General features: G+C 42.0%; 86 protein-coding genes and 2 pseudogenes (1 of these 88 running past the window's edge). 34 read left to right on the forward strand and 54 right to left on the reverse strand.

The window, feature by feature from the left end:
• The 3 genes in view from JIG41_RS17105 to rpoE are tightly spaced (at most 4 nt apart) and all read right to left on the reverse strand, a layout consistent with a single transcriptional unit that may run on beyond the window.
• Positions 1-736: the 5' portion of a MucB/RseB C-terminal domain-containing protein gene (locus tag JIG41_RS17105; protein ID WP_199525154.1), read on the reverse strand. Its footprint begins 221 nt before the window's first position; only the first 736 of its 957 coding nucleotides appear in the window; its start codon is at positions 734-736; its stop codon lies beyond the left edge, outside the window.
• Between the two features lie 4 nt (positions 737-740).
• Entirely contained in the window at positions 741-1,367 is a 627-nt protein-coding gene (locus JIG41_RS17110) for a sigma-E factor negative regulatory protein (protein WP_036966603.1), read from the reverse strand.
• A 1-nt stretch (position 1,368) separates the two neighbouring features.
• A complete protein-coding gene (gene rpoE / locus JIG41_RS17115; RefSeq protein ID WP_036969086.1) occupies positions 1,369-1,950 on the reverse strand; it encodes an RNA polymerase sigma factor RpoE in 582 nt (193 codons plus the stop codon).
• Positions 1,951-2,354: 404 nt separating this feature from the next.
• On the opposite strand from rpoE, the gene nadB reads away from it, so the two are divergent.
• Positions 2,355-3,977 carry an L-aspartate oxidase gene (gene nadB, locus JIG41_RS17120; RefSeq protein WP_036966601.1) on the forward strand — a complete coding sequence of 541 codons (1,623 nt, stop codon included), beginning with the start codon at positions 2,355-2,357 and terminating at the stop codon, positions 3,975-3,977.
• Here nadB and JIG41_RS17125 read toward each other — a convergent pair.
• Both JIG41_RS17125 and JIG41_RS17130 read right to left on the reverse strand, forming a co-directional pair.
• Positions 3,946-4,359 carry a hypothetical protein gene (locus JIG41_RS17125; RefSeq protein WP_199525155.1) on the reverse strand — a complete coding sequence of 138 codons (414 nt, stop codon included), beginning with the start codon at positions 4,357-4,359 and terminating at the stop codon, positions 3,946-3,948. The genes nadB and JIG41_RS17125 overlap by 32 nt on opposite strands.
• Positions 4,352-4,603, reverse strand: coding sequence for a succinate dehydrogenase assembly factor 2 (locus tag JIG41_RS17130; RefSeq protein WP_036966599.1), 252 nt, complete (start codon positions 4,601-4,603; stop codon positions 4,352-4,354). The genes JIG41_RS17125 and JIG41_RS17130 overlap by 8 nt, the downstream gene beginning before the upstream one ends.
• A gap of 120 nt (positions 4,604-4,723) precedes the next feature.
• Here JIG41_RS17130 and ygfZ point away from each other — a divergent pair, with 120 nt between their 5' ends.
• Both ygfZ and JIG41_RS17140 read left to right on the forward strand, forming a co-directional pair.
• A complete protein-coding gene (gene ygfZ, locus JIG41_RS17135; protein WP_036966598.1) occupies positions 4,724-5,635 on the forward strand; it encodes a tRNA-modifying protein YgfZ in 912 nt (303 codons plus the stop codon).
• A gap of 12 nt (positions 5,636-5,647) precedes the next feature.
• On the forward strand, positions 5,648-6,133 hold the full coding sequence (locus JIG41_RS17140) for a peptidylprolyl isomerase (protein ID WP_036966596.1): 486 nt from the start codon (positions 5,648-5,650) through the stop codon (positions 6,131-6,133).
• A gap of 77 nt (positions 6,134-6,210) precedes the next feature.
• Here the strand turns inward: JIG41_RS17140 and JIG41_RS17145 are convergent, their stop codons facing one another.
• From JIG41_RS17145 to JIG41_RS17170, 6 genes are all read right to left on the reverse strand, one after another.
• A complete protein-coding gene (locus JIG41_RS17145; RefSeq protein ID WP_199525156.1) occupies positions 6,211-7,071 on the reverse strand; it encodes an IS982 family transposase in 861 nt (286 codons plus the stop codon).
• Positions 7,072-7,163: 92 nt separating this feature from the next.
• Positions 7,164-7,646, reverse strand: a complete 483-nt coding sequence (locus JIG41_RS17150; protein ID WP_199525157.1) for a hypothetical protein — start codon at positions 7,644-7,646, stop codon at positions 7,164-7,166.
• A 14-nt stretch (positions 7,647-7,660) separates the two neighbouring features.
• Positions 7,661-8,503, reverse strand: a complete 843-nt coding sequence (locus tag JIG41_RS17155; protein WP_118844560.1) for a YdiY family protein — start codon at positions 8,501-8,503, stop codon at positions 7,661-7,663.
• 11 nt (positions 8,504-8,514) lie between these two features.
• Positions 8,515-8,835 carry an HI1450 family dsDNA-mimic protein gene (locus tag JIG41_RS17160; protein ID WP_036966590.1) on the reverse strand — a complete coding sequence of 107 codons (321 nt, stop codon included), beginning with the start codon at positions 8,833-8,835 and terminating at the stop codon, positions 8,515-8,517.
• 119 nt (positions 8,836-8,954) lie between these two features.
• Positions 8,955-12,068: an efflux RND transporter permease subunit gene (locus JIG41_RS17165; RefSeq protein WP_036966587.1), complete on the reverse strand. Its 3,114-nt coding sequence runs from the start codon at positions 12,066-12,068 to the stop codon at positions 8,955-8,957.
• A gap of 9 nt (positions 12,069-12,077) precedes the next feature.
• Entirely contained in the window at positions 12,078-13,277 is a 1,200-nt protein-coding gene (locus tag JIG41_RS17170) for an efflux RND transporter periplasmic adaptor subunit (protein WP_230235559.1), read from the reverse strand.
• Between the two features lie 268 nt (positions 13,278-13,545).
• Between JIG41_RS17170 and JIG41_RS17175 the strand changes: the two genes are divergently transcribed.
• From JIG41_RS17175 to JIG41_RS17205, 7 genes are all read left to right on the forward strand, one after another.
• Complete coding sequence (locus JIG41_RS17175) at positions 13,546-14,337, forward strand: crotonase/enoyl-CoA hydratase family protein (RefSeq protein WP_036966584.1); 792 nt, start codon at positions 13,546-13,548, stop codon at positions 14,335-14,337.
• Positions 14,338-14,408: 71 nt separating this feature from the next.
• Positions 14,409-14,762 carry a CidA/LrgA family protein gene (locus JIG41_RS17180; RefSeq protein ID WP_036966581.1) on the forward strand — a complete coding sequence of 118 codons (354 nt, stop codon included), beginning with the start codon at positions 14,409-14,411 and terminating at the stop codon, positions 14,760-14,762.
• On the forward strand, positions 14,752-15,462 hold the full coding sequence (locus JIG41_RS17185; RefSeq protein WP_036966578.1) for an LrgB family protein: 711 nt from the start codon (positions 14,752-14,754) through the stop codon (positions 15,460-15,462). The genes JIG41_RS17180 and JIG41_RS17185 overlap by 11 nt, the downstream gene beginning before the upstream one ends.
• Positions 15,463-15,495: 33 nt before the next feature.
• A complete protein-coding gene (locus JIG41_RS17190) occupies positions 15,496-16,338 on the forward strand; it encodes a mechanosensitive ion channel family protein (protein WP_199525158.1) in 843 nt (280 codons plus the stop codon).
• Positions 16,339-16,444: 106 nt separating this feature from the next.
• Positions 16,445-17,587 carry a PepSY domain-containing protein gene (locus JIG41_RS17195; protein WP_036966573.1) on the forward strand — a complete coding sequence of 381 codons (1,143 nt, stop codon included), beginning with the start codon at positions 16,445-16,447 and terminating at the stop codon, positions 17,585-17,587.
• The gene (locus JIG41_RS17200) at positions 17,587-18,057 is read left to right on the forward strand and encodes a hypothetical protein (protein ID WP_036966570.1); all 471 of its coding nucleotides are present in this window, start codon (positions 17,587-17,589) and stop codon (positions 18,055-18,057) included. The genes JIG41_RS17195 and JIG41_RS17200 overlap by 1 nt, the downstream gene beginning before the upstream one ends.
• A 203-nt stretch (positions 18,058-18,260) precedes the next feature.
• Positions 18,261-19,673, forward strand: coding sequence for a family 43 glycosylhydrolase (locus JIG41_RS17205; RefSeq protein WP_036966567.1), 1,413 nt, complete (start codon positions 18,261-18,263; stop codon positions 19,671-19,673).
• Between the two features lie 33 nt (positions 19,674-19,706).
• On the opposite strand, the gene JIG41_RS17210 is transcribed toward JIG41_RS17205, so the two are convergent.
• Both JIG41_RS17210 and JIG41_RS17215 read right to left on the reverse strand, forming a co-directional pair.
• Complete coding sequence (locus tag JIG41_RS17210; RefSeq protein ID WP_036966563.1) at positions 19,707-20,456, reverse strand: RIO1 family regulatory kinase/ATPase; 750 nt, start codon at positions 20,454-20,456, stop codon at positions 19,707-19,709.
• Between the two features lie 86 nt (positions 20,457-20,542).
• A complete protein-coding gene (locus tag JIG41_RS17215) occupies positions 20,543-21,007 on the reverse strand; it encodes a MarR family winged helix-turn-helix transcriptional regulator (RefSeq protein WP_036966560.1) in 465 nt (154 codons plus the stop codon).
• A gap of 126 nt (positions 21,008-21,133) precedes the next feature.
• On the opposite strand from JIG41_RS17215, the gene JIG41_RS17220 reads away from it, so the two are divergent.
• The 3 genes from JIG41_RS17220 to JIG41_RS17230 are packed head-to-tail and all read left to right on the forward strand — an operon-like array spanning position 21,134 to position 23,489.
• On the forward strand, positions 21,134-22,285 hold the full coding sequence (locus tag JIG41_RS17220) for a hypothetical protein (RefSeq protein ID WP_051501726.1): 1,152 nt from the start codon (positions 21,134-21,136) through the stop codon (positions 22,283-22,285).
• A 48-nt stretch (positions 22,286-22,333) separates the two neighbouring features.
• Positions 22,334-23,224: a dienelactone hydrolase family protein gene (locus tag JIG41_RS17225; protein WP_036966557.1), complete on the forward strand. Its 891-nt coding sequence runs from the start codon at positions 22,334-22,336 to the stop codon at positions 23,222-23,224.
• A gap of 49 nt (positions 23,225-23,273) precedes the next feature.
• Positions 23,274-23,489 carry a hypothetical protein gene (locus tag JIG41_RS17230; RefSeq protein WP_199525159.1) on the forward strand — a complete coding sequence of 72 codons (216 nt, stop codon included), beginning with the start codon at positions 23,274-23,276 and terminating at the stop codon, positions 23,487-23,489.
• A gap of 62 nt (positions 23,490-23,551) precedes the next feature.
• On the opposite strand, the gene JIG41_RS17235 is transcribed toward JIG41_RS17230, so the two are convergent.
• The 8 genes and pseudogenes from JIG41_RS17235 to hrpB all read right to left on the reverse strand — a co-directional run bounded on the left by JIG41_RS17235 (position 23,552) and on the right by hrpB (position 33,245).
• A complete protein-coding gene (locus JIG41_RS17235; RefSeq protein WP_036966552.1) occupies positions 23,552-24,259 on the reverse strand; it encodes a TorF family putative porin in 708 nt (235 codons plus the stop codon).
• 11 nt (positions 24,260-24,270) lie between these two features.
• Positions 24,271-25,487 (reverse strand): annotated as a pseudogene (locus tag JIG41_RS17240) (BCCT family transporter).
• 131 nt (positions 25,488-25,618) lie between these two features.
• Complete coding sequence (betA, locus tag JIG41_RS17245) at positions 25,619-27,289, reverse strand: choline dehydrogenase (protein WP_199525160.1); 1,671 nt, start codon at positions 27,287-27,289, stop codon at positions 25,619-25,621.
• Positions 27,289-28,752: a betaine-aldehyde dehydrogenase gene (gene betB / locus JIG41_RS17250; protein WP_199525161.1), complete on the reverse strand. Its 1,464-nt coding sequence runs from the start codon at positions 28,750-28,752 to the stop codon at positions 27,289-27,291. Before betB ends, betA begins: the two co-directional genes overlap by 1 nt.
• Position 28,753: 1 nt before the next feature.
• Complete coding sequence (betI, locus tag JIG41_RS17255) at positions 28,754-29,344, reverse strand: transcriptional regulator BetI (RefSeq protein ID WP_036966541.1); 591 nt, start codon at positions 29,342-29,344, stop codon at positions 28,754-28,756.
• A gap of 292 nt (positions 29,345-29,636) precedes the next feature.
• Positions 29,637-30,104 (reverse strand): nuclear transport factor 2 family protein, encoded by a 468-nt coding sequence (locus JIG41_RS17260; protein ID WP_065978648.1) that lies wholly within the window; start codon positions 30,102-30,104, stop codon positions 29,637-29,639.
• A 125-nt stretch (positions 30,105-30,229) separates the two neighbouring features.
• Positions 30,230-30,667, reverse strand: coding sequence for an acyltransferase (locus JIG41_RS17265; RefSeq protein ID WP_065978679.1), 438 nt, complete (start codon positions 30,665-30,667; stop codon positions 30,230-30,232).
• Between the two features lie 157 nt (positions 30,668-30,824).
• Positions 30,825-33,245 carry an ATP-dependent helicase HrpB gene (gene hrpB / locus JIG41_RS17270; RefSeq protein ID WP_065978680.1) on the reverse strand — a complete coding sequence of 807 codons (2,421 nt, stop codon included), beginning with the start codon at positions 33,243-33,245 and terminating at the stop codon, positions 30,825-30,827.
• Positions 33,246-33,482: 237 nt separating this feature from the next.
• Between hrpB and JIG41_RS17275 the strand changes: the two genes are divergently transcribed.
• Positions 33,483-33,680: a CsbD family protein gene (locus JIG41_RS17275; RefSeq protein ID WP_036966535.1), complete on the forward strand. Its 198-nt coding sequence runs from the start codon at positions 33,483-33,485 to the stop codon at positions 33,678-33,680.
• A 78-nt stretch (positions 33,681-33,758) separates the two neighbouring features.
• Here JIG41_RS17275 and JIG41_RS23205 read toward each other — a convergent pair whose 3' ends face one another.
• The 4 genes from JIG41_RS23205 to metA form a co-directional block, all read right to left on the reverse strand.
• On the reverse strand, positions 33,759-34,799 hold the full coding sequence (locus tag JIG41_RS23205) for a GGDEF domain-containing protein (protein WP_199525162.1): 1,041 nt from the start codon (positions 34,797-34,799) through the stop codon (positions 33,759-33,761).
• A gap of 225 nt (positions 34,800-35,024) precedes the next feature.
• Positions 35,025-37,655, reverse strand: a complete 2,631-nt coding sequence (gene metH / locus JIG41_RS17285) for a methionine synthase (protein WP_036966532.1) — start codon at positions 37,653-37,655, stop codon at positions 35,025-35,027.
• A gap of 10 nt (positions 37,656-37,665) precedes the next feature.
• Complete coding sequence (locus JIG41_RS17290) at positions 37,666-38,733, reverse strand: homocysteine S-methyltransferase family protein (RefSeq protein WP_065978650.1); 1,068 nt, start codon at positions 38,731-38,733, stop codon at positions 37,666-37,668.
• Positions 38,723-39,670: a homoserine O-succinyltransferase gene (metA, locus tag JIG41_RS17295; RefSeq protein ID WP_036966526.1), complete on the reverse strand. Its 948-nt coding sequence runs from the start codon at positions 39,668-39,670 to the stop codon at positions 38,723-38,725. Before metA ends, JIG41_RS17290 begins: the two co-directional genes overlap by 11 nt.
• Positions 39,671-40,121: 451 nt before the next feature.
• On the opposite strand from metA, the gene ettA reads away from it, so the two are divergent.
• The 3 genes from ettA (at position 40,122) to JIG41_RS17310 (ending at position 43,272) form a co-directional block, all read left to right on the forward strand.
• The gene (gene ettA / locus JIG41_RS17300) at positions 40,122-41,795 is read left to right on the forward strand and encodes an energy-dependent translational throttle protein EttA (protein WP_036966523.1); all 1,674 of its coding nucleotides are present in this window, start codon (positions 40,122-40,124) and stop codon (positions 41,793-41,795) included.
• Between the two features lie 149 nt (positions 41,796-41,944).
• Positions 41,945-42,310: a PilZ domain-containing protein gene (locus JIG41_RS17305; protein WP_075594436.1), complete on the forward strand. Its 366-nt coding sequence runs from the start codon at positions 41,945-41,947 to the stop codon at positions 42,308-42,310.
• Positions 42,311-42,363: 53 nt separating this feature from the next.
• Positions 42,364-43,272: a histone deacetylase gene (locus tag JIG41_RS17310; RefSeq protein WP_199525163.1), complete on the forward strand. Its 909-nt coding sequence runs from the start codon at positions 42,364-42,366 to the stop codon at positions 43,270-43,272.
• Between the two features lie 151 nt (positions 43,273-43,423).
• On the opposite strand, the gene cyoE is transcribed toward JIG41_RS17310, so the two are convergent.
• The 6 genes from cyoE to JIG41_RS17340 all read right to left on the reverse strand — a co-directional run bounded on the left by cyoE (position 43,424) and on the right by JIG41_RS17340 (position 49,007).
• The gene (gene cyoE / locus JIG41_RS17315; protein WP_036966514.1) at positions 43,424-44,308 is read right to left on the reverse strand and encodes a heme o synthase; all 885 of its coding nucleotides are present in this window, start codon (positions 44,306-44,308) and stop codon (positions 43,424-43,426) included.
• A gap of 146 nt (positions 44,309-44,454) precedes the next feature.
• Positions 44,455-44,814 (reverse strand): cytochrome o ubiquinol oxidase subunit IV, encoded by a 360-nt coding sequence (gene cyoD / locus JIG41_RS17320; protein WP_036966510.1) that lies wholly within the window; start codon positions 44,812-44,814, stop codon positions 44,455-44,457.
• Complete coding sequence (gene cyoC / locus JIG41_RS17325; RefSeq protein ID WP_036966507.1) at positions 44,814-45,449, reverse strand: cytochrome o ubiquinol oxidase subunit III; 636 nt, start codon at positions 45,447-45,449, stop codon at positions 44,814-44,816. The genes cyoD and cyoC overlap by 1 nt, the downstream gene beginning before the upstream one ends.
• Positions 45,446-47,434: a cytochrome o ubiquinol oxidase subunit I gene (cyoB, locus tag JIG41_RS17330; protein WP_036966505.1), complete on the reverse strand. Its 1,989-nt coding sequence runs from the start codon at positions 47,432-47,434 to the stop codon at positions 45,446-45,448. The genes cyoC and cyoB overlap by 4 nt, the downstream gene beginning before the upstream one ends.
• A gap of 2 nt (positions 47,435-47,436) precedes the next feature.
• The gene (cyoA, locus tag JIG41_RS17335; protein WP_065978653.1) at positions 47,437-48,351 is read right to left on the reverse strand and encodes a ubiquinol oxidase subunit II; all 915 of its coding nucleotides are present in this window, start codon (positions 48,349-48,351) and stop codon (positions 47,437-47,439) included.
• A gap of 236 nt (positions 48,352-48,587) precedes the next feature.
• The gene (locus tag JIG41_RS17340) at positions 48,588-49,007 is read right to left on the reverse strand and encodes a hypothetical protein (protein ID WP_036966501.1); all 420 of its coding nucleotides are present in this window, start codon (positions 49,005-49,007) and stop codon (positions 48,588-48,590) included.
• Between the two features lie 415 nt (positions 49,008-49,422).
• Here JIG41_RS17340 and JIG41_RS17345 point away from each other — a divergent pair, with 415 nt between their 5' ends.
• Positions 49,423-50,778, forward strand: a complete 1,356-nt coding sequence (locus JIG41_RS17345; RefSeq protein WP_199525164.1) for a M14 family zinc carboxypeptidase — start codon at positions 49,423-49,425, stop codon at positions 50,776-50,778.
• A gap of 78 nt (positions 50,779-50,856) precedes the next feature.
• Here JIG41_RS17345 and nqrM read toward each other — a convergent pair whose 3' ends face one another.
• From nqrM to JIG41_RS17400, 11 genes are all read right to left on the reverse strand, one after another.
• Positions 50,857-51,069 (reverse strand): (Na+)-NQR maturation NqrM, encoded by a 213-nt coding sequence (gene nqrM, locus JIG41_RS17350; RefSeq protein ID WP_036966498.1) that lies wholly within the window; start codon positions 51,067-51,069, stop codon positions 50,857-50,859.
• A 78-nt stretch (positions 51,070-51,147) separates the two neighbouring features.
• Positions 51,148-52,179, reverse strand: a complete 1,032-nt coding sequence (locus tag JIG41_RS17355; protein ID WP_065978655.1) for an FAD:protein FMN transferase — start codon at positions 52,177-52,179, stop codon at positions 51,148-51,150.
• 115 nt (positions 52,180-52,294) lie between these two features.
• Positions 52,295-53,521 (reverse strand): NADH:ubiquinone reductase (Na(+)-transporting) subunit F, encoded by a 1,227-nt coding sequence (nqrF, locus tag JIG41_RS17360; protein ID WP_036966491.1) that lies wholly within the window; start codon positions 53,519-53,521, stop codon positions 52,295-52,297.
• A gap of 17 nt (positions 53,522-53,538) precedes the next feature.
• Complete coding sequence (gene nqrE / locus JIG41_RS17365; RefSeq protein ID WP_016708692.1) at positions 53,539-54,147, reverse strand: NADH:ubiquinone reductase (Na(+)-transporting) subunit E; 609 nt, start codon at positions 54,145-54,147, stop codon at positions 53,539-53,541.
• A gap of 10 nt (positions 54,148-54,157) precedes the next feature.
• Positions 54,158-54,790, reverse strand: coding sequence for an NADH:ubiquinone reductase (Na(+)-transporting) subunit D (locus JIG41_RS17370; RefSeq protein WP_036966488.1), 633 nt, complete (start codon positions 54,788-54,790; stop codon positions 54,158-54,160).
• The gene (locus JIG41_RS17375) at positions 54,790-55,542 is read right to left on the reverse strand and encodes a Na(+)-translocating NADH-quinone reductase subunit C (protein ID WP_036966485.1); all 753 of its coding nucleotides are present in this window, start codon (positions 55,540-55,542) and stop codon (positions 54,790-54,792) included. Before JIG41_RS17375 ends, JIG41_RS17370 begins: the two co-directional genes overlap by 1 nt.
• Positions 55,535-56,737 carry an NADH:ubiquinone reductase (Na(+)-transporting) subunit B gene (locus JIG41_RS17380; protein WP_036966483.1) on the reverse strand — a complete coding sequence of 401 codons (1,203 nt, stop codon included), beginning with the start codon at positions 56,735-56,737 and terminating at the stop codon, positions 55,535-55,537. Before JIG41_RS17380 ends, JIG41_RS17375 begins: the two co-directional genes overlap by 8 nt.
• A 4-nt stretch (positions 56,738-56,741) precedes the next feature.
• A complete protein-coding gene (locus tag JIG41_RS17385; protein ID WP_036969071.1) occupies positions 56,742-58,085 on the reverse strand; it encodes a Na(+)-translocating NADH-quinone reductase subunit A in 1,344 nt (447 codons plus the stop codon).
• A gap of 349 nt (positions 58,086-58,434) precedes the next feature.
• The gene (gene fabV / locus JIG41_RS17390; RefSeq protein ID WP_065978656.1) at positions 58,435-59,628 is read right to left on the reverse strand and encodes an enoyl-ACP reductase FabV; all 1,194 of its coding nucleotides are present in this window, start codon (positions 59,626-59,628) and stop codon (positions 58,435-58,437) included.
• Between the two features lie 109 nt (positions 59,629-59,737).
• The gene (locus tag JIG41_RS17395; protein WP_074989043.1) at positions 59,738-60,049 is read right to left on the reverse strand and encodes a BolA family transcriptional regulator; all 312 of its coding nucleotides are present in this window, start codon (positions 60,047-60,049) and stop codon (positions 59,738-59,740) included.
• Positions 60,050-60,120: 71 nt separating this feature from the next.
• Positions 60,121-60,708, reverse strand: a complete 588-nt coding sequence (locus JIG41_RS17400) for an alpha-ketoglutarate-dependent dioxygenase AlkB (protein WP_036966474.1) — start codon at positions 60,706-60,708, stop codon at positions 60,121-60,123.
• Positions 60,709-60,750: 42 nt separating this feature from the next.
• On the opposite strand from JIG41_RS17400, the gene JIG41_RS17405 reads away from it, so the two are divergent.
• From JIG41_RS17405 to JIG41_RS17420, 4 genes are read left to right on the forward strand one after another with little or no spacing between them, the layout of a single operon-like run.
• Entirely contained in the window at positions 60,751-61,884 is a 1,134-nt protein-coding gene (locus JIG41_RS17405) for a methyltransferase (protein ID WP_075594446.1), read from the forward strand.
• 13 nt (positions 61,885-61,897) lie between these two features.
• Positions 61,898-62,449: a YajG family lipoprotein gene (locus JIG41_RS17410; protein WP_036966471.1), complete on the forward strand. Its 552-nt coding sequence runs from the start codon at positions 61,898-61,900 to the stop codon at positions 62,447-62,449.
• Positions 62,450-62,451: 2 nt separating this feature from the next.
• Entirely contained in the window at positions 62,452-63,069 is a 618-nt protein-coding gene (locus tag JIG41_RS17415) for a peptidylprolyl isomerase (protein WP_036966468.1), read from the forward strand.
• Between the two features lie 40 nt (positions 63,070-63,109).
• On the forward strand, positions 63,110-64,489 hold the full coding sequence (locus JIG41_RS17420; RefSeq protein WP_075594430.1) for an AmpG family muropeptide MFS transporter: 1,380 nt from the start codon (positions 63,110-63,112) through the stop codon (positions 64,487-64,489).
• 117 nt (positions 64,490-64,606) lie between these two features.
• On the opposite strand, the gene JIG41_RS17425 is transcribed toward JIG41_RS17420, so the two are convergent.
• The 4 genes and pseudogenes from JIG41_RS17425 to erpA all read right to left on the reverse strand — a co-directional run bounded on the left by JIG41_RS17425 (position 64,607) and on the right by erpA (position 69,965).
• Complete coding sequence (locus JIG41_RS17425) at positions 64,607-64,846, reverse strand: helix-turn-helix transcriptional regulator (RefSeq protein WP_036966461.1); 240 nt, start codon at positions 64,844-64,846, stop codon at positions 64,607-64,609.
• 503 nt (positions 64,847-65,349) lie between these two features.
• Positions 65,350-68,423, reverse strand: a pseudogene (locus tag JIG41_RS17430) (efflux RND transporter permease subunit).
• Positions 68,424-68,425: 2 nt separating this feature from the next.
• Positions 68,426-69,523 (reverse strand): efflux RND transporter periplasmic adaptor subunit, encoded by a 1,098-nt coding sequence (locus JIG41_RS17435; protein WP_249406699.1) that lies wholly within the window; start codon positions 69,521-69,523, stop codon positions 68,426-68,428.
• A gap of 103 nt (positions 69,524-69,626) precedes the next feature.
• Positions 69,627-69,965: an iron-sulfur cluster insertion protein ErpA gene (erpA, locus tag JIG41_RS17440; RefSeq protein WP_036966451.1), complete on the reverse strand. Its 339-nt coding sequence runs from the start codon at positions 69,963-69,965 to the stop codon at positions 69,627-69,629.
• 179 nt (positions 69,966-70,144) lie between these two features.
• Here erpA and JIG41_RS17445 point away from each other — a divergent pair, with 179 nt between their 5' ends.
• The 7 genes from JIG41_RS17445 (at position 70,145) to JIG41_RS17475 (ending at position 82,091) form a co-directional block, all read left to right on the forward strand.
• Positions 70,145-72,517, forward strand: a complete 2,373-nt coding sequence (locus JIG41_RS17445; protein WP_051501723.1) for a diguanylate cyclase domain-containing protein — start codon at positions 70,145-70,147, stop codon at positions 72,515-72,517.
• Between the two features lie 205 nt (positions 72,518-72,722).
• Positions 72,723-73,952, forward strand: a complete 1,230-nt coding sequence (locus tag JIG41_RS17450; protein WP_199525165.1) for a transporter substrate-binding domain-containing protein — start codon at positions 72,723-72,725, stop codon at positions 73,950-73,952.
• A 79-nt stretch (positions 73,953-74,031) separates the two neighbouring features.
• Entirely contained in the window at positions 74,032-75,714 is a 1,683-nt protein-coding gene (locus JIG41_RS17455) for a chloride channel protein (protein ID WP_036966445.1), read from the forward strand.
• 20 nt (positions 75,715-75,734) lie between these two features.
• Positions 75,735-76,169, forward strand: a complete 435-nt coding sequence (locus JIG41_RS17460; RefSeq protein WP_036966443.1) for a CopD family protein — start codon at positions 75,735-75,737, stop codon at positions 76,167-76,169.
• A gap of 105 nt (positions 76,170-76,274) precedes the next feature.
• On the forward strand, positions 76,275-77,291 hold the full coding sequence (locus JIG41_RS17465; RefSeq protein ID WP_036966441.1) for an aspartate carbamoyltransferase: 1,017 nt from the start codon (positions 76,275-76,277) through the stop codon (positions 77,289-77,291).
• Between the two features lie 72 nt (positions 77,292-77,363).
• Positions 77,364-78,644, forward strand: a complete 1,281-nt coding sequence (gene hemL, locus JIG41_RS17470; protein ID WP_199525166.1) for a glutamate-1-semialdehyde 2,1-aminomutase — start codon at positions 77,364-77,366, stop codon at positions 78,642-78,644.
• A 519-nt stretch (positions 78,645-79,163) separates the two neighbouring features.
• On the forward strand, positions 79,164-82,091 hold the full coding sequence (locus JIG41_RS17475; RefSeq protein ID WP_075594427.1) for a TonB-dependent receptor: 2,928 nt from the start codon (positions 79,164-79,166) through the stop codon (positions 82,089-82,091).
• A 422-nt stretch (positions 82,092-82,513) separates the two neighbouring features.
• On the opposite strand, the gene mrcB is transcribed toward JIG41_RS17475, so the two are convergent.
• The 5 genes from mrcB to JIG41_RS17500 form a co-directional block, all read right to left on the reverse strand.
• On the reverse strand, positions 82,514-84,838 hold the full coding sequence (gene mrcB, locus JIG41_RS17480) for a penicillin-binding protein 1B (RefSeq protein ID WP_075594426.1): 2,325 nt from the start codon (positions 84,836-84,838) through the stop codon (positions 82,514-82,516).
• Positions 84,839-84,932: 94 nt separating this feature from the next.
• The gene (locus JIG41_RS17485; RefSeq protein WP_074989046.1) at positions 84,933-85,094 is read right to left on the reverse strand and encodes a YqaE/Pmp3 family membrane protein; all 162 of its coding nucleotides are present in this window, start codon (positions 85,092-85,094) and stop codon (positions 84,933-84,935) included.
• 165 nt (positions 85,095-85,259) lie between these two features.
• Entirely contained in the window at positions 85,260-86,489 is a 1,230-nt protein-coding gene (locus JIG41_RS17490) for an ammonium transporter (RefSeq protein WP_036966432.1), read from the reverse strand.
• A 9-nt stretch (positions 86,490-86,498) separates the two neighbouring features.
• Complete coding sequence (locus JIG41_RS17495) at positions 86,499-86,837, reverse strand: P-II family nitrogen regulator (RefSeq protein WP_036966429.1); 339 nt, start codon at positions 86,835-86,837, stop codon at positions 86,499-86,501.
• A gap of 172 nt (positions 86,838-87,009) precedes the next feature.
• Positions 87,010-88,248 carry a diguanylate cyclase domain-containing protein gene (locus tag JIG41_RS17500; protein WP_199525167.1) on the reverse strand — a complete coding sequence of 413 codons (1,239 nt, stop codon included), beginning with the start codon at positions 88,246-88,248 and terminating at the stop codon, positions 87,010-87,012.
• A gap of 243 nt (positions 88,249-88,491) precedes the next feature.
• On the opposite strand from JIG41_RS17500, the gene JIG41_RS17505 reads away from it, so the two are divergent.
• The 5 genes from JIG41_RS17505 to serA all read left to right on the forward strand — a co-directional run bounded on the left by JIG41_RS17505 (position 88,492) and on the right by serA (position 93,253).
• Positions 88,492-90,009: a S10 family peptidase gene (locus tag JIG41_RS17505; protein ID WP_036966423.1), complete on the forward strand. Its 1,518-nt coding sequence runs from the start codon at positions 88,492-88,494 to the stop codon at positions 90,007-90,009.
• Between the two features lie 117 nt (positions 90,010-90,126).
• The gene (locus tag JIG41_RS17510) at positions 90,127-90,678 is read left to right on the forward strand and encodes a hypothetical protein (RefSeq protein WP_074989047.1); all 552 of its coding nucleotides are present in this window, start codon (positions 90,127-90,129) and stop codon (positions 90,676-90,678) included.
• Between the two features lie 13 nt (positions 90,679-90,691).
• Positions 90,692-91,288, forward strand: a complete 597-nt coding sequence (locus JIG41_RS17515) for a 5-formyltetrahydrofolate cyclo-ligase (RefSeq protein ID WP_182395352.1) — start codon at positions 90,692-90,694, stop codon at positions 91,286-91,288.
• A gap of 67 nt (positions 91,289-91,355) precedes the next feature.
• Entirely contained in the window at positions 91,356-92,009 is a 654-nt protein-coding gene (gene rpiA / locus JIG41_RS17520) for a ribose-5-phosphate isomerase RpiA (RefSeq protein ID WP_065978661.1), read from the forward strand.
• Between the two features lie 14 nt (positions 92,010-92,023).
• Positions 92,024-93,253, forward strand: a complete 1,230-nt coding sequence (serA, locus tag JIG41_RS17525; RefSeq protein ID WP_065978662.1) for a phosphoglycerate dehydrogenase — start codon at positions 92,024-92,026, stop codon at positions 93,251-93,253.
• Positions 93,254-93,710: 457 nt separating this feature from the next.
• On the opposite strand, the gene JIG41_RS17530 is transcribed toward serA, so the two are convergent.
• The 3 genes from JIG41_RS17530 to JIG41_RS17540 form a co-directional block, all read right to left on the reverse strand.
• A complete protein-coding gene (locus JIG41_RS17530) occupies positions 93,711-94,841 on the reverse strand; it encodes an alpha/beta hydrolase (protein ID WP_118844581.1) in 1,131 nt (376 codons plus the stop codon).
• A gap of 787 nt (positions 94,842-95,628) precedes the next feature.
• Positions 95,629-95,799, reverse strand: coding sequence for a hypothetical protein (locus tag JIG41_RS17535; RefSeq protein WP_199525168.1), 171 nt, complete (start codon positions 95,797-95,799; stop codon positions 95,629-95,631).
• A 77-nt stretch (positions 95,800-95,876) separates the two neighbouring features.
• Entirely contained in the window at positions 95,877-96,275 is a 399-nt protein-coding gene (locus JIG41_RS17540; protein WP_118844582.1) for a hypothetical protein, read from the reverse strand.
• Positions 96,276-96,433: the final 158 nt, after the last annotated feature.

Below are 96,433 nucleotides of genomic sequence, written 5' to 3' on the forward strand. Positions count from 1 at the left end.
TTAAATCTAACTTGTGACGGTCTGACTTTAATAATTTAAAGCCTGCTGGCAACCAGCCAATTTTCCAATTATTAACCGCACTGCCTGTGCTTTCGTTATCAATTTCACTGACCGGAAGCGGAGGAGGAAAATCACGATTTTGCATTTCTAACAGCATCTGTGCAGGTTGCTCTGTTACACTAATGTGGGTCAACTGTAATTGCTCAAGCATTTCACCTTTGTGGTTCACATACGCTGATTTCAATAACAGTGATGATTCTAAATCTAACCATATCCAATAATTGAATTTGTACTCATCTTTTGACTCAATACGCACAAGCTGCGCTGAGCGCCCTGCTATACGACCTTTTCCGCCTAGTACAAAATCGTACTGCGCACTTAAACGCTCTATATTTTTAAAAAGTACTTCAGGAATAGGCCCTGCAATTGAATCAGTTTGCACAGAATATGGCTCTGAATGGGGCTCAAAATAAGTCACTTGATCGTTTACGCGAGCCATTTCAAGCCCTGCGCCATTCAGTAAACTTAAATGTTCAAGCTCTACATTACCTTGCTTGGCATGCAGCCAGCGATAAGGTTCCATTGCTTGGCCTTTAACGACGACAAACGATGCGTCGAAATTGCGGGTATGAACGGCTTCAGCCATATCGAGTAATAATGCTTTGGCGGGGTTTTCGTCGCTGGCAAAAGCGGGAGCTATTAACACCAGCGACAAAATAAAAGTAAACACTTTCATTTAATTAGTTTTTTTCCTCATCTGCGTTAGCCGCAGTTTGTGACTTTTCAAGCGAATATGCAACACGTGCTTGACGTTGGTGTTCAAGTACAAGCGCACCAATACGTTGCTGTTGTAATTCGCGTAAACCTTGTTGGGCATTTTCAAGTGCAGGTTGCTCAGATGAGTAACTGACAGGTGATGCCACACCGGTTAGTGGTGTTGTTTGTAATAAAGGAATTTCGCTCTGCGGTGATTCGCTGTTTTGCGGCAGTGTTTGTACACCAACAATCGCAAACATAGCCACACTTGCAGCAATCGCTACTTGGGCAAAGGGTCGACGCCAATTAAATGCAACGACATTGTCGGTGCCTGTTGCCGCCACGATTTCTTCGCTTTTTGGTGCCGTTGTTTTATTCGCGAAATCTGCGTACACAGGTTCATGTTCGAGTGCATCTGCCACTGCATCAGCAATGTCAAAATTGAAGGCGCTGTTATTTGCCTCAGCACGCATTACGTCACCGATCATTGCATAACGACCAAATGTTGTTACATCGTCGTTTGTAATCGCTTCATCAGTTAACTGCTGCTCGCCGTCAAGTAATGCGGATAACTGCTCATTATCCAACTTGTTAACGTCTGCTTTTGTCATACTAAGACTCACCTATTAATGGATTTAATTTATTGTCAATCGCTTCACGGGCACGGAAAATACGCGAACGTACCGTCCCCACGGGGCAATCCATAACCACGGCTATTTCTTCATAGCTCATACCTTCGATTTCACGAAGGGTAATCGCAGTTTTAAGATCTTCAGGCAAACTATCAATCGTATTAAAAATTACAGCACGTACTTCGTCACTTAATAACAGGTTTTCTGGCGATGCGTTTGAACGCATTGCGTCTGCACTGTCATAAAACTCTGCTTCTTCGGCATCAACATCGTTAGCTGGCGGCTTACGCCCCTGAGCAACTAAGTAATTTTTAGCACAATTTACGGCGATACGGTACAACCAAGTATAAAAGGCGCTATCACCTCTAAAGTTAGGCAAAGCACGATAAGCTTTAATAAAGGCTTCTTGTGCGACATCAGCAACATCACCTTGGTTTGAAACATAACGTGAGATCAAACCTGCAATTTTATTCTGATATTTTCTAACTAATAGGTTGAAGGCGTTTTTATCTCCTTGCTGGACCCTTTTTACTAGCGCTAAATCCAAATCCTGCTCGCTCATTCGAGCCGGTACTCCTCTGTTTGATTCTTGCTTGCTATTCATATACTCGCCATTGTTTACACAAACTATGACTGCACCATGAATATAAAAGTTCAGTTTAAAATAATTTTTTTATAAAATAGCACGCAAATAATGTGAGTTATACCAATCTTATTACTCGACAATCCTAGTAACTGCTGATAATTCAACGGTTATCTCTATTCATAGTCAGTTTGATTCACAATGCTAAACAGTTAAAAATTCGCTGTTTAAGTGACGATAAACCTAATAATATTGGTATAACGTATTAAAATGACTAATAGTGTTACGGCAAATATGGTACATATACGTATATCATATACAATTTTTTTTGCTCATACTTTTAGCACTATTTCCAGAGCATTGTAACTGCAAAGACCACAGACATGAACCAAAATAAACATCACATTACTGATGTCGCTATTATCGGCAGCGGCGCCGCTGGCCTCTCGCTTGCTTTATCACTTGCTAATCACTGTAACGTAACCGTGCTTAGCAAAGGCGCATTAACTGAAGGCTCTACTTTATATGCACAAGGTGGTATTGCCGCGGTTTTTGATAAAAAAAATGACAGTATTGAGTCACATGTTCAAGATACGCTCGATGCTGGCGGTGGTTTATGTGACCGCGACGCTGTGCACTACACTGCCAGTAATGCCAAAAAATGTTTAAAATGGTTAATTGAGCAAGGTGTGCCTTTTGATATGGAGTTTGATTCAAAAGGTAAAGAACGTTTTCATTTAACGCGCGAAGGTGGTCACAGTCACCGCCGCATTTTGCATGCTGCCGATGCGACAGGTCGCGCCGTTCAAACTACGCTTATCAGCCAAGTGCAAGCCCACCCAAATATCACTTTATTAGAAAACTATAATGCCATTGATTTAATTGGTGATAAAAGCTTAGGCCGAAAAGGTAAACACATTCACGGTCTGTATGTGTGGAATTGTGAAGACAAAAAAGTAGAAACAATTGCAGCCAAATTTGTTGCGCTGGCGACAGGCGGTGCGAGTAAAGTGTATTTATATACCTCTAACCCCGATGTATCGAGTGGCGATGGTATTGCCATGGCATGGCGTGCGGGCTGCCGTGTTGCCAATATGGAATTTAACCAATTCCACCCTACGAGCTTGTACCACCCTGAGCTGCAAAACTTTTTAATTACCGAAGCAATGCGTGGTGAAGGTGCGTACTTAAAACGCCCCGATGGCACACGCTTTATGAAAGACTTTGATGAACGTGAAGAACTGGCTCCCCGCGATATTGTTGCCCGCGCGATTGATTTTGAAATGAAACGCTTAGGCGCTAATTGTGTTTATTTAGATATTAGCCACAAAGATAAAGATTTTATTATTGAGCATTTCCCGACAATTTACGCAAAATGCTTAAGTGTTGGTTTAGATATCACCAAAGAAGCTATTCCTGTCGTCCCTGCAGCCCATTATACCTGTGGGGGTGTCATGACTGACTTTAATGGACGTACTGATTTAGATAACTTGTATGCGGTTGGTGAAGTTGCTTATACAGGTCTGCATGGTGCAAACCGAATGGCAAGCAACTCATTGCTCGAATGCATTGTTTTTGCCCACGCAGCAGCACAGGATATTCTGAGTAAAATTGATGCAAGTCCTGCACTTGAAACACTACCGCTGTGGGATGAAAGCCGCGTTACGAACTCTGACGAAGAAATTGTTATCACGCATAACTGGCATGAACTACGGTTATTTATGTGGGATTACGTTGGCATCGTGCGTTCAACTAAACGTTTAGAACGTGCATTGCATCGTGTTGAATTACTGCAACAGGAAATTCACGACTACTACGCTAACTTTAGAGTTTCTAACAACTTATTAGAGCTACGTAACTTAGTGCAAGTCGCTGAACTGATTATTCGCAGTGCGCTGGAACGTAAAGAAAGCCGAGGCTTGCATTACACCATTGATTACCCAGCGCAAAATGAAAACCCAACGCCTACGGTACTTACACCGAAGTCGGTTGCTGCACAGCAATAATTGCCCGTTTTAAGCGTGAAAAGCTTACCTCATCAACACTGGCTGCCGTTATAATCAGCCAGTGTGATTTATAAAATCCCGCTAGTTTTATAACCACAAAATTCGAAAAGATCTTACTCTTAGGGCTTATCGCACCTTGCATTTGCACACGATTATTTAAAAAACGAAGCTGTGACTGTTCTAAAATAATAGCGCCATGTGTTGGCTGTAATTGCGTTACTTTTTTATAGCTAATCACCCCAATAATAAAGCTTGAGACGAAAACAAGACATTGAGAAAAGAGTTGCTGATACGCAAAGCTAAGTATGATGGCTACAAAGCAAAAAAAGACCACAAAGGGTTTGTGGTCTGGTGTGTTCTGTTTAACGCTAAATCTATACACGAACTCGGTCTAAAATTAATGAGACCATGCTATTAAGCTCGGGATCTTTACACGTTTCGTGACCCATGAACCATGCAAACAAGTCTGGATCATCGCATTCTAGTAAGCGTTGAAATGTGGCATGTTGCTCTTTGCTTAACGAGTCAAACGCTTCTTCAACGAATGGCATAAATAAAACATCAAGTTCTAACATGCCACGACGGCATGCCCAACGAATACGTTCTTTACTGTGAATTTCAGTCATTTTAAACCTCGTACTTATTTGTCAGCAGTTTAACAAATTGCTATCGAATAAACAGCTATTTAAATTGCCACCCTAACTAAGTTATCATTAGCACTCATTTATATCGTAAAGAAGGTTTTTATGTCGACTGTTTACGCAAGTCCATTATCTCATACGCTTATCAGCCTAACAGGTAAAGATAAGTTGTCTTACCTTCACGGACAAATTACACAGGATATCAATAAGCTCACTAATGATACGTTCTTGTGGGCAGGTCACTGTAATGCCAAAGGTAAGCTTTGGGGCGTTTTTCGCTTGTTTACCTACCAAGACAGTTACTACCTTGTTGGTTCTAAAGCCGAAGTTGAGCAGTCTCTGGTTGAGTTAAAAAAATATGCGGTCTTTTCTGCTGTTGAAATAGACCCCTGTGAAAAGCCATTAATTGGTTTGATGGGTGATGACCTCTCAGAGGTGCTAGAGGCACTTAATATTCAATTTAATGATGAGCAAACGGCTGTCGATTTTGCCGACGGTAAAGCCCTTAAGCTTGCAGAAAACCGCGTGTTACTCATGGTCAATAGTGACTTTAGTTTACCCGAAAACGTTATTGCACTCGATAACGATGCCCAATGGCAACAAGCAGCGATTGCCGCGGGTGAGCCTTCACTTAACAGTGAGGCCATTGGCGAATATGTGCCACAAATGGTTAACCTACACGCGATTGGCGGTATCAGCTTTAGAAAAGGCTGTTACACAGGCCAAGAAACCGTTGCCCGTATGAAGTATCTTGGCAAAAACAAGCGCGCCATGTATATCGTTGCGGGTGAAGCAGATGGTTTACTCGATGAGCTTGAACTCGAAACACAAATGGGTGAAAACTGGCGTCGCGCTGGCAAGCTTATCAGTCAAAGTTATAATCAAGAAACGCGCACTTTAATGGGACTCGTTGTGTTACCGAATGACAATGAAACAGGCCAATTATTACGTGCTAAACACCTCCCTCAGGTTGAGCTATCGATTCAAGCTCTGCCTTACTCTCTCGAAGATGAATAAATAGGAATGACTATGATCGCAGCAGAAAACAAAGTGGTAAAAATGCATTATTCAGTATTGGATAATAACAAAAACACCATCGACAACTCGTTTGATGGTGAACCACTGGTGTTTATCGTTGGCACAGGTTACTTGATCCCAGGCCTAGAAAACGCACTACTAGGTAAAGAAGCTGGCGATACTTTCAGTGTTACCGTTGAACCAGACCAAGGCTATGGCGAGCGTCACGACGACTTAATGCAAGCGGTACCTAAGTCAATGTTTGAAGGGATGGACATTGAAGTGGGTATGCAGTTTCGTGCAACAACCGATGCAGGCGATCAATCAGTGATGATCATCGATATCCAAGATGAAGAAGTGATTGTTGATGGTAATCACCCATTATCAGGGATTACTTTACACTTTGATGTTGAAGTACTTGAAGTACGTGATGCAACAGAAGAAGAGTTAGCACATGGTCATGTGCACGGTGAAGGCGGTTGTGGTCACAGCCACTAAACCCGTAGTATAAAAAAAGCGCCTGAGGCGCTTTTTTTATACTAATTCGCTTAATTAACCTCAGATCTGTATAAGAATTAAAGCCGAGTCACTTTTATACTCGGCTTTTTAGTCTGAAAGGTATAGGCAATTAATCCAGCCATTAAATTAACCATAAACGAGATACAGCTTCTGTGTCTTGTATGATCTATTTGAGCCATGTTTTTTAGCTGATCGAAAACTGTCTCAATGATGAAACGCTTTGATAACATAGCTCTATCCCAAGATGATATTGGTTGGCGTTTCATATTACTTCGTTGACCTGTTATAAAATCAATGCCTTGCTCAGCAAGTTCCGCTTTTAGGCTTGCAGATACATAGCCTTTGTCAGCATATAAACTACCTGTAACATTTTCGACCATATCTAACACAGGCTTCCTATCATCAACATTCCCTGCGGTCACTTTTACTGCTAATAAACCCCCTTCGTCATTCATGATGAGGTGGAGTTTAAAGCCATAAAACCAGCCCATTGTTCCTTTTCCTCGCTTGGCTTCGTCAGCGAAAACTTGGTGGCGAGGAATACGCATGTTGTGACACACCTTGAGAGAAGTGGAATCGATAAATGCAATGCCTGTTGGTTTATCAAAGCGCTGCTTCAGATAGCTACACAGAGCAGGTAACGTGGTCTGAAGTAACTTCAACATACGTGTATAACTGACTAAATCAGGAAAATAATGTCGCCAATACTGACAAACAAATTTGGTGTAGTAAGTTTTAAAGTCGCGATAACCTGATTGATGAAAGGCAATTAATATAGTCATCACTTCGCTAGAGGATAGTCGAGATGGCTTAATGCGTTGCTTTTCACCCGATTCTATTAGATGTTTAAGCCATTGAGGTTCAAACAATAAACAAAAATCATCGACATCTACGTAAATTGCATCTAAGTTATTCATGCCCTTGCCTCGGTAATCTTATGTTTCTTAATCGAAAGATCTGATCACCGCAAGGGCATTTAGTTCCATTTCTTATGTGCAGCTCAGGTTAATTAATCATCCACTTGCTCTGGTTCTGGTTGATGTTCCGGCTCTGGCTTAGATTCAGGTTCAGTTATGTGTGCCTGCAATGCCGCTAGCAAGCCTTCTTGGTCGTTGGTGCCTAAACGATAGTGAGTGCCATCTTTCATTGCTAATTCTACAGCTTTAAACCCTGATACACTGTAAACCCAGCCATCGTGAGTTATACGTAAACCAATTCCATGGCGAAATGAATTACTGACCGCTCTGACTGATTCAATGTCGTCAAAGCTCACCGTTTTACCAAATACACCCGGCCCAAATGCCCAGCTCACTGTTCTATCAGTTACTTTAATAGTTAAGCTATGAAATAAAAAAGCCACTAACACTAAAATAGCGCAAAACCCCATTAATGGCACATCTGCGCCGATTAAGTTCCACGCCAAGGCAAGAAAACCACCTATCCAGCCCAAAACAACAAAAATAAACACTGCGTATTGCTTATGTTGATACATAAAGAATTCTCTAATTAGAAGCTATAAACAAAGGTCGCACTTAGCTCTGAGTCATACTTAAGCTTGTCTTCCTCTGGTTTTGAGTTGTAGCGATACATATAGGTAAATTTAAGTGACACATCGCCCATAATCTTACTGATCAATGATGTTTCTGACTTTAATCGCGAGTTAAGACCTGACAAAGATTGCTCGTAACTCACATCTTGATTAAAGCGTGTGCGCTCAGAAACGGTACGCTCCCATTGCAACGCTAAACGGAGCAGATAACCGGTTTTTGTTTCGTCTTCTTCCGTTGCAATTTCTTGATCGGCAACTGAACGATAAAGGCCCGGTCCAACGTCTATATCGACTTTATTTTTACTGCCTTGATAAATACGATTGCCATACCCTGTTGCAACCGTACTCTTAAACTCAAGACCACTAAATTTATCTTCTTCGTAATCTCCGTAAATGAAAAAAGACTCATTTTTCACGTTCAGCTTATAGTTTCCTTGCCCCGAGACAAAAATACGATCTGCTGATACTTCTTCATCGCCGGTTTCTTCATTGCGATCGCGTTTGTAAAGCGTGTCTATTTTGAATTGATTACGCCACTTTTCAAAGTCTTGATAAAGGTTACCTTTGAACTTGAAACTCGTTGAATTGGTATTGCCTCTACTTACCATAAAACCGAACTCCATATCACCATACAGCATTTCGCCTTTATGGATTTTATGGATTTCTTCTTCTGACAACTGCCCGTATTCATGAAAATCTTCAAATGGATCAACAGCAATAGCCTGCCAACTGCTAAGCAGTAAGGCGGCTAAAAAAACACGTTTAATTGTACTAAGACAACAAAAAGTAGAGTCAAACATCGGCTGGAGAGTTATTCGCTATCTTTCCAGAGAATGTGGCAAAACGGTGCATCTTTATCTCGGCTAATTAAAATCTTGGCAAATAAAATATCTTGGTTATCAAACTCAAGCCCTACTAAGACTTGTACAAACAGCTCAGGTTCAATTTCTAATGCAACAAAATCTTGCCATTGATCGTCAGGCTCACTTTCTTCGATAAAACCTAACTCTTCTCTGTGCTCGTTAAAATCATTAATATCTTGTTCGCTTAAGTTATCGGGTGCTAACTCTAAAAAGATATCATACGCCTGATGTGTTACTTCTTCTTCACTATATAAGCGTGGACCAGCCATTCCTTAAACCCTCTGCACATGCAAACTGCGTTATTTTAGGTATGATAACAAACCTCTTTTCTGTTTTGCCAAAAAAAAAGCCAGGTTACCCTGACTTTTTTATCGTTAGTGTCTCTTTTTTAGTTTTCGACCCTTTGGCCTTTCACTTTTTCACGCATAGCTTGCACTAATGTATAAAATAGCGGAACAAGCAACGTGCCAAAAATAGTGGCCGCTAGCATACCAAAGAGCACAGTCACACCTAATGATATTCGGCTGCCTGCCCCTGCCCCACTCGCAAACACAAGCGGTAATACGCCAAGCACGAATGACAAGGCCGTCATTAATACCGCTCTAAAACGCAATTTTGCTGCGTTGAGTGCTGCCTCAACGATGCCTTTTCCGGCGGCACGCTCTTCCATCGCAAATTCAACAATTAATATGGCCGTTTTCGTCGACAGACCTATCAGCAACACTAAACCAACTTGCGCATAAATATTGTTTTCCATCCCAATCACGTACAGTGCAAGCATGGCACCAAACAAAGCTAAAGGAACAGCTGCAATAACTGAAAATGGAATCGTCCAGCTTTCGTACTGCGCAACTAAGAACAAGTAAACAAATACGACCGCTAAACCAAATAAAATTGGCGCGACGTTGCCCGCTTCAATTTCTTGCTTAGATTGCCCTGCCCACTCATACACGTACCCAGAGGGTAGCTTAGCGGCCAATTCTTGCATAACAGCAATCGCATCCCCACTTGAATACCCTTGCGCTGGCTGGCCACTGATACTGGCACTTCGGTACAAATTAAAGTGCGTTAAACTTGTCGGGCCAAGAATCGGTTCAAGTTTGGCCAGTGTTGTTAAAGGAACCATTACCCCTTCGTCGTTACGCACGTAATAGTACTGTAAGTCTGCGGGGTTTTGACGATACTGACTTTCGGCTTGCATTATGACCCGATACGTTCGGCTAAATTGATTAAAGTCATTAACGTACAAAGAACCTAGCTGTGCTTGCAGTGTTAAGAAGATATCACTCAACGCCACTCCTTGTGCTTTGGCTTTATTACGGTCAATTTCTAAAAAGTACTGCGGAACATTTGCTCTGAATGTACTGTACACATTTGACAGTTCAGGCCGTTGATTAGCCTCGTATACTAAGCCGTTAAGCACCTGAGAAAGCGCAGCGGGTTCACGCCCTTCACTGTCTTGCAGTCTAAATTCAAAACCGGCACTGGTGCCAAGCCCCGGTATTGATGGCGGGTTAAATGCCATTATCTGTGCGTCTGGCATCGCCCAAAACTGCCCCATCAAACGACCTAACACCGCTCGCAGACCTAAATTAGCGTCTGTGCGCTCTTCCCAATCTTTTAGTACCACAATACCCAAGGCATTATTTGAACCTGCACCGCCTAATAATGAAAAACCTGAAACGGCGATAAAATCAGTTGCTGCGGGTTCATTTTTAATAATATCACCCAATTTATGCATGACTTCTTTGGTGCGGTTACTTGCCGCAGCATCTGGCAGTTGCACATCAACAAATAGAAAACCTTGGTCTTCGGCTGGCACGAATCCGGTGGGGACAGCTTTAACTAACCATCCCGCGGCCGCAAAAATGATAACCGCAAACAACGCCATTCGTGCGCTACGCTTTAGAATAAAGTTAACGACTTTACTGTAGCCACTGGTCGAGCGCGTAATAATATTTTCAAATGGGGCTAGCCACTTAATCGGTTTCATCGCTTTTTCATTCAGTAATAGCGTACAAAGCGCCGGACTCAAGGTTAATGCATTCACCGAGGAAATTAGCACTGCAAATGAAATAGTCACCGAGAACTGTTTATATAACTCTCCGGTGATGCCAGGCATAAATCCAACCGGTACAAACACCGCTAGCAACACCAGTGTGGTTGCAACAATAGGCCCAGACACTTGTTCCATTGCTTTAGTAACGGCTTCTTTTATTGGTAGTTTCTCTTCTTTTAAAATACGCTCAACATTTTCTATAACGATAATCGCGTCATCCACCACAATACCGATTGCCAGTACTAAACCAAATAAGGTGATTAAGTTGATGGAGTAATCCATCATCATCATAAAAGCAAACGTCCCCACCAAAGACACCGGAATAGCAACAGTGGGAATCAGGGTTGCGCGCCAATTTTGTAAAAACAAAAATACCACTAAAATAACCAAACCAACCGCTTGTAAAAGGGTTACCACGACTTCTTCAATAGAACGGTTAATGAATTCGGTTGTATCGTAAGGAATAGAATACTCGATGCCATCGGGTAACTGCTTTGCCAGCTCAGCCATACGGGCTTTAACATCCTCTGCAACCTGCGTGGCATTGGCTTCTGTTAACTGATAAATAACGATAAATGCTGTATCTTGCTGATTCAATTTAGCGGAGGTGCTGTAGCTTGCCGCCCCCATTTCGATACGGGCAATATCATGTAAACGAACAAAGTTACCGTCTTTACTCGAACGAATAATGGTTTGGCCAAATTCCTCTGGGGTTTTTAAGCGCCCTTTTGCTTGAATCGAATATTCAAATTGCTGACTGGGCCCCGTAGGAGCCGCGCCTAACTTACCGGCTGCAACAATGGTATTTTGCTCTTGCAATGCGCTTCTAACATCGGCCACCGTTAAGCCTAATGATGCCATTCGATCTGGGCGAAGCCATAAACGCATCGAATAGGTTTGCTCACCCATCACCTCCGCAGAGGCAACCCCATTTATACGACCAAGTGGCTCCGTTAAATAGTTTGTTGCATAGTTACTTAGAAAAATAGCGTCGATATTATCTTTACTTGAGTAAAGGTTAATCCCTAACAACATAGAGCTCGACTTTTTCTTAACCGATACCCCTTGGCGCTTTACTTCCTCAGGTAATCCCGCTTCAGCGAGCGCAACACGGTTTTGCACGTTCACTTGTGCTATGTCTGTGTCAGTACCAACCTTAAAATAAACAGTAATATTTGCCGTGCCGTTATTTGTCGAAGTCGATTCTATGTACATCATGTCTTCAACCCCATTGACTTGCTCTTCAATGGGCCTGATCACCGACTCTTCCACTATTTGAGCACTGGCTCCGGGGTAACTTGTCGAAATTTGTACTTGCGGTGGCGTGATCTGCGGGTACATATTCACCGGCAATAATGTCATTGAGATTAAACCCGCAATCGTAATGACTATCGATATTACCAGCGCAAATTTAGGGCGAGATATAAACGTTTTACTAATCATCTCTGCCCCCTAAGAGTTGGCTTTGCTAGTAATAGTGCCCGTTGTTGCATCAACATTTTTTTCAACGGCTTTGACTTCTGCACCTTGGCGGACTTTTTGTAAGCCTTCAATAATCACCTTTTCGCCTGCTTCAAGGCCTGACTCAACCACCCACATCGCGTTAATACGGCGACCAAGTTTCACAACGCGCATCGATACTGTGTTTTCATCATTAACAACAAGTACAAACTTACCTTGTTGATTTTCTTGTACTGCAACTTGTGGAATCAAGGCTAATTCTTTTTTGTTGGTGCTCTCGACTATTAATGTAACAAACAAGCCAGGCATAACCATGCCGTCGGGGTTGTCGAACGAAGCCCTTAATTCAACGGTCCCCGTGTTTCGATTTATTTTAGTATCCGCAAAATCAAGGACTCCCTTGCCTGGAAAAACGGAGTTATTTGGTAATCGTAAACTTAAATCAATAGGTACATCACGTGGGTCGCGATCTGGGGTTTGATGTTGCTGTCGGTAGCTTATGTAGTCAGCCTCTTCAACTTGAAAGCTCACATAAATGGGGTCTACATCAGTCAGCTCTGCCAGTTCATTCGATGAGGGCCCAATAATGTTGCCCACATCGTAGTTCACTTTACCTATACGACCCGCGAATGGGGCTCGAATTTCAGTGTAGCTTAAATTCAACTTTGCCTTTTCAAGCTCAGCTTCGGCCGCTTTCACCGCGGCTGTCGCTTGTTCAAAGTTAGTTAATAACTTGTCTAAATCGGACTGCGAAATAAACCCTTGAGAGGCAACATCTCGACCCCGTTTTAAGTCTCTTTGGGCAGCACTTGCAGCAGCCTTTTTACTTTTAAGATCGGCTTCAACCTCGGCCACCGTGGAGCGGTATTCAGACGGGTCTATACGCAATAATAACTGATCTTTTTCAACCGCAGATCCTTCGTCAAAGTGACGCTCAATGAGCTCCCCCTCAACACGGGCTCTAATTTTAACTTCTTGAAACGCTTCAGTGCGGGCGACAAACTCTCGATAATCTCCGACTTCTTGGGTAACAACATTAAAAACAGATACCGCCGGTGGCGGCGTAGCCTGTTTCGTTGATTTATCATCGGAACAGCCTACTAAAGCCGAGCTAAAAGCCACGGTAAATAAGGCGGTTGTTATAAAAGATGATGATTGATTCTTTATGCGAGCTGTTTTGCGCATCAGCATATGTATACTCCTTGTAGCGCGACTTAACGCTAAGTCTAGTCGTGTCGTGGTATTTTGCGAAAGTTTGAGCCAGTATCTTACCGATAGCAAAATTGAGCTAGTTGAAAACCTGCTTCTTTGTTTTAAAAATATACATCAATTTGTAATCAAGCATATGACAGAGTTACCGTTTTTTGAAAAAATTAACGTTTCTTTGCGACACATCAGCATTTCTTTACATACTTGTCATTAGCTCGTAAGCTCTAACACACAGGTCAGAGGAGTTGCCATGATAAAGCTAGAAATAAAACAACACGTCGCTTGGGTTTACCTTGCTCGTCCAGAAAAGCAAAATGCGCTTAGTTTTGATATGTTTGTCGAGCTGTCACGCGTCATCAAAAAAATTAAACGTGACCCTCGCTTACGCGCTGTGGTGATTAGTGGTGAAGGTGAACATTTTTGTTCTGGGCTCGATGTCGCAGCCGTTATGAAAAAGCCCAGTAACATCATGAAACTGCTTTTTAAGTGGCTGCCGGGCAATCAGAACCTTGCGCAAAAAGTGGTCTTAGGCTGGCAAGATTTAAGTATTCCTGTAATCGCAAAAATTTCGGGGCATTGCTTTGGCGGAGGAATGCAAATAGCACTCGGTGCCGATTACCGAATTGTAGATAAACACGCCAAACTGGCGATTATGGAAGCACGCTGGGGGTTATGCCCCGATATGGGAGCAAATGTGGTGCTTGCAGGATTAATGAAACGTGACCAAGCACTCTGGTTGGCAAGTCATGCCGGTCCCGTATCTGCTGAGGACGCTAAAGACTATGGGCTTGTTACCCAGCTTACAGATGATGTTGATAAACACACCGCGGCAATGCTCGAAACCCTCATGGCGCGTTCACCAGATACATTGGCAGCAATTAAGCGGCTTACTCAACAGAGCTATCGCTCGCAGCAACGTAAAATCTTAGCAAAAGAAACCTGGAGCCAAATTCGCTTATTAATGAACCCAAATACCAAAAAAGCCATTGCTAAAGCAAAAGGAGCAGATGATATTGAGTTTAACAACGCCAAGTCATGGTAAGCTAAAGTCGCATAGTACTACTGACAAGGGTATGATGTAGTTGAACTTTCACAAGCCATTTTCCATCTATCATGAAATACCTGTTCAGTAGTGCCATTATTCTTGCGTGCTTAGCGGTCGCTAAGTATTTAAGCCTGTTACTTAACAGCTCTTTTCCTGCGCCATTGCTCGCTATGGTCATGTTACTTTTACTGCTATTAACGGGGGTTGTTAAAGAGCATCAGCTAAAACCGACAGCCAGCCCTCTGTTAAATTACATGCCATTATTTTTTATTCCAGCGGGCGTTGGCATCGTTGAGCACCTTGGTTTAATTGGTCAACATTGGTCGCTTCTGCTCACTGTATTTATTATTGTGCCTTTGAGCAGCGTATTGCTCATTGGTGGCGTTATCGCCTATTTTAAGGGGCGTGAAAATGACGACTAATTTATGGTGGTTAAGCGTTCCAGTCATTATTTGCCTTTTTTTGTTACTAAGAGTCCTCAACAACAAAACAACTCACGGTGTTTCTAAAGCACTTAGCAACCCTGTTTGCTGGGCTATTTTGATTATTGCTGCGTTACTTGTAACACTCGACTTACCTTATGCGCCGTTTGCTGAGCACAGCAAAATACTCAGCTGGTTATTAGAACCGGCGATAGTCGCCCTCGCTTTGCCGCTGTATCAGCAGTTTGTGCACGTAAGAAGAAACCTATTACTCATCGTGATTAGCTGTAGCTTAGGGGTGATTAACGCCACTGTTGTTGCCTCACTCATTTGCTATTTTTTTGCTGCCCCCGCTGAGCTTAGTGCATCGCTTGCCAGCCTTTCTGTTACAACGCCCATCACGTTAATTGTCACGGATGCACTGGGCGGTATTCCTTCTCTTGCTGCTGCAATGGTTATTTTTATTGGTGTACTGGGTGGGATTTTTGGCAATTTAATTTTTTCGCTATTAAACATCCGTAATGCACAAGCTAAAGGTGTTGCCATCGGCACCGCGTGTCATGCTATTGGCACCGCCTCACTTATTACTGAAGAGGCAAAAGCCGGCGCATTTGCATCGGTCGCAATGGCACTGAGTGCGCTTTTAAGCGCTATAATAGTGCCCTTACTCTATCCTGTTTTACAACATGCTCTGGTATAGTCAGGGCAAGCAGTAACCTTGTTAGGAAAACACATGATCGATTCTGAATTACAACAAGTTGAAAAATACTACCACTTGATTACCGAATACCTCGTTACCTACAGCATGCAAATTTTTGGTGCCATCTTAATCCTGTTCTTTGGTTTATGGGTCGCACAAAAAGTATCAAAAATGATTGCTGGATTAATGCAACGGCACAACATTGACATAACCTTAACTAACTTTGTCAGTAACGTTGTTAAAGTACTGCTTATTATTATGTTTTTGGTTATCGCACTGGGTAAAATAGGCATCAGTGTTACGCCATTTGTTGCAGCAATCGGTGCTGCATCGTTAGGGGCTGGTTTAGCACTGCAAGGTATGCTGTCAAATTATGGGGCTGGTCTTGCAATCATTGCCACGCGCCCTTTTGTTGTTGGCGACACGATTGAAGTAAAGGGCGTTAGCGGACAAGTTAAAACTATTGAACTTGGGTATACTATTTTGATTAACGAAGAAAAAGTCGAAATCACTATCCCAAACAAACACATTGTTGGTGAAATTTTACATAATTCGTTTAGTTATTCACTGGTAAAAGGTGAAATTGATATTGCCTACGATGCCAACGCAGACTTAGCAATTGCACTCATCGAAACAGTATTAAAAGAGCACGAATTAGTTGCCGACGAGCCTCATTCACAAGTGGGTATTGAGCGCTTTGCAGACAGCGGCGTGACATTAAGTTATCGTTATTGGGTGCCGACGACCAAAATTATTGAAACCAAGCTCTCGGTTAACCGCAAAGTATTCAGCGCTATTCAGGGTGCAGATATCGACATTCCCTTCCCACAGCGGATCGTTACACTTAATCATACACATGAGAAAGGTGCTGAATAGCACCTTTTTTACCTCGCGACGACAGAGATTGTGTTTCATTAAAGCTTTGTAGTACAATTTGAATGATAACAATTACTATCATCAATTAAATGTCGGGCTATTTTTCATGAGTAAACGTCTTTGGTTCCAGCTACACGGTTGGTTTTCGCTGCCTATCTGGGTGTTATTCTGCTTTATCTGTGTTACGGGCACAATTTCAGTAATAAGCCATGAACTGACGTGGTTAACCAACAGCGAAGCACGCGCAACTAACCCTAATAATTTACCGGCGATGCCTGTTGATCAGGTTATTGAAAGCGTAGAAAGTGCTTACCCAAGTGCCGATGTTATGAGTGTACTTACTTATGAGCCTTACCTTGTAAACGCAGTCATTTTTACCGACACAGACAAACCTTATGCTGTTGCTTACGTCAATCAATACACTGGCGAAGTGCAGGCTGTAAACAGCACCATTTCGTTTATTGAGTTTATGCGTACCCTGCATGGTTGGTTATTTTTCCCTTGGCAAGAAGGCTACAGCATTGGTTATTACTTAGTAAGCGCAATGGCATTTGTTATTCTGGGTGCCCTAATCACTGGCTTAGTTATTTATAAGAATTTCTGGCGTGCATTTACGCAACCAAAATTGCGCTTTAATCAAGGCCGTAAAACCTTCCTCAAGGACTTACATACACTCAGCGGAGTATGGTCAATTTGGTTTATGGCAATCATGGCGTTGACTGGCTTATGGTATTTTGTACAAGCCTTTATGTGGCACAACGAAATTGATATTGAAGAGCACGCCCCGTTAGTGGCGGTGTCGACATTGCCCGCCACAAAACAAACACCACCAACTGATTTAAAAGCCGCATTAGCAGCCACAAAAGCAAAGTATCCCGACTTTAAACCGAGCTATGTGATGCTACCAGAGCATAATCGCGGTATGTTCAACATTATGGGCAGTGGTGATACGATTTTTTATGATAACTATGCGTACTCAACCTCTGTTAATCCATGGACCGGTGAGATTGCAGCCAGCAAAAGTCCAGAAACAATGACAGGATTACAAACTCTATCGCACATTACCGACCCCCTTCATTACGGTAATATTGGTGGCCTTTGGACCAAAGTTATCTGGTTTATCTTTGGCTTAATTTTAAGTGGTATGTCGGTCACAGGGTTTATGATGTACACCTCTAAATTGGTAAAAAATAAACCTGAAAAAGCACGCCAAGCTGCGCCCGTTAATAACATTCAGGAGGCAAACTAATGGCACGTTTAAACGCAACGTGGTGGCAACGTAAAAAGTACCTGTTACATGCAATTGTGCTCGCCTTACCGGTGTGGTTTATTTACCAATCGCTCAACCCACAATTCCCTGCTCTTTGGCAAGAACAACAAGCAGGTGAGTTTAAAATTGCGCCAATGCCACTTAATGAAGATGCCCCCTATTCGCATCATAACGAGTATGTAAAAGATTTCTTTATCGCCTTTAACCAAGGTGATATTAGCAATATACGTCAAGCCTATTTAAATATAGGTGAAGCGCCGCTGCCACTCACTGAATTTGCAAAAGATGAAGAAGGCCTTATGCATGGAACGGCACATGGTCAACACGCACATGCAATAGCCCCGAAAGCTATTTCGGCCGATGACAAATTGTGGGTCACAATTCAGACATGGCAGGGTCAATTACACACCCTACAATGGGACATTCCTAATCAGTTTATTAGTCAATAATTTTTAAAGCCACTCACTGAGTGGCTTTTTTATAACTTCTCTCTCTAACCGCCACCAAGTAAATTATTTGTTAATTCATTTCACCAAAACCTTTACAAAAATAATAATATAATAAAGTATTATAAATAGTTTGATTTTTTTCAAACTAATCCAAGGATCAGAACACACCAAGGAAAGCTCAAAAACAATGATTTGGAGACACAATGATACTTTCTAAAAATACAGTTGGCGTTATCGGATTAGCCGCCAGTTTGCTGTTACCGAGTGCCTATGCCATTGATAACGGCGTCTATACGATTAAATCGAAATACAGTGAAAAACTTGTCGAAGTTGCTAACGCCCAAACCAATGATGGCGCAAACGTGAGTCAATGGGGGAATACGAACCACGATACACAGCGCTGGCTAATTACCAACATTGGCGGCAGTAATTATTCGGTCATTAACTTGAACAGTGGTAAAGCTCTCGAAGTATTTGATTTCTCGACTGATGATGGAGGCAACGTTGTACAATATGAGTATGCAAACATTGCCAGCCAGCACTGGCAAATCAATGAAGAAGGCAGTGGCTATTATAGCTTTATCAATGATCACAGCGGTAAAGCACTCGACTTATATGAATTTAATGGTAATGATGGCGCGAATATTAGTCAGTGGAGTTACAACGGCAGTGACGCTCAGCAATGGCAACTTACTAAACTCGCCAATGTAGAATCCACTCCTTTTGACCCATCGACCACCAATGGTGCAGCCAATCACTGGCCATTAACAGGCAGTTTAGTGACCCATGATCCGACGATTGGTTACGAAAATGGCACATGGTGGATTTTTCAAACAGGTCCCGGTATTTACGGCAAATACTCAAGTGATGGCGTAGATTGGAATGATGCTTTACCTGTTTTTCCAAACGGACTTGCTTGGTGGGGCAACTATGTACCTGATCATGATGGAATAGATGTGTGGGCGCCTGAATTAAAACGTTACAATAATCGCAGCTGGTTATACTACGCTATTTCGACATTTGGTTCACGAGTCAGTGCCATCGGTTTAGCATCAGCCAGTAGCGTGGCCGCAGGCAATTGGCGTGATGATGGCTTAGTGATCAACACCACAAATAGCAATAATTACAACGCGATTGATCCCGATTTAATCGTGGCTAAAGATGGTGCGCCTTGGCTTACATTTGGCTCATGGAATTCAGGGATCAAGCTTACGCGCATTAACCCAATGACCATGAAACCCTTTGGCGAAATTTACTCATTAGCGAGTCGCTCTGGTGGTATTGAAGCCCCTACTATTATCTATCGCCAAGGTTACTACTACTTATTCGTTTCTATGGGTAAGTGTTGTGAAGGCACTAACAGTACCTATCGAATTGCATACGGTCGTTCAACTGATATCCGTGGCCCTTACCTTGATAAAAATGGCAACAACATGCTATCAGGGGGCGGTAGTATCCTTGATGCAGGTAACAGCCAGTGGGTCGGTCCAGGTGGACAAGATATCCTTAATACCGATGTGATTGTGCGCCATGCATATGATGCGGGTGACAATGGCAGACCAAAGCTGCTTATTAGCACACTTAATTGGGATGCGAATGGGTGGCCTAAATACTAGTTTTCTTTCATGAAGCGCGTGCAAACGCGCTTTTTAGAACCTTTCAAAAATACTGCGAATAAAGTCAGAGTTTAAAATTTGTGTGACAACGCCACTGCCCCACACATATGCTCGCTGTAACGGGTATCCTTTAAAAATCCAGCGTTTACGAACATGATTAAAGTCATGCAAATACGCCGCTTTTGCTTGCGGTAATGAGTCGTTTGCTAGTTTTTGCCATGCTTTATAAACCCCACTCATATCAGCCCCTCGCATAAAGCGCTGCAACCAACGTGGAAAACGAGCAAACCGAATTGCCGACTGAAAATCAATGATATACGGCTTACCATCTTGTGAACAAATCACATTACCCAGATTACGCAGGTCTAAGTGCACCACACCGTGGCGATGCATTTTTGCGACTAAACGCTCAAACTCTTTAAAAAAGTCGCGCGGTAATTGCTGCTGTTGCAATGCAAGCTCCCTTAGTGGTGTACCTTCAATAAAATCATAGGCAATGGCAATAGGCGATAAACGACAAAAGTGGTCTACCACACCGTCAACACCTTTAAGCCGTGACAATCCCTTGTACTCTTGATTTATAAACAGTGGAGCAATGGTTTTTCTAACCCACCACGGGCTATGCTGAAAATCTTTAATGATTAAATCGTGTTGTGCGTCTTTATAACGATACACAATTGCATTGGCAAAGCGCCCTGTGTGCAATACAGACAAGCCTTCACGACTAAATTGATGTGATGGAAACTGAGCTTGAAGCTGAGCGAGTAACGATGATTCAAACATAACAACCCGGTATTTATTAAATTAAATGCCTAGGCAACTATATTATCAAAACGACACGGCAGCGACAATGTACCGCTTAGAGAAATTTATGCTTTTAAATTATGAATCGCTCTAAAGAGTAAGCTGGCAAGTTGGTTTTTCTCATCCTCAGAAAAGCCCGCTAGTGCCTCACGGTAAATATCATTAACGGTGGGCAGTATCTCAGGATAAAGCTGTTTGCCCTTTTCTGTAAGGCATAAAATGGTTGAACGGCGATCTTCTATTGACTGCTGTTTAGCCACTAACCCTTTATCTTCTAAACGGCTTAATAGGCGACTCATGGCACCACGGTCATACACCATGTGCTCGCACAGTTCAGCCAACGTTGTTACTTTTCCTCGAGCAAGCAGTACCACCACAATGTATTGTGCCGAAGTCAGTTCTTTACTTTTTAGAGCACAGTCTAGGTGAGTCACTAAATTAGAGCGCAAATACGACACCAATCGCCCGAGATCTTGAACGGGATCTAAGTCTTCAATACGGCATTGCCCAATAGATACAGGTTCTTTCATAGTTCCTCACCGCAGTTAATCGTCATTCATAGACCGTTAACCACTAAAATAATTCAATCTGAGTTCATTGCTTCAACGCCTATGATTAGTGTAGCGTAGGTAAGCGTACAAATTTCAGAGGGCGTTATGCTAAGTAAACAACATATTATCAAGTATTTAAGCCTCATAGTACTGTTACTACTGTGTTGGTTAGAACAGTTTCAACAGTATATTATGAGCTTTATTGACAGCGCCCTGCTGCAATCGACTCTTGTGTATGCGTCTTCACGTACCGTCAATGCAGCAATTTCTTTATTACAATCCGCCGAAGTCGGTATTGGTATAGCCAGTATTCAACCAGCTCAGCTACTTGACCCCGTCAACGATTTAGCGGAGTACATGTCGGATGCGATGCGTCTTGCCATTGGCTCACTATTTTTACAGCGAATTTTATACACGATTTCATCCGGCGTCATATTTAGCAGTGTTTTTACAGTATCAGTAATTGCATACCTTATTTGTGAGTGGCGTGATTTTTACCCAACGCTTCGCCATAAATTAATGGCGAGCCTGATCCTTATTCGCTTTTTAGTTCCTGCGGTGGTGCTAACGACGGGGTTGGTAAGCCAAGTATTTTTAGACGAGCAAATAAACCAACAAAGTGAACAAGTCAGCGAAAAAGTGGCTACCGTAAATAATAATGCCAGCACAACGTCGGCACTGTCAGCAAAGCTAAAAGCCGAAGTAGACAGTCAAAAACAGACCCTTTTCGACAAGCTATCGTTACTTAATGATCAACAAATTAAAAACCACCAGCAAGCGACCGAGCTCAAACTACAAATGGCTGAACTCGACAAAAAAATAGAAGCGATTCAAGCCACTCGCAGTTTATCTGAGGTAATCACCTTTAAAGAACTAGCCAAAGCAAAACCATTACTCGATCAAAAGCAGCAACTCACCGGCAAGTTTAATGCTGTGCTTGAACAACAAATGGCGCTTAATCAAGAAAAAGACGCCTTAAACGAGCAACTTGATACCCTGAATGCGTCGCTTAACCACGATTCATCATCACAAGTGAGTAAAATTATCGACACCGTCACCTCGGGCATTAGTAATATGGTGGCCACCGTTGAAGACTTGTTTATCGACTTTTTAAATATTTTGTCGTTGCTTATTTTAAAGCTGCTATTAATGCCTTTAATATTCTTATACTTGTTCAATAAAGCATTCAACGCTATTTGGCAGCGCCGTTTTATCGATGTCATAAAGCAAACAAAAGAACAGGCTTTTAATCACTGATAATTAGTCTAAAGTTATAAACTGAATTCATTTTTAAAGGATATAAGTATGACTGAGCAACGCCACAACCACATTCCCCAAGAAGCCTTCGATTGGTACGACGAATATGCCCATGGCTTGATAGACCGTCGTACTTTTATGAAAAAACTCGGTGGTCTTGTTGCTCTTGGTTATTCGATGGCAGTATTAAGTAGTGCTCTACTGCCTAATTACGCCTTAGCAGAGCAAGTATCCTTTAACGACCCAGACATAAAAGCCAGCTATAAAACCTTCGACTCCTTTAAAGGGCATGGCGAGGGTAAAGGCTATTTAGTCGAACCGACAAATTTAACCTCTAAGCGCCCTATTGTACTCGTTATTCACGAAAATCGTGGGCTTAATCCTTATATTAAAGATGTCGCTCGCCGCCTTGCCAAAGCAGGATTTATTGCGTTTGCCCCAGATGCGTTGCACCCGTTAGGTGGCTACCCTGGTAACGATGATGAAGGCCGCGCAATGCAGCGTTCAATGGATAAAGAAAAAATTCAGCAAGACTTTGTCGCCGCAGCAGAGTACTTAAAACAACACCCAAACAGCAATGGCAAACTTGGCGCTGTGGGCTTTTGCTTTGGGGGTTATATGGTGAATTACTTAGCCGCCGTCGATAGCACGTTAATTAATGCAGGCGTGCCTTACTATGGTACTCCCGCGGTTAAAGAGCTTAGAAAAAACATCAAAGCACCGTTATTGGTACATTTAGCTGAATTCGATACACGTGTGAATGAGACTTGGCCAGATTATGAGGCTGATTTAAAAGCTCACCAAGTCCCCTACACGATGCATATGTACGAGAAGGCAAACCATGGTTTTCATAACGATTCAACATCACGCTATGATGAAAAGCAGGCAGAGCTTTCTTGGCAACGCACACTCGCATTTTTTAACGAGCAATTGATTTAAGCGGAGCAATTACATACACTCTCGAAAAAATTTAAAGGCTAATAAGTACATGGAATCAGAGGTTCGTTATCGCTTTGACTCTCAACAAACCGCTAACCGCTTTTTAAATAAACTCAGACACTGGTCTGTGTCTAATGTTAAAGCCAGCCTATGCCAAGGCGGTTTTGGCGTGAAGATTCGCTATGAAGCGGATAACTCAGGGTTTGATTATACCTTAGCCGAGCTTGATGACTTGGCCATGCAACACGAAGGCATAGAGTTTTAATTATCAGCATTAAAAAACGGCTAACCTAGGTTAGCCGTTTTGATAAATAGAGGGGGTTCTTTTTACAGATCAAAACTGCGCGAAATAGACGCGACGATACGCTCATCGGCAGTATCCCAGTCTAGACTGGTGTTTTCACCTGCAAGCTCAAAGTCAAAACCTGCAAAACTAGTTTGGTACGCCAAACGATAATGGTTATAAGATTTATCGTTGCCATCCCACGCAAATTTATTACCATCTAACGAGTTAGAAATATCAAAGCTTGCGCGTATCGCATGATTCGGCGCAATTTCAACCGTGTGGGCAATCATAGAAATCACATGGCCTGCATCGGTACCAAAATAATCCCATGCATACCAAAAGTTCAACTCTGTGAAACCTAAGCTGTTGGTATAACCAAATTTAGCGTAGGTTTCAAAGTAGTTACCATCGCTAGAATAATCTTCACCGTGGTACGAGTAATATGCAATACCATAATCAACACTGAGGGCCTCATTGAGCTCAACAAAATGACCTAAGTAAGCATCCCATTCAATGTCAGTGCCTTCACCAAAATCAACATTTGAGGCCCACGTACCGACATACATGCCTGAATCTGCAAAGGCATAATCTAGGCTGCCCTGAATGGCAGGGTCGTTCATCGTTTGACTAACACCGTTAAAGGTATAGTCAGATGCAAGTGTAACGGTGGTAGATAAGTCAGCCATCGCTGATGTCGAAAGTAGTGCCAATGGCAACGCTGTTGCTAATACTGTTTGTCTTGTTGTCATGTTGGTTTCCCTTAGCTAACTGTTTCTATTTTTGTAAAATCTAATTTGTTGTCTTTAGGCGAGCCTTCGATGTTTTTCACGGTTTTATATTTGCTGTAGCCAATAAACACGGCGCAGCCGAAAAATAACGCGATAACTAACGCACCAACCCATTGGATCTGTAAAAAGTCGAACTTAAACAGCAGAGTCAGTAATGAAAGCGCAACCACATTTAAGGCAATATAATTAAGTTTGCCTAAACGCTTCACCGTTAAGTTTAGATTATCTGTGTATAAACGGATCAAAGAATCGAGTGAGTTAATCACAAACACCACACCAACAAATACCATCGCTATGTTTTTAAGGCCCGCAGTGGCAATACCCGCTTCGTGGTACTGGTATAAAACACTAAACCAAATAGCAATAGGAATAGACGGAAAAATTAACATGGCTGCCAGCACGTGATAAGTTTTTAACCCGCCCACAAAACGCGACGTAAATTGACCAATCATTATGCTCCACGCAAACCACCAAAATAGATAAAAAGCATGGTAATCGTTCAGAGGTAATACAAACTCATCGATGTTGCCAAAATAGCCACCTATGAGGGTTAAGTTATCGACAAACGCAGATGTTTGCGCTTCTGAGCCAACAAATGCACCGACCCACATAAACGCAATTAATGCGATAAATAACCACGTTGTAGAAATACTTAAAAAGCGCACATATTTAATGTCAGTACTTGAGTACACCGCAAAACAGATTGCTGCAAACACCAGTAAGTAGAAAGTCGGAATAATTGACTCACCATCACCTAATGAAGGTAAATACCACGGTAGGTTCGACAGTAGTAAAATGCAGTAAATGCGCATGTACCAATAATAACGATGTTATTAATTAGTTTTACCCAAGCGATTTCAAAAAACTTCACTTTGGGTTCTATTACACAGAAATAAAAGCACGTAAGGAAATAAAATCCCCAGATCAAGAAGCCCCAAAAACCAAACTCAATGGCTAATGGATTGGCAAACGCATACTCTGGGCTTGCTTTTATGTCTGCATAACCTGCAAACTCTGTCAGTGGAAACATAATCAAGCCAACGTCTAGGCCTGATGTAAATAAAATTGCTATGAACGTAAATGTTCTCACCGGTGTGACACCTACACACCTTACAGTACCCCATTTAAATAAAATAACCGCAATTGCTAATAGGGTAAAAATGATGCCAGCACTAAGCCATAAGGTCATAGTTACCCCCCCCAAAATAAGTAATAATACTTCATTGTTTCTCCCATTTTTTTCCCTCGCATTAACGCATCACAAACAACTTATGATGCGCGCCACTGCAAGCCCCACAGCCGACACTGCGGGTGGCCTTATTAAATCTCCGAACTACGCTGCGTTGATTGCCATTGTTTTTCCATAGCAACATCTGCGCTTGATGCCGTTAATAAAGGCTTACCTAAAATTAGATCTGCCGCTTTTTCTGCCACCATAATGGTAGGCGCATTTAAATTTCCGTTTGGAACGGTTGGGAAGATAGACGAATCCACGACCCTTAAACCTTCAATGCCGTGTACTTGAGTTTGCGAGTTAACGACTGCCATCTCGTCTTCACCCATCTTGCACGAGCACGAAGGATGATAAGCACTTTCGACCGCTTGACGGACAAATGCATCGATTTCTTCGTCGCTTTGCACATTTTTACCCGGTTGAATTTCATCATCGCGATACGTGTCAAAAGCGTTTTGTTCAATGATTTCACGGGTTAATCGAAGACAAGCTCTAAAGCCTTCAATGTCATCTTTGTGTTGTAAATAATTAAATTGTATTTTAGGTGCAACCCTAGGATCAGCCGACTTAATCGTCACCTCACCACGGCTTTTAGGTTTGTTATGACCAACATGCACTTGGAAGCCATGCCCATCAAAGGCACTTTTACCATCGTAGCGAATCGCTGCTGGTAAAAAGTGATATTGAATATCCGGCCATTCGACACCCGGTTTTGAGCGAATAAACGCACACGATTCAAAGTGGTTCGTCGCCCCTAAACCTGAGCGGTTTAATAACCAACGCGCCCCAATTAAGCCTTTAGAAATAAGCCCTAACTTGCCATTTAAAGTAATTGGCTGCTTACACTTATATTGAAAGTAAAACTCCAAATGATCTTGTAAGTTTTTGCCCACACCCGGTAAGTGGTGTTTAACCTCTACACCCGCTTTAGCGAGTGCCTCTTTATCGCCAATACCAGACAACTGAAGAATATGCGGCGAGCCAATTGGACCGGCACTTAAAATAACGTCTTTTGTGGCAAACGCTTGCTGTCTAGTACCCGATAAAGAAAATTCAACACCCGTTGCTTTTTTACCTTCAAGCAATACTTTTTCAGCTAATGCGCCGGTTACCACGGTTAAGTTTTTACGTGACTTAACGGGGTCTAAATACTCACGACTTGCCGAACTGCGCACACCATTTTTCACAGTCATGTGCATTGGCCCAAAACCTTCTTGCTGTGCACCGTTATAATCATCGGTGTGAGCATACCCTGCTTGTTGGCCCGCTTTGATAAACGCTTTGTATAAAGGGTTCGCCATTTCATTACCGTTATTAACCCCTAATGGGCCGTTATCACCACGGTAACTATCTCCCCCTAAATAAAACGATTCAGCGCGTTTAAAGTAAGGCAAACAGGCTTGGTAATCCCAACCTTCAGCGCCATGCTGCTGCCACTCATCAAAATCTTTTGCATGGCCTCGGACATACACCATGCCGTTAATAGAGGAAGAACCACCTAGTACTTTCCCGCGAGGACAGTGCATTTGGCGGTTATCTAAATAAGGCTCTGGCTCAGTATGAAACTGCCATGCATATTTATCAGTATTCATTGGAATTGACAGCGCTGTAGGCATCTTAATAAAGATGCTTTTATCGCTACCACCCGTTTCAAGTAATAACACCTTGTTTGAAGGGTCTGCTGATAGTCGGTTAGCCAACACGCAGCCTGCTGAGCCTGCACCGACTATGATGTAATCATAGTTCTGTGTACTCATTAAAATGGACTCTCTATATTGCTCATACCCACGTAAATCGATTTTGTTTGGGTGTAGTGATCAAGTGTTTCAATGCCGTTTTCGCGACCAATGCCCGATTGCTTATAACCGCCTACAGGCATTTCTGCTGGTGAGTTACCATAGCTATTAATCCAACAAATACCCGCTTGTAATTGGTGAATAACACGGTGGGCACGTTGGATATCTTTCGTAAACACGCCCGCAGCTAAACCGAGGTGAGTATCGTTCGCACGGCGAATAACATCGTCTTCGTCATCAAAGACTAATACGCTCATTACCGGACCAAAGATTTCTTCTTTAACAATGGTCATGTCGTCTTTACAATCAACGAAAATGGTCGGTTCTACAAAATAGCCGTTCGGTGCTGAGGCAGGTGATAAAGCCTTACCACCGGTTAATAACGTCGCCCCTTCTGAAATACCTTTATCGATATAGCTAAGCACCAACTCTTGGTGTTTTTTAGAGATCAGCGCCCCTAAATTCACCTCAGGATCCATTGGGTCGCCAGCAATAATATTTTGCTCCGTGCGTGTTTTCAGCTCATCAATAAACTGCTGATACACATTTTTGTGCACATAAATTCGTGTACAGTTAGTACAAACTTCGCCTTGAGTATAAAAGTTACCTAGCATTGCGGCACTTACCGCTTGTGAAACATCGGCATCATCAAACACTAACAGCGGTGACTTACCGCCAAGCTCCATGGTCACGTCTTTTAGTGAACCCGCAGCACTTGCCATCACTTTTTTACCTGTGCCTACTTCACCCGTAAACGACACTTTTTCGATGTCTGGGTTTGCTGTTAGCCATTGACCTACTTCGCCAGCCCCTTGTACAACAATGAACACACCTGCTGGTACACCTGCTTCGATAAATATTTCAGCAAGTTTAATGGCACCCAGTGGGGTTTCTTCTGATGGTTTAAAAATCACCGCATTACCTGCAGCGAGTGCGGGGCCTGATTTCCAACACGCAATTTGCAGTGGGTAGTTCCATGCGCCAATGCCCGCACAAATACCTAAAGGTTCTTTACGCGTGTAATAAAAGTCATTACCGACCATTTGCTGCTGACCTACTTGAGCAGGCGCAAGACCAGCAAAATACTCAATCACGTCTGCGCCAGTTTCTACATCAACACACTCAGCTTCTTGCCATGGTTTACCCGTATCAAGCACTTCAACTTTTGCTAGTTCATCATTACGTTCACGCAAAATAGACACCGCTTTTAATAAAATGCGACTACGCTCAATCGGGGTCATTGCAGACCAAGCAGCAAAGCCTTGCTTCGCACTTTCAATAGCGGCGTTTTGAATAAACTCATCGGCCACTTCAACGTGATAAATCACCTCGTCTGTCGCTGGGTTCTTTACCGCAAAGGTATCGCCACTTTGATTCTTCAAAAAGTGGCCATTTATAAAATTTTCGTAAACAGGTGTGGTCATTTTAGGCTCCATACTGTTTTATTAGTGAACGAATGTAGTCTTTTACTAATTGCTCACAATGTTCAAATTGATCTTGGTCTGACTTACTTAATACGGCTCTTAACCATAAACCATCGATCATGGCTGCACTTAACTCAGCAGCTAAATTAGCATCGCTATCGCTCATTAACTGTTTGAATGAGCTCAATAAATTACTAAACAAACGTTTACTATTAACGTTTTGTAAGCGATGCAATTGAGCGTCGTGCATTGAATGCGCCCAAAAGCTCAACCAAGTTTTGGTGTTATTGCTTTGCTGCTGAGTACGCGAAAAGTTTGCTTCAACGATAAACATCAGTCGTTGCTCAGGGCTGGTTTGTTGCGTTACTCGATTCAATAAAGCACTCTTTAAGCTCGACAATAAATAACGCACAGTGGCTTCAATCAAGCCCTGCTTACCACCAAAATAATGACTGATAATACCCGACGATAAGCCGGCCTTTTTACTAATGCTATTTATGGTGGTGCCTTGCAAACCAAGCTCTGCAACCGACTCAATTGTGGCGTCAATTAACTGCTGACGGCGAACAGGTTCCATTCCAACTTTCGGCATAATTTTTTATTGATTGAACGTTCAATTAAAATAAATGGTAAGGTAATCAATTTGCCAATTCAAGGTTGACAAATTGTAAACACCCGAAAACCGACCCACTAAAGTTTAGCTAAGCCTCTGTTATTCAGTTTATTATTCGAGATATAAAAAAGTTTTAAATTTATGCAAAATAAAGTCTAAAAAGTATGAATTTAGGCAAATAAGTAGGAAACGGAGGTTATTTTTTGCGGGTTGTTTTTATTAAAAAAGCGCTTATTCAAGCGCTCACGATACGTAAAAAGTACAGCTAAGATCATTCATGGTATTTTCGAATAACGGCTATCTTGCCATTTTCTATTTCGAGTACATCCATGATGGTTTGCGTGTACTCAATGGCTTGCTGATTTTGCGGGTGGATACCTTTTGCGTGATGGGTGTAACGCAACGCAATGGCTGAGTCATTAAAAATGAAGGTATCTAGTAAGTTGGCTTGATATTCAGTGTGTGCACCAAGGTAAAAAGTCATCCCTTTGCGCATCATCGCTTTACCATCTGGCTCTCTTGAATCATCAGTTTGATAAGGTAAATGTTGGTTTGCTACATCGTCTGTTAATAAAGCTAAAAAGGCCTCTAATTCTTTTTTAGTGGCGTTAGGCGCTTGCGTTGCGACCATGGTATTAAAGTATTGCTGCGCCAGCGCTGCGAGCTCCGGGTTAGCTTGCTTTGCTTGGCTGCTAAATGCGCTAAGCAGGCAAATAGCTAGAAAATAAAGGTGCTTCATTGTTATTCCTTGTTCGTTATTCTATTAATCTTAAACCTAAAATAACGACAAAGACTGTAATTAGCAATTACTTAGTTAAAGACACTGGGCTGAGTATTAAAATAACCACATTATATTTAAAGCATTTAAAACAGTAAGCTCGTCAACCAATAGCTCAGCACGATAAAACTGATGTTGGCGAGCGCCCTTACCCACCAGGGGGCAAAGCTAAACTGTAATTGACTAAATTGAGTAATAAGCACCACCACAGCCATGACACTAAACCAGGGAGTAAAAAAGAACACCGGTTTTAACTTTACTATACTTACCGCTAAATCATGTAAAGCGCCGCTAACAGCAAAGGTTACCAGTACAGCACACCAAACTGGCAGCACCTCATTACTGGGTTTCATCACGTAGCGCGATAAGTAGTAGCTCCAAATGGGATTCCAATAACGCCAAAATAAATAAAACGAACTTGCACCTAACGAACGACTCAGCATATTACGCATCGAGTCTTTATGCCCCAGCGGCACACCGGTGCGTTTTTTAACGTATTGAGCAAGGGTTATAGGCGTAGACACTGGCATTCTCTTTTGATATTGACCTTATCAGACTACTAAAGAGACAGTAAAAACGAAACCTATACAATGCAGGAAATTGTAACGGGTTATGACCATGGCAAACTTAATTAGATGGGTCACTATAAAGCCCCGCTACTCGCTTGGTTTGCTATTTACTTCACATTTTACTTTTTACTTTATTTGTTGCTTGGCTCGTGGCTGGGTTGTCTGGCCAAAAGTGTTTTGGGTAACGCCCTTTCATCTCTTTTTGTACGTCGCGGTAACTGGTTTGCCAAAAATTCGCTAAATCTTGAGTAAGCTGCAGAGGCCGTTTTGCAGGTGATAAAAGCTCCATTAATAACGGTAACTTACCTTGTGCAAGCAAAGGCGTGCTGGTCATGCCATACACTTCTTGCATACGCACACTCAGCTTTGCAGGGCCATCGAGCTGGTAGGTAATTCTTACATTAGAGCCACTTGGCACAGTTAAACGCAATGGCAGTAACTCATTTAATGCACTTTGTTGTTGCCAATCAAAACAATTTTTTAGTGCTTCGCCGTAATTAAACTTTTTTAACTGCTCAAGATTTTTAATATCACTCAGGTAAGGCGCTAACCATTGGCTATGTGCACGTAGTTCATCTCGATTAATGGTCGGGAATGACTCTGGCAACAGCGTGCTTGCCAAACTCATACGAGTGAGTAACTGTTCATTGTCAGTTTGCTCATTAAATAACTGAAAACCATGCTTGCTAAATAAGTTTAACCACGCCTGAGTGCGCTGAGCTTTATCAAGCGGCTGTTTACTTGGCTGACTTGATACTGTGATAGCCCCTAGTTTTACTTCATCTTGATGGATGAAACGTCCTGTTTTTTCGTCGTATTCACATCGCGTCTGCGATGTGAATAAATGGCCGAGTTCATCTTCAAGTTCACTGGGCACAAACGCCACGCCAGCAAATACGCGACTCCCTTTATGGCCGCCCATGCTGGCAATGGCAATGTAGTCATCGTTATGCCAAAACTCTTCACTTAAATCAGCACCTGCGCCATTGGCAAGTAAGTAACCATTACCGCGTTTTTTCGCCAATCGATCAGGAAATGCAAACGCCACCAGCAAGGCAAGGTATTGCGTTTTAAGCTCAAAGGCTGCTTTCAATTGCAAACGTGATAACCAATAGTTTAATTGCTGTTTAAACACGGGATGCGGCTTTGTATGCTGGCTATGCAGCGCCAAATTAAGATCGGCAGGCATCGTTATGCGGCTTTCGAGTAAGGCGATTAAATACGCCGCTAGCTCATATATGCCTGGCATCGTTACTTGTAATTTTTGTGCTTTAATCAGCATATGTGACAACCGAATATCGGCACCAAAGCTGAGCATTTGACTGCCGAGCGGTGTCAGCTTGTCATTTTCATCTATGGCTTCCAGCATTTTCAACAGCGCTGTTGCTTGCTTAATTTGTTGCGTGCTTGGTACATCAAGCAGGCTTAGCTCTTCAAGTGAAGCGCCCCATTGCTTTGCCTCAAGTAATAACTGGCTAATATCACTGGTGAGAATTTCAGGTGCGTCGTGATTATTGCGACGCTCAAAGGTTTGCTTACTCCCTAAGCGATACACCACGCCCGGTTCAATACGCCCTGCGCGACCGGCTCGCTGCACCGCCGATGAGCGCGAAATATTTTGCGTTATAAGCTCTGTAACACCGGTTTTTAAATTAAAGCTGGCTGCACGGCGCTTACCACTGTCAATTACAATACGTATACCTTCGATGGTTAAACTGGTTTCAGCTACATTGGTGGTCAACACAACTTTACGCTTCCCTTTCGTTGCAGGGGCGATTGCAGCTTGTTGTTCTGCTTTGTTTTGTTCACCAAATAAAGTAAACACCTCGCACTGATCTGCAAGGTCGCTTAGTGCTTGCTGCACCCGCAATATTTCGCGCTGTCCGGGTAAAAAAACTAATGCGCTGCCAGCTTGCTCATTGAGCGCTTGTTTAATAATTGCGGGTATATCATCGAGCCATCGGCTTTCGTCTTTGAGTGGAATATACACTTCATCAATCGGGTAACTTCGCCCTTCAGAGGATATTATTGGGCAGTCAAAAAACTCACTGTACCGCTCACCGTCTAAGGTGGCCGACATCAGTAATATTGTTAAGTCGTCTCTCAATGCCGCTTGCGTTTCAAGGGCAAAGGCAAGCGCGGTATCTGCAGCAATTGAACGCTCATGAAACTCATCAAAAATAAGTAAATCAACGCCACTTAGCTCAGGATCGTTTTGCAGCATACGGGTCAGCATACCTTCGGTGACAATCTCAAGCCGAGTGGCGGGGCTCACTTTTGACTCCCCTCGAATACGCAAACCGACACTTTCACCGACTTTTTCGTTTTGTTGGCTCGCCAAATACTGGGCAATATTACGTGCAGCCAGACGTCTTGGCTCTAACATGACAATGTGTTTAAAGTGCCCTTCACGCATTAATGTGAGTGGCAGCCATGTTGATTTACCTGCGCCCGGTGGTGCTTGTAATAAGGCCATAGGGTTATTTTTTATTGTTGTTAGCAGGGATTGATAAATATCTTCAACTGGCAGCACGTCTGGCATCTCTTACTTTCTTTTTGCCCATTGTATCAAAAAACGATGAACAGCCTCTCATTGAATGAAAGAATTACAAGGTTTTCCTTAAAACCCAGTACAAATTGCAGGCATGTAACACTCCATGTCTAATCATAATAATAAAAACGTTGTAATTCAGTTGGTTATATATAAACCATGAATGGCATAACGATTGCTCTTATTAAAGTGAATGTTTAACAAAGTAAGGAGATTATGATGAACAGCGATCGTTTAGAAGGCAATTGGAAAGAGTTAAAAGGTAAAGCACAACGTAAATGGGGTGAACTTACCGATGGCGATTTAGATAAAATTGAAGGTAGCCGTAAAGAGCTTGTTGGTAAAATCCAACAAAAATACGGCAAATCGAAAGAAGAAGCTGAGAGCGAAGTTAGTGACTTTGAAAATAGTCACTAATTTTGCACATAAAAAGACCCCCAGTAATTGGAATGTCCAACTATTGGGGGTCACTTCATTTTGGCGGTTTTTTATTACCTAAGCAGGTGAATGTGTTTCACTATCTAGTTCAGCAACGGTTTGGTTTTTACCGTGTGATTTAGCAAGGTATAAACACTTATCTGCCACACTTAAACAGTGATCAATGCTCTCGTTAGAAGCCCGCTGATGAAGCCCTAAGCTCAGCGTCACTTTAAAATTATGAATCCCTTGTTGAAATGCATGTTGCGCCAATTGCTGGTGAATGTTTTCAGCTAATTGTCTTGCTCTACGCTCATGTCCTTGCGGGGTCACAATAAGGAACTCTTCTCCGCCCCAGCGAGCAACAATGTCTTCTTCGCCACTCACACTTTTGAGAATTGAAGCAATGAAAGTGAGCACATCATCACCAATTTGATGACCATAGGTGTCATTCACTTGTTTAAAGTTATCTACATCAATCAACAAAAAGACAGCCCCTTCGTTAAAACGCGCATCTTGCAAGCATTCCGTAGCATAACGGCGATTAAACAAATCGGTCATGGCATCAATACGGGCTAATTTTTGATTTATTTTTAGTTGCTCAATAAGCTCTCGACTGTACTTATTACGGTAATACTCGTAGAAACCACCAAGAATACAAAGAATCGAAAAACACAGCATGACACGGGTCGTAAAATAATGATTCGGATAGCTGTAATACCCAAGCTTATCGGTGAAGTAAAACAGCACTGAAATCACAATAGCCAGTATGATTAAGTCAAATGCGCCGCGTTTTAAACCTCGTATAAAAAAGGTAACAGGCGATACAATAAATAACCACAAAGGCCCAGTTCCATTATTACCACCAGACACTATCAAAAAGCACATCATCGAGTACAAGGCATAAAGCATTAACACAGCAATAGTTCGGTCGCGATTTTTAAGGACAAAGGGCGATACAAAAACAAAGCCGCCAATAACCAGTAAAAAACTGAGCGTTATGTAGCCATCTTGGTAACTTGTAACCGACATTACAAAAGAAGTAATGGCACCAATAAATGCAAATACGCGTAAAAATAGCGCTTTATCTTTGTCACTTGCGCTGCTTGAATCAATCACACCTTTACCCTAATTTCCTTGCTTTACACTAATAACTTTAACACAAATATTTAAATTTGAAGGATATTGGCCTCATTTCACATGCTAAATGCTGATTAAAAGGAAGAAAGTATGATTTTAAAGCGCGTTTTAACGGAGGTAGAAATGCAATTTACCTTAAATAAAAACAAAAAAGCACCGTAAGTTAAGTACTTACGGTGCTTTTGAATAGCACGTTATTGCTTTTTACTCTGGCTCATAGCCTAAATTAGGCGATAACCAGCGCTCTGCTTCTTCAAGCGTCATGTTGGTGCGCTTAGCGTAGTCTTCAACCTGATCTTTTTGAATCTGCGCCACGGCATAGTATTTAGAATCCGGGTGAGAAAAATACCAACCAGACACCGCCGCTCCCGGCCACATTGCGTAAGAGCTCGTCAACTTCATACCTATGCGATTTTCAGTATCGAGTAGCTGCCAGATTTTCTTTTTCTCTGTGTGCTCAGGGCACGCAGGGTAACCCGGTGCGGGACGAATACCTTGGTAATTTTCGCGAATAAGCTCATCATTCGATAAGTTTTCATCGCTTGCATAGCCCCAATACTCTTTACGTACCTGCTCATGCAAATATTCCGCAAAAGCCTCTGCTAAACGGTCTGCAACGGCTTTAACCATAATTTTGTTATAGTCATCTTGTTTCGCATCGAAGGCATCAGCAAGGTCGTCTTCTTCAAGCCCTCCCGTTACGGCAAAGGCACCAAAGTAGTCGGGGGTTCCTTTGGGTGCGATGTAATCCGCTAAACAATAATTCGCAAAATCGGTTTTTTCTGTTTGCTGACGCAGATGGCACGAGGTTGTTAACACGTCTGTACGCGTTTCATCGGTGTAAATTTCAATGTCATCACCCACTCGGTTTGCCGGGAATAAACCTATCACGCCCAGTGGTTGAAGCGCACCTGACTGCTCTAAATCGTCGAGCATCGCATTGGCATCAGCAAATAAGCTTTGCGCTTGCTCACCCACAATTTCATCGTTAAGAATACGCGGATACTTCCCTGCGATTGACCATGTCATGAAATACGGTGTCCAATCGATGTACTGTCTTAACGTGGCAATCGAGACATTTTTAAACTCTGTCACTCCGAGCTTTTTAGGCACGGGTGGGGTGTAGTTATCCCAGTCAAGTTGTGCGGCATTATCGCGAGCACGTTGAATGGTGACAGGCTTCGAGCGTGGTTTTTTACGCGATTGCTGTTCACGTACTTTTTCGTACTCCGCTTTGGTTTTTTCTAAAAACGCAGGTTTTAACTCTTTAGACAATAGGTTAGAGACCACACCAACAGCACGACTGGCATTATTTACATACACCACACCTTTATCGTACTGTGGCTCAATTTTCACTGCGGTATGGGCTTTCGAAGTAGTAGCACCCCCTATTAATAAGGGTAAGTCGAAACCACGACGGGTCATTTCTTTAGCAACATGCACCATTTCATCTAATGACGGCGTAATAAGGCCTGATAAACCGATGATATCGGCTTTTTCGTCAATCGCGGTTTGTAGAATTTTTTCCGCAGGCACCATCACACCTAAATCGATCACGTCGTAGTTATTACATTGCAGTACTACGCCAACAATGTTTTTACCAATGTCGTGTACATCGCCTTTAACGGTCGCCATAACCACTTTTCCGTTCGTGGCACCTTCTTCTTTTTCTGCTTCGATAAAGGGGTCTAGGTAAGCCACTGCGCGTTTCATTACGCGCGCCGATTTAACCACCTGCGGTAAGAACATTTTACCTGCACCAAATAAATCACCCACCACATTCATGCCATCCATCAGCGGGCCTTCAATCACATGAATAGGCTTATCAGCTGCAGCTCGGCACTCTTCAGTGTCTTCGTCGATATACTCAGTAATGCCTTTTACAAGCGCATGTTCTAGGCGCTTTTCAACGGGCCATGTACGCCACTCTAAATCTTCAACTCGCTCAGCTTGCGCCATCCCTGAGTATTTTGGAGCCAGCTCTACAAGGCGCTCACCCGCACCGGGGTCGGTATTCAGTATAACGTCTTCAACGGCTTTTCTAAGCTCAGCCGGAATATCATCATACACAGCCAACTGGCCTGCATTCACAATCCCCATATCCATGCCCGCTTTAATGGCATGGTATAAAAATACTGAGTGGATCGCTTCACGTACGGGGTTGTTACCACGAAACGAGAACGACACGTTTGACACCCCGCCCGACACTTTACAGTACGGTAGGTTTTGCTTTATTCGGCGCGTGCCTTCAATAAATTCAACAGCATAGTTGTCGTGCTCTTCAATCCCAGTTGCTACTGCAAATATATTCGGATCGAAGATAATGTCTTCTGGTGGAAAACCAATCTCGTCCACTAGAATACGGTAACTCCGCTCACAAATTTCAAATTTACGATCTGCGGTTTCTGCTTGTCCGTCGGTGTCAAACGCCATGACGACTGCGGCAGCACCAAAACGTTTAATTAACTTTGCCTGACGAATAAAGGGCTCTTCACCTTCTTTCAGTGAAATTGAGTTTACAATCGCCTTGCCTTGAATACATTTTAAGCCGGCTTCAATGACTTCCCATTTTGATGAGTCGATCATGATCGGTACTTTAGAAATATCTGGCTCAGAGGCAATCAAGTTCAGAAACTTCACCATCGCGGCTTTTGAATCCAACATGGCTTCATCCATGTTGATATCAATGATCTGTGCACCATTTTCGACTTGTTCACGGGCAACATTAAGGGCGGTTTCGTAATCTTCTTCCATGATCAAACGCTTGAACATGGCTGAACCGGTCACATTGGTACGTTCGCCGACGTTAGTAAATACTGCTATTTGTTGTGTCATTTCGGCTACCTTAGTTTAAGTTACACGCTTCAAGGCCCGATAAGCGCATACGCACTTCAAGCTCAGGCAATGGACGAGGCTTAACTCCTGCAAGGCCTTTGGCAAAGGCTTTAATGTGTGCAGGGGTTGTACCACAGCAACCACCCACAATATTAATAAAGCCTGACTTGCCCCAATCGATTATTTCTTCTGCCATTTCAGGTGCTTCTAAATCGTACTCACCAAACTCATTGGGTAAACCTGCATTAGGGTGAACCGAGGTAAAAGTTTCACAAACGCGTGATAACTCTTCGACATATTGGCGTAATAAATCCGGACCCAGTGCGCAGTTAAGACCAATAGATAACGGCTTAATATGACGAATCGAATTATAAAAAGCTTCGGTCGTTTGCCCCGATAAAGTTCGCCCTGAGGCATCAGTAATGGTGCCTGAGATCATGACAGGCAACGTGCGTCCTGCTTGCTCAAAGGCTTCTTCTACTGCGAACGAGGCCGCTTTTGCATTTAAGGTATCGAATATGGTCTCGATTAAGATTAAATCAACTCCCCCTTCCATCAGTGCCAAGGTTGATTCAACGTATGCTGTCACCAACTTATCAAAGCTAATGTTACGATAACCGGGGTCATTGACATCAGGCGAAATAGAACAAGTTTTTGACGTTGGCCCTAATACCCCCGCCACATAACGAGGTTTACTTGGATCTTTTGCTTCAAATTCATCGCAGACACTGCGAGCAAGCTTGGCTGATTCTAGGTTGATCTCACGGCTTAAATTCGCCATGTCGTAATCTTCCATCGAAATAGTGGTGGCATTAAACGTATTGGTTTCGATAATGTCGGCACCTGCATTAAGGTATGCGCGGTGAATATCAGCAATAATCTTTGGCTGAGTAAGGCTTAATAAATCATTATTGCCTTTAATAAGGACATGCCAGTCTTTAAAACGCTCACCGCGATAGTCTTGTTCTTCTAATTTATGTTCTTGGATCATGGTGCCCATCGCGCCATCGAGGATCAAAATTCGCTGCTTGAGCGCCTCGGTTAATTGTTCGCGTTTATTCACTGCATTACTCGGCATAGTTGTTAGTCCTTACGTCTTGGCTAACTAGGTTAATATCATACGGTGTTGTTTGGTACACGTAGTAGTTTAACCAATTCGAAAACAATAAAAAGGCGTGACTTTGCCATGTTTTCGACGGTTCGTTATCTGGGTTATCGTCAGGGAAATAGTTTTCTGGTTTTGGCGCATCGTCTGACTTTTCGCAGTCGCGTAAATATTCCCCTTTTAATGTATGCGCATCATACTCAGGATGGCCCGTTATATATACTTGGCTGCCTGATTTATTCTTAATTAAATACGCCCCAACACGCTCAGACCCTGCTAATACTACTAAATCATCACAGCTGTTAATTTTTTCAATATCAATGTGGCCATAGCGCGAGTGCGGAACTAAAAAGGTATCATCAAAACCGCGCGTTAACGCGGCATGCTCAAAATAACTTTTGTGCGTAAACACGCCACTGAGCTTATTAGGCATTAACTCTCGTTTTAAACCATAGTGATGATAAAGCCCTGCGTGAGCCGCCCAACATGAAAATAATGTTGACGTAACGTGGTGCTCAGCCCAGTCTAAAATCACTTTTAGCTCATCCCAGTAAGCAACGTCGTCATACTCTAAATGTGCAAGCGGCGCGCCTGTGATGATCATGGCATCGTAGTTATTGTCTTTTACTTCAGAAAAGTAACGATAAAACGTATCGAGGTGTTGCTCTGAGGTACTGCTACTTCGGTGGGTGTCTAAACGCAGCAGCTCAACATTTACTTGCAACGGTGAATTAGCCAACAACCGAATAAACTGCACTTCGGTTTCCACTTTATTCGGCATTAAGTTTAAGATGGCCAAACGCATTGGACGAATTTCTTGCGTTTTCGCACGACTTTTAGGCATTACAAATACGTTCTCTTGACGTAGTTTTACAATTGCGGGCAATTCATCTTTGACTGTAATGGGCATAGTGGGCTCCGAGCATACTTATTAGACTGCTAATTATGAACGGATAGTTAGAAATTTCAACCTCTAGATGTTTAGATGTCCAAATGATTTTTTTATTTGTACTAAAGCAATCTCTTAGGAAGCCAGTTTCGTTGATGCGCAGGCCCTTAAATTGCCAAAAGCAGTGCCTCTACGAATGACGGTTGTGTTTAATCACGATGAAAGAGCATGCATCTCAAAAAGTGGCTTGTTACTGTGTTTAAGCCAACACCGCTGTAAAAATGACTTTTAAGCCTTTGTGCAATGCTTAAAAGCGCTTACTCTGCATTTATGCTCCTTAAATGCATGCGCTATTTTTGCAAAGCAGTACCATGATATTAAGCCCCTGATAAACGTTGAATTCTGTATTTTGAGGTGGTTTGGGTATACAATAGTGGCTGTTAATTTTTCTTATAAATTGAAGGCTCTTTTCATGGTGTTACCAGATAAGTTTATATTCTCGATGAGTCGAGTTTCTAAAGTTGTGCCGCCTAAGCGCACTATCTTAAAAGATATCTCTTTACACTTTTTCCCGGGCGCAAAAATTGGTGTGCTTGGTCTAAATGGCGCAGGTAAATCGACGTTACTTCGCATTATGGCAGGTGTTGACCAAGACTTTGAAGGTGAAGCTCGTCCACAACCTGGCACAAAAATAGGTTACTTACCGCAAGAGCCTGTTTTAGACGAAAACAAAACAGTACGCGAAACCGTTGAAGAAGCCGTAAGCGAAGTTAAAAATGCGCTAAACCGTCTTGATGAAGTATACAACGAGTATGCTATGGAAGATGCTGACTTTGATGCACTTGCAAAAGAGCAAGGCGAGCTTGAAGCAATTATCCAAGCACACGACGGTCACAATATCGATAACGTATTAGAGCGCGCAGCAGATGCTCTTCGTTTACCACCGTGGGATGCTAAAATTGAACACCTTTCGGGTGGTGAGCGTCGCCGTGTTGCCATCTGTCGTTTACTGCTTGAAAAACCAGATATGCTGATTCTTGACGAACCAACCAACCACTTAGACGCAGAGTCTGTGGCATGGTTAGAGCGTTTCTTACACGACTACGAAGGTACTGTGGTCGCTGTAACCCACGACCGTTACTTCTTAGATAACGTTGCTGGGTGGATTTTAGAACTTGACCGTGGTGAAGGTATTCCGTGGGAAGGTAACTACTCATCATGGCTTGAGCAAAAAGATTTACGTTTACAACAAGAACAAAAATCTGAAAAAGCTCGTCAAAAGTCAATTGCACAAGAACTTGAATGGGTTCGTTCAAACCCGAAAGGCCGCCAAGCTAAGTCTAAAGCGCGTATGGCACAGTTCTCTGAGCTACAACAGAACGATTACCAAAAACGTAACGAAACGAATGAGCTATTCATTCCACCGGGTCCACGCTTAGGCGACCAAGTTATTGAAGTAAAAGGTCTTAAGAAGAGCTTTGGCGATCGTGTTTTAATCGACGACTTAAACTTTGCTATGCCAAAAGGTGCAATCGTAGGTATTATCGGTGCCAATGGTGCGGGTAAATCAACCTTATTCAAAATGTTAAGCGGTGAAGAAAAGCCAGACAGTGGTGAAATCCTTGTGGGTGAAACTGTTGAGCTTGCTACCGTTGATCAGTTCCGTGGCGACATGGATGAAAGCAACACCGTTTTCCAAGAGATCTCTAACGGTCAAGACGTATTAAAAATTGGTAACTTTGAATTCCAAAGCCGCGCCTATGTTGGTCGCTTTAACTTCAAGGGTAACGACCAACAAAAATTCGTTAAAGACTTATCAGGCGGTGAGCGCAACCGTTTACACCTTGCAAAACTATTAAAAGCGGGTGGTAACGTATTACTACTGGATGAGCCGACTAACGATCTTGATGTTGAAACACTTCGTGCACTTGAGAACGCAATTCTAGAGTTCCCAGGTTGTGTAATGTGTATCTCGCATGACCGTTGGTTCCTTGACCGTATCGCTACACATATTCTTGATTACCGTGACGAAGGCCAAATTAACTTCTTCGATGGTAACTACACAGAATACGAAGAGTGGTTGAAGAAAACCTTAGGCGCAGAAGCCGCACAGCCTAAGCGTATTAAATATAAAAAGATTGGTTAATTTACCGTCTTATTCAAAAGCCCCTTCTTGGGGCTTTTTTGTGGCCGATAAGGTTTACCAGCAATCGTTTCACTCACACCTTGCATATTGAACTATACTGATTTTAGCGAATTAAGTTAATGAAACGACAATGACTTGGGGATCACACCATGAATGAGCGTAGACAGTTTTCTCGGGTATTATTTTCTTGCCCTGCAACGCTTTGTATTGATGAGTATAAGTATCAATGTCAACTGCTTGATTTATCCTTGCATGGTGCGCTTATAACCAAAAGCGATTCATTTTTAGTTCCTATCCACAGTAAAGCCGTTTTATCGTTTACCCTACCCGACTCAACTGTAGAGATTAAAATGCAAGTCGAGTTGTGCCATGTAGAACAGCAGCATGCTGGACTTATTTGCGAACATATTGATATCGACAGTATCAGTCATTTGAAGCGCCTGATTGAGCTGAATTTAGGCGATGAAGGCCTATTACATCGTGAGTTAGCACACTTAATTCACATGCCAGAGTAAACAACGGCGAATAAATTCGCTATGCTGTAGCAAATCCCGTTATTAAATGAGTTATGTACTTAAACCCCCACTTACCCTTGGTATATCACCCTAATTATTCCTTTAGCTTCGATCCTAACCATCGCTTTGTAATGAGTAAATTTGCTTATTTATATGACCATGTTCATAGCCTTGGCCTGATCAGTGATAATTTAGTACAGCCGGTATTAGGCAGCCCCGCACCACTGGAGCTGGTGCATTGCGATGACTACATTAATGACCTGTGGCATAACCGCTTGGATGAAAAAGCCATGCGCCGAATTGGTTTACCTTGGTCTGAACAATTGATGGCACGAACATTCACAGCCCCACTTGGCACCTTACAAACCGCACGCCTCGCTTTAAAACATGGGCTTGCCTGCCACTTAGCTGGCGGCACTCATCATGCCCATTATGATTTTGGTTCGGGTTATTGCATGGTAAACGATTTAGCGTTCACCAGTGAAACACTGATAAAGAGCGGCGAAGTGACCAATGTGCTGATTTTTGACTTAGATGTTCATCAAGGAGATGGCACTGCAGCCATGCTCACCCATCAACCCTATGCGTATACGTGTTCGATTCATTGTGAGAAGAACTTTCCATTTCGCAAATCAGCCAGTGATCTCGATATTGGCTTAAACCCGGGTGTTAGCGATAAAGAGTACATTGCCATCGTTGATGATACGGTAAGTTACTTACTAAAAACCCTTAATCCAGATTTAGTACTTTACGATGCAGGCGTTGATGTATGGCAGCAAGATGGCCTAGGAAAATTAGATATAAGCTGGCAAGGTATTGAACAACGCGACCATTTAGTCCTTAAGCGTTGCCTTGAACATAATGTGCCTGTCGCAACGGTCATTGGTGGTGGCTATGATAAAGATCATCGCCGCTTAGCCGCTCGTCATGGCATTGTGGTTGAGCAAGCTGCACAGTTTTAGTGATACCACTTGTAGTCACACGAAAGATAGTGAGAGATTAGTTAAAAAATTGGTCTAACTCGTTTTTTAACTAACGAAACGAAAAAAGGCCCGGTGGAGAAAAAACCGGGCCTTTGCTACTGTAACATTGGGATATGTTAGCAACTTTTTTCTAAGTTAAAACCAGTAGCTGAGGAGCTACTGAGTGGTAATCTAAAGCCATCGCTATGCTCAAAACCGTAATATTTACTATCGAAAAAGCAAACACTTGGCGCGCCCAACCGCTTACATCAATATTGCGACGATAACCTCTGAGCGCCATAAGCAACCACCAAAAACTCGTTGTACAAGCTACAGCCATGAAAGCTAAACCTGTATAACCACTAATGGTTAATAACATCACAACCAACGCATACACGGCGATATATAAAACAATGTGATGCTTTGCCTTTTCGATCCCTTGCGCTACGGGTAACACGGGAATTCTGGCCGCTTGGTAGTCGTTATAACGAAAGATTGCAATTGCATATGAATGAGGCATTTGCCATAAACTAAACATTACCAATAAAATCACAGCACCGGCATCAAACTGTCCCGTTACCGCACAATAGCCCACCACAGGTGGAACTGCGCCCGATAAACTACCGACAAAGGTGCCATACACAGAACGACGTTTCATATATAAGCTGTATACACCGACGTAAATGACGTAACCAAACGTAGCAAATAAGAGTGCCACCACGTTGGTATAGACGGCTAATAATGTGAAACCAAAAACACCCAGCACGATGCCATGTGCCATAGCGGCCTTTGCTGACATTTCGCCAGTGACTGTGACGCGTTTGCGAGTGCGCGCCATTGCAACATCAATATCACGATCAATCACATTATTGATAGCGCATCCAGATGCCACAACTAAAGATAACCCAAGCAAAGTTGCGACCATTAACCATGGGTCAACATCGCCACGAGAGGCTAGCAAGAATCCCCCCGCAACAGAGATTAAATTGCCCATGATAATGCCAGGTTTAGTGACATTTAAATAACGTCGAAACACTTCCTCGACTCCTCTAATATTCTGCACAAACGCAAAATTACGAAAGAAACTAGCTAATAACAGACTGTAAGAACTGGAGACACAATCTCAAACTAACCAGCTCCTTTCGTAAATCTTTATATCAATTACATAAAAATAATTGTTATTTAATACATCATCATGGCGTTCGATTCGTAGATGATCCACACCGACAAACCAACCACCATCACGATAATTATGGCGCTGAAGATAAATGACAATGAGCTGGCTTTGCCGTCTTCAGTTTTAAAGCTTAAATGCAAGAAGTACTTTAAATGCACCCAAATTTGCACAACCGCCATCGTCACAATGCACCAGACGGTGGCTGGTTTTGAAAACGACCCACTCATCACAGCCCAAAATGGAATAGCCGTTAAAATCACTGACAACACAAAGCCAATAAAATAGTCTTTCATACTGCCATGTGATTGTGTGTCGTGTGCGTGTACTTCTAAGTTATTAATGATATGCGATTCACTGTGACTCATTACATTGCTCCCATTAAATAAACAACGGTAAACACACAGATCCACACCACATCTAAAAAGTGCCAGAACAAACTTAAACAACTTAAGCGTGTCACTGTTTGCGGGTTTAAACCACGACGAACAACTTCGATCATCATGATTGTCATCCAAATTAAACCCGCTGTTACATGCAGACCATGTAAACCGACTAAAGAGAAAAACGACGTTAAAAAGGCACTGTGTTGCGGGCCATTACCGTGCGCAATTAGGTGATGAAACTCATACACTTCCATACCAATAAACACAGCACCAAAAGCAAAAGTGACAAGTAACCAAGTTAATGTTGCTGCCTTTTTCTGCGAATGTGCAGAAATCATCGCAAAGCCAAATGTAATACTACTTAGTAGGAGTGCCGCGGTTTCAACCGCGACAAAATCAAGTTCAAAAATGTCTTTGCCTGACACGCCGCCGGCTGTGTTCATAAACAGCACGGCATAAGTTGCAAAGAAAGAAGCAAATAATAAGCAGTCGGTCATTAAGTAAAGCCAAAAACCGAATACCGTGTTGCCACCTGTGTCGTGATGCTCACTATCATGTGCTTCAACATGACCTTGAGCATTACTTAAGGTGTTTAAATCTGCAGTGATAGTACTCATGCATTCACCCCTTTAGTCGCGGCGGTATTGTGCGCCGTTTCAAGTTCAACAATTTCATCTGGTTGCACGTAATAATCAACATCAGTTGTGTAACAACGTTTAATAAATATCGCGATAGCACCCAGTAAACCAAAGGCTGCAAGCCACCATATATGCCAAATCATGGCAAAACAGAACGTTGTTAATGCACCGCTCATCAATACACCCGCTGGCGTATTTTTTGGCATGTGAATTGGGCTATAAGATGCTTCTTGTTTGTAAGCTAAGCCTTTTTCTTTCATGTCAGTCCATGCATCAATGTCATCAACATGGGGAATTTTTGCAAAGTTGTAGTACTGCGGAGGTGATGCAGACGCCCATTCAAGCGTATGACCATTCCATGGATCACCTGTTGTATCATCTAATTGCTCGCGGTTTTTAAAACTCACAACAAGTTGTACTACTTGGAACAAGATACCGAACATGATGATCACCGCACCGCCTGCTGCAATGTATAACCACATGTTCCAATCTGGGTTATTTGTGTGGTTTAAACGACGAGTCATACCTAAGAAACCAAGCACGTATAACGGCATGAATGCCACAAAGAAACCAATTAACCAGCACCAGAAAGATCTTCTGCCCCAGCGCTCGTCAAGTTTGAATCCCATTGCTTTAGGGAACCAAAATGCGAAACCTGCTAAGTAACCGAACACTGCACCACCAATAATGGTGTTATGAAAGTGAGCAATTAAAAATAAGCTGTTGTGTAATACATAGTCAGCACCAGGGATTGCAAGTAATACACCTGTCATACCACCAATGGTGAATGTCACCATGAAACCCAGAGTCCAAAGTACGGGCACTGTGATTCGTAAACGACCACGGTACATAGTGAATAACCAATTAAAGAGTTTTACACCCGTCGGCACTGCAATCACCATGGTCATGACACCAAAGAAGGCATTAACGTTCGCACTTGACCCCATAGTGAAGAAGTGGTGAAGCCATACGATGAAACCTAAAATAGAAATCGCACCACTTGCATAAACCATCGACTTGTAACCAAACAAACGTTTACCAGCAAAAGTAGAGATAACCTCTGAGAAAATACCAAACGCAGGTAAAATGAGAATGTAAACTTCAGGGTGACCCCACGCCCAGAATAAGTTGATGTACATCATCGCGTTACCACCTAATTCATTGGTGAAAAAGTGGAAATCGAGATAACGGTCAAGTGTCAGCATTGCAAGCACAGCAGTCAAAATTGGGAACGAGGCTGCAATTAAGATATTTGCCCACGTACATGCCCACGTAAAAATAGGCATTTTCATTAAGGTCATGCCGGGTGCACGCATCTTGAAAACTGTCACTAAGAAGTTAACCGACGTTAGCAAGGTACCTAAGCCGGATATTTGCAAGGCCCAGATATAATAATCGACCCCCACGCCCGGACTAAACGACAACTCGGATAATGGTGGATAGGCAACCCAGCCTGTTTTTGCAAACTCACCGAAAAACAGTGAAATATTTATTAATATCGCACCGCCAGCAGTTAGCCAAAAACTTAAATTATTTAAGAATGGGAAAGCAACATCACGTGCACCAATTTGCAGTGGCAAAATAATGTTCATTAGACCAATCATGAACGGCATCGCCATAAAGATGATCATGATCACCCCATGCGCCGTAAAAATTTGGTCGTAATGTTCAGGTGGTAAGTAACCACTTGCACCGCCCGTAGCCATTGCTAATTGTAATCGCATCATAATGGCATCAGCAAAGCCGCGGAATAACATAATAAGCGCAAGAATGATGTACATAACCCCTAAGCGCTTATGATCAATTGACGTGATCCAGTCGTGCCAAAGCACGCCCCATTTTTTATATTTTGTTACTAAGCCTGCAACTAGCAAGCCTAAGACAGCAACCACCGTCATGGTAACCATGATAATTGGTTCATGAAACGGGATTGCGTCTAATGTTAATTTACCTAACAACGACATGATTATTCCTCGTCCTCGCCGTGCCCTTTATGAGCAGAGTGCTCAGGCATTGCGTGTTGCATTGCACCGTGTGAGCCATGCGCTTGCATATACTTCATTACAATTGAATGAAACATATCTTTGTCGACACTGGCATAGTATTTAACTGGGTCGTATTCACTTGGCTTAGCTAGTTCAACATAGGTCTTTTTAGTAAGTGCAGACCCTGAATTTTTCACCTTATTTACCCATGCATCAAAGTCTGCTTGGGTTGGCGTGGCGATGGCATTAAACTTCATGCCTGTGAAACCTGCCCCACTGTAGTTAGCAGAGAAACCTTTAAAAGTACCCGGTTCATCAGCTATTAGATGCAGTTTGGTTTCCATGCCTGCCATTGAATAAATTTGGCTACCAAGCTGAGGTATGAAAAACGAGTTCATGGTGCTTTCTGAGGTAATCTTGTATTGAACAGGCACGTTAGCGGGAAACACCAACTCGTTGACTGTCGCAATGCCTTGCTCAGGGTAGATAAATAACCATTTCCAATTTAAAGACACCACTTCAACAGTGAGATGCTCACCTTTACCTTCTAGCGGTTTATAAGGGTCAAGCTCTTGCGTTGACTGCCAGGTGATCACACCTAAAATAACCACGATGATAATAGGAATAGCCCACACCACCGCTTCAATCTTGTTAGAGTGAGCCCACTTAGGAGCATAAATTTCTTGGTCTCGTCCATCACGGTATTTCCATGCAAAATAAATTGTCATGGCAATCACTGGGATTACAACAATCAGCATTAATACCGTTGCTACGATGATTAAATACTTTTCGTCGGCCCCAATTTGACCTTTTGGATCAAGTACCCCGCCTTCACAGCCAGTCAAAGCCAGCACTAAAGACGCTAGAGCAATATTACAAAGGTTACGAATTGACAAAGGAATATCCTACAACCTAAAAGTTAACACTTGTCGATAAGTACACGACGCTTTTCTGTAGCAACGAACGGCCACAGATATCCCTAGCCACATAACGAGCACAATTTATCGCCACGTTAAGAGAGGGAATAGTTAGGTCAGCTGACTGAAATTTGGACGTAGAAAGCCCACTAGGTGCTTAGTAAAGACAACTTAGAAAACGACTAAAATGGCTGAACTTAAGCAACAAAGCTTATTTACAGACAACCACTTACACGAGGAGGAGCACGACAGCCATGTGCGCTGTGTACTACTAAAGACTTTATCGTTTCACGTGCAGCGAAGGCCGCTTTACGTAAAATGACACCTGCACGACGCGCAGGAAAGAAATGGAAGACCAACCAGCATAAGCCAATTAATAATTGGCAAGACACCACGGGGTAAGCTAAAAAGCTCAATACATTAAGTAACGGTGTTTCATACAAAGCACCTTCGCTTAATAAACTTCTTAACTCATGTGCATCTTCTACCGCACCGTTAATTAGCATGGCTGAATTAATGATCAGCAAGGCTAAAACAGACAACAGTTCTTTGCCAGCAAAAAACGCACGCGCAGCTAATTGCAATCTAGCGAAACTAGATTGTTTAACACCTTGTGACGGATTAATTACTCGCAAAACACATGCCTTTTTATAACTTTGGCCGCAATAAAGGTAGACGCTCTACCCTATAATTAAGCGCGGCAACTTGATCTTCATCAATAAAGTTTCAGTAATTACTGAAATTTCGATGTGGAGTATAACAAAGTCAACGTACGGTACAAGTAGAATTTAACAGCACTGCGTTAAGCATTGTTTATTCAACTGATAAATAAATGTAAACAAACCCAAAATATGAAGCTAAGCATTTAAAAAAGCTAGAGTATTTAATATAGCAAAAAGCAATGCCTAAAAAGAAAATTGCATAAAAATGGCGTTTAAACACATACCTACTCAGTATCTACTTGTATTGTGTTACTGAACAAGGATTAGCCAAGAGAGCTAAAATATAATATTCTTTATTAAAACACGATTAAGAATAATAGAGTTATATATGTACCAGTATGCACTTACCACCGCCCTATTACTTAGCAGTTCACATGCATTTGCAAACAGCATTGAAGACACCAGAGTTCATGGATTCGATAAGCCAGCAATTTATTACAGCGATATAGAACCCCAACTAAAAAAAGCCGCTATGCACCCTGCAATTACTTTGCAACAGTTAGGTAGCTCATACCAAGGGCAACCAATAAATGCACTTGATATTGGCTCTGGCGCTATTAAAGTAATGATGTGGAGCCAAATGCATGGCGACGAAAACACCGCAACGGCAGCACTAATGGATTTTTTAACCTTTATCACAGCGCCTGAAAACGCGGCATGGTTAAAAGAGTGGCAAACAAAGCTTACACTGCACATTATTCCTATGGTTAACCCTGATGGTGCCGCCATTCAAACGCGTCACAATGCACAAGGGATCGATCTTAATCGTGATGCGAAAGCTCTGCGCACCCAAGAAGGGCAAATTTTAATGGCGGCTGCAACGCAATTTAAGCCTGATTTTGGCTTTAACTTACACGATCAAAATGCCTATTATGGGGCTGGCAAAAAAGGCAAACAAGCAACCATCTCAGTGCTCGCACCGGCTTATAATGAAGCACGTGAAGTTAATACCACGCGCGCAGAAGCGATGCAGTTTACGGCCCATTTAGCAGCCACGGTAGAAAACATGATCCCCGGCCACTTAGGCAAATACAACGACAGCTACTCATACCGCAGTTTTGGTGATACGTTTTCTGAAAAAGGGATTCGCACTATTTTAATTGAATCGGGTGCTTACCCTCAGGATCCAAACCGTCAAGTAGCGCGAAAAGTTAACCGTGTTCTTTATAAAAAGGCGATTGATTCTTTAGTAACGGGTGATTGGAAAAAAGCAACTGTAGCGCAGTATCATGCAATCCCATTTAATGCGAAAGATAATTGGGTCGACCTACTCATTGATGATGTGATGGTAAACAGTGAGATGGGTGACTACCAGATTGATATTGCCATAAATGATAAGGGTAGATTACCTACCATCAAAGAACTCGGCGATATAAGTAGTATTCGCCAAGGTTACCAGACATTAGATGCCAGCAAATTGAGCTTTAATATAGGCAACAGCTACATTATTACTAAACCAATCACATTGACTGACAGCACTTATAAGGCGTTATTAAAAGAAGGCTATAGCTGTTTCTCAGGTCAGGTGCATAAACTCACGAATAACTCACAATGGCCTATATATACGTGTCCAAGTGTGTTCACCTCGATTCCAACACTTCATGCTCCTGCAGCCTTTTTGCTAACAGCAAACCATGCAAATCAATATGCAGTCTTGGGTGCTAAATTAATTGGGTTGAACTAGGTGCCTATTCGAGAATAGAAAAGCGCGGGCATTAACGAGGGCATTAAAAAAGCGCCCTTTAGGCGCTTTTTTGTGTGGTTACAGAATTTGATTCTCTTTCCACGCTTGTTCTTTTGCCATGCGCTTTTTACGCTTGTCACATGGATCATCACAGTCACAGGCTTTATCGATACCCACGGCACCTAAGCCACCGCAGCTACTGGCCATTGATTTCTTTTGCACAATCATGCCCACAGCCATCGCTGCCACAATTAAAATAAGTAGACCAAAAGTAAGAAGAAAAAGTGACATTGCTTTGCCCCTATCGTCAGCAATTAAATCAAGCCCAGTCGACTGGGCTGCACGTATTATAAACTGCTTCTTGCTCTGCTACAAATATGGTTTAAAGGCAGGACTAGAATAAGTGACCAAGCCATTGTCTGACTTAGCAATTAAATACACTGGCAGGTCATGTTGTTCAGCGTATTTTTGTGCCCGCTCCATTCCCATTACCGTCAATGCTGTTGCTAAACCATCAGCCGTCATTGCCGAAGGGTGCAATACGGTAACAGACACCAAATCATGGCGGCTTGGCATACCCGTCACAGGGTCGATTAAGTGGCTATAGGTTACCCCATCCATCTCGTAGAAAATGCGATAATCACCCGACGTTGCAATGCCATTCGTGCCCGGCTCAATCACTTTATGTACTTTGCGCACACCCGGCTCAGCGTCGGGTTGTTCAATAGCGATTTTCCAGGTGATATTATCTGGCTTGATACCTGACACACGAAGCTCGCCGCCAATTTCGACCATATAATTTTCTAAGCCATGGCTTTCAATTACTTGCGCAACCTTATCAATACCGTAGCCTTTTGCTGTTGCTGAAAATGACAATTCTAAGCCATCCATCGTCTTCAGAAGACCAGCATCGCTTAACTGAAGCTTATCAACACCAATTTTCGCGACCATATCAGCCAGCGCTTCATCGCTTGGGCGTTTAGTCGGTTTCTTATCTGGACCAAAGCCCCATAAATCAATTAGTGGACCCATCGTCACATCAAGGGTTTTTGTAGATTCACCCAAACGAATAGACTCCGCAACGACCTGACGAAAATCATCACTGATCGGCATAACCTGCCCTGCAGGCAAGCGATTAAATTGATTAATTTCTGAGTCTGGAATATACGTCGACATAGATTGATTAACCTCTTTCAGCACTTGCTTAATTTCAGGGTGCAAATCAATCCCTTCTAGCTTAGAAGGTTCAGCAAATACTTTAATGTGGTATGTCGTTCCCATGGTCTTACCTTCAAGATAGAGCTCTTGGGCTTTATCTGCTTGGCTGCAACCAGCCATGAGTAAAGTAACAGTTAGTAGGAAAAAGGCCACAAAGCCTTGGCGATAAAACACTTTATTCATAGCAACTCACCTTTTGGATACCAATCGACAGTGGTATAGAAATAAAAAAGCCTCGTAACACGGTGTGCTACGAGGCTTGTATTCTAACCAAAACTAATTGTTTTGTGTATGGGTGTTAGCCACCGAAGTCATCTAATAAGATGTTTTCGTCTTCTACACCTAAGTCTTTAAGCATGTTGATAACAGCTGCATTCATCATTGGAGGACCACACATGTAGAACTCACAATCTTCTGGCGCTTCATGATCTTTCAAGTAGTTTTCATAAAGTACGTTATGGATGAAGCCTGTGTAACCTTCCCAGTTATCTTCTGGTTGTGGATCAGACAGTGCTGTATGCCATACAAAGTTATCATTTTCTGCTGCTAAGCCGTCGAAATCTTCAACATAGAACATTTCACGCTTAGAACGCGCACCATACCAGAAACTCATCTTACGCTTAGATTTTAAGCGCTTAAGTTGGTCAAAGATATGTGAACGCATTGGTGCCATACCTGCACCACCACCTACGAATACCATTTCTGCATCAGTGTCTTTCGCGAAGAATTCACCGAATGGACCAGAAATAGTAACCTTATCGCCTGCTTTAAGTGACCAAATGTACGACGACATTTTACCACATGGAAGGCTTAGGTCTCTTGGCGGCGGCGTAGCGATACGCACGTTAAGCATAATAATGCCTTCTTCTTCTGGGTAGTTAGCCATTGAGTAAGCACGAATTGTTTCGTCGTCTACTTTAGACTCCAGATCGAAGAAACCAAAGTGGTTCCAGTCGCCACGATATTCTTCAGGAATATCGAAGTCAGCGTATTTAACGTGGTGCGCAGGGGCTTCGATTTGAATATAACCACCGGCACGGAACGGAACTGATTCGCCATCAGGAATTTGTAACTTAAGTTCCTTGATAAACGTTGCTTTGTTATCGTTTGAGATAACTTCACAATCCCACTTCTTAACACCGAAAATTGACTCTTCAAGTTCAATTTCCATGTCGTTTTTAACATTAACCTGACACGCTAAACGGCAGCCTTCACGGGCTTCACCTTTAGAGATGTGATCAAGTTCTGTTGGTAAGATATCGCCGCCACCTTCTTTAATGTGTACACGACACTGGCCACATGAGCCACCGCCACCACATGCAGATGATACGAAAATACCTGAATCAGACAGCGCGCCTAATAGCTTGCTACCTGCAGATGTTTTAATAGCTTTTTCTGGGTCGCCATTAATACCGATGATGATATCGCCGCTTGCAACTAACTTAGATTTAGCACCAATGATGACTAAAACTAGTAGTACAACGATAGCGATGAAAACACCAACACCTAAGAAAATCTCATTCATGATTTATCCTCGCTACCTTAAAGTGAAATACCAGAGAATGACATAAAGCCAAGACCCATAAGACCAACAGTGATGAAAGTAATACCTAAACCACGTAAGCCATCAGGAACGTCTGAGTACTTCATTTTTTCACGGATACCAGCAAGTAATGTAATTGCTAGTGCCCAGCCCACACCTGAACCGATACCATAAACAACAGACTCGCCGAAGTTATAGTTACGCTCAACCATGAAAGATACCGCACCGAAGATTGCACAGTTAACTGTGATCAAAGGTAAGAAGATACCTAACGCGTTGTATAGTGCAGGGAAGAACTTATCTAATGCCATTTCAAGAATTTGTACAAGTGCTGCAATAACACCGATAAATGTCAAGAAACGTAAGAAGCTAAGGTCTGCTTCTGGGTAGCCAAGCCACTCTAATGCACCCGGTGCAAGAACAGCGTGGTAAACCAAGTTATTTACTGGTACTGAAATACCCAATACCACGATAACTGCCACACCTAGGCCGATTGATGTAGTTACTTTCTTTGATACTGCAAGGAAAGTACACATACCTAGGAAGAAGGCTAAAGCTAAGTTTTCAATGAAAACCGCTTTTACAAATAAACTAATATAATGTTCCACTGCTCGCCCCTTACGCTTTTGCTTCTACTTGGTCTTTCTTAACGGTACGAAGTACCCAAATGAATAAACCAATAATGAAGAATGCACTCGGTGGTAAAATCAATAGACCCATTGGTTGATACCAGCCACCATTTTGTACAAGTGGGATAATATCAACACCGAATAGTGAACCTTTACCGAATAACTCACGGATGAAACCAACCGTTAATAGCACGACTGAGTAGCCTAAACCATTACCGATACCGTCTAAGAAAGACATCAGTGGTGGTGATTTCATTGCGTATGCTTCCGCACGACCCATTACGATACAGTTAGTAATGATTAGACCAACGAATACAGATAGCTCTTTTGCAGTTGCGTAAGAGAATGCCTGTAAAACTTGGTCAACAACGATTACCAGTGACGCAATGATCGTCATTTGCACGATGATACGTACAGATGATGGGATCTGGTTACGAATACATGAGATAAAGAAGCTAGAAAACGCAGTTACAAGTGTCAATGCGATTGACATGATTAGTGCATTTTTTAAGCTTGATGTAACCGCTAGCGCAGAACAAATACCAAGTACTTGAAGTGCGATTGGGTTATTTGCGAATACCGGGCCAAATAGGACCGACTTCATTTCTTTAGTATCAGCCATTATTTCAACGCTCCTTCACGTACTTTCGCAAGGAATGGACCAAAGCCATGCTCGCCAGTCCAGAAGTCAACTGTATGATCAACACCGTTTGAAGTTAACGTTGCACCTGAAAGACCATCGATTTGATGTTCATTGCTCGCACCGCTCTTCATGATATTGATTGGTAACTCTTTACCTTGCCATTTAGCAGTCCATTGTGGGTTTTGAATCTCACCACCAAGACCAGGCGTTTCATTGTGCTTGAAGAAATTGATGTTCTTAACAGTTTCACCATCGCTCTCAAGCGCTAAGAAGCCATACATTACACCCCAAAGGCCGTAACCTTGGATAGGAAGAATGATTGCATCTGTAGAACCATCTGCTTTTTTCGAGATATAAACAGGTGAATTTTTCGTCATACGCTGGATACCCGCGATGTCTTTAATTCCTTCTGCTTTCAACGCAAAGCTACGCGCTTGGTCGAATTTAGATTTCTCGAAATCAAATGAGTTAGGATCAACACCCTCAACAAACTCACCTGTGCTCATGTCTACTACGCGTGCTTCAATTTTTGAGTTGAAGGTATCTGAAACAGTACCCGAAACTTCAATGTCTGCAGCCGCTAAGATATTACGCTGAATATCTTGTGTTTTGTTAGCTTGCTGTAAAGGACGAAGCTGAACTGAAGCAAACGATACGATGATTGCACACACTAAACATAGTGCAACAACAACGGTTAGCGTTTTGCCGATTGATTCGTTATTACTAGACATTACGTGCCAACCTCCGCTTGATATTAGCTTGCACTACAAAGTGATCGAATAATGGCGCAAATAAGTTAGCAAATAAGATTGCTAGCATCATACCTTCTGGGAATGCCGGGTTAACAACACGGATCATTACAACCATAAAGCCGATTAACGCACCGTAAGCGAACTTACCTTTGTCTGTGAATGATGCAGATACTGGGTCTGTTGCCATGAAGAACATACCAAATGCAAAACCACCCAATACTAAGTGCCAGTGCCAAGGCATAGCAAATACAGCGTTCGTTTCAGAACCAACCGTGTTTAGTAAGAATGACGTTGCAACCATACCTAGGAAAACACCTAGCACGATACGCCATGAAGCAATACGCACATAAATCAGGAATAAACCACCGATTAATAGTGCAAGTGTTGATGTTTCACCAACAGAACCTTGAATGAAACCGTAGAATGCATTCCACCATAGTTCCATGTTGCTGTAATCAAGTGAGCCAACAACTGCCTGACCTAGCATAGTTGCACCAGAGAATGAATCTACTGCTGTCCATACTGTGTCACCTGAAATTTGTGCAGGGTATGCGAAGAATAAGAACGCACGACCAGCAAGCGCAGGGTTTAGGAAGTTACGACCTGTACCACCAAAGATCTCTTTAGCGATTACAACACCAAACGTAATACCTAGCGCAACTTGCCATAGTGGAATCGTTGCAGGCAGGATTAGTGCAAATAATACAGACGTTACGAAGAAACCTTCATTTACTTCGTGCTTACGCACTGAAGCAAATAATACTTCCCAGAAACCACCGACAATAAATGTTGTCGCGTAGATTGGTAGGAAGAAGCAGGCACCGTAAAACATTTTCGCGCCCCAACCTGATTCAGCAGATAATTCACCGCCAAACAATTGGAACAGACCAACTTGCCATGAGTTTGCTAGTTCAAAACCTTGTGCAAGCGCACCTGCGGCCTGATGACCGATGTTGAACATACCAAAGAACATAGCAGGGAACGTCGCCATCCACACTAAAATCATCATACGTTTTAGGTCGATGTTATCGCGAACGTGTGTTTTGCCTTTATTTACGTAACCAGGCGTGTAAAAAATAGTCGCTGCAGCTTCGTAAAGCGCATACCATTTTTCGTGTTTACCACCCGGTTCAAAATGCGGCTCAATATCTTCTAGAAATTTCTTTAAACCCATCTCTCTAGCCTTCCTTCTCGATCGTAGTCAAGCAATCGCGTAGGATTGAACCGTACTCGTATTTACCTGGACAAACGAAGGTACATAACGCTAAATCTTCTTCATCAAGCTCTAGAGCACCTAACGTTATAGCACTATCAAGATCACGTGCGATTAAGTCACGTAGTAATAATGTAGGTAAGATGTCTAAAGGCATAACACGCTCATAGCTACCAATTGGAACCATGGCACGCTTAGAACCACCTGTCGAAGTCGTCATGTTGAATAGACGGCTTGGCGTTAGGTGAGATAAGAAGGTACGTGTTACTGAGAACTTGTCAGAACCTGGCGCAATCCAACCAAACAATTCTTTTTCGCGACCTTCAAGTAATACAGATACTTGAACATGGTAACGACCTAAGAACGCATGTGGACCTTGTGAAATAGAACCTGATAAAACAGAACCAGAAATAACACGGTTATCACCGTCTTCTAATTCACCAGCGACTAAATCATCTAAAGAAGCACCTAACTGAGTTTTCACTAAGCGTGGGTTTTTAACACGAGGACCTGCAAGCGAAACAACACGATCTGTGAAGATTTCACCTGTTAGGAATAAATTACCAAAGGCAATAACGTCTTGGTAACCTAAGTGCCAAACCTGCTTGCTAGCAGAAACTGGGTCTAAGTGATGAATGTGTGTACCCACTAGGCCTGCCGGGTGTTTGCCACCAAACTCATGTACTTCTACTTGAGGGATTGATGAACTAGGCACTTGGCTACCAGCGTGTTTACAAACAAATACTTTGCCGTCAGTTAAACGAGATACCACCGCTAAACCCGCTTCAAATGCTGCAGAATTCTCAGCAATAATAACTGCAGGATCTGCAGCTAACGGGTTAGTGTCGATAGCCGTTACAAAAATAGAGCTAGGATTTGCATCCAACGCAGCTATTCTGCTGAATGGGCGAGCACGAAGTGCTGTCCATTGGCCTGACTGAACAAGTACTTCTTTCACTTTTTCACGGTCTAAGCTCGAAAGCTCGTCGGCCTTGAAAGAGTCAAAGGTGATTTGCTCACTGCCATTAACTTCAATAACAACAGATTGCAGCACACGTTTAGCACCACGATTAATTTCTTTAACTACCCCAGAAGCTGGTGCAGTAAATAATACGCCTGGGTTCTTTTTGTCTTCAAAAAGTACCTGGCCTTTTTTGACTTGGTCATCCACGCGGACATGCATGGTTGGACGCATACCAATATATTCTTCACCTAGCACAGCTACACGTTTGACGGCAGAGCCATCATGAATAACTTGCTGAGGTGCGCCCTCTATCGGTAAATCCAGACCTTTTTTTATGTTGATCATACGCACTTGCATTACATTAACGGAAAGAAACTGAAAAATCGTACCAACTACGTCGCTCTTTGATATGCTCAAGTCAAATTCTTAGTATCGAAGAACAGCTTGTTTAACACCCCAAACAAGCAACGCAGTAAACTCCTCACATATATTGCCCGAATTTTAACATCAATCAGGGTGACTATGCGAGAGCAAATATTAAATTTATACGACTGATGTGATTATTTAGACTACAAAATCCATTTGAATAAAATTCAATATAGACCAAAGTGCTATTGATGCCGTTTTATTTTAGAGAAAAAACAAAAAAGTCGCTTAAAAAAGCGACTTTTATAAATTTAACGTTTTTTATCGATTAATCGATCAACTGAGAAATTTCAACAACAGGATTCACATCTTGCTCGTAATCAACGCTGTCGATACCAAAACCGAATAAACGTAAAAACTCATTATGGTAACCCACGTAATCGGTTAATTCGTCAATCGTTTCTGTATCAACGGTATCCCAAACATGTTGTACACGTGCTTGCACATCGTCTTCCAACTCTTTGTAGTTTTGGAATAAATGACCACCGTCATCAAAACGAGGCGTGTCGCCGTAAAGGTTTTCAGTAAATAGCGCGTGAATTTGCTCAATGGTGCCTTCGTACGTACCGTCTGCTTTCATTACTTTGAATAATGCAGAGATATAAAGTGGCATAATTGGAATTGCCGAGCTTGCCTGCGTTACCACAGCATTTAAAGAAGACACATACGCTTCGCCATTTAAGTCTTTTGTTGACTCTTTAATCGCTTGCGTTGCACGGTCAAGGTCTTCTTTTGCTTTACCAATTGTCGCATGACCGTAAATTGGCCACGTTAACTCTTTACCAATATAGGTATACGCTGTTGTTTTGAAGTTATCAGCAAGTACATCGGCTTCTTTTAATGCATCAATCCACATTTCCCAATCTTCACCGCCCATTACTTTAATTGTATTGTCGATGTCTTCTTGGCTTGCCGCTTCAACCGTTACTTCATCAATCACACGCTTAGACGTATTTAAGTTTTTAGTCGTGATATCTGAACCGATTGGCTTTAATGTAGACGAATATGTCTCACCCGTATTTGGGTCTGTACGACGTGGTGACGCTAAGCTGTAGATAACTAAATCAACTTTACCTAAGTCTGCTTTGATAGTCTCAATTGCTTTTTGCTTGATTTCATTTGAAAACGCATCGCCATTGATGTTTTTAGACCACAGACCAGCTTCTTCCGCAGCGGCTTGGAATGCAGCGGTGTTGTACCAGCCAGCAGACCCTGTTTTACGTTCTGCCCCTTCTTTTTCGAAGAAGATACCTAAGGTGTTTGCGCCGCCACCAAATGCAGCCGTAATACGTGATGCTAGGCCGTAACCTGTTGACGCACCAATGACTAATACATTTTTAGGTGCATTGCTTAGTGGTCCTTGCGCTTTCACATAATTAATTTGTTCTTGTACGTGCTCAGCACACCCTACTGGATGCGCGTTAGTGCAGATAAATCCACGAATTTTAGGCTTAATGACCATTGATCATCCTATATCTATCACAATAAAAATTAGCGCTAGTTTAAAGGCTAATAGTAAAAATACAGGTCTGATCAGTCATATAAAATATATAACTGATCACACCATCCAATTAATCAAACTTAGAACCGCCCATACACGCAGGTGATTCAGGCGCTTGCCCTTGATGTTGTGCAAATTCATCAGGCGTAAACGTGTGTATCGCTAAAGCATGAATATGATTAGCAAGCTCATCTTTTAGTAACTCATTTATTTGACGGTGACGGGCTAGTAAGCGCTTACCTGCGAACTCTTCACTCACTACAATCACTTTAAAATGTGAATCAGTGCCGCGACTATGCATATGACTTTCATTAACAACATTCAGGTGCTTGCACTGAATACCCGCGGCGAGCTTTTGCTCAATTTGTTGTTGCATTGACATCTGTCATAAACCTTTTAGCAAAATAATTGAGCGTTACTATATCAAGGGGATGGTTCATTTTTCCAATGATTTTACATTATTGATCTAAAGGTCAGGTTAATTCGAGGGTGCTTAAGCTTTTGCTGCTTAGGTAAACTATGCAGATAATCCCGTTGGCTTGTGCCATTCATTACTAAGCAACTGCCACTTTGCAGCACGATACTCTGTTGCTCATTGGTGTGTTTATGTTTTATTTTGAACACACGCTCAGCCCCCAGCGAAATAGACGCAATCGTCGGTTGCTTGCCAAGTTCGGGTTCATCATCACTGTGCCACCCCATACAGTCGTGGCCATCTCGATACAAATTAACCAATAAAGCATTAAAAGGTATCTGTAACTGCGCCGTTAAACGTTTTCGCATGGCATCCAGCACATCAGGCCAAGGTTCAACAATCAATTTTGATCCTGAGTAAGCGTAATTAACGTTTTCATCAGCAATAAAACATTGCAAGCGTGGGATAACATGGCGTTTGCCATACACCGTAATTTCGGGCTGTTGCCAATGTAGGTTTTGCTCTAAGTAATAAAATAAGTCGAGGCTTTTTTGGGCACTAAGAGCTTGGGCCTGATAAGAAAAGCCATTTGGTAGATGATTAGGGTTGGCGTTTGGCTGTTGCATGTTAGAATTTACCTATACTTAAATACTTATCGTAAAAACATGATGACCACCCAAGCACAGCTCGGTGATAGCACCTATACCCTTGAACGTTTTCCTTTAGATCAAAAAAATCGTAGCCTCCAGGCCTGGGACTCTGGTGATGAGTACCTAATTGATTATGTACATGAACACCATTCACACGCAAATTCTGTCCTTATTCTAAATGACAGCTTTGGGGCATTGGCATGTGCATTTAACCAGTTAACCGTTTATTCAGTTAATGATTCGTATATTGCCCATCAGGCCACCCTTTATAATTTAAACGCCAATGAGTTAAAAGCGGATTCGTTAACGCGCTTAAACTCACTTGAGAGTTTACCAAACCACGTTGATTTAGTGATCTTAAAAGTGCCACGAAATTTAGGCTATTTGCAACATCAATTAGCAGCGATTAGTGCAGCATTACCTGCTGGTATTGATGTAATAGCCGCGGGAAAAACTAAAGAGATTCATAACTCGACAATTAAAGCGTTTAGCCAGTTTATCGGTGAAACAACAACCAGCTTAGCAGTAAAAAAATCACGCTTAGTCATAAGTAAAACAAGTGGATTAGATAAACACGCTGCATTTCCGGTTAGCTGGCCACTGGAGGGCAGCGAATTTGAAATTCAAAACCACGCAAATGTTTTCTCGCGCGATTCATTAGATATCGGCGCCCGCTTTTTCTTTAACTATTTACCACAAACCAGTAAAGCGCGCAGTATCATCGATTTAGGTTGTGGCAATGGTGTGGTGGGTTTAATGGCTTTAAAACGTTGCCCTAAAGCACAGCTTACGTTTGTTGATGAATCGTATATGGCAGTTGAGTCAGCACGACTCAATGTTGAAACTAATTTACCCGAACAACTAGCACACTGTGAGTTCGTGCAAAACGACTGCTTAACCGATTTTGCAGCGAATAGTGTTGACCTGGTGTTATGCAACCCACCTTTTCATCAGGCGCAAGCTGTCACAGACCACATTGCTTGGCAGATGTTTAAACAAGCTAAACAGACGCTTAAACCTGGCGGCGAGTTAAGAATAATTGGTAATCGTCATTTAGACTATCATGAAAAATTAAAGCGTATGTTCGGCAACTGTAAGTTATTAGGTTCTAATAAAAAGTTTGTCGTGCTTAGTGCGATTAAAAATAATTAATGGAGCAATATAAATGAGAAAAATACTTCCTTTATGTGCGGTGCTTTTGCTGGCTGCGTGCAGCAATCAACCAAATCAGTTAATTTTAAACCCCGTATATCAAAGCGGTAAAATCACTCAAATTAATAGTAATGTGAGCACCAGTGTCATTGATTTACGTGGTGACAATGTGACGTTAAAAATTATTGAATCAGATAAAACCAAAACGCTTGCAAGCCCAGGTATTACCGACTCTGTTAAAAGTGCACTTGATAGCGCGTTGAGCCGCAATGGAGTCAGTATTTCTAATCTTGCCACCACGCGTTTCGAAATTGATATCCATAAATTACAAGCCGTGGTCACTGAAAAAATGATGACTCACACCAGCGCCGCAAGCATCGAGTTTGGTGTGCGAGTTATCAGAAACGACAGTAGCTTCAGTAAAGTCTACCATGGCAATGCGAACCTTGAAGGCCCTCTAAGCCATGACCGAGCCAAAATTGAGAGTCAGCTGAATAAGTTGACTGAACAATTAATTACCCGCATTGTATCTGACCCAGAATTAATCGCCTATTTAGAAGGTTAACTATGAAGCGCATTTTATTACTTAGTTTTATTTTATTATTTGCTCACAGTTCATTCGCGGCAACTGAAGGTAAATTTATTCAAAAAGACAACATGTTTCCACGGGTCGAAATAGTGACCACGTTGGGAAGTATTGTTGTTGAAATGGACCGCTCTCGCGCCCCTATAACGGTCAATAACTTCTTAACTTATGTGGCCGACGGCAGCTATCAAGGAAGCGTGTTTCATCGCGTTGAACGTGATGAAGATAATGAACGCGACTTTGTAATTCAAGGGGGGGGTTACGATAAAGACTACGACGGTCTGCACGAGAACGACCCTATCTTCAACGAGAGCGGTAACGGTCTAAAAAATGACATGTACAGTATCGCCATGGCCTACCAAGACCGCAAACCGCACTCAGGTACACGTCAATTCTTCTTTAACATGGATGACAACGATCACTTGAATCCGGGCCGTGATTGGGGATTTGCTGTGTTTGGTATGGTTATGGATGGTTATGAGACCTTAGACAAGATCATGCGTGTTGAAACTGCATTCAATGAAAAAATAGGTTACAGCTTTGTGCCTAAAACCCCTGTCGTTATTTTAAATGTAAAAGTACTCGAAGCTAATCAATAATAATTAGGGGGCTTGGCGCCCCCACAAACACGGCAACACTATGACAAAAACCCTTTCAATCTCAGAGTACTTTTCGTACTTCAAAGACAAACGTCTGATCAATATTTTTATCTTCGGCATTAGCAGTGGCTTTCCTTGGGTACTGATTGGCTCGGTAATGTCAGCATGGCTGAAAGATGAAGGGTTAAGCCGCAGCATGATTGGCTTATTTGGCATTGTGTTTGGTGCATACAGTATTAACTTTTTATGGTCTCCGTTGGTCGACCGCGTAAAGTTGCCAGTATTATTTAAATGGCTTGGCCAGCGTCGCAGCTGGATTTTGCTTTGTCAGTCAGTGATTTTTATAGGCACCTTTTCACTGGCAGGACTAGATATCAAAGCGAACCTTTGGTTTGCTGCTGCACTGTGTTTAGTTATCGCCATTGCCTCTGCCACTCAAGATATAGCCATTGATGCGTTTCGTATTGATACGTTAAGCGAGGATGAAAGCCATAAAGCGACCGCAGCCGCCGCTATGGCGACATCAGGTTGGTGGAGTGGCTACGCACTATTAGGTGCCCTGCCCTTTTATATGGCAGATATTCCATCCATTGACTGGCCCCAAGTTTATTTTTTCTTATCCGTTGTCATGCTGCTATTAATGAGCAGTGTGTTTTGGGCAAAAGAGCCTGAATCAAACCGTGAAGTTGTCCAAGCTGAACTTGAGCACACCTACCAGCAAAAACTCGCTGGGGGACAGCAAACGCGATTTGCCAAAGTGCTTGCATGGTTAGCGGTAACCGTTTTTGATCCATTTAGAACCTTCTTTGCACGCAACGGGGTAAAAACCGCGCTCGCGCTACTAGCGTTTATCTTCTTATTTAAAATAGGGGAAGCATTTTTAGGGCGCATGTCTATCGTGTTTTACAAAGAGATTGGCTTTAGCAATAGCGACATCGCTACCTTCTCAAAAGTGGGTACCGCTTTTCTTACTATCGCTTTTACTTTCGTAGGTAGTCTATTCAATCAGCGCTACGGCATTGTAAAAGGCTTATTTATCAGTGGTATTGCAATGGCTGCTTCTAACCTAGCCTTTGCATGGATTGCCGTGGCAGGCCCTAAATTAAGCCTATATGCGTTTGCTATTATTGTTGATGGCTTTACACAAGCTTGGTCACTCGTTGCCATGGTGGCGTTTATATCAATGCTCTGTGACCGAGCCTTCAGTGCAACGCACTACGCCTTGCTTGCCTCATTAGGAAATTTAGGCCGAACTCTACTCTCAAGCTACAGTGGTGTGGTGATTGATGACTGGTTATCAGGGAATTGGGCACTGTTTTTTGTGCTTACTGCCGTTATGGTTATTCCGTCGCTGGTATTTTTATTCTTAATACGCCACAAACTTTATGCATTAGAAAGCAACTATCATAAGAGCAATTAACAAATTAAGAACGTATGTGATTAAATGTAACCAGTATTTAGAGGGGTCTTAAATAGTGCATCCATGCACTATTTGCATTACTACGCACGCTAAGGGCTGCCTGCGTGTAATGAATAATTAAGCTTCTTTAAGTAAGTTAAGACCTTCGTATGGGTCCACTTCTAGCGCATCACAATAGCGCATAAATTCGATTACATCTAAACGACGTTCTTGGTTTTCAATTTTACCAATGAACGAATGCGGCGTACCTAAAACCTGTGCTAGGCTACGCATTGTATGGCCTTTCTCATGGCGTTTAGTTTTTAACCATTTTGTTAATTTTGAGTTTTCTTCAGAAGAAACTGTTTTACCCATCATAAAATACATCTCCTACTAGATGATTCAAGTTAATAAATTTAGAGCGAAATTTTGCCCGTCTCACTCTTGGACACATTATATACTAATAACTTTTTCTGTGAACGGTTAATTATACAAATGTCCATTTTTTAGGTATAGACCGGTTTTGTGAACAAGTCTAAGTTTAAGCTAAAATTAAAGCACAAGCTCTATTATTAGTTGCTTAACTGTACCAAAAAATCGATCAATTGGAACCTTGTAAAATTGAAAATATAACTTTAAAAATTGCATACTTATGCTTAAAGTGTATGTAAATACTGAAAAAGGCTAGGAAATGTTTCGTATATTATTTTTGTTGCCAATTGTACTCTGTGTAGCGTGGTACCTTTTTTTAAAACAAAATCGTGTACCAATTAAGCAAGGCAAAAAAGGGTTCGTCTATATTTTGATCATATCTGGAGTGGTTTTAGGCTTTTTCTTACTAATGATTAAAGTGACCCAACACTAGGGTCACTTTCTATTAACTAGCGCGCGCGATCTCGTAGCATAAGCAAGCAGGGTGTTAACACCAGCGTTAAAACTGTTGCAAATGTTAACCCGCCCGCTACGGCCGTTGCTAATTGCACCCACCACTGCGTAGAAGGTGCCCCAAAGTCGATTTGGCGATTAAATAAGTCAATGTTGACCTGTAGCACCATCGGCATTAAGCCAAGAATTGTCGTAACGGTAGTAAGCAGTACGGGCCGTAAACGCTGTGCCCCTGTTCTGAGGATTGCATCTTTTGCAGCCAAGCCCTGCTGACGCAACACGTTATAAGTGTCAATCAGCACAATATTATTATTAACGACAATCCCTGCCAGTGAAATTACACCAATACCCGACATAACAATACCAAAGGGCTGTTGAAGTACAATTAAACCTAAGAATACACCAACAGTTGAGAATAACACGGCACTTAAAATTAAAAATGCCTGATAGAAACTATTGAACTGAGTAACTAAAATAATCCCCATCACGAACAAAGCAACTACAAATGCTTGCTCAAGAAAAAGCTCTGACTCATCTTGATCTTCAGTTTCACCCCGCACTTTAATTTTTACTCGCGGGTCGAGACCTTGCTCTTCTAATTGCGCCTGTAAGCGTGGCAGCGCTTTGGCAAGCTGCTCACCTGGCTTCATGTCGGCATTAACGGTAACTACTCGCTGTGAATCAACTCGGCGAATTGTATCAACTTTAGGAGCGGCTTGGCGCTCAACAAAATGACTAATCGGCACTTGTCCGTGTATGGTTTTGACACGTAACGTTTCTAAGCGGCCTAAATCTCGTTTATCGTGAGGAAAACGAACTCGAATATCAATTTCATCATCGACATCATCTGGTCGGTACTCGCCGAGCTTCAAACCATTTGTAATAAGCTGCACATTCGCACCTAACATACTTGCATCGGCACCAAAGCGCGCTGCATCTGAGCGATTGAGCTTAAGCTGCCACTCAATCCCCGGCTTAGACGCTGTATCGTCTACATTACGAAACGCCCCGTCATCTTCAATCGCTTGCCGCACTCTTTTTGCCTCGCTATTTAATACGTCTACAAACTTTGAACTTAGCTCAATACTCAGTGCTTTGCCGCCACCGGGCCCGTTTTCATCCTTGCGTAGTTCAATTTCAACACCTGCGAAACCGGCTGTTATTTCCGTTACTTGGCTAATAATATTCTCGGCTGGCGGTCGTTCATCCCACTCTTTAAGATTCATTCTGAACGTCCCCACCTGATCTTTGCCCCCAGTCCTTGCATACAAGGTTTTTATACCTGGGACTTCAAGATCCTTGTTTCTATCTCTTTCATGATCACATCTTTTTCATAAATAGATAAATCGCTGTACGAACGCACCTTAATATTGACGCCATTAGGTTCAACATCGGGGAAAAACTCAACCCCTAATTTTGATACGGCAAAAGTAAAAAACACCAAAACAGAGAATATAATCGCAGCAGTTAAGCTCCACCACGGTCGCTGCGTAGCAAAGTCAAGCATTCGGATATAACGCCCAAGCAACCCTTTTATTTGCGTTAAATCGCCCGATTCAGCCAGTGCCAAGTCAAGTTTTTGCTGTGCAGATAATGGCCTCGTTTTACCAATTAAGCCGCCAATAGTAGGAACAAATACAAGGGCCATTAACAGTGATGCCGATAACGTAGCAATTAATGTAATTGGTAAGTATTTCATAAACTCGCCCATCATTCCCGGCCAGAAAATCAATGGCGCAAATGCAGCTAAGGTTGTGGCTGTTGACGCGATAATAGGCCAAGCCATTCGCTCGGCTGCATGACGGTAGGCTATTTTGCGAGGTTTTCCTTCACTCATTTCCCGATCAGCAAACTCACTAACCACAATCGCACCATCAACCAGCATCCCCACGGCCATAATAAGTGCAAATAGCACCACAATATTTACCGTTAAGCCAAACATGGAGATAACCAAAATCCCGGTGAGGAATGAACCGGGGATAGCAATGCCAACTAAAAAAGCGGTACGAGCACCTAGTACAGCCACAATTACAATCACCACCAGCAAAACGGCCGAAAGCACGTTGTTTTGCAAATCTGACAGCATCATTTTAACGTCTTTCGACATATCACCGGTGTAGTCCACACGAACATGCTCAGGCCAACGCTTTTGAGCTTCATTAACCACATGTTTAACTTGCTCAACGGTATCAATAATATTTTCACCTGCGCGCTTTTTAACTTCTAACGAAACAGCCTGTTGACCATTAATCCGCGCTATTGAGGTTGGATCTTTATAGGCTCTGCGAATTTTTGCGACATCCATAAAGCGCACAACGCGGTCACCCACGACTTTGACAGGTTGCTCCATTACATCTTGAATCGTTTCGAAAACCGACGGTATTTTTACCGCAAAACGACCTTTGCCTGTATCGAGGGTTCCTGCTGCGACCAAACGGTTATTATTCGACAGCAGTTGAATGATATCGCTTGGTTCTAGCCCATATGAAATCATGGCTAATGGGTCAACTTCAATTTCAACCATGTCTTCTCGGTCACCACCGACATCGACCTCAAGGACACTAGAAATACTTTCAAGCTCATCTTTAAGGTTTCGCGCTAATGTGAGTAACCCTCGCTCTGGCGAATTACCTGACAACGTTAAAGTAATGGTTGGTTGCTGATCTTCCATCAGTATTTCATGTACTTCTGGCTCTTCTGATTCAGAGGGTAACTTCGCTTTTGCCAAACTCACTTTATCGCGTACATCTGCCAACGCTTCTTTAGGGTCCATACCGGCAAGAAACTCAAGTGTGACCGAAGCATGGCCTTCGCTTGCCACGGCTGTCATCTCTTTAACCCCTTCGATTGAGCGGAGCTCTATCTCCATAGGCCTTACAAGCAGGCGCTCGGCATCTTCTGGCGAAATGCCATCATGAATAATCGAAACATATATAAAAGGAATGGTGACATCTGGATTGGCTTCTTTTGGAATGGTTTGATAAGTCACCCATCCCGATATCAACAATAGAATAAAAATAGATAATACCGTGCGGGTATGAGTTAACGACGCCTCAATTAAGTTTTTCATACTTACTTGCTCGCTACCTCAGCAAATACTGGCTCAACTTTATCTCCTGCTCTGACAAAGCCCTGCCCTAAAGTTATCACATTTGCTTGCTCACCTAGGCCCCACAACCACACACCTTCTTCGGTAGTTTTTGCTAAATTTACCGATTTAAATTCTACCCTATTATCATCATTGACTATTTTTACCCCGATATTGCCTTGCTCATTCAATGCCATAAAAGCAGGGCTTAAAAGCATGGCAGGTTCTGCGGGTAACTCGATATTTAATTGTGTCGAAAACCCGGCTTTGTAGTGCATACCTGGGTTCGCAAATGCAGCCTCCACTCTGAATGTATTTGTGCTTTCATCTGCGACGGAGGCGATGTAACGAATTTTTCCTGGGTAGGTTTTATCATTAAGAACATGGGCAAACGTGGCTTGACCAACCTGTAAACCTTGAATTTCTTTTTGTGTCGCATCGGCTCTCACTATCAGAGGGTCTAGGTCAACCAATTGCAGAATTGGGTCACCAATGCCAACATAATCACCGATTTGTACTAAGCGTTTGTTGATCACACCATCAAATGCCGCTCGAATATCTGTGCGCTGATACATCAGCTCTAAACTCGCAAGCGCCGCTTTAGCTTGTTGCAATAATGCTTGAGCACGCATCGTTTGTACTTTATTTTGCAGCCCTTGCTGATTCAGTTTTAATGCGCCTTCATATTCAGTTTCATATTGAGCAACCAGCGCTTTGGCCGAGGTTATTTGAGCTTTTAAATCTGATTTATCAAGCCGTAAGATAATCTCATTTTGTTTTACAAACTGCCCCTCTTCAACCAAAATTTCAGTTACTTGGCCTGCTTGTCTGGCACTAATATTGGCGGTTTTATCTGGCTCTGATTTACCATAAAAAGTAAGGTTTTTATTTATATTTTGTGCGGTTAACCGCACCACCTGTACTTTGGCAATTCGGTCTGAATTTGTAACTTGGTGATTATTTTCATCATCGACTTCCGGTGACTCAGTCATGCCAGAAAGCATCCAAAGTACAATCACAAGTACAATAAAAATAGCTAAAATATAAGGTTTCTTTTCGAGTGCTGTTCTTAGATTTAGCAACGCAAAATTCCTTCTAATGATGCGTAAGTATAGTTAGGCTGGGATAATTAGGAAGTGTAAGCAATAAAAAAGCCACATCAAGTGGCTTTTTTCAAATTATTTTTTAAACGCTGAAGCTAGCGCCGCAACCGCAGGTTGTTGTTGCGTTGGGGTTGTTGACAAAAAAGCGTGCTCCTTCAAGGCCTTCAGTGTAATCCACTGTGCCATCGACAAGGTATTGAATACTCATTGGATCAACAACTAAGGTCACCCCGTTTTTTACAATTTCTAAATCGCCAGGGTTGGCTTTTTCATCAAAAGTAAAACCATATTGGAAACCTGAACAACCACCACCTGTTACATAAACACGTAATTTTAGATCTGGATTCTCTTCTTCTTCGATTAACTGTTTAACACGAACAGCTGCTGCATCGCTGAACTTTATTGGCAACTCATCCGACATACCAAAACCCTCAAAACCTATGATATGACGATTATCTAATACCCGAGTGTTTTAATCAAGTATCGCCACAAAGTCATCATATTTTACGAGACCGAATTGGCCAACCCATTAGCATTGAGCTAATGTTTATTTGTACTACTTTTGAATTAAGCAAAATTTAACGATGAGGGATCATCATAGTGATAGATCATTTAAGGCTCCATTTTATTAATGCCAATATAGATAGCGCACCGGTTATCCCCGCAAGCTATGATGGTTTATTGGTTTTTGCCTCGATACTTACTGCGGTGTTCGCATCGTATGTGTCTTTTTTACTATCTAGTCGCATTAAAAGCTCACACTTAAAAAACGAAAGCTTAATATGGACAATACTGGCTTCCTGCTTTTTAGGGATTGGCATTTGGGGCATGCACTTTGTTGGTATGCTGGCTTATACCCTCCCCATTGCCATTGAATACAACACCACCATTACTTTACTCTCGGTACTACCCAGTGTATTTGCAAGCTACATTGTATTGTCACCGGCACTTAGCCACGGTCGAAGACTCATATTCAGAAGTATTTTAATGGGGGCTGGGATCGGCTGTATGCATTTTGTTGGCATGATGGCCATGATGATGCCAGCTCATATGGCTTATGAGCCTTGGTTATTCTCTTTGTCTATTTTGGTTGCCATTGTTCTTTCGGGTATTGCGTTAAAAATTAACGATTTGAGACAATCTCGAGGCATTCATCACACCCGCATTAATCTGCTTGGCGCAATTATAATGGGCAGTGCTATATCGGGCATGCATTATATTGGTATGATTTCGATGTCTGTATTTGAAACAGAGCACACCGTATATATAAACACACACGACAACTCCACCCTTGCACAACTTGTGATGACTGTTTTATTGGCGCTGAGCCTTCTTGTGCTGGGGATTGTTGAATTAAGAGCCCGAAGTTTATTATCCGCCAAACTCAAAGCCGTGCTTAACACTGTTCAAGATGTCGTTATAAGCTTTAATAGCACGGGAATTATAGAATTTGCGAATCCAGCCGTGTTACCTGTATTTGGCTACCGGTCCGATGATTTAATTGGTAAACATATTCACCTTCTTATCCCTGAAAAATCAGCTGAACTCAGCGATATATTTAACGGCTCTCAACTTAACATACCAAACGCAAAAAAAAGTAAAAGTCGACTGTTAAAAGGACAAAGAGCAAATAAACAGTTGTTTCCCATCACACTCACAATCAGCTCGATAGGCAAACAAGAAAAAGGCCCTTATGTCGCCACGATTAAAGATTTAAGTGACATCCAAAATCAGGAAGCATTCACACAAACCATTTTTGATAACTTGCCCATCATGCTGTTTGTAAAAGAAGCTGAGCATTTAAGTTTTAGCCATGTAAATAAAGCTGGCGAAGAACTGCTTGGCAGACGTAAAGAGCAATTAATAGGTCTGAATGATTTTGATATTTTTAGTAATGACGAAGCTGCAAACTTTGCCCAAACAGACCGAGACGTGCTTAATAAAGACGGAATAATCACATTAGATGAAAAGCCAGTAACGGTTGACGGTAAAACACATTACTTACGTACTCGTAAACTGGCTATTAAAGACAGTAATGGAAAAGCACGATATTTACTCGATGTGTCAGAAGACGTGACAGAGCTAAAACAAGCCAAAACAGAACTTGAAAACTTGCATCAACGCATGTCGATGGCTGCCGATGCAGCGCACATTGGTATTTGGGAGTGGAACTTTGAAACCAACGAATTAATTTGGGATGACTGGATGCATACCCTGTTCGAAATACCCAAGTCACAGTTTAAAGGCGATTACGCAACATGGGCTAATACTCTGCACCCTGATGAATATGAGCGAGTTACCAATAAACTCAAGCTTGCTCTATTAAACAACGAAGAGTTTCATGCTGAGTTTCAAATAGTATTACCCTCTGGGCAAACTCGTTACCTAAATGCCGATGGACGTATTTATGGCAACCGTATGATTGGGGTTAACTTTGACATTACTAAACGGGTCATGGCAGAGAAGAAAATAAGGCAGTTAGCACAAACAGATCATTTAACAGGCCTTGCTAATCGAAATGCTCTCAGTAAGTTCATAAAACACGAATTTGATCGCAGTGAACGCACCGGGGCAAAGGTGGGATGTTTATACTTTGACTTAGATAAGTTTAAACCTATTAATGATACCCACGGCCATTTAATGGGTGACTTTGTTCTTGTTGAAGTAGCCAAACGATTACAAGATACGGCTCGTAAAACAGATTGTGTCGCGCGTATTGGTGGCGATGAGTTTGTTGTTGTCATAACCGATATCGAAAACCTTAGCCAAGTGAAACGGGCACTTACACGGTTTATCAATGCTATTTCGGCTCCTATCGCCTCTGAAGTTGGCTATTTAAATATTGCCACGAGCGTTGGCTATGCCATCTATCCTGATGATGCTAAATCACTTGATGAACTACTTCATAAAGCCGATGAGCGCATGTATAAACAAAAACGCAGTAGCCATGAAAGCATACCCCAGTACAAATGAATAATTAAAAAGATAAAATGTCTGCAACATGTTTTTTTGCGTATACTTATTAAACGATTAATAAAAAATATTTTCCATGCGCGCACCCTATTTATCCGTCATTCTATTTTTGCTTTGCATATTTCATGCTGCTTTCACGAGCGCTAATGAGCAACAAACATGGAAAATAATCTCGTTAGAATGGCCGCCTTATGCGAGCAGTAAAATGGCCAATGGCGGAGATGCAATCGCCTTATTAAGAGACTCACTTGCCGCAGAAGGGATAGCGCTAAGCGTGGAATATTTACCGTGGCAAGATGCACTAAAAAAAGCAGAGCAACCGGGGTATCTAGGTTACTATCCCGCGTGGCTTTCAGAGATACAAGCAGGGTTTATTGCTTCATCCCCCATTTTAACTTCACAACTTGCTGTGATGACCAGCCAAAGTAGCGTGCAACACTTTGAAAGCATTGAGCAACTTTTTAATGAAAGTAAAGTGGGTATCGTTGGTGCTTATATTTACCCTGATGAAGTTGAAAAAGTCATTCAAGCTTACGAAAGCAGTATTATTCGCGCCGCAAATGATGAAGAGCTTTTTCACTTACTTCAGACAAACCAAATAAACTTTGCCATTGCAGCCCCTGAAGTATTCAACTACTTTGCCACGCAGCAAAATGTGTCTAAACCCCATATTGTTAGCCAGTTTGTCGATTCCCCTTTAGTGATAGGCATTCGTAATGCGCCTGAAAACCGCGAAAAAGCCACGCGGTTACAATCGTTATTTAGCATCAATAACCTCGAAACGATGGTCTACACAAAACCAAAAAAGCTGCTATTAACCTATATAGACATACCGAGTATCTCACCGTTTAATGAGTTCATTAGCCAAATATATGATGACATTGGCATTAAAACCCAAATACAAGCAACCCCAGCACGAAGAGGGCTTTTGTTGCTCAACGCGGGGATCATTGATGCAGACGTTGTCAGAGCTAAAAGTATTATTAAAGAGTTTGAAAATGTCGTTGTCGTAGAGCCAAGTCTCAGCGTGATCAACATTGTATTATTATGCCGACAAGCGTTACCTTGCAGTCGAGAAATATTGTACGATCCTAGCAAGAATATTATCAGCACCACTGGCAATACTGAGCTTTTAAGTGAGTTTGATATTAAAGCGCGTATTACGCACAACGAAGCGCTCAATCACAGCCTTGATTTATTAAGAAAAAAACGAATAAATTATATTCTGTATCCCGCACTTGAAAATGAACTTGCCTCTTTAAAAAAAGAATTTCACGTAATCGTATTACGTCAGTTAGCAGTCAATACCGTGATAAATAAAAAACACGCAGCGCTGATACCTGAACTCTCAAAAGCAATTAAAGCACGGCTACCCGAATTAAAAAGGCAACTAGACAAAGACAACATAGATCAGTCAAATTTACCCAAAAACTAGATAAATTTATAAAATCCCAACGACTTAGCGAGTTTGATTTGCTAAACTTCAGGCTCAAAAGTGCTGTGAGGAAGAATGCATGTGGCTTGAAAGGCTAAGGCGTCGATTAGCAAAGCCTAAAACATCTGTGCAATTGTGCTTACTTGGTGTAAGTGCGGGACTAATTGCGGCAGTGTTGATCATATTATTTCGCCTCACGATCATGTTTTTCCAAAGCTTATTTTTAGAAAAACCTGACGACTTTACGACTCTTCCCACACTTGAACGTGTATTACTCCCTGTCGGCGCCGCCTTATTAATTGCTTTATTTGCCGCATTAACGGGTTTTAAACACTACCGTTTAGGGATCCCCTTTGTAATTCACCGAATCAAAAAGCATTATGGCCAAATGCCACTGTACAACACCGTTAACCAATTTGTTGGTGGAGCGTTGGCGTTAATTAGTGGTTTTTCAGTGGGTCGTGAAGGCCCCTCTGTCCACATGGGAGCAACGGGTGCAAGTTTGCTTGCCGATAAATTGCATTTACCCCACAATGCCATGAGAACCCTGACTGGCTGCGGTGTTGCAGCGGGTATCGCAGCCTCATTCAATACCCCACTTGCTGCAGTAATCTTTGTAATGGAAGTCGTACTTAGGGAATACAAAGTACACATATTTGTACCAATTATGCTTGCCGCGGTGACAGGCGCACTCGCCACCCAATTTGTGTTTGGTGATGCATCTGAACTGGCGCTTATTACCATGAACCCACTCAGTGGCTGGCATTACCCATTTTTAATCTTATTTGGTATGGCGCTGGGAGCAGTTGCGTATGCGTTTAATCAAAACTTAATGTTGATCATTCGCACTTTTAAACCATTAAGCATGTTTCCACGTTTATTACTTGCAGGGTTAATTGCAGGTTTAATTGCCTACATGGTGCCGCATGCGATGGGCTCTGGTATGAGTGCAATTACCATTGCCATTGAATCACCCGATGATGTGCAGTTTTTGACGACCATTTTAATTGCCAAGCTATTAGCAACTTTATTTGCTATTGGCTTGGGGATACCCGGCGGTATTATTGGCCCCGTGATTGGATTAGGCGTACTTATGGGCACGTTAATGGCATTTTTTGCGCAGTTTATTAGCCCTGGGGTTGATATTGCGGGTACTTACAGCATGCTTGGAATGGCAGGCTTACTTGCGGCCACCTTACATGCGCCGCTTGCCGCACTTACAACCGTGATGGAGCTAACTTCAAGTCCTGAGATTATTGTGCCTGCCATGCTCGTTATCTCAACAGCGTATGTTACCGCGCTGCAATTCTTTGGTAACCGCTCTATCTTTATGCAACAACTGGATTTCCAAGGACTTGAATATCAAATTTCGCCAGCAACCGAGGCACTGCAAAAAGTGGGCGTGATGGAAGAAATGGATGAGCATTTCAAACTGCTATACAGCGATGATAAAGAACAAATAAAAGCATCTCTCGATGCCATTGACAGTCAAACACCATTAATTGTTCACGATGACGAAAATGGCTATCGCCTAGCAGAATATGACTTGAGCTTGATGTCAGATCAAAACAGTAATATTAAATATGTCAGTCTCGCTGGTTTAAGTAGCCAAGCCACACTCGCGGATGCCTTTGACTTGCTTAAAGATAAACGAAGCGGTGCGGTGTATATATATAACTTACTTGATAATCAGCAAATTATGGGGCTTTTGCGTTGGGACCAAATTAGACATATTCTGACCATACGCAATAGCCTGTTATAACAATTAAAATGGATCAATAAATGAGTGCGCTATTAATTTACAAAACGTTTCATGTATTTTTTATGATTGCTTGGTTCGCTGGTATTTTCTACTTACCACGATTATTTGTTTACCACGCCATGAGCGAAGAAAAAGCCTGTAACTCAATGTTAAAAGTAATGGAGCGACGCTTACTGTTATTCGTTACCCCTTTTGCGGTATTAACACTGGTTTTTGGGGTACTGACAATTGTTGAATATGGCCGTGAATGGTTCAAATACAGCATGTGGCTGCACTATAAGTTAGTGCTCGTTATTATCTTATATATCTACCATGCCTACTGTTTTAAGTTATTGGCTGATTTTAAGCATGATCGCAACACACGTAGCGATCGTTTTTATCGCATTTTTAATGAAATTCCGGTGCTGATTCTATTGGCGATTGTCGCATTAGCAATTATTAAACCTAGCTTATAATTTGCTGCTGTGTACGCTAAAAATTTGCTATAGTACGGCGCAAATTTATGCGGCCTCCCATACAGAGTGTCAGCGCCTTTATAAATGTGATTAGGAACAAGCCCCATGTTAAGTTTCCAAGGTGAAAATATCCTGTCGGTCAATCAACTTGATCGCGATTGTATTGAACGTATTTTTGCAGTTGCTAAGAAAATGGAGCCCTATGCTAAAAAGCAAAAGCGCACCAATGTGTTAGAAGGCGCTATATTAGCTAATTTATTCTTCGAGCCAAGCACGCGAACACGTGTCAGCTTTGGCACCGCCTTTAATCTACTCGGTGGTTTAGTGCGTGAAACTACGGGCATGCAAAGCTCAGCGTTAGCCAAAGGTGAATCACTGTACGACACAGCACGTGTTATTTCAGCTTATGCTGATGCCGTTGCAATGCGTCACCCAGATGCAGGCTCGGTAGCCGAGTTTGCAACAGGCTGTGATGTACCTGTCATTAACGGCGGTGACGGTCCTAATGAACACCCCACTCAAGCACTACTCGATTTATTAACTATCGAACGTGAACTGGGGCGTTTTAATCAACCAATAGACGGTATGCACATTGCCCTTGTTGGTGATTTAAAATATGGCCGTACTGTTCACTCGTTATCTAAATTACTGTGCCACTATAAAGACATTAAATTTTCAATGGTCGCGCCTGACGGCTTACAAATGCCAGACTATGTTTTAGATGCTGTTGATAATGCGGGTCATAAAATTCAACTGGTTGACAAAATGGAAGGCAACCTTGCGGCAGATATTGTTTATCAAACCCGCATCCAAGAAGAACGCTTTCCTTCGCAAGAAGAAGCAAACAAATACCGTGGTGGTTTCCGTATCAGCCAAGCAATTTACAACACACACTGTAAGCCAAATTCAGTACTGATGCACCCACTCCCACGTGACAGCCGTTTAGAAGCAAACGAGCTTGATAACGATTTAAACAGCAACGATAACCTTGCAATTTTCCGCCAAGTTCAAAACGGCGTATTAATTCGCATGGCCTTGTTTGCTCTGACCTTAGATGTTGCTGACAAAGTTGAGCAATATGAAGTCAACGTACCGTGGTTTAGCCGTAAACGTAACAGCTAATAATCTACGTTTAGGGCTCGCTTGAGCCCTTGCAAACCTCTCATTTAACGTGACAACCAAATAGGACTATTCATGACAATTAGCCAAGATCTTTTTAATCGCGCGCAAGAATCAATCCCAGGCGGTGTTAACTCACCCGTTCGTGCATTTAATGGCGTAGGCGGCACCCCTCTTTTTATCACCAAAGCCGAAGGTCCGTTTACGTTCGACGCCGATGGTAACCGCTACATTGACTATGTCGGTTCTTGGGGCCCAATGATCATGGGGCATAATCACCCAGCTATTAAACAAGCAGTACTCGAGGCAGTTGAAAATGGCTTAAGCTATGGTGCCCCCACTGAAGCCGAAATTTTAATGGCCGAAAAAGTAAAAGAGCTTGTTCCATCAATCGAAAAAGTACGTATGGTGAGCTCAGGCACTGAAGCAACAATGAGTGCGATTCGCCTTGCTCGTGGCTTCACTGGCCGTGACAAAATATTAAAGTTTGAAGGCTGTTACCACGGTCACGCTGATTCACTGCTTGTTAAAGCAGGTTCAGGTGCATTGACTATGGGCGTGCCTAACTCACCGGGCATTCCAGAGGATTTTGCTAAACACACATTAACGGTGTCGTTTAATAACTTAGACGAAGTAAAAGCCATTTTTGCCAAATACGCCGACGAGATTGCCTGTATCATCGTTGAACCAGTTGCTGGCAACATGAACTGTATCCCACCAGTACCAGGCTTTTTAGAAGGTCTACGTGAGGTGTGTGATGAGTACAAGTCAGTGCTTATTTTTGATGAAGTGATGACAGGTTTCCGTGTTGCTTTAGGGGGCGCACAAGCATATTACAACATCAAACCAGACCTTACTTGCCTTGGTAAAGTTATTGGTGGCGGTATGCCAGTGGGTGCTTTTGGCGGTAAAAAAGAAATCATGGATTATATCGCGCCCGTTGGTCCGGTTTACCAAGCAGGTACTTTATCAGGTAACCCAATAGCCATGGCTGCCGGCTTAAAATCACTTGAGCTATTAAGTGTTGATGGTTTACATGATGAACTTGAAGCTAAGAGCAAAGCGTTATGTGACGGCTTTGAAGCAGCAGCGAAAAAAGCAGGCATTCCCCTAACAACCAATTATGCTGGCGGCATGTATGGTTTCTTCTTTACTGATAAAGAGAAAGTAACCAGCTACCAACAAGCAACAGAGTGTGATTTAGAGCGCTTTAAAAAGTTCTTCCACTTAATGCTTGATGAAGGCATATACCTAGCACCTTCTGCATTTGAGGCAGGCTTTGTATGTGCAGAGCATTCTGAAAAAGAAATTGCAGACACCATTGCAGCAGCAGAGCGAGCTTTCGCTAAATTATAATATCTGAACAGACCACCTTATTTAAGGTGGTCTTAATCCTAATAGTAACTTCATCTCTTTTGTCACATCATGATCCGCTTAATAATCAGATAAGCAATACAAAAAAATCAGATAAAAACACATTATAAATTACAAATAAAACATATTTTATACATAAAAACCTTCTCCTTCCCGATTGTTATCTTTATAAAAGAATCTACTCGCAAACTTGAACCTAAAACCTTACTTTAAAATAACTTAAAGTATAATTAAGAAAAAATTAAAGCAATTACATATAGTTACATATGTTTATTTTATGTGTAAATAAACATTATAAATAAAAATTAGATCGTTCCAAGGCGTTTTTTTGTTGGTTTATCGTATTTATAATATAAAAGATTGATCTGTATGTTCCCGCCATGTTACCAATTTGTTTCACCCTTTTATTTAAAGTGAAAAACACAAATAAAAAAATACAAGGCGTGAAAGTTATTAACAAATAACAACAATTTACAATTAAATTTTCACAGGGAAATCTCAATGAAAAACAACTTTTCAAAAACATTTAAGCGTTCGTTCACGGCTGCAGCCGTTGCGATGACCTTAAGTGCAGCTATGCCTGCTATGGCTGATAATGTTAATGGGGCAATAAAAGGTAATATTACAACTCAATCAGGTGTTTCTTTAGCTGGCGCAACAATTACTATTAGTGATAAAAGCAAAGGTTATGAAAAAACACTTACTGCAGATGCAAATGGCCAGTTTAACCTTAACCAAGTACCTGTTGGTAAATATGATGTAGTGGTGTCACAAGCTGGGTTTGAAAAAGCACAGATAAATGATGTAATCATCGGTGTAGGTAAAACAGCCCTTCTCGAAATTCCATTAGTCGAAGGTAATATTGAACGTATCGCCGTTGTAGGTGGTGCAGTTCGTGCCGTTGATGTTTCTGTTACTGAATCATCATTAAACATTAGCTCAGAAGAACTTGAATTATTACCAGTTGCTCGCTCATTAACATCGGTTGCTTTACTAGCGCCAGGTGCAACTGAAGGTGATAGTCGCTTTGGTGATCAAGCATCATTTGGTGGCTCATCTGTCGCCGAAAATGCTTATTACGTAAATGGCTTGAACATGACTAACTTTCGTAATGGCTTAGGCGGTGCAACCATCCCATTCTCAGCCTACGATAGTTTTCAGATAAAAACTGGCGGCTATTCTTCTGAATTTGGTCGAACAACGGGTGGCTTAATCTCTGCAGTTACAAAATCAGGTACTAATGACTTTCACTTTGGTGTTGAATCAATTTATTCGCCTGATTCATTAAGAGAACAAGCACCAAATTCGGTTTACTTACAAAATGAGCGTTGTGAGGATGCTGATGGCCACTGTATCGGTGACTTATTTGTTAACAACCAAGATGACTATGCAAACTCATTTGAAACAAATATTTATGCATCAGGTGCCTTGATTGAAGATACACTTTTCTTCTATGGTATTTATACATTCCGTGATAATGAAACAGAGTACGGTAACGCTTCTCAAACCTCTCTAACAAAAGAGAAAGATGATGACCCTTATTATCTAGCGCGTATTGACTGGAACATTAATGAGGATCATCAATTAATGCTCTGGGGATTTAGTGATGAACGCACATACTCAGAAAGCACAATCGAAGATCCTAATGGCACTGGTAACTACACTTTAGACGGCGGTACAGCTTATCACAAGCGCGGTGGTGAAAGTTTTGCAGTACGTTATACAGGTAACTTGACTGATGACTTAAGCATGTCTGCAATGTACGGTGAAGTTAAATTTTCAGAAACTGATTATTCAGATTTTGATGACTGCCCTACTGGCTATGATGCAGACTTAGGTGTTGATACTACTTGTTATGTAAACTTCACTGTTGGTGCTAACGAAGATAAGCGCGAGCAATTGCGCGTCGACTTTGATTGGTACTTAAATGATGAGCATACGCTAAGATTTGGTTATGACTCAGAAACCAATTCATCGAATGCAACGACAATCAACTCAGGCGGTATTTACTACTACTACAGAACATACGAAGAAGGTGCTCGTCTCCCAAATGGTTATGTTCTTACTGAGGATATGAAGACAACCCGCGTACGTAATTATAGTAATGGCGGTGAATTTGAAGTTGAAAACTGGGCTATTTACCTTGAAGATCAATGGGCCGTTACTGAAAACTTAACGCTTACCTTAGGGCTTCGTAATGACAGCTTCACAAACTATAATGCTGATGGTGACGAGTTTGTTTCTATTGATAACCAAATTGCACCAAGATTAGGTGCATCTTGGGATATCAACGGTGATGGTGACAGTAAGTTATTTATTACTGCTGGACGTTATTATTTACCTGTTGCAGCAAACACGAACATTCGTTTAGCTGGCGCAGAAACCTATATTCAAACTTGGTATGAATATGAAGGTTTAAATGCTGACGGTACTCCAATTGGTCTAAGTAACCAGTTAGGTGAACCTGCGATTTCAAACGGGGGTGATGGTACTGCAAAACCATCAAATACCTTAGCAGATAAAGATCTTGAGCCAATGTACAATGATGAAATTATTGTAGGTTATCAAGCGGCTATAAATGATGACTGGTCTTGGAGCATCAAAGGGACATACCGCACACTTGGCAATCAAATTGATGATGGCTCATATATCTTCACTGATGAAGATGGTGAAAAACTTGGTGAAAATTGGTTCTTATTTAACCCAGGAAATGGTGCAACATTTAACTTTGACCTAGATGGTGATGGAGTAACTGAAGAATACAGTTTCACCGCCGAAGAGCTAGGTTATCCTGAAGCTAAACGTCGATACGCTGCCGTTGACCTATCTATTGAGAAAAGCTGGGACAGTGTTTGGTCTTTAAAAGCACTATACACTTGGTCACATAACTACGGTAACACTGAAGGTTTTGTTAAATCTGATAATGGTCAAGATGATGCTGGTTTAACACAAGATTGGGATTACCCTTACCTTATGGATGGTGCTAACGGTAACTTACCTGCAGACCGTCGTCACAATATTAAAGTTTACGGTGCATTCGCAGTTACTGAAGACTTCTTAGTAGGCGCAAACTTAAATGTTTCTTCTGGTCGCCCTTGGACAGCATTAGGTGCGGGCTATACACCAAACCCAGACTTATATGATTATGGCGATACCTATTATGTAGGTGATAAACGCTACCCTCGCGGCAGCATGGGAACAACTCCCTGGACAGCTCGATTAGATCTTAACTTTACGTACAACTTGCATTTCAATGACCAAAAAGTGCGCTTCGCATTAGATATTTTCAATGTATTTGATGCAGCTACAGCAACTCGTTACGACGAAGTCGCTGAAATAGCGGCTGGTGATGACAGTGCAACATTCGGTCTACCGCAAAGTTATCAATCTCCTCGTCGAGTCCAAATATCTGCTTCTTACGACTTTTAACCTCAGTTAATTGAACAAGATAAGTAGATAACCTAAAAGCCTCTCAATGAGGCTTTTATTTCATTTTTAATGTTTTAAGTGACTCTGTATTCAATAAAAATATGATTTTCCCTCTCTATTATGAGTATGAATTAACTACTCTATATAGTTTTAAGCTAGTACTTTTACAAAGAGGCTGGTGATAAGCGTATCTAAGTTTAACTATTTAACTCTATTAAACTTTTCTCTACTTCAAATTACTCGTCTTTAAAAACTAATTTAGGTAAAACAGCATTCATACGAAACTCTTAAAACTCTGCAAGTACTCTTTAAAATGCTGTATACCAATTTGCTTAATTAAAAGAGCTATTTTAAGCCAAGTTCCAGTAATTAGTTACTCTTGGCAGTTGCTCTGCCTCCATTTAGCCACCAATGAAAAACTTTTAACGCTGGCAGTTCGGCCGTGGTTCAAACTCACTGGCGCGAATTGGTAACTGCACTACTTTGCCGCAGCCTGGCGGTGCTTGTAGTCCGGTTTCTTCATTAATGAATGCCCAGCGAACTGATGCTGGACGCGTGTCAGCTATCGCTTCAGGATTGAGCGGTTTAAGATAACGAATATAGGCTTCAAGTGCGCCAACACTGCCCGTTAACCCCGTGCTCTTGTTATCATCGCGACCAATCCATGCCACCGTCACTGTATTTTGATCGAAGCCTGCAAACCAGCTATCACGTAAATCGTTACTTGTACCCGTTTTACCAGCCAGTTGAATAGATGGAAAGTGGGCATTCAAACGTTTAGCAGTGCCATCTTTTGTTACCCGCTTCATGGCATATTTTGTCATGTATACAGAGGCATCATCAAAACGCTTCTGCGATTCAACATCATGTTTATAAAGTACTTTACCAACCGAGTCTGTTAACGCTGAGATAGACGTAAGCTCACGATATTGCCCATCTGCCGCAAGCGTTGTGTAAAGCTGAGCCACTTCAAAACTTGAAAGCTCTAACGCCCCTAATAACAGTGACGGGTATTGTTCGATACGTTCATCAACGCCTAAGCGCTTCAGTGTATCAGCCACTTTATCAACACCTACATCTAACCCCGTATTGACCGCTGGGATATTTACACTGTTACTAAACGCTTTATAGAGTGGCATTGGGCCTCGGAATTGCTTATCGAAGTTTTCAGGCTGCCACACTTTTCCTTGTTCATTTGTTACTTGTAGTGGTGAATCATCCACTAAAGTTGCTACATTAAATTTTCCGCTTTCAAAGGCCGTTAAATAAACGGCGGGTTTCACTAACGAGCCAATATTACGTTTTGTATCAAGTACACGGTTAAAGCCAAAGTAACGCACATCTCGGCCTGCTACGAGTGCCGATACTCCCCCTTTCTCAACATTTACAGAGATCATGGCAGCTTCAAGTTCTTCTGTTTTAGGGCGTTTTTCTAAGTAAGGCAGACTTGCTTCTATCGACTCTTCCATCGCCGTTTGTTTTTGAAGGTCAAAATAGGTAAAAACTCGCACACCCGCATCTAATACCTGTTGATCGGGCAGTAATCGTTTTAGTTCACGATTAACCAGTTCTAAATAACCTGGATACGACTTTTGCAGGCTGTCTTTCATAGGTGCAATGTCGATTGGACGCTTTAAAGCGGCGCGATATTCACGCGTATCAATGAGTTTGTTCTCCACCATTAAGCGCAATACTAAATCTCGTCTTTCCATGGCGCGTTCACTGTAACGACGAGGGTTGTAATACGATGGGCCTTTTACCATGGCAACAAGTAGCGCTATTTGGTCGTACTCAAGTTCATCGACAGGCTTTGAAAAATAAAAATCAGCGGCAAGCCCCATACCGTGTACACCTTGGTTATAAGACTGACCTAAGTAGACTTCGTTTAAATACGCTTCGAGAATTTCATCTTTGCTGTAACGGTAATCTAAAATCAGTGCTATTAATGCTTCATTAAATTTACGCACTAATGAACGCTCACGCGTTAAATATATATTTTTTGCTAATTGCTGAGTCAGCGTACTGCCACCCTGCACGGTTCTACCCGCTTTAATATTACTGTATAAAGCGCGCATTATTGACCAAACAGACACACCGTGATGTTGATAAAAATTACGATCTTCGACCACCAGCAGCGTGTCTTTTAACATCGCAGGAAACTTATCTAGCGGGACAAATTCACGGTCTTGTTTTGAGTCGTTACCAATGCGCGCAATTTGCACCGGCTCTAGGCGCGCGGTGTTTAAACGACGACCGAATTTATCTTTAATGGTTGCTAACTTTTGCCCAGAAAAACGCAGCTCAATAACATGAGCCTCTTCAAGGCCATCGTAAAACTCAAATTCACGGCGATATACTTTAATGGTGTTAGCAGATTTTACATACTGACCTGTACGACTTAGTTTATTTACTGACGAATAATTTAAACGATTTAACTCCCAAACAACCTCTTGTTGAGACAAGAACTGTCCTGGGTAAAAGCTCATTGCGCGCGCATAGACTTGGGCGGGAAGTTGCCATTTGTTGCCTTCAAACTGACGGGTAATTTTGGCATCTAAATAAATAAGATAAAGCACCATGGTAATGACCACAGCCAACGAAAGCTTCCAAAAAATTGACCACATTTTTCGAAGCACACGTACTTTAGTTGTCGGTTGAGATGCGTTTGAACGCTTTGCAGTTGAACGTTTCGTTGCCGTCGTTTTTTTACCTGACGACTTTTTTGCAGGAGTTTTTTTATCAGCCATTGAGTTCGCTATTGGTCAGTTAATTTTACAGGGTTATATTTTGCATAACAGCGCAATACTAACACCTGCAAAATTAACAGTCACTTAAACTCGGTTAGCGTGTACACAACCAAAGTGAGTGAATGACAGCGGGGATGAAAAAGATAAAACACAAAATAATATTGATGATTAAATCTTTACCTACGCCCGCTTTCAAAAATACCGCAACAGGCGGTAAAAATAACGATAAAATGATTAGTAACAGTTTGTTATCCATGTTTTTCCCTTTTTAGTTAAGTGTTATCAGCATAGTCAATAAAACCGCCTCTCGCCTATAAGAAAACACTTATTTTTAACACAAAAAAGCTCTACCAATAGTAGAGCTTTGATTTGAACACACAATGATATTATTTAGCGTGTGCGCTGGGCACACGCATTAAAATTAGTTACTGCGAACTGATACAAACTCAGGGTAAGCATCAATACCACAGTCATGTTGATCCATACCGCTTAGTTCTTCTTCTTCGGTAACACGGATACCCATGGTATTTTTCAGAATTGCCCATACAATTGATGACGTAATGAACACAAAACCTAAGATACACACTAAACCAATTAACTGATTAACAAAGGTTGCATCTGAGTTTGATAATGGCACTAACATGATACCTAATGCACCACACACACCATGAACTGAGATAGCGCCAACTGGGTCATCAATTTTCGCTTTATCAAGTGCAACAATGCTAAACACCACAAGTGAGCCACCTAATAAACCAAGTAAACATGCTAGCAATGGAGAAGGTGACGCTGGCTCAGCTGTAATCGTTACAAGACCTGCTAATGCACCATTTAGCACCATTGTTAAATCGGCTTTACCCCATAACACTTTACAGACAACCAATGCGGCAATTGCACCACAGGCAGCGGCAGCATTTGTATTAAGGAAAATTTTACCTACAGCGGTGGCGTTTTCAGCATCAGAGATCAGCAGTTGTGAACCACCGTTAAAACCAAACCAACCCATCCACAGAATTAATGTACCCAGTGTTGCCAGTGGTAGGTTTGAACCTGGAATTGGGTAAATTTCACCGTTTTTACCGTATTTACCTTTACGAGCGCCTAAGAAAAGAACCCCTGCTAATGCTGCTGCAGCGCCTGCACCATGTACAATGGCCGAACCTGCGAAATCAACAAAGCCCATTTCTGATAAGAACCCGGCACCCCATGTCCAATAACCTTCAATTGGGTAGATAAAACCAGTTAAAATAACCGCGAAGATTAAGAATGCCCATAGCTTCATACGCTCAGCTACGGCACCCGATACAATAGACATCGCCGTTGCAACAAATACCACTTGGAAGAAAAAATCAGACTCTAAAGAGTGATTAGCATCTGACGCTTGCGTGCCAATTAAAGCACCAAACGAAGGAACAAAACCCCCTTCTGCGTTATCAACATACATAATGTTGTAACCCACCAGTAAGAACATAGTGCAAGCAATAGAGAACAGTGCAACGTTTTTAGTTAGTATTTCTGTTGTATTTTTTGCACGAACTAAACCTGCTTCTAACATGGCAAAACCAGCTGCCATCCACATGACTAATACACCCGACATTAAAAAGTAAAATGTGTCGAGCGAGAACTTCAACTCTACTATCGTGTTTTCCATAAATCCCCCTTAAATTGCTTCTTCGTCTAGTTCGCCCGTTCGGATACGAACAATTTGGTCTAGGTCGTAAACGAAAATTTTGCCGTCACCGATTTTGCCTGTTGAAGCAATTTTTGTGATGGTATCAACGACGCGTTGACAATTTTCGCTACGCGTTGCAATTTCAAGTTTGATCTTTGGAATAAAATCGACTTGGTATTCAGCTCCACGATATAGTTCAGTATGACCACGTTGACGGCCAAAGCCTTTAACGTCGACAACTGTCATCCCCTCAATGCCTAAATCAGCCAACGCTTCACGTACATCATCAAGTTTGAATGGCTTTATTATTGCACTAATCATTTTCATAGTGGCCCCCTTCGGACGCTTATTGTTATCCTGTTGGTTTATGTAATCCAACCTTTGTGCCACTATTTTTTATTAATTAATTTCAATAAGTTAAGAGACAACCACGACGTTCAAACAAAAAAAATGCACCCTCATGGTGCATTTTTTTAACAATTTACCAGCACTGGTGCACTTAATTGGACTGTAAGCTAACCACGCAATTACGTTGTTGCTGTTTTGCCTGATATAACGCTTTATCTGCTAAGCGCATAGCACCAGTCAGTGATACTTTAGAAAATGGCGTAATCCCTATACTCATGGTTAATGAATAAGGCTCGCCATTGATAGAAAACGCGTGCTCGGCCAGTTGCTCTCTAAAGGTATTCAACCTCAGCTCTGCTTTTTCAAGCCCCATATTGTCCAGCACAACCGCAAATTCTTCGCCGCCAATACGTGCAATCGTAAAGTCATCAAATTTTGTTTTTAAGAATGAAGTGACCTGTTTTAATGCTTGATCGCCCGCCTCATGACCAAACTGATCATTAATATTTTTGAAAAAGTCGATGTCTAATAAGGCAAGCACATTGTCTTGCTCAACATGTTTCAGTACTTTTTCTGCATATTGATAAAAATAACGACGATTATACAAACCCGTTAAGTGATCTCGGTATGCGCTTTCTTTTATGTCGGCAATTAAAGCGAGTTGCTCCATGGTTTGCATAACACGGCAATGGAACTCTTCGTTCATAAAAGGTTTTGTTAAGAAGTCATTTGCACCATATTTGATAAAGCGTGCAGATAAGCCGTGTTTGCCCGCCCCCGATAACCCAATAATGGCTAAATCATCACGGCCTCTAAAATTACGTACCGCTTTAACAAGCTCAAAACCGTCCATTGTTGGCATGGCATAATCTGTGAGCAACAATTTAATTTCAGGATCGTCTTTGAGCATTTGCAATGCTTGTTCACCGTCGTGGGCATCACTTACTTCAAACAACTGTTTTTCGAGCATTTGTTTCATTAACGTGCGGCTAAGTACAGAGTCATCAGCAACCAACACCTTACAACCATGATTACGCAGTAACTGCGCAACGAGTTTAATAGCGTAGTGATAAGAGTCTCTATTATCTTTCACAACGTAATCAACCACACCCAGCTCTAACATTTGTTGGCGAATGTATTCGTCAATCTTTGAGGTTAAAACCACTGTTGGGATATTTTTTGATAGTGTGTATTTAGCCACCTCACCATTCATCGCGTCGGGCAAGGTTAAATCGACCAGCGCCAAGGTATATTCATGCTTAGCAATTAAGGAAATGCCTTCTTTTAGAGACCACGCAAAGTCGACATCCACATCTAAATAGTGGGCAGCCAAGTGACGTAACACCTGCTGAACTACTTTACTGTCTTCAACCACTAACACTCTTTGCATCGCAACTTCTCTTTTATAAGCATGTATTACAAATCATAAAACTTGCTAAATATACGTTATTTTTCAATTTAGCTAAATATTTAACCAAACTATCTTTAATAAAAAAACGCGGTTTTTGGTATTTTCTCAGCCATTCTCACTATTTCTCTGTTTAACGACTAATATTGGTGACTAGTCTCAATAGTTTGTCATCGCGCGCGCTTTTCTTTTTAATGACTGCAATTCGAATAATAAGGAATCAACATGAAACTCGTTAGTTTTATTGGTTTGTCTGTGACCGCCCTAACATTGACCTTTAGTACGCCTAGTTTTGCTGAGAACGAACGTCGTATCGACGTAGACAGCAATGTCGTGACTGAACACAAAGCACGTATAAACGGTGAGCGCTTCTCTTACACTGCAACCACTGGGACCCAGCCTGTTTGGGATGAACAAGGAAATGCCGTCGCCACGTTACAATACACCTATTATCAGCGCGATAAAGTAGACGATCGTACAAAGCGCCCGCTGGTGTTTTCGTTTAATGGTGGACCGGGCTCTGCGTCAGTGTGGATGCACCTTGCTTATACTGGACCACGCGTATTAAAAATTGATGACGAAGGTTACCCTGTGCAACCTTATGGCGTTAAAGATAACCCATATTCAATTTTAGATGTTGCAGATATTGTTTACATCAATCCCGTGAATACAGGGTACTCTCGCGTATTAGAGAACGAAAAAGGCGAACTACCAAGTAAATCTGATCAACAAAAAATGTTCTTTGGTGTTAATGCCGACATAAAATACTTAGCGGAGTGGTTAAACACCTTTGTATCGCGCAATGAACGCTGGCGCTCACCCAAATTCTTAATTGGTGAAAGCTATGGTACAACCCGTGTTTCAGGCCTAGCTCACGAACTACAAAACCGTCAATGGATGTATATCAACGGCGTTATTTTAGTCTCACCAACTGAAATTGGCATTAAGCGCGAAGGCCCTGTAGAAGCCGCTAATCGCTTACCTTACTTTGCAGCAACCGCGTGGTATCACAAAGCTTTAAGTGCTGATTTACAAGCTAAAGACTTAGATGAGCTACTACCAGAAGTTGAAGACTTCACGGTAAATAAGTTCCTTCCAGCGATTGCTAAAGGGGGCTTTTTAGCGGCTGATGAAAAACGCGCTATTATCAAGCAAGCAGCTAAATATGCTGGCTTATCAGAGAAATTTGTTGAGCAAAACAACCTTGATATTCCAACTGATTTTTTCTGGAAAGAGCTGCTACGTGACCGCGGTCAAACGGTGGGTCGTTTAGATTCACGCTACTTAGGTATTGATAAACGCGATGCGGGTGAATCACCAGACTACTGGGCAGAGCTCACGTCATGGTTACACTCATTCACACCCGCAATTAACTACTACCTACGTGAAGAGTTAAATTACAAAACTGATATCAAATACAACTTATTTGGTAATGTTCACCCTTGGGACCGCTCAGGTAATAACACTGGCGAAAACCTGCGTTTAGCAATGGCACAAAACCCGTACCTGAATGTCATGATCCAATCTGGTTACTATGATGGTGCAACAAACTACTTTGACGCTAAATACACAATGTGGCAGTTAGATCCAAGTGGCAAAATGAAAGATCGCTTAAGCTTTAAAGGCTACCGCAGTGGTCACATGATGTATTTACGTCATGCCGACCTTGAATCATCAAACAATGACTTACGTGAATTTATTTTGAAATCGCTGCCAGCAGAAGGCAAAGCCGCCAAATATTAATCACGCAAAGTAAATTGCAAAAAGAAAAAAGCCCGTTTTTACGGGCTTTTGTTTATCCATTGATCTATTTAGGTTTATACTTTCAGCCATACACTCTAGAGATTTGGAAATCACAGCATGGCAGAAAAATTTCGTGTGATGTTTGCCGGGCTTGAATCAGGCATAGATCAAACACAAGCGACTGAGCAACTTGCCGCAAAATTAAAAACCAGCACAGACAAAGTTGCAGGGCTTTTTGAGCACAAACCTTTGTTTGCTCCGAGCGATCAAGAAAAAGCACTTAAGCAAGCTAAACTACTGGCCAGTGTTGGCATAAAAGCTAAATTACAACCAGTTAGTCAGCAGCCTGCGAGTATTGGCCTTGACGCAAAGCAACGTGATGAGCGTATTTTTGATGCGCTTGACTACATAACCAGTAGTCTTATTCGCTTAGAAGAAAAGCTAGACGACCTTGAACAACGGCTCCCTGAACTTGAAAACAGCAGTGAACTAAGCAGCACCGATAACTGGCAAGAAAAAGATTTGCTTGATGAAGAAGCATATTGCGAACCTGTTAAAAAGCGTTCAAACACCCTGCTCTATTCATTGATTGCCATGGTGGTTGTGTTGTTAATTGCGCTGGGTATTGTGGAACTGTTTCCTGACCTATTCTCATTTTTAGAAAGTTAATATACCTATTGACATGAGCAACATACGAGCAGAAATAAGACAATCTATTCGCAAAAAGCGTAATTCTCTTAGCAAAGAGCAACAAAAAAATGCAGCAATTGCGCTGAAAATGAATTTTACTCAACACCTAAAATCATTAAATACATCCCAAAACCCCCGTATAGGCATTTATTTTAGCAATGATGGAGAACTAGATACCTCATTGTTAATTAAAGAGTTATGGCACAAAAAAGCGCCCCTTTACTTGCCTATAATCCACCCGTTTAATGGCACTACTTTGTACTTTCAAAGGTATGAAGAAAATTCACCCATGACTGCAAATCGCTATGGTATCTTGGAGCCCAAGTTGAATTGCAGTCAAATATGTCCTTTAGACAAGCTTGATATTTTATTAATGCCACTCGTGGCATTTGATGATCAAGGTAACCGTTTAGGTATGGGCGGTGGGTTTTATGACAAAACATTAGCACGATACTACCAAGAGAACTGGCAAAAGCCGATATTAATCGGTCTGGCGCATCAATGTCAGCATGTGCCTTCTTTACCAATAGAATCTTGGGATGTTCCGCTAAAACACATCATCACCCCAGAGAAAATCTACCAATGGTAGCACTTCTCTCTGTATACTATGAACACTTGAATAAGTATCTCTCTGACAGCCAACTGAGCACATAATTATGACGCAAGATGAATTAAAAAAAGCCGCTGCCTGGGCAGCACTCGAATTTGTAAAAGAAAACACCATTGTTGGTGTTGGCACAGGTTCAACAGTAAATCATTTTATTGATGCACTAGACACGGTAAAAGACACCCTTGTGGGTGCTGTTTCAAGTTCAGAAGCTTCAACTGAAAAGTTAAAAGCACTTGGTATTGAAGTATTTGAGCTTAATGATGTGCAAAGCCTTGATGTTTATGTTGATGGCGCTGATGAAATCAACCCACACAACGAAATGATTAAAGGCGGTGGCGCAGCGCTAACACGCGAGAAAATAGTCTCTGCGGTAGCAAAACAATTTGTATGTATTGTTGATGAATCAAAAGAAGTTGAGACATTAGGGGCATTCCCACTGCCAGTTGAAGTAATCCCAATGGCTCGCAGCTACGTTGCTCGTGAACTCGTAAAACTTGGGGGTGATCCAGTGTACCGCCAAGGTGTAGTGACAGACAACGGCAACATCATTTTAGATGTGCATAACCTTGATATCAGCAATGCCAAAGAATTAGAGCTAACAATCAATCAGATTGTTGGGGTAGTCACAAACGGCTTGTTTGCCCATCGCGGTGCAGACAAAGTTATTATCGGCACCAAAAATGGGCCGCAAATCAAGTAAATAGGAATGAGGATATGAGTAAGGTATCGTTAGCAAAAGACAAAATTAAAATTCTCTTGCTGGAAGGCGTGCACCAAAGTGCTGTAGAAACGCTAAAGCGTAATGGTTACAGTAACATTGACTACGTGAAAACGTCCTTACCTGAAGACGAGCTCATTGAGCGCATTAAAGATGTGCACTTTGTTGGCCTTCGTTCTCGTACTCATATTAATCAAGCGGTATTAGAAGCAGCTGAAAAGCTTGTTGCAGTAGGCTGCTTCTGTATCGGTACAAACCAAGTTGATTTGCAAGCTGCACGTGAGCGTGGTATTGCAGTATTCAACGCACCATTCTCAAACACGCGCTCTGTTGCAGAGTTAGTGCTTGGTGAAATCTTATTACTACTTCGTGGTATTCCACAGCGTAACGCCCTCGCTCATCGCGGTGGTTGGTTAAAATCAGCCAACGGTTCATTTGAAGCCCGTGGTAAAACGTTAGGTATTGTTGGTTACGGCCACATTGGTACACAACTCGGTATCATGGCTGAAAACATCGGTATGAACGTAGAGTTCTTTGATATCGAAGACAAACTATCGCTTGGTAATGCGACACAAGTACATAACCTTACCCAGTTATTGCAACGTGCCGATGTAATTAGCTTACACGTACCAGAAACGCCGCAAACTAAAAATCTAATTGGCATGGCTGAGCTTGAAGTCATGAAGCAAGGCGCGATTTTAATCAATGCCTCACGCGGTACAGTGGTTGATATTGATGCGCTTGCAGAAGCACTGCGCGAGAAAAAGCTAAGCGGTGCTGCCATCGACGTATTCCCTGTTGAACCAAAATCGAATGACGAAGAATTTGTTTCACCTCTGCGTGGTTTTGATAACGTTATTTTGACCCCACACATTGGTGGCTCAACGCAAGAAGCACAAGAGAACATTGGTATTGAAGTTGCGGGTAAACTTGCTAAATATTCAGATAATGGGTCAACAATTACAGCCGTGAACTTCCCTGAAGTATCACTGCCTGAACTCGCTAACCGCAGTCGCTTATTGCACGTACACCAAAATAGACCCGGCGTGTTAACGCAAATTAACCAAGCGTTTGCACAGCACGGTATCAATATCGCAGCACAGTACTTACAAACTGACGAAGCGATTGGTTACGTAGTAATTGATGTAGACACAGACCATTCAGAAGTCGCACTTAAAGAACTAAGTGCAGTTGAAGGTACAATCAGAGCTCGTATCTTACACTAATCGCTCACACAGTGAATAAGCAAAAAGCGCAACCAGTTTGACTGATTGCGCTTTTTTGATGTTGAGCTTAAGCCACCCGCTCTCAGTTGATTTTGCGTGCAGATAAGAGCGGAGCGAAACCCAGCAAAGTAAGCCTCGCTGTAAGCCTTAAGTTTTAAGCGCCAAGTCAAGAATAGCTCAGCGTAGGCGTAAATTTATTTCGCGCGAGACGGTTACTTATAAGTAACCAATACCAACCATTCTTGAGTAAACAGCAGATGGTATTTCAAGCCAATTTTGGACAAAAACACGTTAGAGACTAAGGACAGCTTTGTGCCAATTGTTGATAACTAAGCAACGCCTAAATTTAGCGTGAGAATTCTCTCAGCGGGTTAAAGTCACAACCAGCGCTATTTGCTTTGCTGGCGATAAGATTTAATTGTGAGCTGTATTACTTTACAGGCTACTTAATGACCATCTATTTTTTGCTTAGCTTCAAGTCCATATTTTGCGCCTTGATCTCAGCGATATAAATTGAATTATTGGCGATAGCCAGTTCCAGCGCACGCTCAGATGCAATTAACGCATCAAGAAAATTCTTATTCAAATTGTAAGCTGTTGCTAAACTATCCCACAGTATCTCAGAATTAGGAAAAGTCTCAGTACCTTTTTCCAAAATTTCAACGCCCCACGCTGGCTTACCCTCATACGTAGCTTTGAGCCCATAAACATTATACTGATGTGCCGATAAAGGAAATGCATAACCGAACTCTTTAGCTTTATCCTCATAAAACTTTATCAGGTTCGACAGGGGCATGATATCAATCTCAGGTACCGCATTCCAATGATAAAAAATAGCTTGTAACCCTTTTGCCATTCCTACTATGGGAGTGGTATCGTGTGTTTCATTGGGGAACCTTGCATAATTATAATAAAGCCCTGATTTTGATTTTTTTTCCAATGCCAATAACATGCGATCAAAAGCTTCGGGCATTTCATTCGGTTCACTTGCCATACTTAGAAACCATCGAAAAGTTTTTTCTCCACTGGTTAAGTGCTTCTTTTCAAAGTCAGTAACTATTATAGCTTTATCCCACCAAAGACTTGGGCTAATCGATATCGCAGCATTAAATTTCGTATTACCTTTAACAGCTAGGTAACTGGTATATAGACCTGAAAGTGAGTGGCCTGCGATAACATAATAAGGCGCAACTCTATATTGCTTATTAAGTTTGTTTAATAACTCTTCTTGTAGGAAACGCGTGAGTAAGTCAGCTTTACCTGCTCGACCGACAAATGCTTCAGGCTCAGTATGAGTAAAAAATGCTAATCTATTTTTTAGACTTACACCTACAACAATCATTTCCGGTATTGCAGCATAAGTGCTATAAAAATGCGCGCTAGCTGCCGCGTGATTGAATTGAGTGGCGCCATCTAATACAACCAGAACAGGGTATGAAAAGTTATCAGAATGTCGGTAAGTATCAGGTAACGATACCTGAACGGTAACGGCTTTCCCTAGGAACTCAGAATTTAGACTCAAACGGTCATACTGCGCAAGAGCTTGAGTAGAATTAAAAAAAAATAAAAAGATTAATATAAATCTCATTGTATACCTTTAAACTTAACGGCTTATTCAACACCATTTAGGTGGCTTATAATGTTATTAGTTAAAATTAGGAGCCATCTCACCAAAGCAGGAATAAGGTTAACTTTTTCAGTTTCCCCTTCACGCCCTGAGGCATTCGCCTAAACACGTCTATGGACAAAAGCAAGTTAGAGTATTTAGTCAGTAAAGCCGCATTAAGGTGTGAGCAACGCTACCACGAAACTTAACCATACCACCTTAAACACAAAACCCAACGATGGAATGAAAAATGCCAAGCGCTGGGAATCACTCTTAAATGCTTTGTTAGCCCTAGCTTGACGTAGCCGCTAATATCATTGAACCGATACTAGCTATGCTACCCGCATGCGGAAGTAAGCTTGTGAGACCATTTAGCATCGAACCTAGAATGGTTTTGTTAGGATTTGCTTGCTTAGATTGAACCTCTATTACATCTACAACCTCAAGAGCTTCATTGATGACACTAGATTCAACATCTTATGACCGAATTTCATCTCTTAGTTGTGCGAATAGAGATTCAAGGTCGGTATTTGCCTGAACACTCATATTTGTTGAGTTGTCGACGGAATGATTATTAACACGAGCATGAGGACCACTCACGTTTTATGTAATATTCTGCACAGATCTACTATTAGTTTCAGGTTTCTTTGCACCCAACTTTTCTACATAAGCGGCGAAATGTGAAAAAGTGCCTTGAACTAAAACATCCTCTACATCTGTAACTTCCCTGCGATCTCTAGCTCCTGTCTGAACAATAATGTGTCCAATCTCAATGTTTTGAGGCTCTAGAAATTGGAACACTACCTGACCCGTCCCTTTTCGAGTTCTTTAAAGCACGTTCAGTAAGCAAAGGAGAACCGTCTAAAGTTTCATCGCTATATACACTGACATCACTACCACGAATTCTAATAAAATTACCAGCTACTTTTGCCAAATTCATTTAATTCTCCTTTAGGGCTAACGCTTTAAACAGCGGAAAACGCGAGCGTAGCGAGTAGGTTTCCGCTGTTTAACTTGTTAGTTTTCAACTGCCGCTACCAATTTACCATCAATTGAAAGACTGCCATCGCGAATTAAGACATCTCCAAGCCACACTGAACCGTAAAATTTATTGTCCAAATACAGTTCTTTACTGTACCGACCAACAATTTCCAATTTATGCTGACTCGATTGTGTGCCAAATATTACGGTATGCCGTAAAGGTGAAGGTGACGTTTTGCCTACAGTCGAAATTGGCATAAGTTCCTCACTATAGGGTTCCATAATTTTGATGGTTAGCCCTGGGTGATTGACATTATATTCCACCCAATCACCAACTCGCTTACCTGTATCTGCGCCGGTAAATCCAATCAAGTTAGCACAACCTGATACAAAAAATACAACACCTAACATGCTCAATTTGAAAAACGTACTCATAAAATCCTCTAAAAAACTAACATTTTAGTATTTATGCGACACGCAGTTTGTGTTGCATAATCGCTTGTTGGACTGAGCCGCTACCTACTCGGTGTGTCAGAGTTGGTGTTGTTTATGCTATGGGAATTTGCTTTTTCTGGCCTAAGCGATATCAAGCC

The organism is Pseudoalteromonas sp. bablab_jr011 (assembly GCF_016464045.1).
Taxonomy (GTDB): Bacteria; Pseudomonadota; Gammaproteobacteria; order Enterobacterales; family Alteromonadaceae; genus Pseudoalteromonas; species Pseudoalteromonas lipolytica.

Excerpts from the sequence above, each read along its gene's own strand:
- JIG41_RS17110 (WP_036966603.1), bottom strand. The coding sequence starts at position 1,367 with ATGACAAAAGCAGACGTTAACAAGTTGGATAATGAGCAGTTATCCGCA.
- rpoE (WP_036969086.1), bottom strand. The coding sequence starts at position 1,950 with ATGAGCGAGCAGGATTTGGATTTAGCGCTAGTAAAAAGGGTCCAGCAA.
- nadB (WP_036966601.1), top strand. The coding sequence starts at position 2,355 with ATGAACCAAAATAAACATCACATTACTGATGTCGCTATTATCGGCAGC.
- JIG41_RS17130 (WP_036966599.1), bottom strand. The coding sequence starts at position 4,603 with ATGACTGAAATTCACAGTAAAGAACGTATTCGTTGGGCATGCCGTCGT.
- ygfZ (WP_036966598.1), top strand. The coding sequence starts at position 4,724 with ATGTCGACTGTTTACGCAAGTCCATTATCTCATACGCTTATCAGCCTA.
- JIG41_RS17140 (WP_036966596.1), top strand. The coding sequence starts at position 5,648 with ATGATCGCAGCAGAAAACAAAGTGGTAAAAATGCATTATTCAGTATTG.
- JIG41_RS17145 (WP_199525156.1), bottom strand. The coding sequence starts at position 7,071 with ATGAATAACTTAGATGCAATTTACGTAGATGTCGATGATTTTTGTTTA.
- JIG41_RS17150 (WP_199525157.1), bottom strand. The coding sequence starts at position 7,646 with ATGTATCAACATAAGCAATACGCAGTGTTTATTTTTGTTGTTTTGGGC.
- JIG41_RS17155 (WP_118844560.1), bottom strand. The coding sequence starts at position 8,503 with ATGTTTGACTCTACTTTTTGTTGTCTTAGTACAATTAAACGTGTTTTT.
- JIG41_RS17160 (WP_036966590.1), bottom strand. The coding sequence starts at position 8,835 with ATGGCTGGTCCACGCTTATATAGTGAAGAAGAAGTAACACATCAGGCG.
- JIG41_RS17165 (WP_036966587.1), bottom strand. The coding sequence starts at position 12,068 with ATGATTAGTAAAACGTTTATATCTCGCCCTAAATTTGCGCTGGTAATA.
- JIG41_RS17170 (WP_230235559.1), bottom strand. The coding sequence starts at position 13,277 with ATGCTGATGCGCAAAACAGCTCGCATAAAGAATCAATCATCATCTTTT.
- JIG41_RS17175 (WP_036966584.1), top strand. The coding sequence starts at position 13,546 with ATGATAAAGCTAGAAATAAAACAACACGTCGCTTGGGTTTACCTTGCT.
- JIG41_RS17180 (WP_036966581.1), top strand. The coding sequence starts at position 14,409 with ATGAAATACCTGTTCAGTAGTGCCATTATTCTTGCGTGCTTAGCGGTC.
- JIG41_RS17185 (WP_036966578.1), top strand. The coding sequence starts at position 14,752 with ATGACGACTAATTTATGGTGGTTAAGCGTTCCAGTCATTATTTGCCTT.
- JIG41_RS17190 (WP_199525158.1), top strand. The coding sequence starts at position 15,496 with ATGATCGATTCTGAATTACAACAAGTTGAAAAATACTACCACTTGATT.
- JIG41_RS17195 (WP_036966573.1), top strand. The coding sequence starts at position 16,445 with ATGAGTAAACGTCTTTGGTTCCAGCTACACGGTTGGTTTTCGCTGCCT.
- JIG41_RS17200 (WP_036966570.1), top strand. The coding sequence starts at position 17,587 with ATGGCACGTTTAAACGCAACGTGGTGGCAACGTAAAAAGTACCTGTTA.
- JIG41_RS17205 (WP_036966567.1), top strand. The coding sequence starts at position 18,261 with ATGATACTTTCTAAAAATACAGTTGGCGTTATCGGATTAGCCGCCAGT.
- JIG41_RS17210 (WP_036966563.1), bottom strand. The coding sequence starts at position 20,456 with ATGTTTGAATCATCGTTACTCGCTCAGCTTCAAGCTCAGTTTCCATCA.
- JIG41_RS17215 (WP_036966560.1), bottom strand. The coding sequence starts at position 21,007 with ATGAAAGAACCTGTATCTATTGGGCAATGCCGTATTGAAGACTTAGAT.
- JIG41_RS17220 (WP_051501726.1), top strand. The coding sequence starts at position 21,134 with ATGCTAAGTAAACAACATATTATCAAGTATTTAAGCCTCATAGTACTG.
- JIG41_RS17225 (WP_036966557.1), top strand. The coding sequence starts at position 22,334 with ATGACTGAGCAACGCCACAACCACATTCCCCAAGAAGCCTTCGATTGG.
- JIG41_RS17230 (WP_199525159.1), top strand. The coding sequence starts at position 23,274 with ATGGAATCAGAGGTTCGTTATCGCTTTGACTCTCAACAAACCGCTAAC.
- JIG41_RS17235 (WP_036966552.1), bottom strand. The coding sequence starts at position 24,259 with ATGACAACAAGACAAACAGTATTAGCAACAGCGTTGCCATTGGCACTA.
- betA (WP_199525160.1), bottom strand. The coding sequence starts at position 27,289 with ATGAGTACACAGAACTATGATTACATCATAGTCGGTGCAGGCTCAGCA.
- betB (WP_199525161.1), bottom strand. The coding sequence starts at position 28,752 with ATGACCACACCTGTTTACGAAAATTTTATAAATGGCCACTTTTTGAAG.
- betI (WP_036966541.1), bottom strand. The coding sequence starts at position 29,344 with ATGCCGAAAGTTGGAATGGAACCTGTTCGCCGTCAGCAGTTAATTGAC.
- JIG41_RS17260 (WP_065978648.1), bottom strand. The coding sequence starts at position 30,104 with ATGAAGCACCTTTATTTTCTAGCTATTTGCCTGCTTAGCGCATTTAGC.
- JIG41_RS17275 (WP_036966535.1), top strand. The coding sequence starts at position 33,483 with ATGAACAGCGATCGTTTAGAAGGCAATTGGAAAGAGTTAAAAGGTAAA.
- metH (WP_036966532.1), bottom strand. The coding sequence starts at position 37,655 with ATGACACAACAAATAGCAGTATTTACTAACGTCGGCGAACGTACCAAT.
- JIG41_RS17290 (WP_065978650.1), bottom strand. The coding sequence starts at position 38,733 with ATGCCGAGTAATGCAGTGAATAAACGCGAACAATTAACCGAGGCGCTC.
- metA (WP_036966526.1), bottom strand. The coding sequence starts at position 39,670 with ATGCCCATTACAGTCAAAGATGAATTGCCCGCAATTGTAAAACTACGT.
- ettA (WP_036966523.1), top strand. The coding sequence starts at position 40,122 with ATGGTGTTACCAGATAAGTTTATATTCTCGATGAGTCGAGTTTCTAAA.
- JIG41_RS17305 (WP_075594436.1), top strand. The coding sequence starts at position 41,945 with ATGAATGAGCGTAGACAGTTTTCTCGGGTATTATTTTCTTGCCCTGCA.
- JIG41_RS17310 (WP_199525163.1), top strand. The coding sequence starts at position 42,364 with ATGTACTTAAACCCCCACTTACCCTTGGTATATCACCCTAATTATTCC.
- cyoD (WP_036966510.1), bottom strand. The coding sequence starts at position 44,814 with ATGAGTCACAGTGAATCGCATATCATTAATAACTTAGAAGTACACGCA.
- cyoC (WP_036966507.1), bottom strand. The coding sequence starts at position 45,449 with ATGAGTACTATCACTGCAGATTTAAACACCTTAAGTAATGCTCAAGGT.
- cyoB (WP_036966505.1), bottom strand. The coding sequence starts at position 47,434 with ATGTCGTTGTTAGGTAAATTAACATTAGACGCAATCCCGTTTCATGAA.
- JIG41_RS17345 (WP_199525164.1), top strand. The coding sequence starts at position 49,423 with ATGTACCAGTATGCACTTACCACCGCCCTATTACTTAGCAGTTCACAT.
- nqrM (WP_036966498.1), bottom strand. The coding sequence starts at position 51,069 with ATGTCACTTTTTCTTCTTACTTTTGGTCTACTTATTTTAATTGTGGCA.
- JIG41_RS17355 (WP_065978655.1), bottom strand. The coding sequence starts at position 52,179 with ATGAATAAAGTGTTTTATCGCCAAGGCTTTGTGGCCTTTTTCCTACTA.
- nqrF (WP_036966491.1), bottom strand. The coding sequence starts at position 53,521 with ATGAATGAGATTTTCTTAGGTGTTGGTGTTTTCATCGCTATCGTTGTA.
- JIG41_RS17370 (WP_036966488.1), bottom strand. The coding sequence starts at position 54,790 with ATGGCTGATACTAAAGAAATGAAGTCGGTCCTATTTGGCCCGGTATTC.
- JIG41_RS17375 (WP_036966485.1), bottom strand. The coding sequence starts at position 55,542 with ATGTCTAGTAATAACGAATCAATCGGCAAAACGCTAACCGTTGTTGTT.
- JIG41_RS17380 (WP_036966483.1), bottom strand. The coding sequence starts at position 56,737 with ATGGGTTTAAAGAAATTTCTAGAAGATATTGAGCCGCATTTTGAACCG.
- JIG41_RS17385 (WP_036969071.1), bottom strand. The coding sequence starts at position 58,085 with ATGATCAACATAAAAAAAGGTCTGGATTTACCGATAGAGGGCGCACCT.
- fabV (WP_065978656.1), bottom strand. The coding sequence starts at position 59,628 with ATGGTCATTAAGCCTAAAATTCGTGGATTTATCTGCACTAACGCGCAT.
- JIG41_RS17395 (WP_074989043.1), bottom strand. The coding sequence starts at position 60,049 with ATGTCAATGCAACAACAAATTGAGCAAAAGCTCGCCGCGGGTATTCAG.
- JIG41_RS17400 (WP_036966474.1), bottom strand. The coding sequence starts at position 60,708 with ATGCAACAGCCAAACGCCAACCCTAATCATCTACCAAATGGCTTTTCT.
- JIG41_RS17405 (WP_075594446.1), top strand. The coding sequence starts at position 60,751 with ATGACCACCCAAGCACAGCTCGGTGATAGCACCTATACCCTTGAACGT.
- JIG41_RS17410 (WP_036966471.1), top strand. The coding sequence starts at position 61,898 with ATGAGAAAAATACTTCCTTTATGTGCGGTGCTTTTGCTGGCTGCGTGC.
- JIG41_RS17415 (WP_036966468.1), top strand. The coding sequence starts at position 62,452 with ATGAAGCGCATTTTATTACTTAGTTTTATTTTATTATTTGCTCACAGT.
- JIG41_RS17420 (WP_075594430.1), top strand. The coding sequence starts at position 63,110 with ATGACAAAAACCCTTTCAATCTCAGAGTACTTTTCGTACTTCAAAGAC.
- JIG41_RS17425 (WP_036966461.1), bottom strand. The coding sequence starts at position 64,846 with ATGATGGGTAAAACAGTTTCTTCTGAAGAAAACTCAAAATTAACAAAA.
- erpA (WP_036966451.1), bottom strand. The coding sequence starts at position 69,965 with ATGTCGGATGAGTTGCCAATAAAGTTCAGCGATGCAGCAGCTGTTCGT.
- JIG41_RS17450 (WP_199525165.1), top strand. The coding sequence starts at position 72,723 with ATGGCCAATGGCGGAGATGCAATCGCCTTATTAAGAGACTCACTTGCC.
- JIG41_RS17455 (WP_036966445.1), top strand. The coding sequence starts at position 74,032 with ATGTGGCTTGAAAGGCTAAGGCGTCGATTAGCAAAGCCTAAAACATCT.
- JIG41_RS17460 (WP_036966443.1), top strand. The coding sequence starts at position 75,735 with ATGAGTGCGCTATTAATTTACAAAACGTTTCATGTATTTTTTATGATT.
- JIG41_RS17465 (WP_036966441.1), top strand. The coding sequence starts at position 76,275 with ATGTTAAGTTTCCAAGGTGAAAATATCCTGTCGGTCAATCAACTTGAT.
- hemL (WP_199525166.1), top strand. The coding sequence starts at position 77,364 with ATGACAATTAGCCAAGATCTTTTTAATCGCGCGCAAGAATCAATCCCA.
- JIG41_RS17475 (WP_075594427.1), top strand. The coding sequence starts at position 79,164 with ATGAAAAACAACTTTTCAAAAACATTTAAGCGTTCGTTCACGGCTGCA.
- mrcB (WP_075594426.1), bottom strand. The coding sequence starts at position 84,838 with ATGGCTGATAAAAAAACTCCTGCAAAAAAGTCGTCAGGTAAAAAAACG.
- JIG41_RS17485 (WP_074989046.1), bottom strand. The coding sequence starts at position 85,094 with ATGGATAACAAACTGTTACTAATCATTTTATCGTTATTTTTACCGCCT.
- JIG41_RS17490 (WP_036966432.1), bottom strand. The coding sequence starts at position 86,489 with ATGGAAAACACGATAGTAGAGTTGAAGTTCTCGCTCGACACATTTTAC.
- JIG41_RS17495 (WP_036966429.1), bottom strand. The coding sequence starts at position 86,837 with ATGAAAATGATTAGTGCAATAATAAAGCCATTCAAACTTGATGATGTA.
- JIG41_RS17500 (WP_199525167.1), bottom strand. The coding sequence starts at position 88,248 with ATGCAAAGAGTGTTAGTGGTTGAAGACAGTAAAGTAGTTCAGCAGGTG.
- JIG41_RS17505 (WP_036966423.1), top strand. The coding sequence starts at position 88,492 with ATGAAACTCGTTAGTTTTATTGGTTTGTCTGTGACCGCCCTAACATTG.
- JIG41_RS17510 (WP_074989047.1), top strand. The coding sequence starts at position 90,127 with ATGGCAGAAAAATTTCGTGTGATGTTTGCCGGGCTTGAATCAGGCATA.
- JIG41_RS17515 (WP_182395352.1), top strand. The coding sequence starts at position 90,692 with ATGAGCAACATACGAGCAGAAATAAGACAATCTATTCGCAAAAAGCGT.
- rpiA (WP_065978661.1), top strand. The coding sequence starts at position 91,356 with ATGACGCAAGATGAATTAAAAAAAGCCGCTGCCTGGGCAGCACTCGAA.
- serA (WP_065978662.1), top strand. The coding sequence starts at position 92,024 with ATGAGTAAGGTATCGTTAGCAAAAGACAAAATTAAAATTCTCTTGCTG.
- JIG41_RS17530 (WP_118844581.1), bottom strand. The coding sequence starts at position 94,841 with ATGAGATTTATATTAATCTTTTTATTTTTTTTTAATTCTACTCAAGCT.
- JIG41_RS17535 (WP_199525168.1), bottom strand. The coding sequence starts at position 95,799 with ATGAATTTGGCAAAAGTAGCTGGTAATTTTATTAGAATTCGTGGTAGT.
- JIG41_RS17540 (WP_118844582.1), bottom strand. The coding sequence starts at position 96,275 with ATGAGTACGTTTTTCAAATTGAGCATGTTAGGTGTTGTATTTTTTGTA.